The sequence below is a fragment of the Halalkalibacillus halophilus DSM 18494 genome (genome assembly GCF_000423105.1).
Classification (GTDB): Bacteria; Bacillota; Bacilli; order Bacillales; family Alkalibacillaceae; genus Halalkalibacillus; species Halalkalibacillus halophilus.
Window position 1 is genome coordinate 221,450 of record NZ_KE383978.1, and the last position, 115,343, is coordinate 336,792.

Here is a 115,343-nt window from a genome sequence, read left to right on the forward strand (position 1 = left end):
TGCAATCAGTTGTTAGGAAGTCCAATCAGTCGTTAACTCGGTGCAATCAGTTGTTAGGAAGCCCAATCGCCCGTCAGCGCAAGTCAATCGCTCGTCAGAAAGCTCAATCGCCCTCCAACGCTACTCCACTCAAACAGTCCTCACACCCAACACATTAAAAAACCTCGTCACACATATCGACCGGCGCAGTGCCATCGAGGAAGTACATAATTTTTGCTCGTTCTTCACAGCCGGGGCCGGATAGTTTTCCGCTCACTGGGTCGACTTTAATAACATCGACGCCAGGTGGTGCTTCGAAGCTTTTTCTTGGTAGCCCAGCGTGAAGTTCTTCCATATAATTTGCCCACACATTTTTAGCTGCCTGTAAATTTAAATTCCCTGTCAGTTCTTCGTTTTGATCGTACCCAGTCCAAACAGCAGTCGTATAGTCTGGGGAGTAACCGATCATCCAACTGTCATTTGGGGTGGTTCCAGATTTCCCGGCGTAATCGCGCGTTAGTATGTCTGAAATACTAGAGCCAGTTACGTTCATGTATCCGTTCAGCCGTTCATCGAACATTCCGGTTAATAAACTAGTTAAAACCGCACTATATTTCTCATCTAAAATCCGCTCGGGAACGGCTGCCTGGTGTTGGTATACTATTTCTCCTTCTCGATTTGTAATTTTCTCGATAACATAAGGTTCCACACTCCACCCATTATTCGCAATTAAACTATAGGCATTTGCCATTTCCATAACCGAAACAGATGCCGTACCCAGAGCGAGTGATGGTACTGCAGGTAGATCTTCGTCAATTCCAAACACGCGAGCAGATTCTACTAAATTTTCAGGTTGAACAAATAGGTTTGTTTTCACCGCATAAATATTATCGGATAAAGCGACTGCTTGAGCTAATGTAATGGGTTCTTCCGCGTAATAATCATTAAAGTTTGTCGGTGCATACACTTCTCCATTATCTAGCGTGAAAGAAGTTGGTGTGCTTTCAAGTGTTGTTGCTGGTGTGTACCCATAAACCAATGCCGCATAGTACAAAAATGGTTTGAAGGTTGATCCAGTCATTCTTTTAGCTTGTGTGACACGGTTAAAAGAACTTGATTCGAAGTCTCTGCCGCCTTGTAAAGCGACAATTTTTCCAGTTGCTTGCTCGAGTGTAACTGCACCGATTTGTAATTGCGAACGTGGCAAGTGCTGGTAAACATTCGATTCAAGTTTTCGTTGGGCATCCTGATTAAGCGTCGTATAAATCCGGTAACCAGCCTCTTCCATTTTTGCTCGGTCTAAATCTAAAAGGTCTGAAGCTTCTTTTAACGCATAATCCACAAAATAATCCGCTGTTTCTTCATGGATTTCATCCGGATTTTTAAAATTTAAATGTTGATGTAGTGCTTCTGAATAATCTTCTTGATTTAAAGTTCCAATATCATTCATTCGGCTTAAGATCCATTCTTGTCGCTCCTTGTTATTATCCTCAGATACTAGAGGTGAATAAACAGATGCTCCTTTAGGAATAGCTGCTAATGCTGCAGATTCAGAAGCGTCTAGGTCGATCGCTGATTTATCAAAATAAAAATTACTAGCAGCCTCAATTCCATACTGGCCATGTCCAAAGTAAATCGTGTTTAAATAACCAAGAAGAATATCCTCTTTTGATTCGAAGATTTCTAATCGAAGAGCTAGCATCGCTTCTTGAATTTTACGGGTCCATGTTTTGGTATGGGTAAGGAATACGTTTCTCGCATATTGTTGTGTAATTGTGCTTGCTCCTTGAGTTTTATCAAGCGAACGAATATTATGGTAGACGGCAGAAGCGATTCGTTTCATATCAAACCCAAAATGATCATAAAAATGCTGGTCTTCTGCAGCGATGAAAGCATCAATAACATGTGGAGAAATCTCCTCTAAAGGAACAGAATGGCGGTTCTCATTTCCGTGACGAACGGTTACAACTTGTTCATCTTGGTCATATACAATCGTGTTTTCCTCCGTTTCGTAGACTGGAGGACCTTGCATAATAGTATATAGAAGCACTACTAGAATGGAAGATAGTGCGAAGATTGTAAGGAATGTAGTATATATGAATATTTTTTTAATCATGATTTCTCCCCAATCGTGGTTTTGCTTACTATTTATTATGGAAAGATTTAGCTATATTTATACTAGGTGAAGGCATGGTATAATAAACTTTTCTTCTCATTTTTAAAAAAATTAGATATAATACATAAGATATAGATTTGGTTTTACTGCGTAGGAAGGACGATGACTTTGCAAGATAAAATGATTAATGTTGAAATTCAAGTAGGTACAGGAATTACAGACCCAAATGGAGTAGATGAATCGATTAGCCGAAAAGAAAAAGGTTCATACTTGAGGAAGGGTAATTTACATCTACTTAAATATAATGAAGAAATAGAAGGCTTCGGAGAGATCATTACCACTTTTATTATTCAAGATAATAAAATCACTTTAAAACGTGAAGGTGCTGTGAAAATGCATCAAGTCTTCCGAATAGGTAAAAGTACGGAATGCGTGTATCGCCATCCACATGGACAATTCCGGATGGAGACAACGACACATCAAATGAAATATTTAAAAGGACAAGAAAATAAATCTGGTAAGCTATTTGTAGAATATGACGTTTCTTTAAATGAAGACGAGCCGCGCTTGCATCAGCTTGAACTAGAATTCTATGAGGAGGAAAAATAAGTGAGTGTAGTAGAGGAAGTAGAGCAACAATTAAAACATGCTATTGAACAAGCTGTATTAAAGGCAAAACTCGCTGAAAAAGAACAGCTTCCTGAAATCGTTTTAGAAACACCTAAAGATAAAAACCACGGAGACTATGCAACGAATATAGCGATGCAGTTAGCTCGTATTGCTAAAAAAGCTCCTCGTGAAATTGCTCAAGATGTTGTTGATCATTTCGATCAAGCACAAGCATCGGTGAAACAAATCGAGATTGCAGGGCCAGGCTTTATTAACTTTTTTATGAATACGAGTTATTTAACAAGTGTTGTAGAGAATATCCTAGAGCAGCCTGACCAATTCGGTGAAACCAATGTGGGGGATGGAAAACGCGTACAAATTGAGTTTGTATCTGCAAATCCAACCGGTACCCTTCACTTAGGACATGCACGTGGCGCAGCATATGGAGATACACTTGCTAACGTTCTAACGAAGGCGGGGTTTGAGGTAGAACGTGAATATTATATTAATGATGCAGGCAATCAAATCGATAACTTAGCAAAATCGATTGAAGCTCGCTATTTTGAAATTTTAGATCATCCAAAAGAGATGCCTGAAGACGGGTATCGCGGAGAAGATATTATTCAGTTAGCCGAATCATTAAAAGGTGCTTATGGCGATCGTTTGTTAGATAAAACAGAAGTGGAACGGTTAGAAATTTTTCGTAAGTATGGATTAGAACACTTACTGGTTGGAATCCGTAAAGATTTAGAATCATTCCGAGTGCCATTCGATTCATGGTTTTCCGAGTCTACTCTTTATGACGACAAGTTAATTGAATCAACAGTTGATCGTTTAAAAGATCGTGGGTATATTTACGAAGCAGATGGTGCAACTTGGTTTAAATCAACGGAGTTTGGTGATGACAAAGACCGTGTGCTTATAAAGCAAGATGGAACTTATACGTATTTGACACCCGATATCGCCTATCACCAAAACAAAATTGACCGAGGGTTTAATGAGTTAATCAATATTTGGGGTGCTGACCACCATGGCTATGTCAAACGGATGAAAGCTGCCATTCAAGCATTAGGTAACCCTGAAGAAGTGTTAGATATCAAAATTACACAAATGGTTAACCTTTTCAAAGATGGAGAAAAAGTGAAGATGAGTAAGCGAACAGGAGAAGCAGTTTCGATGGTAGAATTAATTGATGAAGTCGGGCTGGATGCGACACGTTATTTCTTCTCGATGCGATCTAATGATTCCCATTTAGATTTTGATATGGACTTGGCAAAGTCACAATCAAATGAAAATCCTGTATACTATGTCCAGTATGCTCACGCACGTATTTGTAGCATGCTTCGTCAAGCAGAGGAAAAAGATGTTGACGTAAATAAACGTGGCGAATTTCATCTATTAACTTCTGAAAAGGAAGTCGAACTATTGAAACGCTTAGGTGATTATCCGCAAGTAATTGCAGAAGCGGCAGACAAAAAGATGCCACACCGAATCCCGCAATACGTATTTGATTTAGCAGCGGATCTACACAGTTTTTACAACGCAGAAAAAGTGATTGATTCTAATAATGAAGCAGTGACGCTTGCTCGTGTTGGACTAATGCAGGCAACTCGAGTTGTATTAAAAGATGCGCTTCGGATAATTGGTGTGGATGCACCAGAGAGAATGTAATCGAAATATTGAAAAAGAGGCTAGGACAGAAGTGTCTATGGTCATGAATATTCCGAACAAAGCAGATAAAAAGCGGATGAAATAGACGGAGACTCCTGTGGGAAATAGAGCTCAGGCGAGACCCCGGAATGCGTAGCATGAGGAGGCTCACCAGCTCCCCACGGAAAGCGCAGTCTATATCAGGAGCGAGTTAGTCGCACTGCATTTTATTGTTCGGATTTTCATGCTAACACTTTAATTTGTTCCAGCCTCTTTTTAATTAGGTCCAACAAATTATTCTTCATAAATCAACTGGTCAACCATTGACTGAATGCTCATTCATTGTATAATGTAAATAATAAGAATAATTCATCAAATCAAGTCGTATTCGTGATAGAATAAAGAGTATATAATCGAATATTACTTTGGTTTCACCGGGTTGATCTATACTTAGAAATAAAATGGGGGTAAGGAAATGGACATGTTAATCATGTTAAATTGGATCGCATTCTTAGCAGTCACCGCTTATGGGCTATTCCTCTTCGTTCAAGTGGTTCGAACAAGAATTGGGTTTATAAAGATGGGACGCAAAGAGGAATATGATAACGATTTCAAAGATCGTGTACGTGATATTGGCATTTACGTCTTTGGTCAGAGAAAATTACTGAAAGATAAAAAATCAGGAATCATCCACGTGATGATGTTCTATGGTTTCTTACTTGTACAGTTTGGTGCAATCGATTACATATGGAAAGGACTTGCACCTGAGTCACATGTACCTCTGGGGATCTTCTATCCAGGGTTTGTATTCTTCCAAGAATTAGTTACTTTAACTATTTTAGTTGCCGTTGTATGGGCATTTTATCGACGTTACATTGAAAAACTCGTACGTTTAAAAAGAGGGTTTAAAGCCGGATTAGTACTGATTTTTATAGGAACATTAATGGTTACTGTACTAGCAGGTAATGGTTTTGGGCTAATCTGGCATGGTCATGACTTAACCTGGTCAGAACCAGTCGCCTCAGCTATTGCCGCTGCCTTTATGTGGATGAGTCCAACTGCAGCAGCTGTCATGTTTTATGTAATGTGGTGGATCCATTTATTCGCGCTATTAAGTTTCTTGGTGTATGTGCCACAATCCAAGCACGCACACTTAATCGCAGGACCTGCTAACGTATTTTTTAATCAAGATAAGAAGCACGGAAAGCTTCAAGCGATTAATTTTGACATGGATGAAATGGAAGAGTCTGATGAAGAGCCTAGCTTCGGGGTAGGTAAAGTAGAAGACTTTAATGAATTACAGTTACTAGACTTGTACGCATGTGTGGAATGTGGTCGTTGCACGGACGTCTGTCCAGCTTCTGGATCAGGTAAAATGCTTTCTCCAATGGATATCTTAATTAAAATCCGTGACCACTTAACTGAAAAGGGTGCTGCCGTTACAGGAAACACTCCTTGGGTTCCATCTTATGCATTTGCTGGAACTGCAGGAAACCAAGCTGCTAATCAGGATGAATCATTGGCAGAACAAGTAGTTAATCAAAACCTACTTGGAGATGTTGTAACAGAGGAAGAGCTTTGGGCTTGTACGACGTGTCGTAACTGTGAAGACGCTTGTCCAGTTATGAACCAACACGTGGATACGATCATTGATCTTCGACGCTATTTAGTAATGACAGAAGGTAAGATGGACCCTGAAGCGCAACGTGCCATGACAAACATTGAACGCCAAGGTAATCCATGGGGTCTTTCTAAGAAAGATCGTGAAAACTGGAGAGAAGTGGACGAAACATTAAATATTCCAACAGTAAAAGAATTAAATAAAGAAGGCGAAGAGTTTGAGTACCTATTTTGGGTAAGTTCAATGGGCGCTTATGACAATCGTAGCCAGAAAATTGCTATGGCATTTGCCCGACTAATGAACAAAGCTGGAGTCAAGTTCGCTATTTTAGGAAATAAAGAACGTAACTCTGGAGATATGCCTCGCCGAATTGGTAATGAGTTCCTTTTCCAAGAGTTAGCGGAAAAGAATATTCAAGAATTCCAGAAAAACGACATTAAGAAAATCGTTACGATTGATCCGCACGCTTATAATATCTTTAAAAACGAGTACCCTGACTTTGGTTTTGAAGGGGAAGTATACCACCATACGGAATTATTAGCAGACTTAATAAAAGAAGGTAGATTAAAGCCAGAACAAGCAATTAATGAGAAAATCACTTTCCATGACTCTTGTTATCTAGGTAGATATAACGAAGTATATAATCCACCTCGTGATATTTTACAAGCAGTACCAGGTGTTGAATTCGTTGAGATTGCTAGAAACAAAGAGAATGGAATGTGCTGTGGAGCCGGTGGTGGAATGATGTGGATGGAAGAAACGACAGGAAATCGTATTAACGTTGCTCGGACCGAACAGGCACTTGATGTTCAACCTGATACGATCTCAAGTGGTTGTCCATATTGCTTAACCATGTTAACGGATGGTACAAAAGCAAAAGAAGTAGACGAAGAAGTTACTACACAGGATGTTGCGGAAGTACTAGAACGTTCTATTTTTGGAGCACCTGCAAAAGTGGAACAGCCTGCATAAATACCCATACTCCCCTTCCAGTTTTAAAAGTTAAAATTGGAAGGGGAAGTTATGTGTCAAGACACAATTGAATACTTATTCAGTTATATGAATATAATGTCGCAGATATGACACCGAGTCAGAAGTCCTGCAAAAATTGTAGAAAAATAAAAAATAAAATATATTTTTAGAAAATTGCTAAAACAGGTTGCATTTTCATCATTAGTTTCTTAAAATAAGACTTATCAAATTTAAATTGGACACAGATTTGGAAATAAACAGAAAAGAGATAACAATCTAATTACAAAGAGTCGATTAAATCAACTCCATAGATTACAAAGGTGTTAAAATTTTTTTGATGTAAATTTTCAAAATTTACAATCAATTAAAGAATTATCTCACAAAGTACTTACAACTAGAGTAAAACGAAAGTGTAGGGTGATCGTTTTGAGTGATACATTATTATTAGAAATAAAGAATTTAAAGACTTCTTTTCGTATCGGAGAGGAATATTACGCAGCTGTTGATAATATCTCTTTAGATGTTCGCCACAATGAAGTCTTGGCATTAGTAGGGGAATCAGGATCTGGAAAGAGTGCTACAGCGTTTTCCATTATGAACTTACATAATCGCGCTAAAATCGAAGGACAAATTCTATTTAATGGGCGTGACATAGCAAACCTTCCTCCAAGTAAAATGAATAAGCTTAGAGGAAATGAAATCTCAATGATCTTCCAAGACCCATTAACAGCATTAAACCCGTTAATGGAATGTGGGAGGCAGATTGAAGAAGTGTTAATTCTTCATAAATCTAATATGTCTAGTAAGCAAAGAAAAGCATATGGAATTGACTTGTTGAATCAAGTTGGTATCCCTAGACCGGAAAGAATTTATGATCAATTTCCACATGAACTATCTGGCGGAATGCGCCAACGTATCATTATAGCAATTGCCATTGCAAATAAGCCGGAATTACTTATTGCTGATGAGCCAACAACGGCACTGGATGTAACCATTCAAGCACAAATTCTTGATCTAATCAGAGAGTTAAAGAATGACTTGAACTCTGGGGTTGTCTTAATTACACACGACTTAGGTGTCGTTGCGGAAATGGCAGATCGCGTAGCTGTTATGTACGCTGGACAAATCGTAGAAATAGCCGATGTAGAAACATTATTCATTCAACCATTACATCCGTATACACGTTCTTTACTAAGCTCCGTACCAAATGCTGAAGGTACAGATGACAAATTACATGTAATTCAAGGAATTGTACCTTCCTTAAAACACCTTCCTCGTGAAGGGTGTCGATTTAAAGATCGTATTCCTTGGATGGATGACTCGGTACACGAAGAGCATCCAGAGCTTCATGAAGTTAGCCCTGGCCACTTTGTTCGTTGTACATGTTACCAACATTTCCACTTCCCAGAACAGAATGAGGAGGAGCAGGCTCATGGCATTACTTAGAGTAGAAGATTTACAAATCTACTTCCCAATACGTGGAGGGATTTTAAATAGAAAGATAGATGACGTAAGAGCAGTAGATGGGGTCTCATTTGAAATCGAACAAGGTGAAACATATGGTCTTGTAGGAGAGTCAGGCTCAGGTAAAACAACTACTGGTAAAGCAGTAATGGGGCTTAACAACATCACTGGTGGAGATATTTACTTCGAAGATAATCATTTGAACCCTGGAAAAGGGAAAAAGGTAGATGTTCGTAAAGATGTGCAAATGATTTTCCAAGATCCGTATTCAAGTTTGAACCCTCGTAAACGAGTAATTGATATTATAGCTGAACCAATTCGCAACTATGAAAAACTAACGAAAAAACAAGAACTTCGTAGAGTACAAGAATTGTTAGAGCAAGTGGGGTTAACACCAGAAAGTATTTATAAGTATCCACATGAGTTCTCTGGTGGACAAAGACAAAGAATCGGTGTAGCAAGAGCGATTGCTTTGAAGCCGAAACTAATTATCGCAGACGAGCCCGTATCGGCACTAGATGTTTCTGTACAAGCGCAAGTATTGAATTTCATGCAACAAATCCAAAAAGATCTAAACTTAACATTCCTATTTATTTCTCACGACTTAGGAGTAATAAGACATATGTGCGACAAGATCGGCATTATGTATCAAGGCCGATTTGTAGAAGAAGGGTTGCGTGATGAAATATTCACAGACCCACAACATATTTACACTAAACGATTAGTTGCGGCAATACCAGATATCGATCCGAGACGACGTCAAGAGCACCAACAGTACAGAGAACAAGTTAAAGAGGAGTACCAAAACTCATTCAATGACTACTTTAATGAGGATGGCCTTGCTCACTCGCTAAAATCTATCACCGACACACATCGTGTAGCGTTGCCAGAGAGAGGTTGATCAGGTTATGTGGAAATTTATAGTTCGAAGGTTAATCATTACGATGCCGCAAATCGTATTACTTAGTTTATTCGTATTCATAATGGCTTCGTTTATGCCAGGTGATGCACTAACAGGACAAATTGGACCTGATGTTGACCAAGACAGACTGCAAGAATTACGTGAACAAATGGGCCTCAACAATCCTTGGTACATACAATATCGAGATTGGATATTAGGCGTCTTCCAAGGTGACTTTGGTACGTCTTTCCGTTACAACATGCCAGCATCGGAGATTATCCAACAACGTATGATTAATACCATTTGGTTGTCATTAGTTTCTCTTATTTTCATTTATGCATTAGGAATTCCAATGGGTCTAATCAGTGGACGTTATAATGACAAATTGATTGACCAAGTAATCACAAGCTACACTTACTTAGGATTTGCAACACCAATCTTTATTTTTGGTTTAATTGCACTTTGGGTTGGTGGATTCCAGTTAGGTTGGTTCCCGACCGGTGGATCTGTAGCACCTGGGTTAGAACCAGGCTCACTAGAATATATATTGAGTAAAATTCACCACCTGTTACTTCCAGGACTAGCTATTGCATTAATTGGTTTAGTTGGTACTGTGCAATATTTACGTAGTGAAATTATTGATACAAAACAAAAGGATTTCATTATTACAGCACGAGCGAAAGGTGCACCGGAACAACGTGTGTATAACCGTCACATCTTCCGAAATTCCGTTTTACCAATAGCAGCATTCTTTGGTTATGAAATTACATCATTAATCAGTGGAACAGTATTTATTGAGCAGATCTTTAGTTATCCAGGAATGGGTAACTTGTTCCTAGAATCAATTAATATTCGCGACTATACAGTAGTTACAGCACTTGTACTTCTGTTCGGTCTAGCAGCGATTATAGGGGCATTACTATCTGACATCATTTTAAGTATTGTCGATCCACGCATTAGGATTAAGTAGAGATGAACAGCTCAGGGGGTGAAACGGATGGAAGATAAGAAGACGGCAGCTGATGTAGAACAATCAGTTGATCCAAAAAAAGTTGAAAAGAGTCCTTCTGGTTTTAAAACGATCTGGAAGGAAATTATGAAAGATAAATTAGCGTTTATTTCGCTTATATTTTTAGTATTAACAACACTTTCTGTATTTATTATATCTTTTGTATTAGACCAAGAACAGATTGTTATGGTTGATCCATTTTCTTTGTATGAATCACCTTCAAGTGAATGGTGGTTAGGAACTGATTATGGTGGGCGTGACGTGTTTGGCCAATTAATAATTGGAACGCGCAACTCACTAGCAATAGGGATACTTGTAACATTACTATCCGGTTTCGTCGGCATTGTTTTCGGTGTCGTTTCAGGTTACTTCGGTGGTCAAGTTGATAACGTCATGATGCGTATTGTTGACTTTTTCATGGTCTTACCGAACTTAATGGTAATTATTGTGTTTGTATCAATCGTACCAACGTATAGTGTTTGGACATTTTCACTAGTAATGGCATCCTTTCTGTGGATGGGGATTGCGAGGTTAATTCGTTCAAGAGCCTTACAAGAAAAAGAACTGGATTATGCGCAGGCATCCCGTACTCTAGGTACATCACACGCTAAAATCATTTTCACGCAAGTTCTACCAAATGTTACTTCATTAATTGTTGTAACGATGACTCTGAACTTAGCTGCAAATATTGGAATTGAATCAGGACTTTCCTTCTTAGGGTTTGGTTTCCCTGAAAGCACTCCAAGTCTTGGTACATTGTTAAGTTATGCAAGAAATCCACAAACTCTAGAGTTTCGTTGGTGGATTTGGGTTCCACCTGCAGTATTAATCTTACTGCTAATGTTAGCTGTTCGTAACGTGGGAGAAGCGTTAAAACGTGCTGCCGATGCGAGACAGAGAAGAGCATAAGAAACACTATTAATTTGTTACCTTCGTTGGTTTTAAATGAAATCAACGTTTGTATATAGTTTCACAAGTCAGGTTACTGACTTACCTAGTACTTAAATTTAAGGGGAGGTATTATGATGAGCAAATCATTATGGGGAAAGTATTTCTTTGTCCTAATGCTCGCTCTAGTACTTGTACTAGCTGCATGTGGCGGCGATGATGATACAAGTGAAGAGGGTGACGATCCAGAAACGGATCAGGAAGAAACAGATGAAGGTGAAGATGACGGCGAAGACGCTGATTCAGAGGAAGGAACAGAAGAAGAGGACGATGCTGACGTTGAAACAAACGAAGATGGCGAAGAGCTATATGACATCGAAGACTTTGATACTGTTGTTTCTAATGATGGCGAGCCAATGGACGGAGGAGAATTAACTTACGGTCTTGTAACTGATACTCCGTTTGAAGGTACGTTGAACTTTAACTTCTATTCAGGTACTTACGATGCAGATATTTTGCAGTGGTTAGATGAAGGTTTCTTATCAATGGATGACAACTACACTTACACTCAAGATGGTGCGGCTACATTTGATGTAGATGAGGAAAACAGCACGATTACTTTTACGATTAATGATGATGTATATTATCATGATGGTGAGCAAGTAACAGCTGAAGACTGGGTTTATGCTTATGAAGTAATTGGACACCCTGATTATACAGGTGTTCGTTATGGTACAGCTGGCTTCACATTAATTGAAGGTATGGAAGAATATCATGCAGGTGAAGCTGATGAAATTTCAGGTATTGAGATTCATGACGATTTATCATTCACAATTGACTATGAGCGTCTAACGCCATCTCTATTAACTGGTGGTATTTGGACTTATAGTATGCCAAAACACATTTTTGAAGGAATGGAAATAGCTGAAATGGCAGAGTCTCCAGAAGTTCGTGAAACTCCAGTTGGTTTCGGTCCGTACAAGGTTGATTCCATTGTACCTGGTGAGTCTGTATCATTAAGCAAGCACGAAGATTATTGGCAAGGCGAGCCTAACTTAGATTCATTGACTCTTCAGGTAGTAAACCCGAACGTAGTCGTGCAATCTTTAGAAAATGGCGAAGTTGACTTAGTAACTTCATTCCCAACAGATCAGTATCCAGATAATGCTGATATGGAAGGTGTAGAATTCTTAGGTAACATCGACATGGCTTACACTTACATTGGTTTCAAACTAGGTGACTGGGATGAAGAAGCTGGTGAAGTTAACTATCAAGGCGAAGACATGAAGATGGGTGACGTTGAACTACGTCGTGCTATGTGGCATGCAGTTGATAACGATGCAGTAGCAGAAAACTTCTATCATGGTTTACGTTGGAGCGGAAGCACGTTAATTCCACCTTCCCACCCGGCTTATCATGATGAGTCAATCGAAGCACCTGGTTATGATGTAGATGAGGCAAATCGTATCCTAGATGAAGCTGGATATGAAGATACAAATGGTGATGGTAATCGTGAAACTCCAGATGGTGAAGAGTTAACAATTAACTTTGCATCTATGTCTGGTGGAGACACGGCTGAACCGATCGCTAACTACTACATGCAAGCTTGGGGCGAAGTTGGCCTAAATGTTGAATTAGTAGACGGACGTTTACTTGAATTTAACTCTTTCTATGATCGTGTTGGTCAGTCTGGTGAAGACGATCCAGATATCGATATTTATCAAGGTGCATGGGGTGTAGGTAGTGATGTTGATCCGACTGGTCTATATGGTCGCGGACAACTATTTAACTTCCCACGTTATGCAAGTGAAGAAAATGATGCTTTATTAGAAGACGGTTTATCGGATGAAGCATTCGATCAAGAATACCGTCAAGAAGTATACTCTGAGTGGCAGGAATTAATGGTGGAAGAAATTCCAGTATTCCCAACACTTTATCGTGCAATCCTGTACCCAGCTAATGAGCGTGTAACTAACTATGACATTAACGTTCACTCTGGTGGAACAGAATACGATTTATATGAAATTGGTGTAACTGAAGAAAGCCAATAAAGTAATGCAGAAAAGACCTCGGCCTTTGCCGAGGTCTTTTTGTGTCAAATAAGAAAAACAGCAGTGCTCCTTTTGTGAAAATTGGGACACTGCTGTTTTCAATTTGATATATACAGTTATATCTACATAACTAAAATAAAACCCAAATGCCATTAGGATCTTCTACTTGGTAGTTACCTTCTTTATCATCCTTTATTTCATAGCCTAAGACACTCAATTGATTAACAATTGATTCCTTCATGTCTTCAGAAATATTCAAAGTATAACTTTGTAGTCCTATTTCGTTATTTTCCTGTCGCCTGCCATTTGCTGTAAACCATGTGTTTAGCGCAACGTGATGATGATAATTTTGGTCAGACAAGAATAAAGCCTGATCACCATAGGATGCTACTTCCTTAAGCCCGATCCCCTCTACATAAAACTTACGTGATTCTTGTAATCGATTGGCTTTCAAATGAATATGGCCAATAATCGTTTCAGGTGGTAAGCCTTCAAAGGAATCTTCGTTTGCTTCTTTCAATAATCCATCAACATCGAGTGGTTCTGAGACCATTTCGACCTGGTCTTTTTTCCATGACCAAGAATCAAATGAACGATCTCGATAAATTTCAATTCCATTACCATCGGGATCTGCTAAGTATAAAGCTTCTGATACACCGTGGTCGGATGCACCTTGAATCTGGTGATTATGTGTAATGAAAAAGGTAAGTACATTTGCAAGGGCTTCTCTTGTAGGTAGTAACAGAGCCATATGAAATAAGCCAGTATGTCCATTCTGAAGTGGGGTTGGATGATCGACTTCTAATAATGTAAGAGAGGCAGGTTGTTCTCCGAAAGAAAGTACCGCTTTGCCTTTTTCTTTTTCTACTACAGTCATCCCAAATAATTCATGGTAAAAGTTTAAGGAACGCTTCAAATCTTTTACTTTTAAGTTAACATGGGAGACATGTGTGGTTGTTAACTGATGAAAATTCATATAATTCACCTCTTTATATCTTTTCCAAAGTATAACATATTATCTTGAATTCATAGCATTATTCGCTTAGCGATCGACAAGAAATTATAGATAATTTAGAAATCGAGCGAACGCTCAATCGATTATATGTTATACTAATTGGTAGCGGTTACAAACAAGGAAATGGGAGGAATTACATTGACTAAAACAGTGATTGTATCAGGTGCTAGAACACCTTTTGGTAAATTCGGAGGAGGTTTAGCGCCATTAACGGCGGCTAAGCTTGGAAGCATTGCAATAAAAGAAGCATTGGTTCGTTCCGGTGTGGAAGCTGAACAAGTAAGTGAAGTGATTATGGGTTCTGTATTGCAAGGTGGACAAGGGCAGTTACCTTCTCGCCAGGCAATGAGAGAAGCAGGCCTTCCATGGGAGACAAAAACGGAAACAATTAATAAAGTATGTGCATCAGGTATGCGCAGTGTGACACTAGGTGACATGATGATTCGTTTAGGAGAAGAAGACGTCATTGTTGCTGGTGGAATGGAAAGTATGAGTAATGCTCCTTATTTCATGCCAAGTGCTAGATGGGGTATGCGTATGGGTGACCAGAAAGTTGTCGATATGATGGTGCATGACGGTCTTACTTGTAGCTTTGAAAATGTGCATATGGGTACGTATGGAAATCGTACGGCTTCAAAATTTGATCTATCACGTGAAGATCAAGATAAATGGGCTGCACAAAGTCACGAGCGTGCTCTTGATGCGATGAATTCAGGTCGTTTTGATGATGAAATAGTACCAGTAGAAGTACCTCAACGTAAAAAAGATCCTATTAAAATCGAAAGAGATGAATCTCCACGTGAAAACACGACAGCAGAAGGATTATCAAAATTACGTCCTGCGTTTGATAAGGATGGCTCGATCACAGCTGGAAATGCGCCTGGAATTAATGATGGTGCAGCTGCGATGGTTTTAATGTCAGAAGAAAAAGCGAAACAAGAAGGTAAAGATGTACTTGCAACAATTATTGCTCATGAGGAAGTGGCTGTGGAAGCGGAGCGTTTTCCAGAAACCCCGGGCATTGTTATTAACAAGCTTTTAGAAAAAGTAGACTATACATTAAAAGATATAGATTTATTTGAGGTGAATGAAGCGTTCGCGGCTGTATCCCTAGCAAGCGGAAAAATTGCAGGTCTCGATCATGAAAAAGTAAATGTAAATGGCGGAGCAGTTGCGTTAGGTCACCCGATTGGTGCAAGTGGAGCTCGAATTATTTTAGCACTTGCTTATGAGTTAAAGCGCCGTGGTGGTGGTCTTGGAATCGCGTCAATCTGTTCTGGCGGCGGTCAAGGAGATGCTGTATTAATCGAAGTAAAATAATAGCTAGGGGGAACTAGAATGACAATCAAAACAGTAATGGTGATTGGAGCAGGGCAAATGGGAGCAGGCATTGCACAAGTTTTTGCTCAAGCCAATTTCACCGTGAAATTAAATGATCTATCTGAAGAAGCGCTGGAAAAAGGCTTAAACGGAATTGATAAAGTATTAGCGAGAAATGTAGAAAAAGAACGAATGACGGAAGAAGAAAAGTCTAAGACATTAGCAAACATCACCACAACGTCTGACATAAAAGATGCACATGATTGTGATTTAGTAGTGGAAGCGGTTGTTGAAAACATGGATGTGAAAACAAAAGTGTTTCAACAGTTGGATGAAATCACGCCAAAGCATGCCATTTTAGCATCGAATACGTCGTCTTTACCTATTACGGATATTGCTGCAGTCACGAATCGTCCGGAACAAGTAATTGGTATGCACTTCATGAATCCAGTGCCTGTGATGAAGCTTGTGGAAATCATTCGTGCGATTCAAACAACAGATGCAACATATCAAGCTGTAGAAGAAGCGACGAAAGCATTAAATAAAGCTCCTGTTGAGGTGGAAGATTATCCTGGGTTTGTATCGAACCGAGTGTTGATGCCAATGATTAACGAAGCAATTTACACCGTGTTTGAGGGAGTTGCTAAGCCAGAAGATGTCGACCAAGTCATGAAACTAGGTATGAACCATCCAATGGGGCCACTACAGTTAGCAGATTTTATCGGACTAGACACGTGTTTATATATTATGGAGATCTTACATGATGGATTTGGCGATAGTAAATACCGTCCATGTCCGCTTCTTCGTAAGTATGTAAAAGCTGGCTGGTTAGGTAAAAAATCCGGACGAGGTTTTTACGTGTATGACTAAAGAAATGGATGGTGGAACAAGGTGAAACTAAGTTTTACAGAAGAGCAGGAAATGATGCGTAAAATGGTTCGCGATTTTGCACAAAAAGAAGTCGCACCGGAAGTAGAGCGAATGGAAAAGGAAGATCGTTATCCTGAAGAACTAGTTGGGAAAATGGCTGAGTTAGGTCTATTAGGGATCCCTGTTTCAGAAGAAAATGGCGGAGCAGGAATGGACTACACTTCTTATATTATAGCGATTCATGAGCTTTCTAAGGTGAGTGCAACTTTAGGAGTCATTTTATCCGTGCATACTTCAGTTGGTACTTTTCCAATCTTGAAATTTGGTAGTGAAGAACAAGTGAGCCACTACATTCCAAAGCTTGCAAGTGGAGAGTACGTTGGAGCGTTCGCGTTAACGGAACCAGGAGCAGGAAGTGACGCGGGTAGCTTGAAAACACGCGCTGTGAAAGATGGCGATGATTATATTATTAATGGTTCCAAAGTGTACATCACAAACGGAGGCTACGCTGACACTTATATTGTCTTTGCCAACACGAACCCAGAGGAAAAAAGTAAAGGCGTTTCAGCATTTATCGTGGAAAAAGATACTCCAGGATTTGAAATTGGAAAAAAGGAAAAGAAAATGGGGTTACATGGCTCGAGTACGGTAGCTTTAAGCTTTGATAATTGTCGCGTCCCTGCGAAGCAGTTATTAGGCCAAGAAGGAGAAGGATTCAAAATTGCCTTGGCTAACTTGAATATCGGTCGAATCGGAATTGCTGCACAAGCACTAGGTATTGCGGAAGCTGCATTAGAAGCAGCTGTTGACTATGCAAAAGAACGTGAACAATTCGGTAAGCCAATTGCACAGCATCAAGGGGTTTCCTTTAAATTAGCTGATATGGCAACCGCCGTCGAGAGCTCCAAGCTGTTGATTTACAACGCGGCTTCTATGCATGAAGCGGGGATTGACTGTAGTAAAGAAGCCTCCATGGCTAAGAAGTTCGCTTCTAAAACAGCCGTGGATACAGCAATCGAAGCGGTGCAAGTATTTGGCGGATATGGGTATACAGAGGACTACCCAGTTGAACGCTATTTTCGTGATGCGAAAATTACCCAAATATATGAAGGGACGACGGAGATACAAAATATTGTAATCAGTCGTCATTTATTGAAGTAACTTTTCGCTGATTTAGTGAAGTTATGAGATTTCTGGATATACGGTAAATTTTGTGGATTTATGCTAATATTTCTGGAAAAAAACGCTACTTTTCTGGATATATGTTTGTTTTTGTGGATATAAATCATGCGAATAAAAGAGGAGAGATTATAGATGAATTTTCAACTAACAGAAGAACAGCAAATGCTACGTAAAATGGTGCGTGATTACGCGACGAAAGAAGTGGAGCCAACAGCTGCAGAACGTGATGAAGAAGAGCGCTTTGACCGTGAAATTTTTGACAAAATGGCGGAACTTGGGCTTACAGGTATTCCTTGGCCAGAAGAGTACGGTGGAATTGGATCGGACTTTGTCAGCTACGCAATTGCAGTCGAAGAACTTTCACGCGTGTGTGCTTCCACAGGTGTAACGTTATCAGCTCATATTTCATTAGCGAGCTGGCCGATTTATACTTACGGAAATGAAGAACAAAAACAAAACTTCTTACAACGTCTAGCAACTGGGGAAGCTTTAGGGGCGTACGCTTTATCTGAACCGGGTGCAGGAAGTGACGTGTCATCGATGAAATGTTCTGCAAAAGCTGATGGCGATGATTATATTTTAAATGGTAGTAAAGTTTGGATTACAAACGGTGGAGTTGCTGACATTTACGTTGTATTCGCTAAAACGGATCACGACGCGAAACATAAAGGGATTTCCGCGTTTATCGTAGAAAAAGGCACGGACGGTTTCACTTTCGGTAAGAAAGAAGAAAAGCTAGGGATCCGTTCCAGCCCAACGACAGAGTTGATTTTTGAAAACTGCCGTGTGCCAAAAGCGAACATGCTCGGAGCAGAAGGTGATGGTTTCAAAATTGCGATGACTACACTTGATGGTGGACGTAATGGTATCGCTGCTCAAGCTGTTGGAATCGCACAAGGCGCGTTAGATGCTGCTGTTGATTATGCAAAAGAGCGTGAACAGTTCGGTAAGCCAATTGCCCAGAATCAAGGTATTTCGTTTAAACTTGCTGATATGACTACAGAAATCGAAGCTTCTAGATTACTTACTTACCAAGCAGCTTACAATGAGTCAGCAGGAATTCCTTATCAGAAGGAATCAGCAATGGCGAAGCTTCTAGCAGGTGATACGGCAATGAAGGTTACAGTAGAAGCGGTGCAAGTATTCGGTGGATATGGTTATACAAAGGACTATCCAGTAGAACGTTATATGCGTGATGCGAAAATCACACAGATCTATGAAGGAACTCAAGAAATTCAACGTCTTGTAATCGGACGTATGTTGACGAAGTAAATCTAATTAAGTAGTAACAGTATTCTTTTAAAAGTTATTGCTGAAATCATACTTGGTTCCACTGGGTTGTTGTATTGTAATGAGCGAAGGTGACGACTCCGGTGGGATTAGCACGAGTCTCGAGACCCCGGAGGAAGTGATTTTCTTCCGAGGAGGCTTGAGCCGTGCCCCACGGAAAGCGTTCACCGAAAGCGAATTACAATAACAACAACGGACATCGTCAAAGCTATAAATAGTAACAAACAGAAAGGAAGTGATCGTATTACAACAGATGCTCATGCTATTGCAGATCGTGTGGCAAACCAAGACCAGCGCGCCCTTGCTAAAGTGATTACGATGATCGAAAATGACCATCCGAAAAAACTTTCGATTATGAGTGATTTGAATGCACGTAAGAAAAATGCGCATTACATTGGAATAACCGGTTCACCTGGTGCAGGCAAAAGTTCGGTCGTCGATCACTTCCTGACGTTACTACGAGAAAAGAATAAAAAGATTGCAGTCATAGCTGTCGATCCTACCAGCCCGTTTAGTGGAGGTGCTTTACTAGGAGACCGCGTACGAATGCAAAAGCACTTCACGGATGAAAATGTGTTTATTCGTAGCATGGCGACTCGTGGAAGTATCGGGGGTCTTGCCAGAGCTACCAAAGATGCGATCAGGGCTTGCGACGCATATGGTTTTGATTATATTTTAATTGAAACGGTCGGTGTTGGTCAGTCAGAACTCGATATTATGAAAGTGGCGGACACAACAGCCGTTGTCTTAACTCCGAACTCGGGTGACATCATGCAAGTGTTTAAAGCAGGAATTATGGAGATTGCGGATTTGTTTATTTTAAATAAGTCTGATCTTCCAGGAGTAAATAAGTTGAAAAGCCAACTAGAAGACTTGATTCATATAGCAGGTCACAAGGGCCTCGAGCCACCAATTATTGAAACAACTTCTTCTGAAAAGCCGAGTGGATTCGACAACCTATATGAAGCTTTTAACAAGCATTGGACATACTTAGAAGAAACGAAAACAGGTAAAGAAAAACGCCAGGAACAGCTACAGTATGAGGTTTATGAACTGATTCAAGAAGAGTTATGGAAAGAAATTAAACAATCGATTGAGCAAGATGAAGCAAAGCAAAGAAGCTTATCTGAACATGGGGATCCATACCAAATCGCAGAACAATGGTTAAAAGAATGGCGAAGGAATAGGAAGGGTGATTCAGGTGGTTAAGGACATCGCTTCATCCATCAAGGACCAAAAGCTTGTAGAGAAACGCCGAGCGGAACTTCAAAAAGGTGCCGTTAGTTTGTTTAAACAAAAGGGATTTCATCGTGCAACGACACGTGAAATTGCACAGGCGGCAGGATTTTCGATTGGAACACTCTATGAATATATAAGAAAAAAAGAAGATGTATTATTTTTAGTATGCGATGCCATTTATGATGAAGTGAAGGCTCGAATGGAAGCTGTCATTGATACCAACCAAGCTTCTGAACATGCTCTCTATGAAGCTGTAGCTTCCTATTTTCAATTGATGGATGATATGCAAGATGAAGTGCTCGTACTTTATCAAGAACTTAAAGCGCTACCGAAAGATGCACAAGAGTATGTGTTGGATAAAGAAATGGAGATGTTGGCCTTTTTTGAAAGGCTTTTAGACAACAGTTCATCAGAGTTTCTATCTACACAACAGATTAATTTAATTGCTCATAACATTCTAATCCAAGGCCAGATGTGGGGATTCAGAAGGTGGGTCATGCAAAAGCAATTCACATTAGAAACATATACAGAGGAACAATTTAAACTTTTGAAAAGCCAGCTTGATGGACTAAAAGCAAGCCATCAATCTACTGGTAAAGTAAGCTCATAAGAGAGGAGAATTGACATGCAACAAGTAGAGCCATATGAAGTGAACCATCCTGTACGTTTTGTAACAGCTTCTAGTTTATTTGACGGTCATGATGCTTCCATCAATATCATGCGTCGAATTTTACAAGCGAGTGGAGCAGAAGTAATCCACCTTGGACATAACCGTTCGGTAGAAGAAGTGGTGAATGCGGCAGTACAAGAAGACGCACAAGGTATTGCGATTTCATCTTATCAAGGGGGCCACGTCGAATACTTTAAGTACATGGTTGATTTGTTAAATGAAAAAAATGCCGGTCATATTCGTGTATATGGTGGCGGTGGTGGAGTAATTATGCCACGGGAAATCAAGGAGTTACACGATTACGGTGTTGCTCGTATTTTCTCACCTGAAGATGGACGTGAGACGGGGCTTCAAGGAATGATCAACCGCATGTTAGAAGAATGTGATCACCCAACCCCGTTTGAGTTAGAAGAAGATGCGAAAAAGGCGAAAGAAGGTAATTATCAAGCAATTGCACGACTTATTTCACACGTAGAAAATGATCATGTTTCAAGTGAAAAATTGGCGGAACTATTAAAGGTTGAGGGATCGAATATTCCTGTTTTAGGAATCACAGGTACAGGTGGTGCTGGTAAAAGTTCTCTTACTGATGAGTTGATTCGCCGTTTCATCAACGAAGTACCAGACAAAAAAATTGCTATCCTTTCTGTGGATCCAACGAAGAAGAAAACGGGTGGAGCTTTATTAGGTGACCGTATTCGTATGAACGCGATTTTTAACCCTCGTGTGTACATGCGTTCCCTTGCTACTCGTGACTCTAAAAGTGAGCTTTCCAAAGCTATTTTAGATGCGATTGATGTGGTTAAGGCTGCAGATTTTGATTTTGTAATAGTGGAAACTAGTGGAATTGGACAAGGAGACGCTGAAATTACGGAAATTACGGACCTATCGATGTACGTGATGACAGCAGAATTCGGAGCTCCGTCTCAACTTGAGAAGATTGATATGATCGATTTTGCAGATTTCATTGTCATCAATAAATTTGAGCAAAAAGGTTCAGAGGACGCTCTTCGTCAAGTACGTAAGCAGTACGAACGTGGACATATGCGTTTTCATGAAGATCATGAGACATTCCCAGTTTTCGGCACCATCGCAAGCCAGTTTAACGACCCAGGAACGAACACGGTCTTCGCTTCGATTTTAGAGACGTTGAACGAACGTTTTGATTGGGGCGCGGAAGTTCCATTCGATACGACCATTAAGCTAGTGGAGAAGCAAAACTTGATTATTCCTCCAGAACGACGTCAATATTTACGCGATATCGTTCAGGCAGTGCATAGCTATAAAGAAGATGCGGTAAAACAAAGTGAAGCTGCTTCGAAACTTTATCAGTTAAAAGGTGCACAAGATGAACTTGGAGAAGAAGGAAAAGCTCTCCAGTCCTTAATTGAACGTTATGAAGAGGCGTTAACAGATGAAAGTAGAAAGAAGTTAGAAGACTATAATCAACTACAAGATACGTACACAAAAGATGAGATGTCGTATGAAGTTCGCGGAAAAGAATTTAAAGTGGATTTAATGACAGAAAGTATTTCCGGTATTAAAGTTCCAAAAGTTGCCTTACCTAAGTTCAATGACTGGGGCGACCGTGTCAAATGGATGTTCCTTGAAAACGTACCTGGTTCGTTCCCGTTCACAGCTGGAGTATTTCCATTTAAACGGACAGGGGAAGACCCAACACGACAGTTCGCTGGAGAAGGGACACCGGAACGTACGAATCGTCGTTTCCATTATTTATCGAAAAATGAACCTGCGAAACGTTTAAGTACAGCGTTTGATTCAGTGACATTATACGGGGAAGACCCAGACGAGCGTCCAGATATTTATGGTAAAGTCGGGGAATCTGGCGTGAGCATCTGTACAGTGGAAGACATGAAGAAGCTATATGACGGTTTTGATTTATGTGACCCATTAACATCTGTATCGATGACGATTAATGGACCTGCTCCGATTATTTTAGCGATGTTCTTTAATGCAGCGATTGATCAACAAGTTGCGAAATTCACTGAAAAAGAAGGTCGCGAGCCAAACAGTGAAGAGCGTCAACAGTTAGAAACGGAAACAATTTCTGTTGTTCGTGGAACAGTGCAAGCAGATATTTTAAAAGAAGACCAAGGACAGAACACATGTATCTTCTCAACAGAATTTGCGTTACGTATGATGGGTGATATTCAAGCACACTTTATTGAAAATGAAGTACGTAACTATTACTCTGTGTCGATCTCTGGGTATCACATTGCGGAAGCTGGTGCGAACCCAATCAGTCAGTTGGCGTTTACGTTAGCAAACGGGTTCACCTATGTGGAGTACTATTTGAGTCGCGGGATGGACATTAATAAATTTGCGCCAAACTTGTCGTTCTTCTTTTCAAACGGACTAGACCCAGAATATACAGTAATCGGCCGTGTCGCGCGTAGAATCTGGTCGATTGTTATGCGTGATAAATACGGTGCAAACGAACGAAGCCAGAAGTTGAAGTACCATATTCAAACGTCAGGTCGTTCCCTGCACGCACAAGAAGTCGACTTTAATGATATCCGTACTACATTGCAGGCATTGATTGCGATTCAAGATAATACGAATTCACTTCATACGAATGCTTATGATGAGGCAATTACGACACCGACAGAAGAATCTGTGCGTCGTGCCATGGCGATTCAGATGATCATTAATAAAGAGTTTGGCTTAACAAAAACAGAGAACTCTCTACAAGGTTCGTTTATTTTAGAGGAATTGACGGAATTAGTAGAAGAAGCTGTGTTACAAGAGTTCGAACGAATCAATGATCGTGGCGGCGTATTAGGAGCAATGGAACGCCAATACCAACGCGGTAAAATTCAAGAAGAATCCTTATATTATGAAGGCAAAAAACATTCTGGTGAGCTTCCTATTGTAGGAGTTAACACGTACCAGAATCCAAACCCACCTTCCGAAGATGAAATCAACGCAATGGAAATTGCAAGAGCATCTCAAGAAGAGAAACAGCAACAAATTAAAAACTTACGTGACTTCCAAAAACGTAATGAAACTGAAGCGGAAGTAGCATTGAACCGCTTGAAAGAAGTAGCATCTACAGATGGAAACATTTTCGCAGAACTACTTCACACGGTTCGCGTAGCAAGTTTAGGACAGATCACCAACGCATTATACGAAGTCGGCGGACAATATCGTCGAAATATGTAACCTATTAACAGAACCTTCTCTCGATTGATTCGAGGGAAGGTTTTTTCTGGTGCTGTAGGAGTCTACTGATGCAGAAGTGGATTGGATTCGGATATCAGCCGTCAGCAGAATATATCAGCGATAGCGTTGAAATATGAACTAACCCAACATGATTGTCATAAGCTTCATTCCAATCCACAGCTTTATATTGACTGATAGGTATGATATTCTGTAAACTAGGAAATTAGATATGTATAAACTGAAATTGAAATTTTTAGCATGAGATGATGAAGGGGTGCTGGTTGTGAGCATAGACAAATATACTAAGGATGAATTAAAAGAGCTTTCCATGATTGAAATCGCTTATGAAGTGATGACAGATGAAGGTAAAGCAATGAACTTCCAAGATCTGTTCAAAATAGTATCAGAATCAAAGGGATTCACGAAGAAAGATAAAGAAAAGTACATTTCCCAGCTGTATACTGATATTAATGTTGATGGGCGCTTCTTATCTGTAGGTACGAATATGTGGGGCTTGAAGTACTGGTACCCTGTCGATCAAACGGAAGAAGATGCTTTCGTTGAAGAAAAGCCTAAGAAGAAAAAGAAAAAAGCTGCACCGAAAAAGAAAGCGAAAAAGAAGGCGCCAGCGGAAGATGTAACTTTAGAAGATGAATTGGATGACTCTGCTCCAGAAACGTCAGATGAATTATTTGATGATGAAGTGGTTCCGGAGCTCGGAGAAGAAGATCCGAATGAAGTTTTAGATGATGAGCTGGATGATGAAGACGATGAGGAAGACACAACAAAGTAATTGAAGTTCATCTTGACTTTACGTTCGTTCAGGCGTAATATTCTATGTGGGCTCTCTAAAATAAATAATAAGCTCCCGATTGAATTCGGGAGCTTTTTTTGTTTTTTATATAGGCTTTTCGATATTTTAAGACTGGAAAGGTGAGGAACATAATCATGACGAAGTATATTTTTGTAACAGGTGGAGTGGTTTCTTCTTTAGGGAAAGGGATTACAGCTGCATCACTAGGTAGACTATTAAAGAATCGTGGACTAAAGGTGACGATTCAAAAATTCGATCCATACTTAAATGTGGACCCAGGCACAATGAGTCCATATCAGCACGGGGAAGTATATGTTACAGAGGACGGGGCAGAAACAGACCTCGACTTAGGCCACTACGAACGTTTCATTGACATTAATTTAAACCAATACAGCAATATAACAACTGGTAAAGTATATTCTTCTGTCATTCGTAAAGAGCGTCGCGGAGATTACTTAGGTGGTACGGTACAAGTTATTCCACATATAACGAATGAAATTAAAGATAAAGTGTATCAAGCTGGCAGAGAAACGAATGCAGACGTCGTGATTACCGAAATCGGCGGGACGGTTGGTGACATCGAAAGCTTGCCGTTTTTAGAAGCAATTCGCCAGCTGAAAAGTGATGTAGGAAGAGATCAAGTAATGTACATCCATTGTACGCTTGTTCCTTACCTTAAAGCTGCTGGGGAAATGAAAACCAAGCCGACACAACACTCGGTAAAAGAGTTGCGTTCGCTAGGTATTCAACCGGATGTCATTGTTTTACGTACGGAAATGGCTATAAGTAAGGATATGAAAGAAAAGATTGCGTTGTTCTGTGATATTAACGAAAACGCAGTAGTAGAAGCACGTGATTGTGAAGTATTATATGAAGTTGCACTGGATATGAAGGATCAAGGGTTAGATCAACTTGCTTGTGACCACTTCCAGATTAACTGTCCAGAAGCGGATATGACAGAATGGAACCATTTAATTAATCAAGTTAAAAACCTATCGAAAACAACGACCATCGCACTTGTCGGAAAATATGTAGCCTTACAAGATGCGTATTTATCGGTAGTAGAAGCATTGAAGCATAGTGGTTTTGCTTATGATTCTGATATTGAAATTAAATGGGTCGCTTCAGAAACGTTAACTACTGACAATGTAGAAGAAACCTTGGCTGATGTAGACGGTATTTTAGTGCCTGGAGGGTTTGGAGATCGCGCAATTGAGGGTAAAATTGAAGCAATTCGTTATGCGCGTGAAAACAAAGTTCCTTTCCTAGGGATTTGCTTAGGTATGCAGCTTGCTACAGTGGAATTTGCCCGTAATGTGCTTGGGTTAACAGACGCACATTCAGCAGAAATTCAACCAGATACACCACATCCAATTATTGATTTATTACCAGAACAAAAAGATATCGAAGATCTAGGTGGAACACTTCGCCTTGGTGTCTATGCTTGCCGTTTAGAAGAAAACACAAAAGCCTACGAAGCTTACCAAGATGAAGTAGTGTATGAACGCCATCGTCACCGTTATGAATTTAATAACTTTTACCGAGACGACATGGAGGCAAACGGTTTTAAATTTTCAGGAAAAAGTCCAGATGGTAGGTTGATTGAAATTATAGAAGTGGAAGATCATCCATTTTTTGTTGCGTCTCAATTTCACCCAGAATTTAAATCTAGACCAAATCGTCCACAGCCGTTATTCAAGAAATTTGTCGAACATTGTGTAAAATAATCGAATAAGACTGCATTTTTAAACGATTACGAATTTTTAGAATATCTAGGCTTGATTTCCCACACGATTTCTATTAAGTTTAGGAATAGATGCTTACTTTATTTGAAAAAGTTAGGTGGGAACTATGAAACGTAAAAGTGTTATAGTCGTTGATGATGAAGACGGAATTCGTATGCTCCTCACGGAAGTTTTTCAGCAAGCAAATTATGTGGTGGAATCATTTTCAAATGGGGAGCATGCACTTCAATCCGCATCACTAGCGAAAGCAGACTTGTTTGTGGTTGATTTCCTTTTGGATGATATGAGAGGGGATCAATTTGTTCAATCATTACAAAATCTCGTGGGAAAAATTCCATTTATCATAGTTACAGGTCTCTCCGCACATGAAGTAAGAACAAAATCTAAAGTTCAAATTGATCACATTTTAGAAAAGCCATTTTCTCTCGATAAATTGGTCGATTTAGCCCATGAATTAACAACTAATTAAACGTACTCCACTTTTCTATAGTTGCGAAATGGCGGTGCAATTGGTATTCTATAGTTATGAATGAACAATCTATTACATAAGCATGTAAATGGGTTGGAGGAGGATCTCATTGTGCCATTTATCGTCAGTGCGCGAAAGCAAGAATTCTCAACAAGTATAAACCGTTATTAGGAATGGCTGATCCTGTTTTTGGGTTGGCCTTTTCGTGTTTTTTTAGAAAAAATAGATATGAGATAAGGGGTTTTAAACATGAAGTTTTTTATTGATACAGCAAATATTGCAGAGATTAAAGAAGCGAATGAACTCGGCATTCTTGCAGGAGTGACAACGAATCCATCGTTAGTAGCGAAGGAGAATGTTTCTTTTCATGATCGTTTAAAGGAAATTACAAAGGAAGTAACAGAAGGGTCTGTCAGTGCAGAGGTAATCTCTGAAGACGCACCTGGTATGTTAAAAGAAGCAGAAGAACTTATTAAAATCGCTCCAAATATTACAATTAAAGTTCCGATGACGTTAGAAGGTTTAAAAGCCTGTAAAGCATTGACTGATCAAGGTGTGAAAACAAATGTTACGTTAATTTTCTCCGCAAATCAAGCCTTGTTAGCAGCGCGTGCAGGTGCTACATATGTGTCACCGTTCTTAGGGCGTTTAGATGACATGGGTCAAAATGGAATGAACTTAATTGCAGAAATTGCAGAGATCTTTGACCGTCACGGAATTGAATCACAAATTATCGCTGCGAGCGTACGTCACCCAATGCATGTACACGAAGCTGCATTACACGGGGCACACATTGCGACTATTCCATTCAAGGTCATTCAACAGTTAGTGAAACACCCATTAACGGATCAAGGAATCGAAAAGTTTTTACAAGATTGGGAACAAGCAAATAAAGCATGATTTTAAATTGGCAGCACATACTATAATCAAGTGCAATGCCTTTTGAACCCAAAAAAACAACCACTGTAGAGGAGTATTCATATGGAAAAGTTACTCATCGAAGGAGGCCACCAATTAAGAGGTACCGTTCGAGTAAGTGGGGCAAAGAATAGTGCAGTTGCTTTACTGCCTGCGACGATTTTAGCAGGGGGAGAAGTAACAATTGAGGGCCTTCCGAATATTTCAGATATTGATACACTTAAATTATTATTAGAAGATATTGGCGGCACCGTTTCCCAAGTGGGAGATGATGTTACGATTGATTCATCAAAAATGATTGCGATGCCACTTCCAAATGGCAGAGTTAAAAAATTGCGTGCATCCTACTATTTCATGGGCGCAATGCTAGGTCGCTTTAAAAAGGCAGTCATCGGTTTACCGGGAGGCTGTGATTTAGGTCCACGCCCAATTGATCAGCATATTAAAGGATTTGAAGCTTTAGGTGCTGAGGTTACGAATGAACAAGGTGCTATTTATTTACGCGCAGAGAAGTTAACTGGGGCGAAAATTTACCTTGATGTCGTAAGTGTTGGTGCAACGATCAACATTATGCTAGCAGCCGTTCGAGCGGAAGGAAAAACGGTCATTGAGAATGCTGCGAAAGAACCAGAAATCATTGATGTTGCAACGCTTTTAAATAGTATGGGCGCGAACATTAAAGGTGCTGGTACGGATGTGATTCGAATTGAAGGAACAGAAGAATTAGGTGGATGCAAGCATACGATTATACCAGACCGAATTGAAGCTGGTACGTATACGATAATTGCTGCAACGAAAGGGGAAGAAGTCGTAATTGATAACGTGATCCCCACTCACTTAGAATCGCTTACTGCAAAACTTCGTGAAATGGGCGTCGTTATTGAAGAAGACGGGGACTCCTTATTAGTTCGAGGAAACCGTAAGTTAACTGGGGTAGACATTAAGACATTAGTTTATCCAGGTTTTCCAACCGATCTTCAACAGCCGTTCACTGCATTGCTAACACAAGCGAGCGGTACGAGTATCGTGTCTGATACGATTTACCAAGCACGTTTTAAACACGTCGATGAATTAAGACGAATGAATGCAAAAATTAAGGTGGAAGGTAGCTCTGCAGTTATTTCTGGAGTGACACCTTTAGAAGGAGCTAAAGTAAAGGCGAGTGACTTACGTGCAGGGGCGTCCCTTGTGGTTGCTGGGCTGATGGCAAATGGTGTGACAGAAATTGTTGGGATTGAACACATCGAACGAGGATATGACCAAATTACAGAGAAATTGACCAGCTTAGGTGCACACATTTGGCGTGAACAGATGACAGAAGAAGATAAGCGGTTATTTCAAAACGCTTAATGGGAGTTTGTAAACTGGGGAGGAAACCATACAATGGAACGTAGTTTATCAATGGAAATTGTCCGTGTAACAGAGGCAGCGGCTTTAGCGTCTGCTCGCTGGATGGGTCGTGGAGAAAAGGAAGAAGCGGATGGCGCTGCAACAGAAGCAATGCGTACGGTTTTTGATACAATTCCAATGCACGGTACAGTCGTGATCGGCGAAGGGGAAAAAGACGAAGCTCCGATGTTATACATAGGAGAAGAAGTAGGAAGTGGCAATGGACCTGAAGTAGATATTGCAGTTGATCCGGTGGAAGGTACAAACATTGTTGCTTTAGGTACTTGGAACGCACTATGTGTAGTTGGCATCGCAGACCGAGGTAATTTATTGCATGCTCCAGATATGTACATGGAGAAAATAGCAGTAGGTCCCGAAGCGGTTGGCAAAGTTAGCTTAGACTATTCTGTTGAAGAAAATTTGCGTGCAGTCGCGGAAGCAAAAGGAAAAGATGTGGAAGACGTTGTTGCAGTGGTGTTAAACCGTCCACGTCACCAAGAATTAATTAATGAAATTCGTGAAGCAGGTGCCAGAATTAAATTAATTCCAGATGGGGATGTAGCCGCTTCGATTAATGCTTGTTTTGACGATACAGGTGTCGACATTTTAATGGGAGTAGGTGGTGCACCTGAAGGCGTACTTTCTGCAATCGGATTAAAATGTCTAGGCGGCGAAATCCAAGGCCGTTTAAAACCTGTCGACAAAGAACAAGAGCAACGATGTGTCGAAATGGGAGTAAAAGACGTTAGTACAATCCTTTATATGGACGACCTTTGTAGTGGCGATGATGCGATTTTTGCCGCAACAGGTATTACGGATGGAGAACTTTTAAAAGGCGTTCAGTTTAAAGGAGATAAAGCTACGACAGAAACAGTGGTTATGCGTGCTAAATCTGGAACTGTTCGATTTATTGATGGGAACCACAGTTTACAAAAGAAACCTAACTTAGTGATGGAAGATTAATTTAAACCTCAGCCGAGAATTCGGTTGAGGTTTTTGACTTACTATGGAGAGTTTTGAGTGGCGTTCTGGAACCGCTTCCGGCGGATGGCAGCTCTAATCGGGTGTATAAGTTCTTTTGCCGGCATACGGGTTCATATACGGGCGCACGGACTCTTTTGCCGGCAAAAGAACGCTACATTCAGGTGTAAGAACTTGAATGCCGGCATAACGATTTTATACCGTTTCAGTTCCAATTTTATTTCTGCTTGCCAGCTAGTTTGAATAACGATATACTAGAAGAGTTAAAGGATTTATCCTCTATTTTTCACTTCAAATAAACGAAAATCAGTCAATTCTTACTTATTCCAATAAAAAACTAACATAAAACTTAAAAATAAATTAAAGAGTGGTGTTCTTGTGTCAAAATCAATAACAATTTCCGAATTGGAAACAAAGACGCTGAAGGATTTATATGCCCTTGCGCGTGATTTTGGTGTTTCTTATTATGCGAAATTAAACAAAAAGGAATTAATATTTGCTATTTTAAAAGCGCAAGCAGAAAAAGAGGGTCATCTTTTCGTCGACGGTGTTTTAGAAATTATTCAATCGGAAGGCTTTGGCTTCTTAAGGCCGATCAACTATGCACCAAGTGCGGAAGACATTTACATTTCTGCTTCCCAGATCCGTCGTTTTGACTTAAGAAACGGGGACTTAGTTTCTGGTAAAGCTCGTCCACCTAAAGAGAATGAACGTTATTTTGGATTATTGCATGTCAGTGCAGTAAACGGTGATAATCCTGAGAGTGCAAAAGAGCGTATTCATTTCCCAGGTTTAACGGCACTTTATCCAGACCGTAAAATGAATTTAGAAACGACGAAAAATGTATTATCAACAAGGATTATCGACATGATGTCACCTGTAGGTTTTGGACAGCGTGGACTTGTTGTTGCCCCTCCAAAAGCGGGGAAAACAACAATTTTAAAGGAAATGGCTAATAGTATTTCAAAAAATCATCCGAATTCTAAGTTGATTATTCTCTTAATTGATGAACGACCAGAGGAAGTAACGGATATTGAAAGATCTGTTGCTGAGGATGTGGATGTAGTCAGTTCAACATTTGATGAAGTACCACAAAATCATATTAAAGTATCCGAACTCGTATTAGAGCGTGCTATGCGTTTGGTAGAACATAAGCAGGACGTAATTATTTTAATGGATAGTATTACGAGATTAGCTCGTGCTTATAATTTAGTAATTCCACCAAGTGGACGTACTTTATCTGGTGGTATTGATCCAGCTTCTTTCCATCGACCGAAAAGGTTCTTTGGGGCTGCTCGAAATATTGAAGAAGGTGGGAGCTTGACGGTTCTAGCAACAGCTCTAGTGGATACAGGCTCGCGTATGGACGATGTGATATATGAGGAATTTAAAGGAACAGGTAATATGGAGCTTCATTTGGATCGTCAAATGGCAGAAAGAAGAATTTTCCCAGCAATAGACGTACTCCGCTCCGGTACTCGAAAAGAAGAGTTGCTTATGCCGAAGGAGCAGTTGGATAAAGTTTGGGCAATTCGTAAAACGATGCAAGACCAGCATAATTTCTTGGACCGGTTCCTAAGAAGACTTCGTCAGTCAACTACAAATGAAGAGTTTTTCAAGATTATGAATGATGAAATGAAAGGAAAGAACTAACTTATAGGAGCATGATGTCTATAGTGGTTCATCCTTTTTCCGATAAAAAAACAGCTTGCAAAACATACTTCGAGTTGATATAATCACTCTGTATGAATGAAAGAAGATAAATCCGTCTTACATGATATGACGGTTGAAAACAACTCTGTCTCAAAATGATTCAGGGCAAGGAGGAGTGTTAATCATGAAACAAGAATTACATCCGGATTACCGTAAAGTTGTATTTTTAGATACAAGCTCTGATTTTAAATTCCTTACAGGTTCTACTTTAGAATCTGAAGAAACGATTGAATGGGAAGACGGAAACGAATACCCATTAATCCGTGTTGAAATCAGCTCGGCATCTCACCCGTTCTATACTGGTAAACAGAAGGCGGACAAAGTCGGTGGCCGTGTCGACCGCTTCAAGAAAAAATACAACATGTAATAAAGTTGGATTTCTTACAAAAGGAGCTGGCTGTTCCATTCAAACAAACACCATAGCAGAAGATGAAAATTGTTCTCTATTGGTGTTTGAGTGGAGCGGTCAGTTTTTTTATACTTAAAAAGCGAAAATTGACGAATAATGAATTGAAAATGGATAAACGAGGTGCGAATATATGATGTATGTTATGGAGCAAAATGGCTGGGTAGAGGTCATCTGCGGAAGTATGTTTTCTGGAAAATCAGAAGAGTTAATTCGCCGCGTAAGAAGAGCTACATATGGAAATTTAGATGTGCGTGTGTTTAAACCAGCACTGGATGATCGCTATGAAAAGGAATCGATTGTGTCTCATAACGGGAATTCAATCATTGCTCGACCAGTAAATTCCATCCATGATATTGAATCGGATATCACGAACGAAGTAGACATTGTTGGTATTGACGAGGCGCAGTTTTTTGAAGAAGATGTGGTAAATGTTGCCCAAAACCTAGCTGACCGTGGCATTCGTGTGGTCGTTGCCGGGTTAGATTTAGATTTCCGCGGGGAGCCATTCGGACCAATGCCGCAACTAATGGCGCTAGCTGAAACAGTGACGAAACTGAATGCAATCTGCCCGCATTGTGGATCCCCAGCAAGTCGCACCCAAAGACTAATTGACGGAAAACCAGCGTCATATGATGACCCGGTAATACTTGTCGGAGCGTCAGAATCGTACGAGCCACGTTGCCGTCATCATCACGAAGTCCCAAACCACCCAAGAGCGGAAAAAGCAATGAATAATCAATAAGGAAGCTTGGCTGCGCGCCAAGCTTTTTTCTATTTTAAAGCATCGATATTTTATAATGGGAGTATAGAAACCGAAAGCGGGAGTATAGATTTTGATAACGGGACTATAGAATTCAATAATAGGAGTATAGAATCAAATTACTGCGCAGGAGCCTCACCTCACTTCACAAGCCTCAGCTAATAATCATTTCCTCAATCTCATCTTCACGTTTCGAAAATCCTTTTTAGGGAAAAAGACTATTAATGGAAGCATTCGATAGCGTAAAACTATGCAGAAGGTGGGATTGTGAATGTTCGAAAAACGCACAGGAGAAATTATCGTCGATCAATTATTGGAGTGGGGTGTGGACCATATGTATGGCATGCCTGGGGATTCGATAAATAACTTAATTGAAGATCTTCGCAAAAAGCAAGATAAAATCGCGTTTTATCATGTAAGGCACGAAGAAGTTGGGGCGTTGGCTGCCGCTTCTTATGCGAAATTGACTGGTAAGCTGGGTGTCTGTTTGTCAATTGCAGGGCCAGGTGCAGCACACTTGATGAATGGGTTATATGATGCGAAGCTTGATCGCGCACCTGTATTGGCACTAGTCGGCCAGGTAGAAAGCTCGAAAGTAGGTACGCATGTTCACCAAGAAATTGACTTAGAACAACTTTTCAGCGGAGTGGCAGTGTATAGTAAACGGGTAACTTCGGCTGAACAAATGCCGGATATGTTAAATATGGCGATTCGACAGGCATATAATCATCAAGGTGTCTCCGTTCTGATTGTTCCAGATGATTTATTCACCGTCAAACAGAGTGAAGGTGGGCGTAAAACCGGTGCAATCAAGCCGAACGTAAGAATGGAACCAGCCCAAGAGGTGGTATCCAATAGTGTAAAATTACTTAATAAAGCAAAAAAACCGGTGATCTTAGCTGGTAAAGGAGCGCGTAATTCTAGAGAAGAGCTCCTAGAATTTGCACATAAAATGAATGCACCGATAATTTTGAGCTTATTAGGAAAAGGCGTCATCCCTGATTTTCACGAATTAAATCTTGGCCAACATGGGGGCATAGGAACGAAACCAGCTTATCAAGCGATGAAAGAAACTGATTTGCTGATTCTCATAGGCACTAATTTTCCTTACCGCGAATTTCTGCCAGATGATGTTAATGCAATTCAGATCGATATTGAAATGGATCAAATAGGGCAGATTTACCCTGTAACGGAAGGGTTATGTGGCGATGCTAAATTAATTTTACCTAAACTTATATCATCGATCACGCCTTCAAATGACGATAAGTTTTTGAAGAAATACCAAGATAAAATAAAGAAGTGGCATGAACAAATAGTAACGGAGAAGAGAAAAGTGAAAGACCCACTTCAAGGCCCACAAGTGATGAATGCCCTCGAGAAGTATGTTGACGAGGATGCGAACATCTCCTGTGATGTAGGAAATGTTACGGTTTGGGTAACAAGATATTTCCCGTTTAAATACCAGAAGTTTATTTTATCAGGTGATCTAGCATCCATGGGCTCAGGCCTCCCTGGAGCAATTGCATCTCACGTAGCGTATCCTGATAAACAAGCGGTCGCGATATGCGGAGACGGTGGGTTTAGTATGGTGATGCATGATTTCATAACGGCTGTTCAGTACGATATGCCGGTGAAAATTATTGTCTTAAACAACAGTAAAATCGGTATGATTAAATACGAGCAGCAACAAAAAGGAAATCAAAACTACAAAACAGATATTGCAGATGTGAACTATGCAGACTTCGCGAAAGCATGTGGAGGAGATGGATTCCGTATCAATTCATACGATGAGCTGGACACAAAGATGCAACAGGCATTTCTATCTGACCGTCCAACTGTGATTGATGTCGCAATTGAAGATATTCCTCCATTACCTGGACAAATCTCGTATGAACAAGCTGCGAACTACAGCAAATATTTAATTAAAGAGTTCTTCGAGAGTGGAAAAATTGATTTTCCAGATTTAAAACCAACTATACAACGTGTGAGAAGGTAAATTGTTCGTCCACTTCTCCTATTCCAAACAAGAAATTATGTTTATGATGTTTATTCATTTTATGGTATGATATAAGGTGGACTAATAAACAGGAATAGGTAGAGGTGGACGTTTTATGTTCGATAAGTTAGAGCATTTGGAAGAACGCTATGATCAATTGACAGATCTATTAATGGATCCTGAAGTAATTGGGAATTCTAATAAACTACGCGAATATTCAAAAGAACAGGCGGACTTACAACCAGTAGTTGAAAAGTATCGTCATTATAAAGATATTAATGCGCAAATAGCTGAAGCGAAGACGATGCTTCATGAAGAATCTGATGCAGATATGGTCGATATGGCTAGAGACGAACTAGAAGAGCTACAACCACAAGTAGAACCACTGGAAAAAGAGATGAAGATGCTCTTGATTCCAAAAGATCCTAATGATGATAAAAACATCATTATGGAGATTCGCGGAGCTGCTGGTGGAGATGAGGCTGCCTTATTCGCAGGTAATCTGTACCGTATGTATGCACGATTTGCAGAGTCGAAAAATTGGAAAATAGAAGTGATCGAAGCTCATGAAGCCGATATGGGCGGGTATAAAGAAATCATTTTCATGATCAATGGGGCGAATGTTTATTCAAACTTTAAATACGAAAATGGTGCTCACCGCGTACAGCGTGTACCTGAAACAGAATCAGGCGGACGTATTCATACGTCTACAGCAACAGTAGCTGTACTGCCAGAAGCGGAAGAAGTAGAAGTGGAAATTCATGATAAAGACGTGCGTGTCGATACCTTCACTTCATCTGGCCCAGGTGGTCAGAGTGTAAATACAACCATGTCTGCAGTTCGTTTAACGCACGTTCCGACTGGCGTTGTTGTGTCCTGTCAGGATGAAAAATCACAGATTAAAAATAAAGAAAAAGCGATGAAAGTTTTACGTGCACGCGTTTATGAAATGTTCCAAAAAGAAGCACAAGATGAATACGATGAAAACCGTAAATCAGCTGTTGGTACGGGAGATCGTTCGGAGCGAATTCGTACGTATAATTATCCACAAAACCGTGTAACGGACCACCGAATCGGGTTAACTATCAACAAGCTTGATCAGATTATGGAAGGGAAATTAGAAGAATTTATTGATGCCCTTCTCATCGAAGAACAAACACAGAAGCTTGAGGAACTAGGTGAATAAAATGGAAAAAACATTCACTGTAAGAGGAGCCCGTAATTGGGCTTCTTCTTTTTTAGAAGAACATAATCGAGAGGCTCGCGTGGGAGAACTTATGTTACTTCATTTACTAGATGCAAAGAAGCATCAAATTTTAATGAGGCAAACAGAGGAGTTACCAGAAGGCGTTTCTCATACCTTTCAAAAATGGGTTCAAGAGCATGCAGAGACAGGGAAGCCTTTGGAGCATTTTACTAAAAAAGCAGAGTTTTATGGCAGAGATTTTTATGTAGATCACCGTGTGTTAATTCCAAGACCAGAAACTGAAGAATTGATTGAAGCAGTGCTTTCTAGAATCTCACCGAATATGTCCATTGTCGATGTCGGAACAGGTAGCGGGATTATTGGGATCACATTAAAGAGTGAATTGCCAGAAACGAAAGTGTACGCCACCGACTTAAGTGAAGATGCTTTAGAAGTGGCGCAGGAAAATGCCAATGCACTTGAATCGGAGGTCCATTTTTATAAGGGAAACTTTTTAGAACCGCTACTAGAGCAAAAAATCAATCCAGATATAATTGTTTCCAACCCGCCTTACATTCCAGTCAATAACCGGAGCAACCTGTCAAACACTGTACTGCATGACCCAGAACTTGCACTCTTTGCGGAGAAGGATGGACTCGCTGCTTATGAGGCTATTGCAAACCAGGCACTTCAACTGGACGAAAAGCCACAGTTGATTGCTTTTGAAATCGGCCATGATCAAGGTGAGTCCGTTCCAGCGTTACTTAACAAACTGGATCCAAACGCACACCTTACCGTGATCCAAGATATCAATAAAAAAGATCGAATCGTTTTGTGGAAGTAACAGAAAAAGTTCCGGCACATCCAAGTAGCCGGAACTTTTCCTATATTAAAAACCTTTTTCATTATGCTGCAATTTCACGGCAAACTTTTGCGCATTCATAACAAGCTTCTGCACATTGTTGGCAATGGTCGTGATCATGTTTTTGGCATTCATCCCCACAAGCTTGGCAAACTTCAGCACATAACTTAGCGATATCACGGACAAATGGACTGTTACGCTGCATAGCTTGTGCTGTGTAGGCACAAATATCCGCACATTCTCTGTCCAAACGTATACAGGAAACCATATGTTTTACATCGTCCTCCTGTAAGCAGGCGTCAAAGCAATTCTCACAAGCTTCTACACATCTTAAACACGCGTCAATTGCTTTTTGGTAATTACTCATATACTACTCACTCCTTTAAAGAATAATTAGTTATACGATACCCAATTTCTTGAAGTATTACTCTTCCTCCCACTCCCTTTTCAACATCCCATAAACAACATGGTCGACTGCCTTCCCATACAGCATCTCTCCAGCCCGAATCATGCCTTCTTCGGTAAAGCCAAGCCGCTCGGGAATAGCTCTACTCTTATAATTCTCGCTAGCTGCCCGGATATCTACTTTATTCATGCCGAGCCCTTCGAATGCATACTTCGTTAATCCATGAGCCACTTTTGTCATAATGCCATTACCTTGATAACCTTCAGCAAGCCAGTAGCCGATATAAGCAATCTTGTTTTGCCAATCAAGTTCATTGTAACCTGCGACCCCAACTACTTTTCCTTTAAACACAATCACTGCATTTAAGCTTCTGCTTTCGGCATACCCCTTTTTACACATGTGAATAAACTCTTCTGTATCTTTCACTTCTTTAATGTAATCCACCCACGGAAGCCATTCTCTTAAATAGGATGAATCTCGCCTTGTAATATCATAGACTGCTTGTTTGTCGCCGAGATCTATTAACCGAAGCGACAACTCATCTGTTAGATCGTATGTAAACATCCACTTCACCCCTTATCATTTTATGTATTTTAACATTTTTTCACATCGGAAGGTATATCTTTCTATCAACTTGTCAATGTTGTGATTACGAGATTGAAAGATTAAAGGGGCGAAAAATAGAGATGAAGTATATCGGAGCTTTGATTGTGATCATCGCATGTATTCAAATATTTTTCACTGAAGCAGTGGCTGAGGATAAAGAACAAGCTGAGCAGGTTCAAGAGGAGCAACAAATGATTCCAGACGAAGCAATTAGGTTAAGGATCTTAGCTGAATCAAACGAAGAGCAAGATCAAGAAATGAAATACCAAGTGCGCGATCAAGTCAATGCACAGATTACAGAGTGGGTTCAGGAAATTACAGATATAGAAGTAGCACGTGAAAAAATTAGTTCCAACTTAGCGGCAATTGAAAAGATTGTTTCTAAAGAAATCGGTGGAGATCATTTCTCCGTATCATTTGGAGAAGCGGATTTTCCAGATAAAACGTACGGAACTTACTTTTACCCAGAAGGTGTGTACGAAGCTGTCGTCATTACTCTTGGGGAAGGAGAAGGAGATAACTGGTGGTGCGTCTTGTTTCCTCCACTATGTTTCGTAGAATTTTCCGGAGGCGAAACGGTTTTAGTTCCAGAAGAAGATCCGGACGATGCGGAAGAAGAAATCGAAACATCTTTCTTCCTTTGGGACTTTGTGAAAAATTTATTCGCCTAATGGCATAAATGGGTATGTAAATTCATAGCTTAATAGAAACGAGCAAGGGGGAATGTGCATGTTATCCATTCAACCAGTGAATGAAATGACAATGGATCCATTTTTTAAAGAACACCAACAAGAGAAGTGGGCGGAGGAATTTGGTTACTATATTACACTTCAAGAGGAGGTAATTGGTTTTTTCGTCCTCTATCCTTTAGAAGAAGGGGCATGGTTGCGACGACTACTTATGAAAGAACAGAAGAACCCAGCGTTAATCGTAATGGCGTTTGACTGGGTGGCAGAAGAAGCGAAACAATTAGGCTATATGAAATTGCTCACAGCGATCACGGACCCGGAGAAACGGTTGTTGCTTGAAATGAATAATTTCAAGCCAGGAACAGAACCAAGTGAAGCAGACGCGCCAGAAGCAATCCAGTGGTATGAACGCCAATTGCAGTAGAATGATTGCAAGAAGAGGGTTTTCCTTTCATAATAAAAGAAAAGTTTAGAAGGAGAACCTACTCGTGATGAAAAAAGAAACGAAGAAATTTCAAGTGCCTATGAATGATGCGTCAAAAGATCATAAAGATATACAAAAAGCAGCAACACTCCTTCAAGCGGGAGAGGTTGTTGCTTTTCCTACTGAAACGGTATATGGATTAGGTGCAGATGCGACCAATAACCAAGCAATTGATAAAATTTTTGAAGCGAAAGCGCGTCCTCAAGATAACCCACTAATTGTGCATATTGGCAGTAAATCAGATGTAGAAAAATATGTGAGTGACTACCCTTTTCATGCGAAACAGCTAGTAGAAGCATTTTGGCCGGGAGCTTTAACGGTTATTTTGCCCGCTAAGGACGCTTTTGCAAGGAATGTTACAGCAGGATTAACCACTGTAGGTCTTCGGATGCCGGACCATCCTGTGGCGCAGGCCATTTTACAGGCAAGTGACTTACCAATAGCTGCTCCAAGCGCCAACCTGTCGGGAAAACCCAGCCCCATAACAGCTGAGCATGTCCTGCAAGATTTAGACGGAAGAATTGCTGCAGTGGTTGATGGTGGACCTACTGGCGTTGGTGTCGAGTCAACGGTAGTCGATTGTACGGCGGAAAGGCCAATTATTCTGCGTCCAGGTGGGGTTACAAAAGCAGATCTCGAAGAAGTGATTGGTACGATTGATGTTGCAGATCATTTATTAGAAGAGGCGGATGCTCCGCGTTCCCCGGGGATGAAGTATAAACATTATGCCCCGGATGTTCCTATTTGGGTAATAGCTGGAGATGCTCCGCAAATGGCATTAGTGTATGAAAAATTAATTGCCGAGGGAAAGCGTGTGGGCTATATGATTAGTGAAGAACGTGCAGAGGCCTTACATGTTAACCCAGATATCTCTCTTGGTTCCGCTGAAAACGTAACCGAAATCACTAAAAATATCTATGCTCACTTACGAGCTGTAGATCAGTTAGATGTAGATATTGTTTTAACCGAGTCCTTCTCCAAACAAGGAATCGGTCAAGCTTTAATGAACCGATTAGAAAGAGCCGCAAGTGAAATTATCATCGATTAAAAATTGCCTGTCCTTCTATTTGCAATGCAACATGCATAAATATAATTAGTATGTTGTAAAGAGGGTGGGCGTTATTTTTTTAGAGTATAGTTATCTGTCGGTATTATTGCTTGCGACAGCAGTTTCTATGGACGCTTTTTCTGTTAGCTTAACGATTGGTATGGGGACAAGACGGCTTCGCAATATGATGTTTTTCATCTTATTCGTTGGGATTTTCCATATAATGATGCCACTTGTTGGTATGATTATTGGTCATTATTTTTCGATGCAAATCGGAGCGATCTCTAAAATATTTGCTGGGGCTATTTTAATCATTATTGGTATTCAAATGATCGCAGCAAATCTTATACCACAAGTGGAAAGACGTACGGATCATTTTATTCAACTAGCTGCTCTAGCCTTTACGGTGAGTTTGGACAGTTTTTCTGTTGGAATTACATTAGGGTTTATGCGAGAAAGTGTGATTGTAACGATGCTTTCATTTGGAATAATGAGTATGGCTATGACTACACTTGGAATGTATGTGGGAAGTAAAGGGAAATTTATGTTTGGTACATATTCTGAGTCCGTTGGAGGGCTCGTGTTATGTTTATTAGGTGTGTTTACCATATGGTAAGAATGACAAGCTAGTTATTATCAAGTAAAATAGAAGTATCGAACATGTTTAGCTAAGGAGGAAGCCACATTGCAACGAATTCTATTTATATGTACCGGAAATACATGCAGAAGTGCTATGGCAGAAGCTTTAGTGAAGCACAAATATCCAGAAGTGGACGTTCAGTCTGCTGGAGTGCTAGCTGGTAGTGGACAAGCGGCCAATGATCATGCGGTAGAGGCATTGAAACAACAGGGAATCAGCTGTAATCACACCTCTCAGCCAGTGACACGTGAATTGTTAAACTGGGCAGACCTTATTTTAACGATGACGGAGCAACATAGGCAAATGCTTATTACAGAGTATCCACAAATGGAAGAAAAAGCGCACACCTTAAGAGGTTATGCGTTTAAAAATAATAAATCTGTAGATATTAAAGATCCAATTGGCTCTTCTATTGAGACATATGAAGCTACTTTAAAAGAGATGGAAGAAGCTGTGGATGAGATTTTTACAAGACAAGAAAAATAAGATAGATAAGTTTAAGGAGGGTGTTTCATGAAAGTAGTACTAGCATCGGATCACGGAGGGGCAAATTTGCGCTCAGAGATTGCTTCTTTATTAGAAGAAATGCAAGTGGAATATACAGATAGTGGGTGTCATTGTGAAGGTTCTGTCGATTATCCAGATTACGCAATCCCAGCTGCAGAACGTGTTGCACAAGGGGAATTTGATTATGGAATTATCGTGTGTGGAACTGGAATTGGGATGTCGATTACAGCAAACAAAGTAAAAGGAGTTCGTTGTGCGCTAGTGCATGATGTGTTTAGTGCCAAAGCAACTCGTCAGCATAATAACGCAAACATGCTAGCGATGGGCGAACGTGTAATTGGTCCAGGGTTAGCGCGTGAAATCGTTACCGTATTCTTGTCATCAGACTACGAAGCAGGTAGACATGCAACACGTGTGGATAAAATCGAAGCTTATGAGAAGAAAAAGAAATAGTTCTTTTCGGAAACTATGAAACTGTGAAAATTCTCCCAAAAAGAGGGGGTAATGTAGATGAAAATTGAAACCATTGACCGCGAAATTCGTGCTATAATGAAATCGTGGAAAGAAGCGGATCTCGTTCGTGAAAAAGACATCATGGTTGTCGGCTGTTCAACGAGTGAAATTACCGGACAACGTATTGGAACTGCCGGCAGTATGGAAATCGCAAAAACCATTTATGAAAAGGTGAAAGCGTTTCAAACGGGCACGGGTTGTGAATTAGCTTTTCAATGTTGTGAACATTTGAACCGTGCAATTGTTGTCGATCGTTCTGTACAGGAGCGTTACGGGTGGACAGTTGTTAATGCGATTCCACAGCGTTCAGCAGGTGGATCGATGGCAACGTATGCTTATGAAACCATGCGTGACCCCGTCCTAGTAGAATATATAACGGCAGATTATGGGATGGACATTGGTGATACAATGATTGGCATGCATTTGAAGCATGTTGCAGTCCCCTTACGTTTTCAACAGAAAAGTCTAGGCGAAGCCCATGTCACTTTTGCTAAAACACGACCGAAATTAATCGGAGGAATCCGCGCAATTTATGAGTAACTTTTAAGGAGAAAGAGTAATCGGAGGAGGATTTTATTCATGACGCATTTACACAACAAACTATCAGAAGTAGACCAGGCAATGTTAGATGCTATTAATTTAGAAAAAAATCGCCAACACGACAAAATCGAACTGATCGCATCAGAAAATTTCGTTTCAGAAGCGGTTATGGAAGCAGCTGGATCTGTTTTAACAAACAAGTATGCAGAAGGTTACCCAGGGCGTCGTTATTACGGTGGCTGTGAATATGTAGATATCGCAGAAAACATCGCGCGTGACCGGGCAAAAGAATTATTTGGAGCAGAGTTCGTAAATGTGCAACCTCACTCCGGTGCCCAGGCAAATATGGCAGTTTATTTCACCGTTTTAAAGCCTGGCGACACGATTTTAGGAATGAATCTAAATCACGGTGGTCACTTAACACATGGTAGCCCAGTGAATTTCAGTGGAAAATTATATAATGTAGTTGATTACGGTGTCACAGAAGATTCCGAAACGATCGATTATGATCAAGTATTAGCAAAAGCAAAAGAAGTACAGCCGAAGCTAATAGTTGCAGGAGCTTCAGCCTATCCACGTTCGATCGACTTTAAAAAATTCCGTGAGATTGCTGATGAAGTTGGAGCTTATTTGTTAGTAGATATGGCGCACATCGCTGGGTTGGTCGCAACTGGTCATCATCCATCTCCAGTACCACATGCTCATTTTGTGACCACAACTACGCACAAAACATTACGCGGACCTCGTGGTGGAATGATTTTATGCAAAGAAGAATTCGGTAAGAAAATCAATTCGAATGTCTTCCCAGGAATGCAAGGTGGACCATTAATGCATGTGATCGCAGCAAAAGGTGTAGCATTTAAAGAGGCGCTTGACCCATCATTCAAAGACTATTCCAAGCAAGTAATCGACAATGCAAAACACTTAGGAGAAGCATTGAAAAATGAAGGCGTACGATTAGTTTCAGGTGGTACGGATAACCATTTATTACTATTAGACTTACAACCATTAGGATTAACTGGTAAAGTCGCTGAAAAGGCTTTAGATGAAGTAGGAGTAACCACCAATAAAAACACAATTCCTTTCGACCCTGAAAGCCCGTTTGTAACAAGTGGCGTTCGTATCGGAACAGCGGCAGTAACTACTCGCGGATTCAAGGAAAAAGAAATGGGCGAAGTTGCTGCAATTATTGCATTAACTCTCAAAAATCATGAAAATGAAGACAAATTAGAAGAAGCAAAATCGCGTGTACAAGCATTAGCAGATCAATTTCCAATGTATAAATAATTGGTAGGAAGTGGCGGAACTACTCGTCACTTCCTTTCTATGTGTATTTTGCAAAAAATATCATTGCCGGAGCCGGTTGCAACTGACGACTGTTTTCGCTACAATTCAATAGATATCTTACAAAAGGAGAGGTTCGATTTGGGTAAATTGTACGTATTTGATCATCCATTAATTCAGCATAAAATAACTTATATTCGTGATAAAAACACAGGAACAAAAGCATTTCGTGAACTAGTTGATGAGGTTTCAGCTCTCATGATGTTTGAAATCACAAGAGAACTACCTTTAGAAGAAGTGGAAGTAGAAACGCCAGTATCCCTAGCGAAATCCCATGTACTAGCAGGGAAAAAACTTGGAATAATTCCAATCTTACGTGCAGGACTAGGAATGGTTGACGGGATCGTAAACTTGGTTCCAGCTGCAAAAATCGGACATGTCGGCCTATACCGTGATCCAGATACATTAAAACCAGTCGAATACTATATAAAATTACCATCTGATATTCACGAACGTGAACTAATCGTCACAGACCCAATGCTAGCAACAGGCGGCTCAGCCATTGAAGCCATCCACTCCCTGAAAAAACGCGGCGCAACACAAATCCGCCTCATGTGCCTAATCGCAGCACCAGAAGGAGTCGAAGCAGTACAAGAAGCCCACCCTGACGTAGACATCTACGTAGCCGGCTTAGACGAAAAACTGAACGAAAAAGGATACATCGTGCCCGGACTAGGAGACGCAGGAGACCGATTGTTTGGGACGAAGTAAGGGAATAGGAAAGATCGCCAATGAAGGCGATCTTTTTTATTTTTCTACATAGTAGGAGAGATTCTTTTTTAGAGAATTACGGTCAATCAGTTGTTAGGAAGTCCAATCAGTCGTTAAGGTGCTCCAATCAGTTGTTAGGAAGTCCAATCAGTCGTTAAGGTGTTCCAATCAGTTGTTAGGAAGTCCAATCAGTCGTTAAGGCGCTCCAATCAGTTGTTATGAGGTCCAATCAGTCGTTAAGGTGTTTCAATCAGTTGTTAGGATGCCCGATCAGTCGTTAAGGAATTTCAACTTAAGTAAATTATATCTATACATAGTAAACAGTATGTCTATAGCTACCTTCTTTTCTTTTGCAAGAGTTGATTAGCATACGTTTAACAACTTCCGAAGACTCCACCCGCAAAAACTCCCTAGCCTCCTTATTTGTAATGCGCTCTCCATAAATATGCTTATATTCCTGCAGTGCTTTACGGTGAGCTTGCGAATCTTGGTGACCACAACTAGGACAGTGCCAACTTCGCTTACTCCGATTCATCATATCGATCTTACATCCTGTGCACCAGACTCCACAGCGAATTCGATCTCGAGAAATTCCGAATTGATCGACTAAATTTACATGATGTTTCTCCGCATGCTCTTTCAATTTAAAAGCCAAACTCTTTAAATCCTGCATACGATAATAATCTTGTTTATAAAATTGTTGTAATTCGGGTAGTCGATTTAAAATTTGTTGGGAGTAAATGAAGTCTTGTTCGGGTGACATAAGTGTTAATGTTGCGGAAGGTTCTGCGAAGACAGCGAGTGTGTGAATCGGGATTGGTGGGGCATTCCAATACTGAAGTTTGCTCTGGAGATGTTTCTTTTGTATGGAGGCTTGTGTGACTGGGCAGTCGTAGCGTCTTGTCCCACCATGTTCCAATACTTTTTCTAATTTGCGGGTCTGTGGATCATAAGTAAAGTTTCCGTGAAAAGTCTTCACTTCCACAATCAGTAGAAAACTTTTAAAAAGCAGCAAATGATCAATTTGAAAATAACCACTACTATGACTTAAGCGAAGATCACTTAACCTGATTGCCTGGTCCGAGACCATTTTAAAATAATAATCAAGTGACTTCTCCCCGTAATAACCAGTTGTCTCTTTCTTCAATTGAATTTCAAACTTTTCATACAGTGGGTCGCCGACAGAAAGTCTTGGTGTAATAGCTTCTAGAGCGAGGAGTTTCGAGGGTTTTTGAAGCGGTGAAAAATTCAAAGTCATTCCTCCTAAATTTATTCATACTTTATTATAGCCTTAAACCGCATCATTTCCTACATTTCTCCAAATTCCAGTGCATGATTTTGTCGTAATGCCTCATCCTATTCATAGAGAAAGGGTGATCATGTGGGAAGAATGATTTTATTAATAGGCTTCAGCTTATTTTTATATACAAATTCCATTCACGCAGAAGAGAAAACTACGTGGGTAATCGAAGTAGAAAATGTGGTGGAGTTCCAACAAGAGCTAGAAAAGAATTATCCACAAATAGAGGTAATTTACACGTTTGATTTATTATTAGAAGCAGTTGCAGTTCAAGCTTCTCCTGAAAAAATTCAACAGCTGCAACAACATGAACAAGTAGTCAGTATTTCTGAGTCAAAAACCTATCAGCTTGATCATCAACAAAATGAAACCGAATCCCCGTCGAAATTACCAAATTACTCCCTGAATGAAACGTCGGTCTATACTGGAAAAAACGTTAAGGTAGGCATCATCGACACTGGAATAGATTATACACATCCAGATTTACAGAAAAATTTCCGAGGTGGATTTGACGTGATTGATTTTGACGATGATCCACAGGAAACCCTCCCCCAACAAGGCTTACCTACAAATCATGGTACCCACGTGGCGGGGATCATTGGTGCTAATGGAAAGTTGAAGGGAGTGGCACCTGATGCTGATATTTATGGCTATCGAGCGCTCGGTCAAGGTGGCATGGGAACTTCTGCTCAAATCATCGCTGCACTTGAAATGGCGGTAAAAGATGGGATGGAAGTAATCAATATGTCGCTTGGGAATCAAGTGAATAGCCCGGACGATCCGATGGCAAAAGCAGTTGATGCTGCATATGAACAAGGCACATTAATTGTTACTGCTAACGGGAATTCTGGGCCGGAAGAATGGACAGTAGCTGCACCTGCCACTTCTGAACATGCTATTTCAGTTGGAGCATTAGCACATCCACAGCAAACACCAGTTTTCCACATAAAAGATCAAGTTATCCCCATTCGCGCTATACCTAATACACCTAAGTGGCAGCTTAAAAAAAGTTATCCACTGCTAGTAGTGGATAATGTGGATAAACCCACTCCAAATACCCACAATAAGATCCTACTTATTAACAGTGAACTAGCAAGTTATCCACAAATTGTGCACAAACTCAAGGGAAGCGAGGCTGTGGCAGCTATTATATACGCTTCGACGGAAGAAGATCCCAATCTGTGGGAATTTGTAGAATCAGACGTTCCAATTGCTTATCTTACAGAAGAGGAGGCAAACATCGTTCAAGAAGAGGAGTGGTTGGATACACAATACGAGGAAGCCCCTTCTCAAGTTGCACCATTTAGCTCTAGAGGACCATCAACTTCAAATTGGGAAATTAAACCGGATGTATTAGCTCCGGGTGTGGAAATTGTAAGTACCGTTCCAGAAGGATATGCAAGTATGAACGGGACGAGCATGGCAGCCCCCTATATTACGGGTATTCTGGCATTGTTGAAGGAAGCTTTTCCACAATCTTCACCTGAGCAGTTGAAACAGAAGTTATTCACAGCAGTAGAGCCAGGCTTTGAAAATACCCCACCAAACATACAAGGTGCTGGTGCGATTCAAGTCGACAAGCTCTTCAACCAAACATATCAGCTGGAACGAAAAGCACTTAACTTTGGGAAGCTCTCAAAAGACAATCGCTTTTCCAATCAAGAGATTTCCATTACGAATAAGGAACAACATCCCATCAACGTTATGTTTAAAGTACCTAAACGAGAACAAGGGTATATTTTTCAGTTGCCAATGGCGAAAAAAATACCACCAGACACAACAGAAACCTTTGAGTTTTCAGCTAAATATAATGACCACTTGAAAAGAAACAGCATGCAGCAAGGATATTTTGAAGTGCAAATTGATCAAAAGGAGGAAAAGCTTCCTTATTTAATAGTTCACGAGGACGAACCTTACCCTCGAATTACCGGTTTGGAATGGCATAAGAATCAAACGATTGTCTTTAATGCTGCGCAAGAAATAGATTCCTTAGCAATGACGTTTTTCACAAATGATCTTTATGAAAAGGTACAAATCGAGTTAGAAAATGTGCCAGAAGGACGCTTTAATGAACAAATAAGCATAGATGATTTACAACTGGGAACCTATACCATTATTATGGAAATTGAAGTGGATGGGTATACTACGTATCAACAGGAACAGATCAATATTTTTTAAGAAAATTTTATTCCGATCTATGGTCAATTTATTGTCACATTAAATGTAGAAAAACTTAAGATAATGAATTGACTTATACACAGGGCTATTGTATGCTAATTTAGTGTGGAATGATAAGGCTTACAAACGAAAAAAGCTGTTTTATAAACGCATTTTTTGTTTGTTCATGTCTCATCGTGATTGCTGATTTGTCAGTAGTCAACGCACTTTTTGTCTGAAATAACTCGAAGGAGGACCAACAATGAATAATCCACTTCGAGGAATGGCGATTACTTCTGCCATCCTAAGCCATTTATCTGGCGCGGTCATAGTCGGTATTTTTGCCGGCAGATGGATCGATGGATATTTTCAGACAAGCCCGCTTTTTTTGCTGATTGGAATCTTTCTTGGATTGGCCGCTGGTGTGTACGGAACCACCGTATTAGTTAAAAAGTTTTTAGGAGACGACGCATCATGAAAAATTATACATATATGGCCAATCGACAACGGAAATATATGCTTTATTTCCTTGCGCTCTCCGTTGTTGGCTGGGGCTTTACGGATTATGAAAGTGTATTTCTAGGTTTAATTCTGGGACAAGTAGTCGGATTTTATAATCTATTTATTCTTCAGAAGAAGATTGATACAGTTGGTGAAAAAGCTGCCACGAACCAAACAGCAAAATCATTCGGAACATTATCGCGTTTTGCCGGTGCGGCGCTCGTCGTTGTGATCGTTATGCGATTCCCCGAATACTTTCATTTAATCGCAGCAGTGATAGGTTTAATGACGCCTTATATGGTCATTATGATAGATTTTATTTTCCATCACAAAGAGACTACCACTACGAAAAGGGGTGAATGATGTGGATCACGGTGCACCTACATGGGAAAATGCTTTTGGATTAAGTTGGTTAGACTTTAATATTTCAAACGTTATTATGACTGTTGTTGTTTCACTTATTGTATTTCTTATTGCACTATATGGTAGTAAGCAACTTCAACGAAAACCAACTGGATTCCAGAACTTTATAGAGTGGATTATCGACTTCGTAAAAGGAATGATTTCTAGTACGATGGATTGGAAGACTGGTAAACAGTTCCTTCCATTAGCGATTACGCTACTCATGTATATTTTTATTGCGAACCTATTAGGTATTATGTTCATGGTTGTTTACAATGGGGATCTTTGGTGGAAATCGCCAACAGCTGACCCAGGTATTACATTAACACTTGCCGTAATGGTAGTTGCTCTAACGCATTACTACGGTGTTAAATTAAAAGGTGGAAAAGGCTATATTAAAGAATATTTCAAGCCAATCCCACTCTTATTCCCACTGAAAATCATCGAGGAATTTGCCAACACATTAACGCTAGGTATGCGTTTATATGGTAATATCTTCGCTGGTGAGGTGCTATTAGCATTACTTGTTGCTTTCATGGCATCAGGTATGTTCGAAGCGGCAGCAGGTTTCTTACCGATGCTTGCTTGGCAAGGATTTAAACTATTTATTGGTGCAATCCAAGCCTTCATATTCGTTATGTTAACAATGGTTTATATGGCTCACAAAGTGTCAACAGACCATTAAACATTATAAAATTCAAAAAAATATTTAATACATTCTTGAGGAGGATCACAAATGGAAGTTTTAGCAGCTGCAATCGCAGTAGGTTTAGCGGCACTTGGTGCTGGTATTGGTAATGGTTTAATCGTAAGTCGTACAGTAGAGGGTATCTCTCGTCAACCAGAATTACGCGGTGCTCTACAAACGACAATGTTTATCGGGGTAGCTTTAGTTGAGGCAGTTCCGATTATTGCAGTAGTTATTGCATTTATGGTTATGTAATAAAACTTTTTCCTTAAGGTTTTATTACATGACATGAGAATAATGGCGAAGTGAAGGGATTTGTACTTCGCCATTCCTTTATGTAAAGCCTTATACGGATGATTAGGCGAAAGGAGTGAAAGCTTTGCTAGACCAACGTTTATACACATTGAACGCAGAAATGGGCTTAATGTTTGGAGATATGATTGTGCAACTAGTGATGTTTATCATCCTACTAGCATTAATCACGAAATTTGCTTGGCGTCCATTAATGAACGTCATGGAAGAACGTGAGAATCATATTGCGAATGAAATAGATTCTGCTGAAAAAAGCAGACAAGAATCAGAGCGTCTGATGAGAGAAGCACAAGACGAGTTAAAAGGTACACGTCAAAATGCACAACAAATCATTGAAGATGCAAAATTAACAGCTAAAGACCAAGAAGAAACACTTATTGCAGAAGCGAAACAAGAAGCAGAACGCATTAAGATTAATGCTCGCCAAGAAATCGAACAAGAGAAAGAGAAAGCGATTCAAGCACTTCAAGCGCAAGTTGGAACGTTATCCGTTCAGATTGCAAGCAAAGTAATTGAGAAAGAGCTTTCTATGGAAGAACAAGAAACGCTTATTAACGAGTACTTAGAAAAAGTAGGCGAAAATAAATGAGCAATTCAGTAGTAGCGAAACGTTATGCAGTAGCTTTGTTTCAACTTGGCACAGAGAAATCTTTCTCTGATCAATTAGAAGAAGAATTACATGCAGTTCTACATGTTTTTAAAAATGAAGAAAAACTGAAGCACTTTTTTGAAAACCCTCGACGTTCTACGCAAGAAAAAAAGCAGTTCATTCGTGAGGTATTCAAAGATTTATCCACGCAAACGGTAAACTTATTACTCGTATTAATGGATAAAAATCGCTTGAACATACTGCCGCAAATCGTAAGTGAATTTGTAGCAATGAAGAATAAAGCAAGAGGCGTTGCAGAAGCAGACGTTTATTCAGTGAAAGCACTGACAGAAGACGAGAAGAATCATGTCAAAGATGTATTTGCGAGAAAGTTGAATTTGAACACCCTTCGCATTAACAACATCGTGGATGAAGATATTCTCGGCGGATTGAAGGTTCGAATCGGTAACCAGATTTATGATGGTACGATTAAGAACAAGCTTACACGAATTGAACAGAAAGTCGTAACTGCAACCAAGTAAAGATAGGGGTGAAATGGATGAGCATCAAAGCTGAAGAAATCAGTGCGCTGATCAAACAGCAAATTGAAGACTATGATTCAGATATAGAAGTAAATGATGTCGGTACTGTAATCGAAATTGGTGACGGAATCGCACGTGCACATGGGCTAGACAACGTCATGTCTGGAGAACTAGTTGAGTTCGCTAACGGTGTAATGGGTCTTGCCCAGAACTTAGAAGAAAACAACGTTGGTATTGTCATCCTTGGACCTTTCACTGAGATTCGTGAAGGAGACGAGGTTCGCCGTACAGGCCGTATCATGCAAGTTCCTGTAGGTGATGAGATGATCGGACGTGTTGTAAACTCACTAGGTCAACCAGTAGACGGTTTAGGCCCTATTGAAACAACTAAATCTCGTCCTATCGAGGTTAAAGCACCAGGTGTAATGGATCGTAAATCAGTTGATGAGCCATTACAAACAGGTATTAAAGTAATTGACTCTATGGTTCCAATTGGCCGCGGTCAGCGTGAGCTTATTATTGGTGACCGTCAAACTGGTAAAACAGCAATTGCAATTGACACGATTCTGAACCAAAAAGAAGAAGATGTTATTTGTATTTATGTAGCAATTGGTCAAAAAGATTCAACGGTACGTGGTGTAGTAGAAACTTTCCGTCAAAATGGCGCGTTAGACTACACAATCGTTGTAAATGCGGGTGCATCAGAACCAGCACCACTTCTTTATCTAGCACCATATGCGGGTGTATCAATGGGTGAAGAATTTATGTATAACGGTAAGCACGTTCTAGTTGTATATGATGACTTAACAAAACAAGCATCAGCATATCGTGAACTTTCCTTACTATTACGTCGTCCTCCAGGTCGTGAAGCATTCCCAGGGGATGTATTCTTCCTACACTCTCGTTTATTAGAGCGTGCGGCTAAGTTAAGTGACGCAAATGGTGGAGGTTCCTTAACAGCACTACCATTCGTTGAAACACAAGCGGGTGACATCGGTGCTTATATTCCTACTAACGTAATCTCGATCACGGATGGTCAGATCTTCTTACAGTCTGATTTATTCCACTCCGGTGTACGACCAGCGATCAACCCTGGTTTATCTGTATCCCGTGTTGGTGGTTCCGCACAAATTAAAGCAATGAAGAAAGTTGCCGGTACGCTACGTCTAGACTTAGCATCATTCCGTGAACTAGAGTCATTTGCGCAGTTCGGTTCAGACTTAGATAAAGCAACGCAAGCAAAACTTGATCGTGGTGCACGTACTGTTGAAATTCTAAAACAGGGCTTACACAAGCCGCAGCGTGTCGAATACCAAGTAGCGATTATTTTCGCGCTAGTTAAAGGTTTCATCGATGATATTCCAGTTGGTGACGTTGTACGTTTTGAATCAGAATTACATGCTTACATGAAGCAACATGGTTCAGAGATTCTTAACCACATCCGCGAAACTGGTAAATTACCAGATGAAGACGAATTTAAGAAAGTAATCGGGGACTTCAAGAACACTTTTGTCGTTTCTGATCAATAATACCAATGACGAACAGTCTCTTTAAAAAAGGTGGTGAGACGTTGTGGCATCATTACGTGATTTAAAAGATCGTATTAGCTCCACGAGAAATACGAAACAAATTACGAAAGCGATGGAAATGGTTTCTGCTTCTAAATTAAATAAGGCAGAAGAAAATGCGAAAGCTTTCGTACCTTATATGAACAAAATTCAAGAGGTTGTAGCTAGCATTGCGAGCGGAAATATAGACGTCGATCATCCGATGTTAAATTCACGACCTGTGAAGAAGACAGGATATATCGTAATCACTTCCGACCGTGGACTAGCTGGACCATATAATACGAACGTACTTCGTAAAGTGTATCAAGATATCCAAACACGACATCAGTCAAAAGATGATTTTGTCATTATCCCAATTGGTAAAGTTGGACGTGATTTTTGCAAAAAGCGTGAATTACCATTAGGTAAGGAAATTGTTGGTATACCAGACCAACCGAATTTTGCTGAAATTAAAGAAATCGCAAGTTATGCTGTTGATTTATTCGCTGACGAAGAGATTGATGAGTTAAACCTTTATTACAATCACTTTATCAGTGCAATGACACAAGAGGTAACAGCGACGAAGGTTTTACCACTTACGGATATTGAAACAGGTAGCGGATCCGTTACCACTTATGAATATGAGCCAGATCAAGAAGAAATTTTAGAATCGATTTTGCCACAATACGCTGAAAGCCTTGTTTATGGTGCATTATTAGATGGTAAAGCGAGTGAACATGCTTCTCGTATGACCGCTATGCGTAGTGCGACAGATAATGCGGAAGACATCATTGATGACCTTACATTATCTTATAACCGTGCGCGTCAAGCAGCAATTACACAGGAAATTTCAGAAATTGTCGGTGGAGCAGCTGCACAAAATTAAGTGCTAGATTTTCTAAAAGCGAAGTTATAAAGTGGATTCTATATAGGAAACGCTCTAAAGGCATTGCTTTCTTGATAAGAGTAGTTAGGAGGGACAAGGATGAACAAAGGACGTATAACTCAGGTAATGGGACCAGTTGTAGACATTAAGTTTGAAAGTGGTCAACTTCCTGAAATTTATAACGCCTTAATCGTACGAGGTGCAAATGCAGACTCCAAGCTTGTACTTGAAGTTGCTTTACACCTTGGTGATGACTCTGTACGTACAATCGCAATGGATTCAACAGAAGGTTTAGTGCGTGGTACAGAAGTTGAAAACACAGGTGCACCTATTTCCGTACCTGTTGGAAACGACACATTAGGCCGTGTATTTAACGTAATTGGTGAAAAAATCGACTTGGATGAACCTTTATCCGCTGATGTTTCGAAAAATCCAATTCACCGTCAAGCACCTAATTTTGACGACTTAGCAACTGAAACACAAATCCTTGAAACAGGAATTAAAGTAGTAGACCTATTAGCACCATACATTAAAGGTGGTAAAATCGGTCTATTCGGTGGTGCAGGTGTTGGTAAAACCGTTTTAATCCAGGAGCTTATTAACAATATCGCCCAAGAACACAGCGGGATTTCAGTATTCGCAGGTGTTGGTGAGCGTACACGTGAAGGAAACGACCTTTACTATGAAATGAGCGATTCTGGTGTAATCAAGCAGACAGCGATGGTATTCGGTCAGATGAACGAACCACCTGGTGCTCGTATGCGTGTTGCCTTAACTGGTTTAACAATGGCAGAACACTTCCGTGATGAAGAAGGACAGGACGTATTATTGTTCATCGATAATATTTTCCGCTTTACACAAGCAGGTACAGAGGTATCCGCACTATTAGGTCGTATGCCATCAGCCGTTGGTTACCAGCCGACATTATCTACGGAAATGGGTCAGCTTCAGGAACGTATTACGTCAACGAATAAAGGTTCAATTACTTCTATTCAGGCAGTATACGTACCAGCCGATGACTATACAGACCCGGCACCAGCAACAACTTTCGCACACTTAGATGCAACAACAAACTTAGAGCGTAAATTATCTGAACAAGGGATCTACCCAGCAGTAGACCCACTTTCGTCAACTTCTCGCGCCTTAGATCCTAACGTAGTTGGTGATGAGCACTACGATGTTGCGCGTGAAGTTCAGCGTACATTACAGCGTTATAAAGAATTACAAGATATCATTGCAATCCTAGGTATGGATGAGTTAACAGAAGAAGACAAGCAAACAGTTTCTCGTGCCCGTCGTATTCAATTCTTCTTATCTCAAAACTTCCACGTTGCTGAACAGTTTACTGGTCAAAAAGGATCATATGTACCAGTAAGTGAAACAGTTAAAGGATTCAAAGAAATCTTAGACGGTAAATATGACGACCTACCTGAGGATTCATTCCGTTTAGTAGGGCGTATTGAAGAAGTAGTAGAAAAAGCAAACGCATTGCAACAATAATGGGACGATAAGCGGCGTTTGACCGTCGCTTATAATGCGCCCGAGGAGGGGTAAGATTGAAAACACTAACTGTGAGTGTTGTCACTCCTGACGGCCCTGTACTAGAAGACGCTTACGAAATGGTAAGTGTACGTGCAGAAGGCGGGGAACTTGGTATCTTACCAGGTCATATTCCGCTCGTTGCACCACTAACCATTAGTGCAGTACGATTGAAAAAAGACGGTAAAACGTATTTTGTAGCTGTTAGTGGAGGGTTTATTGAGGTTCGCCCTGATAAAATCACCATTCTAGCACAAGCTGCAGAACAACCTTCCGAAATTGATATTGATCGTGCAGAAGAAGCGAAGAAACGCGCTGAAGAACGTCTTGAGCAGACAAAATCAGAAGACCTTGACTATAAACGTGCAAAAGTTGCGCTCGACCGTGCAATGAACCGTTTAGATGTCTCGAACAAATAAAAATCTGACCGTGATCGGTCAGATTTTTTTATGTGAAGAGGAAGCGAAATTGTAGTCGATTGCGTTGTTTCGCGTCAAACTAATTTATCGGTGACTAAAACTCGTATACAAATTATGTGCAAAGTATCATAGTTTCGCGCATAACATACTGTTTTCGTCGATATAGAACTGGGTTTCGTCTTTAACTAAATGAGTTTCGACGATATCTACTTTAATTTCGTCGTTAATGCTATAATCTCGCGCATAACTCATTAGAGTTGTCGTTATCTAATCGCACTGTTTTACTTAAATGTATTTAAACGTAAATGAGCGATACTATTTAACCATTTTTAATACTATAAAGGAAATTTACAAAAACATTCTTTGCTAATCCCTCCCTAGTGAGTAAAGTATTTTAAAGCGAATATAATATGTATGAAACTAAAAACCAGACCAGAAACATGGGTAATTTGTATCAATTACCCTTGAAAGTGTTTGTTGTCGATATTTCCCGGGAAATGCTCCAATATAAGCCATTTCCCATCTCAATAAAACAAATTAAATGAGGTGGCAAAATGTTTGTAGATGTTGCAGTCGATGCAATGGTGGGAATGACTTCACATATCATTTTCATCTTTCTTGCGTGGAAAGCGTTAGAATCGGTCCAAATTGAGAAGTTATTTAGAAAGAACAAAGAAACTGAAAGTAAAATACTTTATATTTTGCTTTCCATAGCTCTCGGAACATCAGCTAGTAACTTTTTCTTGGACTTCATCAATTGGTCGCAACAAATAACGTATTTACTTGAATGAAGCTAGAAATTAAAATCAGCGAAGAGTGATGACATCGATGAATCATTTCAGTACAAGGAGGCGATTAAAAATAAAATGAATCACACCCTCAAAAACCAAATCGCTCTAACGAAATGTATGTTGTTTGTCACACATGAAAACATCGCTGGTATGGGGTAACACATTTTTACGTATGAAACTTTTATAGTAATTCTAGCGAACTAATATTTATACCTTAAAATCCATTTTAGTTATAAAAATAGGTATCTTTACACTTGTACCGAAATTCGACTAAATGCTAGTATTGGTAAGTATTTGTGAAAAAGAAACTTTAATTGAAGAAAATTAATGATTATTCGTAGATTTTATAAACTATTAAACAATCTATTTAAATGCTAATATACAAACACTTTTATAAAATTAAGTTAACATTTGCTTTAAATTTAATTTCAATGGACTTATAAAGAAAACAGGATTAAAAGAACTTATACTATTATAAGACACATCTGTCCTCTTCATTGAATATTAAATAACATACGGACTATCGACACGGAGGGAAAGAAATTGGAAAAGATCATTGTAGCTGGAGGAAATAGACTCACTGGAACCGTAAAGGTGGAAGGTGCTAAAAACGCTGTATTACCAATAATTACTGCTAGTATCATGGCAAGCGAGGGAAAGAGTACATTAAAAAACGTACCCGCTTTAGCAGACGTTGATACAATTACGGAAGTATTACGATATATGAATGTAGATGTAAAACGTGATGAAAACACACTTTTAGTAGATGCTTCTAATGAATTAAAAACAGAGACACCATTTGAATATGTAAGAAAAATGAGAGCTTCTGTTTTAGTATTAGGACCATTACTTGCAAGATATGGTCATGCAAAAGTCGCAATGCCTGGCGGTTGTGCAATTGGCTCACGCCCAATTGACCAACACTTGAAAGGCCTAGAAGCTATGGGCGCTGAGGTTCATGTAGGAAATGGTTATGTTGAAGCTACTGTACCTGGACGTTTACAAGGTGCTAGAGTTTATCTAGATTTCCCAAGTGTAGGGGCTACTGAGAACTTGATGATGGCAGCGGCACTAGCAGAAGGAACTACAGTACTTGAAAATGTGGCGCGTGAACCAGAAATAGTAGACTTAGCTAACTACATTAATCAAATGGGTGGTAAAGTCATTGGTGCTGGTACAGAAACAGTTCGTATCGAAGGTGTGCCTCAGCTAAATGGCGTAGAGCACCATGTACTTCCTGATCGAATCGAAGCTGGAACATTCATGGTAGCAGCAGCTATTACAAATGGCGACGTAGTGGTAGAAGGAGCTATTCCTGCACACTTACGTTCTCTTATTGCGAAGATGAAGGAAATGGGTGTAACGATTGAAGAGTATACGGATAGTGTACGCGTAATTGGTACGGAAGATCTTAAAGGAATTGATATTAAGACACTACCATACCCTGGGTTCCCAACAGATCTTCAAGCACAGCTAATGACCTTAACGATGAAAGCGAAAGGCACAAGCGTAGTTACAGAGACTGTCTTTGAAAATCGCTTCATGCATGTGGAAGAGTTTAGAAGAATGAACGCTAAAATGAAAATTGAAGGTAGAAGTGCAATTGTGCACGGACCTGTTGAATTACACGGAGCAGAGGTTTCTGCAACAGACTTAAGAGCAGCAGCAGCGTTAATTATAACTGGACTTGTTGCGGAAGGTCGCACGACTGTTACAGAGCTAAAACACCTGGATCGTGGATATGTAAACTTTGAAGGAAAGCTGAAAGCACTTGGAGCAGATGTAGAACGCATCGTAGAGCACCAAACTGTGGTAGACCCGCAGGATGCTCCAGTAGACTCCATTTTAAAGTCTAGCTAATACAGCAATCATAGAATTATCCTTTGTAGAAAAAGCGTCGAATGTATTCGGCGCTTTTTTTGTGTGGGCTAAAACTCCTAATCTAGCACAATCTTGTAAAAGAAGTTGATCAATATGTTCTATCAACTAATTTTTCTGCATATTCATTTGATAGATATGTTAAAGGAGGAATTTGAAGTTGAAGAAGTATATCATTGTAGCAATTATGATTCTACTAGCAATCACAACCATGCTCCCAGCACTAATCGTGATCCCATTCTCAGAGACAGCGTCAGACCGGGCACTTATGGTACCGATTGATTCAGAAGTATCTGTTGAGGACTTAACGGAATCGAAGGAAGTCTCTATTCGAGTCATGCGTTCTACAACAAATGAGGTAGAAGAAGTCGACCTCGAAACGTACGTAGCACATGTAGTGGCAGCTGAAATGCCGGCATCCTTTGAAGAAGAAGCTTTAAAAGCTCAAGCGTTAGCAGCACGAACATACATGGTTCAGCGTCTAGCAAATGAAGCAGGGGAAAGCGAATATGATGTTACAGACACAGTAGAGCATCAAGTATACTTAGATGAAGAGCAATTAAGAGAGCGTTTTGGGCTCGAATTTTCTAGTCAGTATAGCAAGATAGAGGAGGCAGTGAAGACTACAGAGGGAGAGATTATTACATTTGATGGTTCTCCAATCACAGCAGCTTTCTTTTCTACTAGTAATGGACATACAGAAAACGCCCACGATTATTGGCAAAATGAAATTCCTTATCTTATGAGTGTGGAAAGTCCTTGGGATGAAGCATCCCCTGTCTATTCTGATCAAGAGATTTATACGTTGAGTGAAATTTCACAAAAACTTGGTCTTGAGAATAACGCTCTTTTTAATGTATCTGAAATTAGTCGGACCTCAAGTAATCGAATCAAAGAAATGAAAATTAATGGCCAAACGTTCACAGGGAGAGAAATCCGCGAAAAACTTAACTTGCGGTCAAATGATTTCGATGTCGAACCGAAGGGTGATCATGTGGTGTTCACGACAACAGGTTATGGCCATGGAGTAGGAATGAGTCAGTATGGAGCAAATGGAATGGCTTCACATGGGTATGATTACCGCGACATTGTTCAACATTATTATCAGAATGTAACGATTCAAACGATTGATGAAATCGAAGGAATTTAAATAAAATAATCACCTCGCGAGAAAAAATTTCCAAATCCATGTATAGAATGAAAATATTTTGTTCAAAATGGTTGCTGAGGTGATGAAAATGAATGAGAAAGAAAGAAAACTTTTCCAAGAATCAAAATGGAAACGGTTGACGAGACAGCGGTGGTTTTACCCGACTCTCTATATTACATTGGTCGCTGTCATGTTAACTGGGGTTATGATCTATCAGTTCCAAGGTGCAGAAGAGGTTGAACGAGACAGTAGTAGAGACACCTCGTTTGATGTCGAGCAAAATGATTTAGTGGAGCATCAACAGGCTGGAGGTAACGAGGATGAAGATGCCGAACCAGTAATGTCCGAACAAGAATCTCTAGTTATTCCAACGACACTGGGTTCTGACACAGAAGTATTAACGAACTTCTATGATGTGGAAGCTTCGGCGGAAGATCAGGAAAATGCGCTTATCTTTTACAATAATCAGTATTACCAAAGCCAAGGGGTTGACTTTACATCTGCAAGTGGTGAAGAGTTTGATGTTATTGCAGCATTAAGCGGAACTGTTTTAGATGTGAGGGAAGATCAATTATTAGGAACACTAGTTGAACTGGAACACGAGGAAGAAAAAATGACGGTTTACGCAAGTTTATCGGATGTAACAGTTGAACCTGGTGAAGAAGTAAGTCAAGGTGATGTGATTGGGCGTTCGGGTGAAAACGTATATACAGAAACCGGCGTCAGCAAAGTCCATTTTCAATTGATAGAAGATGGTCAACCTGTTAATCCAGGATTTTAAGTAGTAACATATCAGTAGTCCTCCTGCATGCGGGAGGGCTATTTTTTTGTTTTAGAGAAGAGAAGCCATATTTGCCATCCATCCGTTAGACACAACGCTGTGGCAACATAAAATGTTACACATTAAGAAGATACTATCGAGAGGTTTCTTAGGGGGTGCTTGGGCTTTTCTCATTTATATTACATAAACATCCTTCGACCTGAATAAAATGTATCAGCGGCACCGTTAGAGTTGATACCATCAGGAGGCGAGAGGGTTGCATGATTACATCAAAGAGCGCACGATCAAAATTGCCGAGCATCTTTTAGAAACGAAACAAACGGTACGCGTCATTGCGAAGGTATTTGGCGTATCGAAATCAACTGTCCATAAGGATCTTACTGAAAGATTACCTACTATTAATCCTGCATTAGCAAAAGAAGTGAAAACAGTATTAGAATATCATAAATCCATACGACATTTACGAGGAGGAGAAGCAACGAAGAAGAAGTATAAAGAAAAGACTCGTGTGTAAAAAGGATGAAGGGAAGCCTACCTGATGGATGGTAGGTTTTTTTCTGATGAAAAAGAGTTGAACTTAACGTTAACGTAAATGCTACAATGAAATTATAGAAAATTCAGACAGGTAAGGAGGGGATGATGACGGCAACCTATACGATCTCGGAACTGGCTTCTACTTATGGCGTTTCAACACGGACTATTCGCTATTATGAAGAGATTGGTTTGATTAAGCCGGAGCGGAATGCGAGTGGTCACCGGTATTTTACAAAAAAAGAGAAAACGCAGTTACAGTTAATTTTTCGTGGAAAGAAGTATGGATTTCATTTAGAAGAAATAAAAGAAATGATCCGTTTATTTGATGAAGATCCAACCGGGCGAGAACAACTGAAGCGAACGATTGAATATGGAGAGGGGAAAATCTCCGAAGTGACAAAACGCATAGAGGAATTACAAGCAATGAAGGATGAAATGAATCATTTAATGAATGAATTTCAAAAAGAGTTAAATCAATTAGAGGAGGAATGATTGTGAATTTATCTCAATTATTGTATGAACAAGCAGAAAAACGACCGAATCAGGAAGCCATTGTAAGTGGTGGCGAACGTATTACCTATCAGGAATGGAATCAAAATGTAAACCGAGTAGCGAATGCATTGAAAAAATCAGGGTTTCAACATGGGGACAAATTGATCATTCATTTACCAAATGTTTCGGAATTTATGTATTTGTATCTTGCAGCGATTCGTTTGAAAGGCCTAGCCATCCCTGTGAATGCGAAATTAACAACGCCAGAGCTACAGTTTATTTTAAATCATAGTGAAGCGAAATTTTTTGCGACACATGAGTTGTTGTTTGAACAAGCGGAAGAGTTAGCATCCACCAATAACTTAACATGCTTTAAAACTGGAGAAGCATCTGGCGAGTGGCGTTCCTTTAATGAATTATTGCAAGGAAATGATTCGGAAGTGGTGAACGACGGACCTGTTACGGATGAGGCTTCCATTTTATATACTTCTGGAACAACAGGCGAATCGAAAGGCGTATTATTCACGCATGAAAATATCATCACGGTCGGTTCGATGATTTGTGAGGAGATGAATGTAAACGCTTCCAGCAAGCTATTGCATATGATGCCTCTAAGCCATTCTGCTCCTCTGCATTTATTTATGGTGGCAGGGTTATATCAAGGATCCACACATGTGTTAGCACCAACATTCACACCGGATTTATTACTAGAAACAGTCTCGAAAGAAAAAACAACCCACTTCTTCGGAGCGCCTGTTGCGTATTTAATGACGGCAAAGCACCCAGAGATCGACAACTATGACTTATCCTCTATGGAATATTGGGTTTATGGTGGGGCGCCGCTTGGCTCTAATGAGGTCCAGTTTGTGAAGAAGCAATTCCAAACAGACCGTCTAGTATGCGTGTATGGGTTAACAGAAGCGGGACCAAATGGAACATTACTAGAAGCGGATGAGCATAAGGAGAAAGCAGGTAGCATTGGGAAACGTCCAGCAAAATATTGTGAAATTAGATTAGTAAATGAGGACGGAGAAGATGTGCAGCAGGGAGAGCCAGGAGAAATTGCCTTGCGAGGAAAAGGAACGATGAAGGGGTACTATAAGGCACCAGAAAAGACCGGGGAATCGATAAAAGGTGGCTGGTTATTCACTGGAGACATTGCTTATCAGGACGATGATGGCTACTACTGGGTGATTGATCGTAAAAAAGACATGATCATTTCTGGTGGTGTAAATATTTATCCAACCGAGGTGGAAGATGTGATGAAAACACATGATCACATCAATGATGTCGCAATAGTCGGCGTACCGCATCCAGAGTGGGGCGAGACGGCGAAAGCCTATGTTGTCGCGAATGAAACAGCCGCAACAATTGAAGAAGAAATGAAGCAGTATTTAGCGGATAAATTAGCTACCTATAAAATTCCAAAAGTCTATGAAGTGATCGATGAGTTACCTCGTAATGCAACAGGAAAATTACTGCGAAACCAGCTTAGAGATTCATAGAAGGAGGAGCTTATGACACGTCGAAATTTTTACCAAGAAGATCCGTTATTAAAGAAAATTTTAAAGGAGCATTTACCAGATGCCTTTTTCGCATATGCGGACGAGCAATTGACCGTATTTGGTGAAAAGGTTGCAAACGAAATTGATGAACGTGCAAAACACACGGACCGCGAAGGAGAGCCACGTTTAATTAAATATGACAAAATGGGTAATGAAATCAATCGAGTGTGGGTCAATGAAGGGTATCAAAAGACAGTAGATGAAACCTACGAAACTGGAATTGTTGGCTATCCTCATAAAGAAATTCCAGAGCTTGGTCACCTGGGGAATTACCTTTATTCCTATGCACAAGGTTATGTTTTATCTCAATCCGAACCAGGATTTTATTGTCCAGTGACATTAACTATGGCAACTGCCTACTTAATCGATCACTATGCAGATGAATCTTTGAAGGAAAAATTCTTGCCGCATGTCCTTGCAACGGGAGATGTCGAGCTGTATGAAGGCGCGACCTTTTTAACAGAAAGACAAGGTGGTTCAGATGTTGGCGCAAATGTAGTAGAGGCAGTACCTGATGGAGATGCTTATCGAATTACCGGAGAGAAATATTTTGCTAGTAATTCAGGCATGTGCGGAGTTGCTATGGTACTTGCGAGGATGGAAGGTGCACCTGAGGGCACGCGAGGACTAAGTTTATTCCTTGTACCTTGGGAAGAAAATCGTGCAAATAATAGACTATCGATTAGAAGGCTGAAGGATAAACTAGGTGTGCGAGCTGTTCCATCTGCAGAGGTGGAGTTTGATTGGGCGAAAGCATATTTAGTTGGGGATGCATCATCCGGATTCAAATACATGATGGAAGCTCTTAACTTATCGCGAGTTTGTAATGCAGTAGCATCTTTAGGTATTATGCGCCGTGCTTTTTCAGAAGCTAAAAACTATGCGTTAGAACGAGACGCATTCGGTCAGAAGCTTGCGCGTTACCCAATGATCCAAGATACGCTCGTGTCCTTGGTAGCTAAATTAGAAGTAGAGACTGTCGCTACGTTTGATTTAATTAGCGACTTCGACCGAGTAATGGCACGTGATTCTGACGCTACAGAAACAGATCAAGCAAGGTTACGTTTGTTGATAGCCATAGTGAAAAAAGAATCAGCAGAACAAGCGATTCATTTCTCCCATGAAGCAATAGAACTGCATGGTGGAAATGGGTATATCGAGGATTTTGTTACACCAAGGTTGCTGCGTGATGCCCAAGTCTTAACCGTGTGGGAAGGGACAGCGAACATCCTCGGCCTAGAGGTGTTACGTCTAATTAACAAATATGCCATTCACGAAACCTTCCTAAAAGAAATGACTACGAGGTTAGCAGACGTGCGAGAGAATCAAGAAGAGTTGGCATCGTTGGTAGAAGCGGCAATTAGTAGATTAAGTGCGTATGTAAAACGAATCGCTAGTGTAGATGAACGCGCGCTCGTACAATATCCAAAACATGTTGCGAAGAAGATGAGCGATCTATTGGAAGGTGTTACAGCACTTGAAATGGCAAAGCGTGATCAAGACCCACGTACAGATGCGATCGCAGAAGTTTATATACGTGACACATTCGGAACAGCAGAAGACATTTTTCCAGAGAAAATCGATTTATTTGAAAAAATTATATTAGAGTAAGGGGAAAACTTCTCGGGTGAGCTCGGGGAGTTTTCGTTTTTAATGGAGAAGCGGCTGTAATGTTGAAACACCTCTCAAAATAAATATTTCTTTAACCAACAGGGAGAAGCTTCTTTTTTAATGTCTCTCCCTTTTTCAACAAGTCGTCAGAAAAAAGCATGACACTCACCTTAAAAAGTGATAAAATATTACAATAGAATAAATATATTTTCGTACGTGTTTTGAAAGTTAAGTCAGGGGGAGAAGGTTTTCATGTTCGCAAGAGATATTGGGATTGACTTAGGTACTGCAAATGTTTTGATTCATGTAAAAGGAAAAGGAATTGTGTTAGATGAACCATCTGTTGTAGCAATGGATAAGCAGACTGGCAAAGTTCTTGAAGTCGGAGAAGCTGCTCGTCGTATGGTGGGTAGAACTCCAGGGAATATCGAAGCGATCCGTCCGCTAAAAGATGGCGTTATCGCAGACTTTGATGTTACGGAATCTATGTTACGTTATTTTATTGAAAAAATTAATGTGCGTGGGATGTTTTCAAAACCGCGTATTTTAGTATGCTGTCCAACAAACATAACAAAAGTGGAACAAAAGGCGATCCGCGAAGCAGCGGAAAAATCAGGTGGCAAGAAAGTATACTTAGAAGAAGAGCCGAAAGTTGCTGCAGTTGGCGCTGGAATGGATATTTTCCAACCAAGCGGTAATATGGTAGTAGATATTGGTGGTGGTACAACTGATATCGCTGTACTATCGATGGGTGATATTGTAACTTCTGAATCGATTAAGCTTGCTGGTGATAAATTTGACCAAGAGATTTTACAGTACATAAAGCGTCGGTATAAGCTTTTAATTGGTGATCGTACTGCGGAAGATATTAAAGTTAATGTTGCGACAGTTTTCGAAGGGAATCGTTCTGAATCCATGGACATTCGTGGACGTGATTTAGTTTCTGGTCTACCACGCACGATTACTGTTCATTCGGAAGAAATTGAAGAGGCATTACGCGAATCAGCAGGTGTAATCGTTCAAGCGACGAAAACCGTTCTTGAAAGTACGCCACCAGAATTATCAGCGGATATTATCGACCGTGGTGTAATCATTACAGGCGGTGGTGCATTATTAAACGGCATCGACCAACTACTCGCAGAAGAATTGAAAGTTCCTGTTTTCATTGCAGAAGATCCGATGACATGTGTTGCTAAAGGTACCGGAATTATGCTTGAAAACATTGATAAATTACCTAAAGATAAAATTGTTTAGTTTTTAATCGAAAACGGACGCCATCATACGTTCGTTTTCACCTTACATAAAAGGAGGAAGACCGATGCTAAGAGGCTTTCATACAGCTGGGGCGGGAATGATGGCAAACCAGCGTTATCAAGATTCAATGAGCAATAACATGTCGAATGTGATGACTCCTGGTTACAAACAGGACCGTGCAGCGTTTCGTGCGTTTCCGGAGATGCTGATTCGCAACATGGAAGAAGAGCGAGTTCCAACCTCCAATGGGTTAAATATTCCATTTAACAATCGTGTTGGTTCGATCAACACAGGAATGTATATGCAAGAGGACGTCCCGTTATTTGAACAAGGTGATGTGAGAGATACTGGAATGAATACAGATGTTGCCTTAACAAACGGAAACCTACCGGACGAAACAGGTTTTCTATTTTTCACTGTTCAAAACCAAGATGGAGATGTTAGTTATACCCGTAACGGGAACTTTACAGTAGATGGTGAAGGCTTTCTAACTACGAATAACGGGAACTACGTTTTAGATGATGCTGGAAACCCTATTCAAACAGGCGGAGAAGAATTTGAAGTTCAATCAAACGGGCAAGTTGTATCTCCTTTTGACAATAGTTTGTTGGGAGTTGCTTATCATCCCAATGCGAATGATTTTGTGAAACAAGGAGACGACTTATATAATCTTGAAGGTGATGTAGCCCCAGTAGATGCACGAGCAGCAGATGGTGTTGGCTTTGACGTTTCCCAAGGACAGTTAGAGTGGTCTAATGTGGACCCACAGCATACCATGTCTGAAATGATGCGTTCTTATCGTATGTTTGAAATGAATCAACAAGTCGTTCGTATGTTTGACCAAAGTGCGGAACTAGCTGCGAATCAAATTGGACGACTACGTTAATCAAGGGGGAAATTAAATGCGAAACATGTTTAATGCGGCATCAACAATGGGACAGTTGCAACAGCGTATGGATCTAACATCCAATAACTTAGCGAATGTTAATAACCATGGGTATAAAACTAGACATAGCAACTTCTCATCGCTATTAAATCAACAAGTAAACAATTTGCTTGATCATGATGCAGACTCTCCTCGTTTAACACCAGATGGGATCCGAGTTGGAAGCGGTGCAAGACTTGGTCATGAAAATATGAATATGGACAGTGGTTCGCTTCAGGAAACTGGCCGTGGACTCGACGTCGCTCTTCAAGATCGTAATCGCTTTTTCACTGTGAGTGTTGAAGGAAATGACGGTGCAGTCGAAGATCATTATACAAAAAGCGGTAATTTCTACTTATCGAATATGGATGACGGCACATTTATGTTAACATCGAGCGAGGGAAATCCTGTACAAGGTGAAGATGGTCCAATTATAATTGATGAAAACTTTAATGACGTTCGATTTAATGATAATGGCGACGTAATTGTAACTCGAGACGGAGAAGAAGCAGTAGAGGGCACACTTCAATTAGTGGATATTCCTAACTCACGTGTGTTGCAACCAGTAGATGCTGGTACGTTTATTATTAACGAGGACGAACTTGGTGTTCCAGCAGATGCATTGACTGAAGTAGTAGCTCCAGCAGATGCGAATTTAGTTTCTGGATCATTAGAAACGTCTAATGTTGATTACGGAACCGAAGTTCAAAACTTAATGGAATCGCAACGTGCTTATTCCTTTAACGCAAGATCATTATCAATGGGTGACCAAATGATGGGCTTAATTGGTAGCATGCGCAATTAATTCATAGGGAACCGAGAAGTACATATATTAATTATGTAATTTTGTAAGAAGAATCGAGGTACGAATTCATGGCTTCAGAAGATAAACAGCAGTCAAAACAAATTGATGGCGCAAAACAATACAAACCGAATAAACAGGCAAAGACCCCTGAACAGCAAGCCGCGAGTGCCAAAACGGCGGATCATTTAGCGAAGAAAAATAAAGAAGCTGAATCCAATGCTGAGCAGAAAAAGAAACAGCCAGAAGATAAGTCGAAACGAAAAGAAGTTCGCGAAGAAAAAAAGAAAGAAAAAGGCACAAAGCCAAAAGGTCGCGTTCGTTATATTCCAGTATGGTTAAGGTTTATATTAATCATTGCGATTGCCGTTACAGCACTAATTGTTGGATTAATGGTCGGGTTTGGTGTAATAGGAGAGGGTGGCGACCCATCAGACGTTCTGGATCGCTCGATGTGGGAAGACCTATATGACTATATCCGAGGGAAATAACCTTTAAATGGAGGAGATTCAAATGTTGAATATTGAAGAAATAAAAGAAATCATTCCGCACCGCTACCCATTTTTATTGATTGATTATATTTCAGAAATAACAGAAGGGGAGCGCGCAGTTGGGTATAAAAATGTAACTGCAAACGAACCATTCTTCCAAGGTCATTTCCCAAATTACATGGTCATGCCAGGTGTTTTAATTGTCGAAGCACTAGCACAAGTAGGCGCAGTTTCTATTCTCAAACAAGAAGAGAACCAAGGAAAGCTTGCTATGTTCACAGGGATTGATAAATGTCGTTTTAAACGCCAAGTGAAGCCAGGCGACACGATGAAACTAGACGTAGAAATCGTGAAAGTAAAAGGACCAGTCGGCCGTGGAAAAGCAGTAGCAACGGTAGACGATAAGGTCGTTTGCGAAACGGAAATTATGTTTGCGATTATGGACCCGAATGATAAAAAATAAATATATCCTTTAAGAAAGTTCAGTATAGATGTGCCAAGCAATTGGCGTGGATCTCTACTGGTCTTTTTTTATATAAGTTACTATTGGCCACAAGATATTTCTGGATTTGGATAACGACTTACTTAACATGATGAAGTTTAATCGAGAATTCTGGTAATGAGATCATTAAATGTATATATTCTAGTGTGAAAATGTTTTGCCGGCATAAGACTTGTCTTTTCGGGTGGACGGCAAGCTTTTGCGGGCGGGAAAAATGATTTGCGGGTGAAGGGTTCTTTATGCCGGCAAATAATGAAAAATACAGGCGAACCACTTCGTATGCCGGCATAAAGCATTATTAATGGCTCAACACATTATAGAAAAAGAGATATTTTAAGGATGTAGGCAACCTTCTGATATACTTTGGTTAAGAAAACAATAAAGGAGTATGTAAAATGGGTGCAGTAGAAATTGATTTAGTAGTGAAAGATAGCTTAAAAGCATTGGAATTATATGAAAAGATATTCGAGCTCGAACGTTTAGAAGTAACAGATTTTAATCGAGGAGAGAATGAAGTTATCTTTTCCCTTTATGGCGTGAATTTTCATATGTTGGATGAAAATCCAGATTTCCACTTGATTGCACCAACGACCGAAGACCCGAAAACACTTTGGTTTAACATCACCGTCCCAGACATTCAAGGAACCCATTCTCAAGCAATCGAATTGGGATGCACAGAAATCCAGCCCGTGACTGAAATGCAAGATTTCGGAGTTTCAAATGCGATATTTTTGGATCCATTTGGCTATGTATGGATGTTGCATCAAGTTCATAAGGAAGTAAGCTTTGAAGAACGTCAACGTCTTTGGGAAGAGAAGGAATAACGAAAAACAGCAAACGTAGAAGCCGAACACAGACAGCGAGGTGTTCGGCTTTTTTTGATTCTACTTGGTGTAGTATAATTTATTTTAATAATACATGTTGAGGAGTGGAGCGGATGGAAGAAAGTTTTCATTTAAGTCAGGAGTCGAATAAAAAGCTTAGCATCACTATTTATGAAGATGGGTTTGCTCATGTGCATGAACAGAGGTCGACAGAAGGATATGCTGATGAATCTCATATTACATGGAAGGGTTTGCCGGAACGCATTGATGTGGAATCTGTTTTTGTCGCCGGCTTAAATGTAAAAGAAATGAGCTTTAATTACGATTCGCTGCAAAAGAACACACTACTCAAACGTTATGTAGGTCAGCAAGTCTTTTTAGAAGACCGTCAAGAGAAGACGACAGAGCCATATGAACTGTTGGCTTGTGGACATGATCTCATTGTTCGCCATCTAAAAACAGGCCACTTATTGATTAATCCTGATAAAGAAATTATGTTACCTTTTAAAAATGGCGAACTGTCCAGCCATCCTACTCTCTCCTTTCACATTCGAACAAAACCTGCAGAAATGATTGATTTAAATTATTTATTCGATGGGCTGGAATGGGCCATGACATATTTAATTAAGTTAACGGACTCGAAATTGGAGTTAATTGCTCAAGCTTCCATTTCCAATGATACAAATTATAAGTTTGAAGATGCAGAAGTGAAATTGATCGCAGGAACGGTTAAAAAGTATGATAACTGGTTCACCTCTCTCAAGGTGCCAACGGATGATTATTTATATGATGCAGCTTCCGCAAGCATGCCTGTAGAACCTGAACAGTTTCATGACCGCGAGCTTTACACGGTGCCCCATCCAATTTCCCTACAGAATCATCAGAAGAAGCAGGTTGATCTATTCAACATCAACGATATTAAGTATGAAAAAGTCTATCACTGTACGCCAAGATCTTCTCTAGTCAAACAACAAGTTCGTTTTGAAAATAGTTGGGGCAATCAACTAGGAATCCCCCTTCCTAAAGGGGTTTATAAAATTTATTCCGAACACAATGGAAGCTATGAATTTCTAGGAGAAGACGACCTGGAACATAAAATCTCTGAAGATCGGATTGAAATAGACCTAGGGGAAGCGTCCGGTCTAAAAGCGGAATTTAAAGAATTAAAATCGTACAAGGAAGGTTATCATAAGTTGACTGACATAGAGGTTACACTGAAAAACAGTAAATCAGAAGCCGAAGAGTTTGTTGTAACTTATCCGATTAGCCGTTATTTCCTCCGGGTAAAAAATGAAAGTGAGAAAGTGGACAAGCAGGATCGATACGAGTTAATTTTTAAGGTTGTTGTAGAGTCTTATTCAAAAGCCAAACTGGAATTTACGATTGTGGAAGATGAGTCGATTCACTTGAAGCATTTTTAAGTTAGAAGCGATTTGAGATTAGTATGTTATATTGGCATAATCAACCTAACAAGTTTAGGAGGGATAGGAATGGATAAAAAGGTTGGACGAAACGACCCGTGTCCATGTGGCAGTGGAAAAAAATACAAAAAATGTTGTGAGAATGATAATGTAATAAGCTTTAACCAAGATCACGTGAAGAAAGAATTGGCAGAGATATGGGAAGAAGTAATGCAGCATTCAATCGAAAAATACCCGCAATTTATGGAAAAAGCTGATCAATCAAATATGATGGATGTGTTGAAGCAGTTACATTTAACGCTAGCTCATGCGAATAAAGAAGGGGAAGTAGCTAGGTTTGTGACGAAAAAGCAGAAGCAAGTGAAGCGAAAGTCGATTTATGACACGTTAGAAGAATGGAAAAATGTAACTTTCACTGTTCTTCAAGCAAGTGAAAGTATTTCTATGGATGATCAGTATGTAAAAGTGGAGGACTACTTCACTGGAGAAAAATGGAGTTTATATAAAGGGTCGATGAGTTCTGATGAAATTAAAAAAGGCGAGTATATCAGCGGTCATTGTTTGAAATGGTTAGATGAGGTTAGGCTAGCACCACTTGGTATACCAGGCGATCAATTAACTATGGATCAGATAAATAAGCAACTTCAATTAAGAAAAGACGAAAACTCCAGAAAGCTATTAAATGCTTATCTCCAAGATGCTTTGATTATTTGGTTTGAGGCTTTTGATAACAGCGCATATGACCGGATTTCCGCGTTTCCAAAAGCGAAACAAGTAATGGATGAATTATTACAACGAATTGGGACTACATCTAAACATTCAGAAGAAAAAGAACTAATTCAAATGATGTGGCTAAATTATTTCCGTGATAAGCAGCCAAATTTCAATAAACCAACAATCATGGCAGGCGCTTTACATTATTATTATAATTATTTTATTCTATCTCCACACAAACAAGAAGATTTGACGATAAAAGCATTGGCAAATCTATATAATGTTTCGGCCTCAAGCTTATCTAAACGGATTGATGATATTATTATGTATGGCTATGAGTTATTTGAGCGGGCAAATGAGGAATTACAGGGGCCAGAAATGATGGATGAGGGTTCAGATCAAATGGAAATTGATCCATTTCAAAATTCATCTACATCTACTAGTAAAAGTGAAGCGAATTATATGATTTTTGATGTTATATATAATCAAGATTTATCCGAACAAGAAAAAAGTGACCTTCTTAGTCAGGCTCTAGAGTTAGATCCAGAAAACGTTGATGGCATTATGGTATTAGCTGACATGTGCGAGGAAAGTGATGAAAAAGAGAATATACTAAAGCATGCAATAAATGTTGCCACTAAAGCCGTAGATTTCGACTTATTGGAAACCATCGAGTATCCTTGGGCGGTTCACGAAGCTAGGCCCTACTTTATTGCTAGTCATCGCTTAGCACAATTTTACCGAGAGGAAGGTAGAATGTCTGAAGCGATTAAATTAATGGAAAAGCTGGTGGAATGGAATGAGGAAGACAATATTGGAGTTAGATATGGACTTATTCCATTGTTGATTCAGGAAGGTCACTTGGACGATGCTGAGCTCCTGTTAGATATGTACGAAGAAGAGGAATCAACACATATGTTGTACAATCTGGCTTTGTATTTAATTGCAAAAGAAGCTTCGAAGCAGAGAATTCATTCGAGCTTAAAAAAAGCCAAGAGTTTAAATTCCAAAGTTCCCAAATACCTTAAAAATAAGAAAAAGACACAACAGGCTAAAGTTGGTATGGGATTTACTTTAGGCGGAGAAGAAGAAGCTATCGATTATGCAAAATTGGCTTTTGACGCATGGCAACCTTATGTGGAATACCTATAAGAGCGTCTATAGTTCTTGTATAAGTGGTACGGGCTACTTTCACCCCCTTTTAACTCAAGTGAAAGTAGCCTGAATTTTTTTTCGTCTGACTTTCCATTAAAACGTAAAATATATAAGATGTACCATAAATAAAAATTCATCTAACAGGTTGACTTTTCTTCATAAAGAAAATATAATTTTCATACAATAACATTAATTATTATATTTTTTTGAGAGTTTACTAAAACGTTTTCGTAAATTTTTTTGCAATATAAAGTAAGCGTTTTCAAGGCGTTACATATGAGGAGAATTAGATGATTCGGTATGACCGCGGACAAGATGAGTATAAAGATTGGATTGTATCTGAAAGCGATTTCAATCCGAGCCATTTAAGAAAGCTTGAAGCTGTCATGGCTTTGGGAAATGGTTACATGGGACTTCGTTCTTCTTTAGAAGAAGCATATCCACACGCGAAACGTAATTTATTCGTAAATGGAACCTTCAATCAGGCAGATCCGACTGAAGTGACAGAGCTTCCGAATCTAGCTGACGTAACACAAATAGACTTCCTAGTTGATGGGACACGATTTCATTTAGAGATTGGGGAGATAGAGCATCATACGAGGGATTTAAATGTAAATACAGCAGAGCTTTCTAGAGATTTGGTATGGAAATCACCGGAAGGCAAACGGCTGCACATTCAAACGAGAAGAATTGTATCGTTGGCTCAAAAGCATTTAATTGCAAACGAGATAAAAATAAAAGCTTTGGACCAACCGGTAGCTCTTAAGATAATTAGCTCTATTGATGGTCAGACCACTAACTCAGGAGCGCAGCATTTCCTCAACGGGACTCCGCGTGTATACGGTGACTATTTGCTGGAGTATCAACAAACCACTCGTCAATCGGAAGTGGAGGTTGTTCTAGCGAGTGAACACCGTATAAACCAATCAATAACAGTGGATAAACTGATGGAACGTCGGAAGGTCGGGTTTGGCTATAATTTAAATTTAGAATCAGGCGAATCCGTTACGATGGAAAAATTCACTGCGGTGTATACAAGTAGAGATCGAGAATTCTTAGACCAACACGCACAACCACTAGATATTTCATCTCATGCCCATGGGCTTTTAAAAGAATTAACGAACCAGTCCTACGAAGAAGTTTATCTAGCTCATAAGGAAGCATGGAAAAACTCAGTTTGGAATCGTTACAATCTTCATATTGATAGCGAGGATAACTTTGACCAACTAGCGACCAGATTTTCCATGTATCATATGTCGATTATGACCCCTGCCCATGATGATCGAATGGGAATTGGGGCAAAAGGATTATCCGGTGAAGGTTATAAAGGGCATTCATTTTGGGATACAGAAATTTTCGTCTTACCATTCTTTACGTATTCGAACCCGAGTATCGCAAAATCACTTCTTACGTATCGTTACCATGGTTTAGAAAGTGCTAGAAAGAAAGCGAAGGAAAATGGGTATGAAGGGGCGATGTACCCTTGGGAAATGGCTTTTCCAGACGAAGGGGAAGTAACTCCTTTATACGGTGATATCGATATCGTTACAGGTGAAAGAAGTAAGATTTGGACGGGATTGATTGAACAACATATTACAGCTGATATCGCTTTTGCGGTAGATCAATATGTAAGAATCACTGGTGATCAAACGTTCTTAAATGATTACGGATATGAAATGATTTTCGAATGTGCCAACTTCTGGGCTAGTCGACTAGAGTGGAATGCGCAAGAAACGCGTTACGAAATTACCAATGTGATCGGTCCAGATGAATATAAAGAACATATCAATAACAACGCATATACCAATTACCTAGCGTACTTCACCTTAAAGCTTGCGAAACAAAGTTATGAGTATCTTTCATCACAGAACGAAAACGTTTTCGAACACTTGAAACAGAATATTAATCTTGCACAAAGCTATCAAATGTGGCAAGAGAAAGCTTCTCAATTATATTTACCAGAACCAAAAAGAGAGCAATTGGTCATCCCACAAGATGATACTTATCTGGACTTACCAGAAATTGATTTAACGAAATACCGCAATCAACCGCAACCAAGAACGATTTATAAAGATTACAATCAGCAGCAAATTAATGGGATTCAAGTGACCAAGCAAGCAGATGTGCTCGTGTTGATCTATTTATTGGAACAAACTTCTTTAAAAGATGACTTAGAATTTACAGAAAAGCTGAAACGAGCAAACTTTGACTACTACGAACCACGTACATTACATGATTCATCACTAAGCTTATCTACACACGCTATTCTAGCTAGTGATTTGAATAACTTAGAACTTGCTTATAAAATGTTCCAAAAAGCTTCTAGAACAGACCTAGGTGAGAATATGCAGTCTTCTCAGGAAGGCATTCACGCCGCCTCGATTGCAGGAATTTGGAATATTGCGGTGTTTGGTTTCGGAGGCGTTCGCTTAACTGCGGAAGGGTTGTCGATTCAACCGAAATTACCGAAACAGTGGTCAGCCTTATCCTTTAATATCGATTGGAAAGGTGAACAATTAAGAGTCAACGTGCAAGATTCAGAGGTTACCATTTCAAAAGATTCATCGAATGAATTGGAACTGCTGATTAACAACCAGTCTGTTAGGCTCGAGGACACGATTACCGTTCCTTTGGCTTTACAAAATATTTAATACATTTAGGGGAGGAATTATATTATGAAGTTTAATAAACTTTTTGGTTTATTATTGGTTAGTATGCTACTTGTGTTAGCGGCTTGTGGCGGGGATGACAGCGAGGAAGGTAGCGACGACGCTGTCAATGAAGACGGTGAAGTAGAACAAATTTCGATTTTCCAAAGTAAAGTAGAGATCACAGAATCGCTAGAAGATTTAGCAGAAATTTATGAAGAAGAAACAGGAATTGAAGTGGAAATCATCGGTACAACAGGTGATGACTATTTGTCACAGTTACAAGTTCGATTAAACAGTAACCAAGGTCCATCTATTTTAACTGTTCAAAACGAGCAAGTGGCTCAGCAATTAGAGTCCTATGTATATGATTTAAGTGACGAAGCAATTACAGAAAACTTAGCTCCAGATATGGGCTTAGAGCACGATGGTAAGATTGTTGGCCTTCCATATGGAATTGAAGGATTCGGCCTAGTTTATAACCAAGATTTAGTAGATCCATCAGAAATTACGGACTATGATTCTTTCGTAAGTAAATTACAAGAGTTTGAAGAAGAAGGAATTAGCGGCTTAACTCTTTCTCAAGAAGCGTATTTCTTGATTGGACACATTAGTAACTATCCTTTCTCTTTACAAGATGATTACCAAGAATTTATTGATCAGTTAAATGCAGGCGAAGTGTCTATGGCTGAAACGGAAGAATTCCAAGATTGGGCTCAGTTTATGGAAGCAATTCGTGAGCATACAGTGAATCCAATGGACGTGAATTATGACCGTCAAGTTGGGGACTTCGTAAACGGAGAAACTGCAATGATTCACCAAGGTAACTGGGTTTCTGGTATGTTAGAAGATTATGAGTTAGATTTCGAAGTAGGCTTAATGCCATTCCCATTACAAGGAAATGACCAGCAAATCGTTGGCGTTGGAGGTAACTGGGGAGTAAATAATCAAAAAGACCAAGCGGAAATTGATGCAGCTATTGATTTCTTAGAGTGGATGCATGATAGTGAAGAAGGGCAAGAAGCGATTGTACAGGACATGGGACACGTTCCAGGTTTCACACATATCGATGCGGATGACTTAGACCCATTAGCAACAGAAGTATTAGAAGCTTCTAATAGTGGCGAAACGATTCCTTGGGCGCATAACTATTACCCAGCAGACATTGTTCCAAACAATATGACACCAGTAGCTGAAGAGTTCTTCCTAGACGATAGCATGTCTGGAGAAGCATTCCTAGAAAGCTTAGATCAAGCTTGGCAAGACGCGCAATAAACGAACGATAGAAATTGAATAACAGGGTCGCCCCATGTGGTGTCCCTGTTATATTTTACTAAACACTTATATAAGGTGCTGTTAAGGATTATTGTTATAGAGTGACGAGATCAATTTGAGTGCGTAATTGGCTGAAGGGATGAATTTTAAGTGTGCGCGCGTTCGGATGCCGGCATAAAGGAGCCCTTTTCGGGTGAAAAAGATTGGATGCCGGCATGCAGAAGGCCGATTCGGGTGAGAAAAAGTTTATGCCGGCAAGCGAAGCATGTTTGCCGGCATACGCGCACAAATGCCGGCAAAAGCACACGATTTAAAATCCAACCTTCTCACTTCCGCATCTAAACCAGGAAGATAAACATAACAATGAAGTTTAACAGCACCATATATGAACAGTGAAGTACTACTGCAACAGAGAAAAGAGGGATTTCATTGAATAAACATCATAATAAATTTTGGTATCTGCTATTTACTTTGCCATTAATTATCATCTTTGCGACGGTGGTATTGATTCCTTTCTTTATCGGGTTATTTTATTCCTTTTTTGAATGGGATGGATTCTCAAACAATCCGATGGTCTATGTAGGAATCGACAATTATATCGCGTTATTAGATGATGGTAGGTTTGGTCAGTCCGCATGGTTAACGCTTAAGTTTACGATTATGAGTTTGATTTTAGTGAACGTTTTAGGATTAGGATTTGCCTTATTAGTTACCTCGGCATTAAAATCAACTAATTTTGCTCGGACGATGTTTTTCATGCCGAACTTAATTGGTGGGTTAATTTTAGGGTATATTTGGCAGTTTATTTTCTCCGACGCGTTTAGAATTATTGGGGATCTTACCGGGAACGAACGGATATTCTTTAACTGGTTAAATGATACTGATTTTGCGATGTATGCATTAGTTATCGTATTCTCTTGGCAGATGGCTGGTTATATGATGATTATTTATATTGCTGGTATTCAAAGTATTCCTGGAGAAGTGATGGAATCAGCACAGATCGATGGGGCGAACTATTGGCAGCGTTTTAAAAATATTGTATTTCCACTGCTCATGCCAGCACTGACGATTAGTTTATTCTTAACTCTGTCCTTTGGTTTTAAAATATATGATACGAACCTCTCGCTGACAGGCGGGGGACCAGCGTTATCAACAGAACTTTTAGCGATGCAAATTTATAATGAAATATTCGGTTACAACAATTACGGGTATGGTCAGGCAAAAGCAATTGTCTTTTTCATTGTGATTGCGACGATTACGCTGACACAAGTTTATGTCACGAAGAAAAGAGAGGTGGAGATGTAAATGAGTTTCTTCAAAAGATATTTGAAAGAATTTATGCTCGCATTTGGCTCTCTCTTATTCTTATCACCGATCTACATTATGTTTGTAAACTCATTTAAAGACCGTTCCCAACTGTATGAAAATGTTCTTGCCTTACCTGAGACTTTAACGTTTGAACATTATATTCGGGCAATGGATCGAATGAATTTCGGCTTAGCATTTTTTAACTCGATGGTTATTACGGTAATCTCCGTGTTCTTTATCGTTATTTTATCTTCGATGACAGCATGGATGTTAGTCCGGAAAGATAATGTGTGGAGTAGAATCATATTCATGACGTTAATAGCGACCATGCTTATTCCGTTCCAAACGATTATGATGCCACTCTTACAATTGATGGACCAAATCATGCAAACGACAGGAATCCCGATGTTAAATACTCGCGGTGGCCTGATATTTATGCATATTGGATTTAATGCCAGTTTAGCTGTGTTCTTGTATCATGGGTTTATCAAGTCCATTCCGATTTCTTTAGAGGAATCAGCAGAAATTGATGGTGCTAATAAATTGACGGTCTTTTGGAAAATTATCTTCCCAATTTTAAAGCCAATTACTGTAACCGTGATTATTTTAAATGTTATTCAGATTTGGAATGACTACCTGTTACCATCGCTCGTACTAACAGACAAGGATTTACGAACGATTCCACTTGCGACGTTCTACTTCTTTGGTGAATTTACGATTCAGTGGAACCAAGCGATGGCAGGGCTCGTGTTAACAATTATTCCAGTCGTCATCTTTTATGTCTTTGCGCAAAAGCACATCATTAGAGGAATCGGCGAAGGGGCAGTTAAGTAAGAAAGATGAGGTGGCAACATGAATAGAAACGGACTATCTGGTTGGATCGTTTCTTTATCAAAATGGATCGCTAAACTAACAACAACGAATATCATGTGGTTCTTAATCAACCTTCCGACATGGTTTGTATTCTATTCATGGGTTACCAGTGAACAGAAGTTAGCACTGATTCACTTTATTTTATTTATACTCGTGATGACATTCTTATTCTTTCCATCTACTCGAGCGATGTTTATGTCGTTACGCTATTGGATTATGGAACAGGATGACAAGGATCAACGAACGCACTACCTAAGAACGTTGATCAAAAACTACCGGAAATTTTTAAAGACAAACGTACTATTTTCAGTCATCTGGCTTATCTGGATCATTGATCTTTATATTGTATATGGAATATCGGATAGCTTATTTGCGGCATTTGTTGTGATCGGAGTTTTATTATATGGCGCACAGATGATCTATTTCTGTCTAGAGTCCCATTTTGAAATGTCGACGATGGAGAAGTTAAAATATGCTGCGTTAGGTGTCGTGGGGAGTCCATTTCTAACCGCCTATATCATTGTAATTTCAGCAATGGTGACATATATTACGGTGGTTCACTTCCTAGCATTATTACCATTTGTATCCGGGGTTATTATCGCCTTTCTATCTTTACTTATGTTCCATCATTGGGCGGATCGGTTGAAAGTAAAAGCAATTAAAAAGAGGAAGTGAAGTTATGGTATCGATTAAAGATGTCGCAAAAGAAGCTGGCGTTTCTGTAAGCGTCGTTTCGAAAGCTCTGAATAATTACCCTGATGTCGGGGAGAAGACGCGCATGCATATACTCGAAGTTGCCGAGCATATGAATTATGCGCCCAATCGAATTGCGAAAAACTTATCTTCTAAGAAAAACTCGGCAATTAGTTTAATCTCCTCCGGCTTCGAGGCGAATGACCAAAAGGATAATAACTCTTTTGAATTATTCAAAGGCATCTATTATGGCAGCCAGCAATTGAATGTTGATTTTTCCATTTACTTCACGGATTCTTTTAAACAACGAGAACAAAGCTACGTCCAGTTTTGCCGAGAACGTAATATTGGTGGCGCGATTCTTCAAGGGATTCGGTTGGACGACCCATTTTTTAAAGAAATGGTTGATACGAACGTACCTTGCGTATTAGTTGATGTCCTAGTAGAGGAGCCGATTGATTATGTCGGCAGTGTCTCCATTTGTAACCGAGAGGCAACCGCAGAAATGACCGATTATTTGATCGAACGAGGCCACACAGATTTGGCAATCATGGCTGGGACAAAAGAAGCTTATGTCAACGAAGAACGACTAAAAGGTGTATATGATTCTACGGAAAAACTAGGACTAAAAATAAAAGGAGATTATATCCTTCACGCTGATTTTAACGACGAAAAAGCATACCAACTAGCACTTGATTTTTTGAAGGAACACCGACCAAGTGCTGTGATTTGTTTTAGTGATCTAATGGCTTACGGGGTGATTCGAGCGGCTCAAGAGTTAGGGGTTCGGGTTCCAGAAGACTTATCTGTAACAGGGTTCGATAATTCGATGATCAGTGGACTAACCTCCCCAACCATTACCACGATCTCGCAAGATTTCTTCGAGATGGGCAAAGCCTCTGCTTATTTATTGCACCAATTGATGAATGAAAGCGAGGAAGCAAAAGAAACGTTTCTAACCTATGAATTACTAGAACGACAAAGCGTAAAAGACTTAACGAAATCTCCATAAGGAAAGGAAATTACATCATGCCACGACTAGAACTAGTTATTTTTGATTTAGATGGAGTTATTACAGATACTGCTGAACTACATTTTCAAGCTTGGAAAAGGTTAGCAGAAAGCCTTGGAGTTGAAATTGACCACGCGTTTAATGAACAGCTTAAAGGCATTGGCCGCATGCAGTCTTTAGAAAAGATTTTAGAGCTCGGCGGAATGGAAAAGGAATATACAGAAGAAGAAAAAGTTGCTTTGGCAGCTGATAAAAATGTTCATTACCGAGCATTACTGGAAAGCTTGTCACCAAATGATATTTTAACAGGGATTTTGCCATTATTAGATCGTGTGAAAGAAAATCAAATTCCAATTGCATTAGGTTCAGCCAGTAAGAATGCCACCTATGTGCTTGATGAGTTACGTTTGACAGACCGATTTGATTATATTGTAGACGCGAATCAAGTGAAGCATGGCAAACCAGATCCTGAGACGTTTACGACAGCTGCAGACTATTTTAAGGTTCCATATGAGCACTGCTTAGGAATCGAGGATGCCCCAGCAGGTGTGGAAGCTGTGAACGCAGCAGGAATGTTTTCTGTCGGAGTAGGTAGTAAAGAAGATCTTTCACATGCCAATTACCGAGTTGATCATACCGGCGAACTCGATTTTGAGAAGATTATTCAAGCATATGAAAATAAATAGAGAAGATATAAAACGATAATAAGATCGTGTCAAATCAAAGGTTATGGGAGGGCTGTACATGACGTGGACGTTAACAAACACATCATTAGATCAACAACAGCTATTAGTAAATGAAAGCTTGATGTTTCTTGGAAATGGCTACTTAGGGGTACGTGGCAATTTTGAAGAAGGGTATAGCTCAGATTATAAAACGATTCATGGTGCTTACATTAATGCATTGCATGAAAATGTGGCCATTCAATACGGGGAGAAATTATACGGCTTTCCTGACGACCAACAAAAATTGGTAAACGTCATTGACGCCCAAGGAATAGAGATACATATAGACGGGGAACGTTTTCAGTTATTTGAAGGAGATATCATTTCTTTTGATCGTAATTTATATATGGATCAAGGGTACTCCGAACGAATTGTCCATTGGAGGTCGCCGAAAGGGAAAGAAGTGAGACTCACTTTCAGGCGGCTCGTTTCGTTTGTGATCAAGGAACTTTTCGCTATTCATGTGAAAATAGAACCCATTTCACCCATTCAAACGATCCAAGTTACTTCCACAGTAAATGGGGATGTAACCAATTATACAGAAGAAGGCGACCCACGTATTGCTTCCGGGCATGCGAAGCTGATTCATGGAAATACGGCTTGGAAAGAAGAAGGCTACACAAAAGTAAAGGCACATGCAAAGCGGTCGGAGCTTGAAGTTGCCTGTGTAACAGCCTATGACGTCAATCTTCCAGATGTCGATGCTTCTCATGAAGCGATTGATCACCGAATCGTAGATACCTTTACAGTAGATGGAGAGCGTGTATTTGAATTAACGAAATATAATGTCTATACAGATACATTGCGACACGAGGATCAGCTGTTTGAACGAGGCGTGTCGATTCAACAAAACATCTCGACATTTGAAGATATGTTAACGCAACAACGAACGTATTTAGATGAATTTTGGAAAGTGACAGATGTTGAAATTGACGGCGATGCATCCTTACAAGAAGGGATCCGTTTTAACCTTTACCATCTGCTTCAATCGGTTGGAAAAGATGCAGTTAGTAATATTGCTGCGAAAGGTTTATCTGGCGAAGGGTATGAAGGGCATTACTTTTGGGATACAGAAATTTATATCTTCCCAGTCTTTTTGATGACTAATCCTGAAATCGCTAAAAAACTTTTAATGCACCGTTTCTCAACCCTTGATGATGCTCGAGAGCGGGCGAAAGAAATGGGACATCGAAAAGGGGCGTTATTCCCTTGGCGAACGATTACCGGGCCAGAAAGCTCTGCCTTTTTCCCGGCTGGTACTGCACAATATCACATTAGTGCAGATATTGCCTATAGCTTTATCCAGTATTATTTAGTAACTGGGGATGAGCAATTTAAGCAGATCTATTTAGCGGAAGTGCTATTTGAAACGGCTAGATTATGGGCTGCTACTGGGTTTATGAAAGACGGCAAATTCCTGATTAATAACGTGACGGGCCCCGATGAGTATACATGTATTATAAACAATAATTATTACACAAACTCGATGGCCAAATATAACTTAGAGTGGGCATGTAAAATTTACGGGCAACTGGAGACAGACGAAGTGTCAAGCCGATTGGACGTAACAGAAGAAGAAGTCGATACTTGGAAAGAAGCGGCTGACCATATGTATTTACCATATGATGAAGAGAAAGGGATCCATGCGCAAGATGATTCTTTCTTAAATAAAGAAGTGTGGGATTTAGAGAATACACCTAAAGATCACTTTCCTTTGCTATTGAATTACCATCCGTTGACACTTTATCGTTACCAAGTCAGTAAGCAAGCGGACACGGTCTTATCGCACTTTTTAATCGAACAATACGCAGATAACGACATCATACGTCGTTCGTATGATTATTATGAAAAGGTGACGACCCATGATTCTTCGCTTTCTTATTGTGTATTTAGTATCATGGCTGCGAAGCTTGGAAAAGAAGAGAAGGCGTATAATTATTTTAATGAAACAGCAAGATTAGACATTGATAATTTGCACAAGAATACAAAAGATGGCCTGCATATGGCGAACATGGGTGGTACGTGGCTTGCGATGGTCTATGGCTTTGCAGGATTACGAATCAAAGAAACGGGGCTGCACTTTACGCCGACAAAAGTGGAAAAGTGGAAGCACCTGACGTTCCCAATACGTTTCCACGACCGCTTATTAAAGTTGCATTTAGCTGACACAACGATGACGTACGAGCTTGTGGAAGGCGACGCGCTGACTATTTACCATCATGGAGAAGCAGTTTCATTAGAAGCAGGCCAAGAAGTTAAAAAAGATATATAAAGAGGGGTGCACGTGATGTCGAAACCGAATATTGTAATGATGATCTCGCATGACTCAGGTCGATATCTAGGGACTTATGGAAGAAATGTTCAGACACCAGAGATTGACGACCTTGCATCTTCTGGGATCCAATTTGAAAATTACTTCTGCTCCCAACCACAATGCAGTCCAAGTCGCGCCAGTATTTTAACTGGAAAATACGGTCATAATAACGGCATGACTGGGCTAGCACATATGGGCCATTCCCTTCACGGGGACATAAACACACTACCTTCGAAACTGAAAGAAGCAGGGTATCAAACTGGTTTGATCGGGTTATATCATGAATCGATCGAAGGGGAATTTTCACCAGAACGATTAGGATATGAGTATTACGAACAAGTGGAAGGTAACTGGGCGGACGGTGTTGCCGGTTCCTTCGATACGTTTTTAGCTGAAAGAGAAAATGAACGCCCTTTCTATCTTTCACTTGGATTTGAAGAAACGCACCGGCCATTTGATCAATACGAACCTGTCGATCTAGATGAAGTTGTTGTGCCAGACTACCTTCCAGACACAAAAGAAGTAAGAAGGGATTTTGCGGAATTTTACCGATCAGCGATGGATATGGATGATGCTGTTGGTAAGATTAAGAAGTCGCTTATGAAGCACGGCTTTGATGACAATACTATTGTGATTTTTACAACTGATCATGGCATTGCTTTTCCACGCGCAAAAGGAACACTCTACGATTCCGGCTTAGAAACAGCTTTTATCATGAAATTCCCAAGTGGGATGTACGACCAAGGATTTAAATCGGAAGCCTTATTATGTAACGTCGACCTCATGCCGACGCTTTTAGATGTGGTGAATGCCAACACACCAGTTGATTTAGATGGAAAAAGCTTTCTTCCATTAATCGAAGGAAAAACGGAAGAAGGAAGAGATCACTTCTTTGCCGAAATGAGTTGGCATGATAAATACCACCCTATGCGGGGAATACGAACGAAACAATATAAATATATTCGTAACTTTGAACACGGCCCGAAAGTGTATATGCCGTATGATCTTCATATAAGCCTGACGGGAGAAGCGGTACGGGAAGCTTTCTACAAGCCAAATGTTTCAGAAGAATTATATGATTTATATCGTGATCCACATGAACTGGTTAATATAATCGATAACCCGGAATTTTCCGATATAAAATTAGATTTGCGTAATAAAGTGAAACAGTGGATGGAAGAATCAGATGATCCACTTCTGAAAGGCCGAGTACCAGGTTATGAAGCCGAGGAATGGAAACAGATAACGGACGGTTTCGAATCAAATAAGTAACAAGGCGGGGGTGTATACTACATCCCTGTTTTAGTACATAGGAGAATAAAAATGAAAGAAAAATCATGCTGCGCTCCGAGTAGAGGGGTAAAATTAAATATTCCCACTCAAGTGAAACAGATTGAAGGAAACTCTATTATTCCTTCCGTCTCCATTAACGGGGGAGAATTTTTAATGGGTTCGGATGCACCTGATATCAATCCTCATGACGGAGAGGCTCCTGTTAGAACAGTTGCAGTAGATTCATTTGAGATCGATCAAACGGTGGTCACCAACGAATCTTTCAAGAAATTTGTAGAAGCAACTGGCTATGTAACAGACGCAGAACAATTCGGCTGGTCCTTTGTGTTCCACCTTCTCATAAACGATGCGAATAAATACGCCGCAAAAGAACGTGTGCAACAAACTCCCTGGTGGATTGTTGTAGAAGGTGCTGATTGGAAACACCCAGAAGGACCAGCGTCTGACGTAAAAGATAGACCCGATCATCCAGTCGTGCATGTTTCTTGGAATGATGCGATTGCTTATTGTAACTGGTCGGGTCAGCGATTACCAACAGAAGCGGAGTGGGAATATGCCGCAAGAGGTGGCCTGGAGCAGAAGCGCTACCCATGGGGCGATGAATTTTTGTTAGAAGGAAGATACATGTGTAATATTTGGCAAGGAAAGTTTCCAACCGAAAACACGATGGAAGACGGTTACTTTTCCACAAGCCCAGTCGGAGCATTTCCTGAGAACGGCTATGGCCTAGATCAAATGGTCGGAAACGTTTGGGAGTGGAGTGCTGACTCATTTAAGGAAGATAATGCAGAAGTCAAAACCATGCGAGGCGGATCTTATTTATGCCATGACTCCTACTGCAACCGCTATCGAGTCGCCGCACGCACAGGCAATACAAAAGACAGCTCAGCCGGAAATATCGGCTTTCGCTGCGTGAAGTGATCGGAACGTCTTTGGCTGGATAACGATGATAAGGCGGATAAGTTGCTGCAAAGTCTGATAAGTCGCTGGTAAGTCTGATAAAAAGGAATTAAGTCTGATAAGTCGCTGGTATGTCTGATAAAAAGGAATTAAGTCTGATAAGTCGCTGGTATGTCTGATAAAAAGGTTAAGTTGGATAAGTTCACGCTAAGTTGGATAAAGAGAAATTAAGTTGGATAAGTTCATGCCAAGTTGGATAAAGAGGAATTAAGTTGGATAAGTTCATGCTAAGTTGATAAAAAGAAATTTAATTGAATATGTTTCACGAAGTTGGATAAAATTTTCGCTAGTAAAACTTTGATGAATTTCAGCAGCTATTGAGCAAGTTTTATAACAAGTGACTAACTATCATTCATAACATCCCGTCACATTGGTCATACTACGACTATATTGTGGAAAAGGAGGTTATTCGAGTGAAAATGCAGTGGTTGAAGTTATTTTTAGTAATTAGTTTAAGTTTCGGTTTACTTATTGGTTGTGCAACAGACGACACACCAGAAGAAGATCCTGGATTAGAAGAACCGAATGAGGATGATCCAGCTATGGAACAAGATGAAGAAAATGATGATCAGAATCAATCAGAAGATGATCCAATGCAAGACGAGCTAGACGAAGAGGAAAATGAAGAAGGAATGTAATATTCGATATAGAAAAGATCCCAAGCAAGATTGCTTAGGATCTTTTCTAATATCAATTTGTATTTTAGCCGTCGCAAACATATATCAGCGCTCATTCGGAAATATCAGCCCTCACCCGAATATATCAGCCCTCGCAAAAACACTTCAACCCTAACCACAACAACAGAAAACGGCAACAGCTCGAAAGCTATTACCGTTCTCGATTAGGCTTTGAGATCGATGGATTGGCCGCGGGATGGGTCAGTCGCACTGACGCCTGTCGTGTCCAATAATTTCTCGAATGCTTCTCCTTGTTGCTCCATCTGATCTTTCATTTTTCCTGCTAGCCCTACACCAAACTGCTGTTTCGCAGAGACTTGGTGCATGGCGATTGAAGCTGCAGCTACATCCATGATAACACCTCGCATTCCTTACTAATCATATCGACAGTTACCAAAAAGTATTAAATTTTTATAGGGAAAATTGTAAAATATAAATAAAGTTATAAGAAGTATTTGTCATTTATTAGAATATGTTGTAAAATAAATTAGAGGAAAGGACTATTTCATTTTGACTATAAATTTCTATAATCAAAATGATAAAAGGAGAAAATATAATGAAAACTTTAGAAAACTATATAATAAATGAGGATACTTTAATTATTGAACCGTGTTATGAAAATAATGTTCATCAAAGTAAAATTACCGAGCGTGATCAGGTTATTTACAGTGAACAAAAGCCGATTGATATTGTGAATTACTCTTGCCTAATGAGAGGATTTACAACGATGGATGGTAGAAGGAAAGCAATGAAGTTTGTTACGAATAAACAAAGAAAATTACCTATTCCAATTGATCAGAAGGATATCGTTTTTATTCCTACAAAAGCAGAGAAGGATTATGATTGTGCTTGGCTCTCTTTTAAATATATTGATAAGGTAGTATCAACTTCTTTCGATGAGACGGTTACGGTAGTTATTTTTACAAACGGTCATAAAGTAAAGCTTCAAGTGTCTCTTCTAACAATGCAAAGACAAATACATTTCGCAGGCTACATATACGCGTTATTAAATAAATAGAAATTCTCAAAATGAAATAGTCCTGGAGTCGGCAATCGCCGGCTCTTTTCCTTTTTATGAACATCTTGTGAACATAGGTCAAAAGCATTGTAATCGTTTAAATCTTTCCGTAAAATAAAATGTGACTGACTGGTCATTCTAGTTAGCGGAAGAGAAGGTGACAAAACGTGCAAGAAAAGAAAAAGTTAATTATCCAAGCGAGTATTGAGTTGTTTGCAGAACGAGGTTTTCATGTAACGTCTGTGCAACAAATTGTAGATCGATCAAATGTAGCAAAAGGGTCTTTTTATAATTATTTTTCATCCAAAGACGAATTGATTCGTTCCATCTATGATTATTATTACGCTGAAATCGAATCGAAAATGTTGGAAGCAGCAGGCAAGTCGGATTCTGCGCATGATTCTTTAGAGAAACAATTGGACGTTTTTCTGAAATTTATTTTAGAAAACAAACCATTGATTAAAATGTTAATGAATGAACAGGTGCCATTAAGTAAAGACATGGAATCCTTCTTAGTGGAAATGAAACAACAAAATTATGAGTGGGTTCGCTCCAATTTACAGGCAATGTATGGGCAAGCAATTGAACCGTATTTGTTAGATATGGCTGTTATGTTTGACGGGATGCTTCATAGTTATTCTAACTGGATCATTGCCGATGAAGATTCAATCAATATCGAGTATTTACCGAAATTTTTAGTCGGAAGGATCGAGCTCTTAGCTCAAAACATGATAACAAAAGAATTGGAACCGACTATTAAGCATGTACCAGAATTTTTACAAGAAGAAGAGTTGTTACTTGGAAGGATGCGCCAAAAGACGCTTAGTAACATTACACGAGATCAGGAAAAAACGTTAGAAACGATTCGGATTTTAGAAATAGAACTGCAAAAAGAGGAGCCACAAGCAATTATTATTAGCTCGTTGCTGCAGTCTTTGAATATACATTATGAGTTAAAAAAAGATTTAGAAACCTTACAAAAAAAGCTTGAAGCGAAGGGATGGGCACTATGAAAAAGTGGATGATCATATTATTAATCGCAGCAATGACACTACTTGCGGCTTGCAATGATGACGGAGAATCAGAAGACGAAGAAACACAAGAAACGGAAGCTCCTGTTGAAGTTACAGAGTTAGAGGTTCGTGACTTCACAACCGAGAAATCTTTCCGAGCACGTACAATGCCAAGTGATGAGATGCCGGTAATCGCAGAAGCTCCAGGTGAAGTAGATTTACTAAATGTAGAACAAGGGGACCGCGTGGAAGAAGGCGATGTATTAGCTGAAATTTCTTCTCCACAAGCTGGGACTTATGAGCTTGAAGCGGATATGAACGGCATGATTCAACAGTTAAATATGAACGAAGGCCGCGCAATTACAAATGAAGAACCAGCGGCGATTATTGTAAGTGATGATCCACTGGAAGTTAGTTTTTCTGTAAGTGCAACGGACCGTGAGAAAATGAGTGTCGACGACGAGGTTCTTGTCACGATCTCTCAATTAGATACAGAAACAGAAGCGATCATTACCTATGTGGCAGGGTCAGCTGGGGAGAATGGCTTGTTCGATATCGAAGCAGAAATCGAACAACAAGATGAAACAATTCCTGTTGGCGTTACTGCTCAAGTTTATTTAGAAGAAGTAGTGGAGGCGGATGCGTTTATCGTGCCAACAGAAGCCATTGTTGAGCGTGGTACAGAGCGAGCAATCTTCACTGTTGTAGAGGGAGAAGCAGTTCGCGTTGAAATTGAAGTCGTTTCCATGCAGTCTGAAGAAAGTGCAATCACTTTCGCAGGAGACGAGGAACTGTCTGAAGGAGATCCAATCGTGATTCGCGGGCAATTAACAATGTCTGATGGTCAACCGGTTCGAGTTATGGAGGAGGAGTAATATATGCGTATAGTAAACACATCCATCAAACGTCCGGTTGGCGTAGTGATGATTGTCCTTGCTATTTTAGCAATGGGCTTCATTTCCTTTCGTAGTTTATCGGTCGATTTGTATCCAGATATAGATTTACCAATTGCAGTTGTTGCTACGAATTATGACGGAGCAGCACCGCAAGAAGTGGAAGAACTCGTTTCACGGCCGATCGAACAGTCGGTCAGTACCATTGAAGGTGTAGAAATGGTTCAAACGCAGTCCCAGCCAGGAAGCTCATTAGTTATTATGATGTTCTCCACCGGGACGAATTTAGATAATGCCTTATTAAATGTGCGAGAGTCGATTGACCAAGTGTCTGCGGCCCTTCCAAGCGGGGCACAGAGTCCTAGTGTTTTACGTTTTGACCCACAGCAACTACCAGTGATGTGGGTAGGTTTAACAGGCGATAACCAGTCTGATCTACAAAATTTAGCTGAGGAAGAAATCGTTCCAATGTTTGAACGTCAAGCAGGGGTTGGTTCGATTCAGATTGAAGGTGGCACCTCAGAAGAAGTGACGGTTGAGCTTGATCAAGATCGACTCAATCAATACGGACTCACCTCGCAACAACTGATGCAGGGGATTAGTAGTGCCAATCAGTCCAGTTCGGTTGGTGTGATCGAACGAGGGACGCAGGAATTACAGCTTCGTGTCCCGGGGGAATATGAATCAATCGAAGAGATCCGCTCGACATTGATTCAAACACCAACCGATGAATTCATTCGTTTAGAAGACGTTGCGACCGTTGAACGTGAAACAGTGGATTCTAACAACTTAGCACTCGTAAATGGCCAAGAAGCGGTCGTCATGAGTGTGTTAAAACAAACCGACGCGAATACCGTTGCGGTTGCAGATGAAATATTCGGAGCAATGGATGATGTGCGCGGAGATTTACCAGAAGCGGTTGAAATTCAAACCGTATTCGATACGTCAGAATTCATTCGAATGTCGATTGACTCAGTCGTTCAAAATATCTTAATTGGTGGAGCGTTTGCCGTACTTGTACTTCTTTTATTTCTAAAAAGTATTCGTGCGACATTGGTTATCGGATTATCGATTCCAATCGCTGTCATTACTGCGTTTACCTTAATGTACTTTACTGGAGAAACGGTCAACTTGCTGACCATGGGTGGACTCGCGCTCGGAATCGGGATGATGGTCGACTCCTCAATTGTCATACTGGAGCACATCGTCACCTACAGGGAGCGGGGATATTCGATTAAAGAAGCGGCCCGGCGAGGTGCGTCAGAGATTGCACCAGCCGTCATTGCCTCTACGACAACAACCTTGGTAGTTTTCTTACCAATCGTGTTCGTAGATGGCATTGCATCAGAAATTTTCACGCCGCTCGCCTTAACGGTTATGTTTGCTTTAATCGCATCCTTACTTGCCTCGGTCACCTTAGTACCGATGCTTTCATCCAAATTACTGACGAAAGCAGTGCAAGACAAGGGCCGTCGCTATTGGTTTGATCGCTTCTTAAACAAAGTAATCTCTGGATATCATGTAGTGTTACGTCGCGTGCTTAAATTTAGAAAAACGACGATTCTCGGAGTACTCGCGATCATTGTCGGAAGTTTATTCTTAGTGCCACAGCTTGGTGCAGCATTTATACCAGAAGCGGACCAAGGACAAATTGAAATAACACTAGAAACACCATCCGGAACGAATTTGGATGCTACTTCAAATATTGCAGAACAAATTAATGAAGCAATTGAAGAAGATGACGATATTGTCGAATCAAATTATGTTTCTGTCGGCGGTGGAGGTGGCTTCGATTTCGGAGGCACAGCGAACACCGGGAACTTTATGATCCAACTCGTTCCAAGTAGTGAACGAGAGCGAACAACAGAACAAGTAATGGAAGATTGGGATGAACGCGTCCAAGACATTGCTGGGGCAGAAATCGTGGTCCGCGCAATGGGTGCAAATATTAGTGCAGGCGACCCAATCCAGATCGAGATAACAGGTTCAGACAATGATTCGTTAAATGAAATTGCAGAACAATTTAGAGATATCATCGAAAACGTAGACGGTGTCTATAACCCAAGCACCTCTGCAGAAGATGGACGTCCAGAGATGGAAATTGTCGTCGATCGAGATGTCGCTAGTGAGTACGGTTTAACGTATGAAACCATCATGGGACAACTGCAAATGCAGCTAGTCGGTCAAGTCGCTACTCAATTTAGATCAAGTGGTGAGGAATTGGATGTCCGCATTCAACTTCCAGAAGACGAACGTTCCACAATCGAAGATATTGAAAACTTGAAAATCATGTCTCAACAAGGAGACACAGTTGCCTTAACGGATGTTGCTGAACTAGTTCAAGTCGAAGGACCAGTAACGTTAACGCGTCAAAATCAACAGCGAACCGTTACAGTAACGAGTGAAATTGTCGGGCGTGATCTAGGTAGTGTAAGTGGAGACATTGAATCTGCACTCGCGTCAGTCGATATGCCAGACGGTTACGAATGGTCGATGGGTGGCGAAGCAGAGGACATGGCAGAAGCATTTGAAGACTTAGCAATCGCGTTATTATTCTCGATTTTCCTAGTCTATGCTGTCATGGCCGTGCAGTTTGAAAACTTCCTGCACCCATTTGTTATCATGTTCAGCTTACCAGCTACGATCGTCGGAGTAATCTTAGGTCTATTCGTGACTGGCTTGCCATTTAGTATCCCAGCCTTTATCGGGATTATCATGCTCGCCGGGATCGTGGTCAACAATGCTATTGTGCTCGTTGACTACATTAACATCCTTCGCAGAAAAGGCGCAGAACGATTTGAAGCGATCATGGAAGCAGGAGCAACACGTCTTCGCCCAATTTTAATGACATCCTTAACAACGATGCTCGGAATGATCCCATTATCCATGGGACTAGGCGAAGGTGGAGAAGCACAACAACCATTAGCAGTCGTAATCATCTTCGGACTACTCGTATCGATGATCTTTACCCTGTTACTCATTCCAGTTGTCTACACCCTGTTTGATGACTTAAGCTACAAATTTATTAATCGAAAAAAGAAACGAAAAGCAAAAGCATAAATAGATAAAAAAACGTCCTGGTGCAATTTAGTTTGCGCCAGGACGTCTTTATATGGAAAATTTTAATGTTATTCATCCATTCGTGAGCGTGTCTCTTGATACGATTCTTCCAGTCTTTCTTGAATATCTTCTGGTAAATCATCATCTTCTAGGTGATCCTCAATAGGAAGCACCCGGTAGCGATAGCGATTTTCTCCATCTTCTTGGAATCTATAAACCCACGTAGGAACATACTCAACTTCTTCAATGGAAGTATCTCCGGTTTCTTCATCTTTCACAACATCCAGATTGACGATGACGCCATCTTCCGTTGGTTGATATTCATCACCGAGCGTCTCTACACGCTGGTTCGAAACAAAGTTACCCATAGAGTACGCTACAAATGTTTCCTGTTCGTCCCCCTCAATAAAATCCGATCGCTGGATGACATGCGGATGGCTTCCTAAAATAACATCCACACCTTCTTGAGCCATCATTTCAGCAACTCGAGTTTGAAGTTCTTTCGGTTCGCGTTCATACTCCGTTCCCCAGTGCATATAAGCAAGAATTAAATCAGGTTCATATTCTTTCGCTTCTTCAATATCGGATAAAATTTGTTGCTCATCAATCAGGTTAAGCATCGTATTTAGCTCTTCATTACTGTACTGCGTTTCCACCTGATTCACCATTTCGGTATAAGACAAGATAGCAATATCAATTCCCTCTACATTTTTAATCGCAACACGTGTGCTCGGTTCAGAAGGATACGTGCCAATTGGTTCTAATCCTTTCTCCTGAATCACTTCATGCGTTCGGATCAATCCATCTCTACCAGTATCCAAACTATGATTATTAGAAGTAATTAATGTATCAAAACCAGCATAATCAAGCGCGTCGACAATCTCATCAGGAGAATTGAAAAATGGATACCCAACATAGTCGATCGAAGGACCTGCAAGTGTTGTTTCCAAATTAGCAATCGCTAAATCGGCATCTTGCATATAAGGTCTTATATCTTCAAAGAAAGGCTGGAAATCATACGAGTCTGATTCCGAATCATAGGCACTTTCAAGTTGCGTATCGTGAACCATGATATCTCCAACCGCGGTAATCCGTACACTTTCATCTTCCTCTTCAGAAGGTTCCTCATTTGATTCCGGTGACTCTTCTTCCTCTGAATCCTTATTGTCTTCCGGTTCTTCCTCAGAAGCATCCTCCTCATCTGGATCATCAGAAGGTTCCTCTGACTCGGATGGAGCAGGATCAGTCGTCTCGTTTTCCTCATTTAAATAATCCGTTTGAACAAAGAACAATATAGCAATTACCGCTAAGAGCGAGGCAATGATGATTAAAGGGATCTTAAGTTGATTTGACTTTCTTCTTCTATTCCGCGACCTCAATATCAATGCCCTCCTCGATTAAAAATTCTTCGTACGTTAACCCACTTTCGTAGACGAGGGTGGCAATCTCCTCTCCTAAATAACGTAGATGCCAAGGCTCATAATTATACCCGGTAATATCTTGATCACCCTCCGTATAACGGATGATGTACCCAAATTCATGTGCATTCTCTCGTACCCAAGTTCCTTCTTCCGTTTCACCAAAGTCCGCAGTAAGCTGATAATTCACACTCTCACTCGTCACATCCATCGCAAGCCCCGTTTGATGCTCACTATGACCAGGCTGCGCACTATATTGCATCGCATGTTCCTCTCCGTTAGCTTCTACAGAGTTAGTAAATAACTGTTCCTGCGTATGATAAGAACGATAACCCGACCTCGCATAAAGGATAATCCCTGACTCTTCCGCATCAGCAAACATTTCCGTTAGAGCATCATTCGCTTCTTCCCGTAACTGATTAATTTCAGGATTTTCAAGCACATTCGGAACATCAATTGTCACAAGATCCTCAGGCACATAATCCTCATCTAAACTGTACTGCTTATTTACAAGCGCCGTAATGCTAGACTGATCTAGCAAATCCTCTTCATAACTTAATACCGGCTCGTCTTGGTCTTCCTCCTCCGTCGAAGCTTCCTCATTTTCATCAGTAGAATCGTTCTCCTCCGATTCCTCCTCTTCCTCACGATCCGACTCCGTTTCGTCACTCTCATTTTCCTCGGAATCCTCATTCTCCTCTTGAGCAGGTTCCTCACTTGCAGGCTCCTCCGAATCATTACAAGCAACGAAAAGAATCAAGGAAATCAACATGATTCCAATTAATATGTACTTACTCCTCAACATAATTATGTACCCCTTTAGCTAATTTTGGTATGTATTGAAAATGCTCACATCGGGCTTTTACAACATATTTCAACATTACCCCTACTATATCAAATTCGTATGGTTTGATAAATAAGAATATAGTTCTGAGTGTGGTATTTTAAGTCAGACAACTATCGACACTTCATTGGTTCAATAGTAAACTATCTCTAGAAGGAGGCTCGCGACATGGATAATCAAAAAAAGCTCCGCCTCGGATGTGCAATCTATCTTGGATTTGGCATACTGATCACAATCTTATACTTCGCATTCGGCAGTGGCGATCTATTTCGCAGTTACTTCGAATGGTCAGACATATTCGACCTCTTCTAAAAAATCCACTGAAAGAAGGCATACCTCACATGACTTCCATCCCCCAACCGCTGCTCCAATACGCAGCACTCGAACGCAATCTCCAATGTACACACCCGCTATACGAAACAGTCACCAACCATTTATCAATGTACCGGGCTGGCTACTTTGGAGAAAAATCGCTTGATTATTATTTGAGTTTCGACGATTTTCCGTATGAAAAAGTGGATAGCTGTCGACTTTACAATGGCCAACATCATTTTCAAATGGATAAACTACTAATCTTTCCCCAGTTCATTCTACTAATTGAAATTAAAAACTACACCGATCAGATTACATTTGACCACGAATTTGGCACATTAATTCAAACCAAATCAGATGGAACGGAAAAACCCTACCAAGATCCACTCGCCCAAATTCAAAACCAAGAATATAATCTCCAAAACTGGCTGGAACGTCGTATTCCAAATGTGCCCCCAATCGAAAAACTCATCGTGTTCGTTAACAAAAACGTGAACCTTAAACGAAGCGCAGCGTTGCGTTTGGACCCACGAATTATTACAGGCTATCTCTTTCCAAGTCATTTACGTAAACTCCATTCAAAATACTCGGAACGTCCATCTATAATCGATCCTGAATATGTTTCTAATTTGCTAAAAAAGGAAAACCAGCCATTAAACATTCGTGCTCTTGATAGATTATCTATTTCTGAAAGCGAGCTATTTAAGGGGGTTAAATGCTTCATTTGTTTGAAAAACCTAATGAACTACTCAAAAGGAGTGTGGCGCTGCACAAACTGTTCCGGAAAAGGAAGAGAAAATCACATTGAGGCATTGAAAGATTATTTTTTATTAGTGGATAATACGATTACGAATGCTCAGGCTAGAAACTGGTTAGGGATTGATAGTTTTCATTCCGCTCGAAGAATACTGAATTCAGCAAATCTAACTAGAGAAGGAAACAGCTCGAGTACGAAATATCGTTCGAATTGGAACATTCAAGAGGACTACAAATACTTATTGGATAGAAGAAAACTAGATAATCAGTAGAAGATTCTCAATAATGAGTAGAACATTTCGAATAATGAGTAGAACGTCACTCATAATGAGTAAAACATTTTCAAAAACGAGTAGAACAAATCACATAATGAGTAGAACATCGAAACGAACACCCCACCAAAAACACAAAAAAGAAGAAACTAGCGCGCTAGTTTCTCCCACTTAACAAAATCATTCAGTCAAAATCCGGTAATACCCGATCAGGCTTGAGATATTGTGTTGAGTATAGTCGTTTCGTAGATCGTTGCCTTTCAATTTACTGTAAAAAGCGCCAGTAGCGAGTGCTTTATTCGGGAAGTACATCGCTTGTTCGGGACGCACCTGGCTTTGTAGTTGAAAGCGTATAGATCGGTCTAAAGAGTCTAGTACACGTTCAGCAACTTTGTCCTCATCAACCGCCCGCGCTAGATAATACACCTTGATGAGACCTTCTGCGCGGCAGGCATTCGGGACCGACTTTGGAACGTCAGAGTTTTCCGGTTTATATCCACCACGGTAGGGGGCGTACTCCTCATCTTCGCCGTACTGTGCTTGCATAATCCCTTCAGCCATCAGCATCGCGTAATCGGCATACTTTTGCTCAGGGCGGTGTTGATATAAATCATGCAACCCATATAAGAACCAGTGATCATGCAAAATATTTTCAGCAGTTGCACCTTTATTTTGGACATGAATCAAATATTCCGCTGTTTTCTCAGCGACATCTAACCACTGCTCGTCTCCGTCAATAGCATATAGCCTGGTCAGCCCTAACATTGCCTCGCCGATATAATAAAACGATCGAAACTCACTTACCTCACCAGTGCTATAGATCATCTTATGAACTTCGAAATCGCCATTCTCACTTTGAATTTCCTTAATATAAGTGGCCATCCCTTGCATGGTATCGAGGTAGGTTTCATCCCCTGTAATGTCAGTATATTTAGCTAAAGCAACGAGTGCCAGGCCATTACCGCCAAGCTTCAACACATCATCATGAATCAAGACGTTAACAGCATTTCCATTCAAGTGACTCTCTTCCATATGGTCCATCAAATACTCAATCGCACGTTTACAAGAAGCCATTAACGCTTCGTCCGGCTCTAATTCATACGTCTCGAGCATCGAATAAACCGTTCCAGCATGCCTTAAAATATTATACTTCCCTTCTTCTAAATCCTCAGAAGGTAAATAAGAATAAATAAACTCGCCATCGCCTTTAACCACGTGTTGAAAATAATTATTTTTCGCCATCTGAATCGATTCCAACACATCACCGGCAACAACTTCCTTGCGATATTTCTGACCGCGACTTAACGGGTAACTTTTCACCCCGTCTGCATAAAACGCACGAGTAGTAAATTTATATAAATCCTTCCACGAATCTTCCGCGAAATCACTCGTACTACCCAATTTATGACGCAGAGCAAGCGAAACTCGGTCCCACACCAAGGCCCGCTTGTTAACTAAGTTATAACTAGCAACTTCTTGCGGGGTAAATGCAACACTAAATTCACCATCAAACGCCAATCCGGCGACACCTTTGTTCAACCTGATTTCCTCTACATCTTGCTCCTTTTTCACTTGTTCAACGACTTCAAGCTTCAAGTGCTCCACTTTAAAATCATTCGGCAACCCACGCAACAACACCGCAGTGGCCTCCGATACAGCATCACCTATACTCATCTCTCTAGCCTGACTTATATACGGGTAACCCGCCGAATCACTCGCTGTTAAAAATACAATGGAATGCCCATCTATTTCAGAAAAATTAAATGCCTTCCAATTAATCCGTTTTACTTTCTTCCACTTCTCTTGCTTAATCGCTTGCCACAGTTCGTCCATTTGCTTCGTCATGTTATCATCCTTTATGAAAAATCATCCTAAAGGGAAATTACCCTAAAAAGAATTCTTCTAACCTTGTGTATGAAATAAAGCTACGATTAAAAAAACTTCATCCTCTCACCAATTTCTCATCAAATTTTAACCCTATCCCCACCTTTTTTGTTGTATACTGTAAATAGATTGGGATAAAAGGGGAATCCGATAATATGGCAGAAACGCGTAAAGAAAGAAATGCAAATAAAAAAAATAAAAAAAGCAAAAAGAAAATTTGGATTATCATATTAATAGTTATACTCATCCTCGCTTTAGCAGCGGGAGGTTATGCTTTACACTTATATAATAAATTAGATGACACAGTAACAGAAATGTATACGCCGCTTGATTCTGACCGTGAAAAGCGAGAAGAAATTGACCAGCGTTTAGATGATAAAGACACCATTAATGTACTAATGCTTGGGGTGGATGAGCGCGAAGGAGACAGGGGACGTTCCGATACGATGATTTTTGCCTCACTTAACCCAGATACAAATGAAATGCTCATGTTCAGCATCCCTCGGGATACGTATGTGAATATTCCTGGACGTGGCGAAGATAAAATCAACCACGCGTATGCTTTTGGAGGATCTGAATTAGCAGTACAAACGGTAGAGAACTTCTTAGACACAACGATTCACTTTTACTCTCGTGTGAATATGGACGGACTAGAAGATGACGTTGATGCCCTTGGAGGCGTGACGGTGAATAACGACCGTGAGTTTTCCCACAATGGTAATACATTTCCTGTTGGAGAAATCAGTTTAGACGGAAGCGAAGCACTTAGTTATTCCAGAGAACGTAAACAAGACCCACAAGGTGACCTAGGTCGTAACGATCGCCAACAAAAAATCATCGACTCTATGGTACAAGAAGCGATGTCCTTTGATTCTTTCACACGAATCGATAGCGTACTAACAGCCGTCGGATCAAATGTTGAGACAAATATGCAAATGGCGGAAATGCGGAAGATGTTCATGGATTATCGTGGAACAAGAGACGAAACCATTCGTGAAGAAATTAACGGTTCTGGCCAAATGATGGGCGGAGTCTGGTATTATGTCGTTTCTGACGAAGAAAAGTCTCGCGTACGCACGATGGTGCAAGAACATATGGACAAACAATAACACCAAACATCTAGGAGGCATAGAATGACACAAATTAAAAAAGCAATTATCCCGGCTGCAGGACTTGGAACAAGATTTTTACCAGCTACAAAAGCTCTTCCAAAAGAAATGCTTCCAATTGTAGATAAGCCTACGATCCAGTACATTGTCGAAGAGGCAATTGAATCGGGAATCGAAGACATCATCATCGTTACCGGTAAAGGGAAACGCGCAATTGAGGATCATTTTGACGTGTCGCTAGAACTAGAAGAGACTTTAGAGAAAAAAGGTAAGTTTGACCTATTAGAGAAGGTGCGCAAATCTTCCAACGTCGATATCCACTATATTCGTCAAAAAGAACCAAAAGGACTTGGACATGCTGTTTGGTGTGCACGCAAGTTTATCGGAAACGACCCATTTGCGGTCCTTCTAGGTGACGATATCGTTCGAGCAGAAACACCGGGGTTAAAGCAATTAATTGACCAATACAACACCCATCAAAAATCAATTATTGGTGTTCAACAAGTTCCAGATGGGGAAACCAATCGTTATGGAATTATTGACCCCCTTGATAAAGATGGTAGGCTATATAAAGTTAATACTTTCGTAGAAAAACCAGCTCTCGGTCAAGAACCATCAAATCTTGCTATTATGGGCCGGTACATTTTAAATCCACAAATCATGGATTACTTAGAAAAACAAGAATTTGGCGCAGGAAATGAAATTCAGTTAACAGATGCGATTCAGCGCTTAAACGAGGAACAGTCTGTTTATGCTTATGATTTTGAAGGTCGTCGTTATGATGTAGGGGAAATTAAAGGTTTCTTAAAAACGATGATCGAAATGTCATTGGAGCGCGAAGATATTCGTGAAGATTTACTCCCATTTTTAGAGGAAATAACGAGACTTCATCAACCCAAATAACTATTTCATCTCCCGATTAGCATTTCGGGAGATTTTTTGTTACATATTCTTCTATAAGCTAGTATAATGAAGAGTTGAATATTCATGATTGGAGTACAGCATGTTTTATCTGATCGAAAAATCGTAAATGTCTAATAAAGGGTAGGTATACTGTGGATAAAAAAATTAAAGTAGTATTCTTCATCTATTATCTCGGTTCAGGTGGGGCAGGGAGAACATTTTTAAATATTTTAAATAATATCGATCAAGAGAGGTTCGAACCTGTACTGGTCACCTGTAATTTTGAAGGTACATATGAACCCTATTTAAATGAAAATATTAGATTTATAAAATTAAAATCAAGTAGGCTGAGAAAAGCAATCATCCCACTTGCCAAAATCCTCCGTAAAGAAAAAGCAGATATCGTCTTTAGCACGATTCCAAACTATAATATGATTGCGATTTTTGCGAAACTTTTATCATTTAGTAAAGCCAAAATAATTGTACGAGAAGCGGCTTATCTAGGTGGAACAAAAAAATCAGACCGAACCCTGAAAATATATGGATTATTTTATCGATTTTCTAGTAAAATCATCGCGTTGTCAGAAGGGGTAAAACAAAATTTAATTCACAAATACGGCGCTGATCAGGCCAAAGTATCCGTGATCTATAATCCGATTGATTTAGACCATATAAAAAAACAGTCACGGAAAGAAGAGCTTCCAGAACCGTATCAATTTTTGTTAGACAGTAAGAAGAAGAAAATAGTTACTGCTGGTAGAATGGTCGATGATAAAGACCACCAAACTTTACTAAACGCATTTCAACGAGTGCAACGGGAGCTTGATACAGAATTAATCATCATGGGGGAAGGCCCATTAAGAGAGAAGCTCATAGAACAATCGAGAGCATTGGATATAGAAGATCGAGTTCACTTTATCGGTTTTCAACAAAATCCGTATACGTTCTTTCGTTTGGCTGATGTTTTTGTACTTACTTCTAAGAAAGAAGGCTTCGGGCATGTCATTGCAGAAGCTCTTGCAACCGGGACACCAGTAGTCACAACCGATGCTAAGCCTGGAGCAGCAGAGGTATTAATGCAAGGGGAATATGGAAGAATAGTAGAAATTGGGGATGTGGAAAGTTTAGCAGAGCAATTGACTATTATACTAACTACCGACCCACAAGAAATAGAAGCAATTCGTGAAAAAGGTTTACAGCGTGTCGAGGATTTTGAAGCAAAGACAATCGTCAAGCAATATGAAAATGTATTTGATGAAGTAGCTAATATGTAACAGATGGGACTGACTCTATGAGAGCTGACAAAAAAATTGTACATTTAACGTCGGTGCATCACCCGTATGACCCAAGGATTTTTCATAAACAATGCCAATCCTTAAAAGAAGCGGGCTATGATGTGACCTTGCTGGCGAAAGCTTCTGAGGAAAATAAGATTACACCAGTGAAGCATATAGAGCTTACAAATTATCAGTCAAAATTTAAACGAATGATCAAAGGGAACTTAGAAGTGTACAAAAAAGCAAAGCAGTTAAATGCTGACCTTTATCACTTCCATGATCCGGAACTAATGCTTGCTGCAAGACTACTAAAACGTCGAAATAATGTAGTTGTCTATGATATACATGAAGACTTTGTTACAAGTCTTATAAAGAAGGATTATTTAAAAAAGCCTGTAAAAAAGCTTATTAAGTATACCTTTCGCACGATCGAGAAAATGTTAACGAGCAAATTCAAAAAAGTGATTGCCGAAAAATATTACCAAGAAATTTATCCAGATGCGCATATGGTACTTAATTATCCGGTAGTAAATGAAGCGTTCTTAAATCATACAAAAACAGAGGAAGCACCGGAATGCCGAGTGTTGTATACTGGAAATGTAGATGAACAACGTGGGGCGTTTATCCACGCGGAACTTCCAAGAATCCATGAGAATGTCCACGTTCATTTAGTCGGAAAATGCCCGAAGCAGTTCGCAGAAGCAATCGATGAAATAGCTAGCAGTCAAAAAGACCGAATCCATATTAATGGAATCGATCAGTTTATCAAAAAAGAAGAAATAGACCAAACCTATCTCAGTCGGAACTGGTTGGCAGGACTCGCTTTATTTCCGCCAACAGACCATTACTTGAAAAAAGAACTAACAAAGTTCTTTGAGTACATGAATGCAGGAATCCCGATTCTTTGCTCAAACTTTCCGAAATGGAAAGAGTTTGTAGAACGATATCAATGTGGTCTAGTTGTAGATCCATATGATGAAAAAGAAATCCATGATGCAATCGAGTATCTATATAATCATCCGGAGCAGGCGAAAGCGATGGGTGAAAATGGGAAGCAAGCTGTGTTAGAAGAATTAAACTGGCAAACACAGGCGGACCATTTAGTTAAATTATATGATTCTTGGTTACAATTGAACTAGGTGATGAAATGACGAATAATAATGATATAACATATGATGAACATGCCCCGCTCGTGTCAGTAATTACACCAACCTTTAACGCGGAGGGGTCGATTCGTGATACAATTGAGTCTGTATTAGAACAAACATTTACGAACTTTGAAGTCATCGTAGTAGATGATTGCTCGCAAGACCAAACGGTGGAGATTATCCAAGACTTTGTTAACCAAGATGCTCGTGTGAAATGTATCCAATTAGAAACAAACCAAGGAGCTGCCATTGCTCGTAATACAGCAATAGATCACGCCCAAGGGAGATACATAGCATTCCTAGATAGCGATGATCTTTGGTTTCCTGACAAATTAGAAAAACAACTAACATTCATGCAAGAAAATGACGTAGCCTTTTCGTTTACGAAGTATGTACGAATGCGTGATGACGGTTCATTAACGAGCAATATCTCAAGAGCTCCGGAAACAGTAGGTTATTCTGACTTAATGAAGCATTGTGTAATTGGATGCCTTACAGTTATGATCGACCGAGAGAAAACTGGAAAAATCGCTATGAAAAATATCCGTAGAAGACAGGATTATGCTTTGTGGCTCACATTAACAAGTGAAGGCTATCTAGCATACGGTATTCCTGAGGTTCTAGCAAAGTATCGCTTGGGGTCCAATACGGTATCAAGTAATAAATTTAAAGCTGCTAAAGGGCAGTGGTTCGTCTATCGTAAAATTGAAAAACAGAACCTACTAAAGAGTGCTTACTATTTTATGCACTATGCAACACATGGATTGAAGAATAAATTAAAGTCTAGTAAAAAAACTAGAAGTGACGGTAGTATAGGTGGTGCCAATCAATAGTATGAAATCGTATATAGAAGAGATTATTAGAAGGAAAGACTTACTATTTTATTTAGTGAAATCCGGCTTAAAGGCAGAGCACCGAAATAGTTATTTAGGCTATTTTTGGTGGCTTCTTGATCCATTATTAAACGTGATGGTGTATTACTTCTTAGTAGTGGTTATATTAGACCGTGGTGGGGAAAATTATGCTGTATTTTTAGTAATTGGATTGGTTGCGTGGCGTTGGATCAGTTCTAGTATAAACAGCTCCGCAAAATCGATACTTAGGTACAGTTCGATCATTAATCAGGTGTACTTACCTAAGTCGGTATTTCCATTAACCTTTACCTTTTCGCAGCTTTTCAACTTCCTCTTTGGTTTAGTTGTAGTAGCTATATTTTTGATGGTATTCGGGATTACACCAGGTTGGCAAGTCGTTTATTTACCGTTAATTATATTAGTAACAGCTGTTTTTTTACTTACAGTTGGTCTGATTTTAGGGTATGTAACAGTCTTTGTGCGAGACATTGATAATATCTTAACGCACGTAATTCGAATCTTTTTCTACGCTTCTCCTATCATTTGGGAAGGTGGAAGATTGGGCCCAGAGTATGATTGGATTACGAAATACAATCCAATTGCGGTTATAGTAGAATCCTACCGAAACGTATTAATGTATAATTCGAACCCCCATTTCATCGGGTTAGGGATCATATTTGGTCTCTCCATCGTGATCGGGGCATTTACAATTTATTATTATAGTAAAAACGAACATAAAATTATTAAAGCATTATAAAGGAAGTAGATGGTTAGCATGAATAACGAAAATGTACCTCGTGTCATTAAAGCAAAAAATATAGGTGTTGCTTTTGAGAATCGGGATGAAGATGACCTGAAATCAAAGGCTTTTCGTTTATTTTCAAAACCAAAATCGGATAAAGAGAAACAAGAAGAAAAAACGTGGGCTCTAGAAGACATCACTTTTGATGGATATGAAGGTGAAATTTTAGGAATCATTGGTTCAAATGGTGCCGGTAAAACGACGATCAGTAAAGTAATAACTGGAATTTTGCGAGAAGATCGTGGTTCGATAGAAGTCGACGGCAATGTGACCGCGCTTTTCTCTTACGGAATGGGATTCAATCCTGAATTAACGGGAAAAGAGAATGTTTATTTAAACGGAATGATGCTAGGAATTGAGAAAGATAAAATTAATGAATATATCGATGAGATCCATGAATTTTCAGAGCTTGAAGGCTTTTTGTATCAACCGATGAAGTATTACTCTAGTGGAATGAAAGCACGTCTAGGGTTTAGTGTTGCTTCTCACCTCCAACCAGAGATTCTTATTTTAGACGAGGCTTTGAATACAGGTGATGCACGTTTCGGAAAAAAGGCTGCTCAGAAACTTAAAGAATTAGTGAAAAACGCTAAGATGGTGATCATTGTTACCCATAGTTTGAATTTTGCCAGAAGAAACTGTGACCGCTTAATTTGGTTTGAAAAAGGGAAAGTAAAAGAGGATGGAGATCCAAAAGAAATAATCGATAAGTACCGAGCTTCTATACCTCCAGCTCGAACGAGACCTCAAAAAAGCTTAAACTTGAATAAGACGGAAACCAATGTTAAAAATCGTGCAGTAATTAAAGCAGAAAATGTTGGCGTGAAATTTAGGCTCAACAAAGAAGATTTCTGGGCAATGAAAAACCTTTCCTTTGAAATTAATGAGGGGGAAGTAGTTGGTATTATTGGACATAACGGAGCTGGAAAAAGTACGTTGTGTAAATTACTAACCCATATTTACCTTCCTGACGAGGGTAATTTAGAAGTGAATGGAGATACTTCGAGTTTACTTGGTTATGGTACTGGTTTTAACCCCCAGTTAACCGGGCGCGATAACATCTATCTAAACGCGATGTTGCTTGGGATTTCTAAGAAGAAAATTAGCGAGAAATTTGATGAAATTGTCGAGTTCTCTGGTATAGAAAAAGCAATCGACCGCCCAGTGAAAAGCTACTCTAGTGGGATGAAATCTAGATTAGGTTTTAGTATTGCGGCTGTCTTAAAGCCTGATATTTTCATTATTGATGAGGCTTTATCTACTGGAGATGTTGAATTTAAACAAAAGGCTAGTGAACGGATTCAAGAGATGATGGAACGAGCGAAAGCGGTTATCATTGTTTCTCACAGCATGGGCTTTGTTGAAAAGATCTGTACACGTGCTATTTGGATGGAAAAAGGTTTAATTGTACGTGATGGCGACGCAGAGCAGGTCGTCCAAGAATACCGCGAAGCAACTGGTACCACAAATAAAAACAATGTGAAGTTAAATAGAAGAAGAAAAACGAAAAGTAATAATAGAAGTAACACAGAAAACCAACAAGCTTCTAAATAATTAAGTGAAGGATAAAGGTGGTAAATACAGTGAAACGAGCTGCTAAAAGTGTTGTGAAAAAAGGCATAGATGTAACGATGTATTCCGTTTTTTCGGAAAAACAACGTAAGAAGATCGGCGATTTATTACCTGAAAACCAGAAACGGTTTATTCAAAAGCTTTCTAAAAACGGTGAAAAGTACAAGCGGAAACAAAAGCTAAAGCAACTACGCTACCATTTATACACTTTAGGCTTTGAAGAACGTGCACTTGGAGACCTAAAAGCATTATACGAAGAAGAGACAATGGCTTACTTCAAAAGAAGAATTGCATTTGAAATCGCACTTTGGCACATGAATCATCAAACAGCGGAAGAAGCAAAATTAGCTGTTCCGTATTTAAAAGAAGCCGCTTTCCAAGAATCCGACCAAGATCAACTGCGAAGAATTACTATTTTGATAGCCGAGTCCTCTACTTTATTAGAACGTAAAGACTTAGCACAGGATGTCCTATTGCGTTTATTAGAAAAGCATCAGCATCCTGACATTTATTTAGGTTTAGTAAATACGGAAGATACAATTGATGCCAAGTTAAATTGGTTGAACCAGGCGATGGAAATGTATGAGTTAATGCCGGTTAGCTTTGATTCTTCAAGTGTAGAAACACAGTATGATGATTTAACAATGGAAGAAATGCCACTTGCGAAGATCAATGGCCCTAAAGTATCGGTGATTATTCCAGCTTACAATGCAGGAGAAGGAATTCGGACAGCGATTGAATCCATCTTACATCAAACATGGTCTAACCTTGAATTATTGGTTGTTGATGATCATAGCACTGATCACACCAGAGATGTTGTGCTAGAGTATGCTAACCAGGATGCGCGAGTGACTTTACTTCAAACACCTGTAAATAGCGGACCTTATGTAGCTAGAAATGTTGCATTAAAGGAAGCGACTGGAGAGTTTGTCACGATTAATGATTCAGATGATTGGTCGCACGTCGAAAAAATAGCGAGACAAGCTGAACATTTGGTGTCTAATCCAAAAGTAATCGCCAATACATCTGAACATGCACGACTTACAGAAGAGTTGACCTTCTTTAGAAGAGGGACACCAGGACGTTACATTTTCCCGAATATGTCGTCGATTATGTTTAGAAGAAAGCCAGTGATAGAAGAACTAGGTTATTGGGATCCTGTGCGTTTTGCGGCGGACGGAGAATTTAAGCGTAGATTGATTCAACAGTTTGGTAAGTTTAAATATGTGGACTTAGAAACAGGTCCTGTATCGATGCCGAGACAAACAACTTCATCACTCACAGGAAGCTCCGCATTTGGTTATAACGGTCATTTTAAAGGGGTTCGTAAATTCTATGTAGAAAGTATGGAGCATTATCATCACTCGAACTTACCGTTATATTATCCATTTACTCAAGCAGAGCGCCCGTTTTACGTTCCTGAACCAATGTGGCCTGTTCGAGAAGAAAAACAAGAAGGATTTAGAGACTTCGATGTGATTGTATGTGCAGACTTCCGTACGGTATTTAACGAAGATATTAAGACTTACGATTATATCAAGAAGCTAATAGCAAGCGATAAGAAGGTCGGCTTTGTTCAATTTTATAAATACGATTTGGAGGAAGAAAGGGGCATAAGTTCTCGACTTCATTCGTTATTGTATCAAGCAAACGATGCCCACGTTTTAGTTTACGGCGAAAAAGCATTCGCTGATCAAATAGTCATATTAGATGACGCCGTACTGCAAGACGACCAAAAGTATGTGCCAGCGTTCACTGGTGAGGAATTATTGATTTCCGACATCCGATTAGGAGAAGCACTGAAACAAAAATTCCAAGTAAATGATATAAATCAACTGAACTTATAAAGAATGGAGTAATGGGATGAATAATCGGACAGTAAATCAATCGAATAAAGAAAAGATCGCATTACTCCGTTCGGAAAAAGAAGCATTATTAAAGAAACGAAAAGAATCAGAAGAACAACTGTCTAAGCAACAATTAGCTGTTGCAAAGGTGAAGCAATTATTCAACAAACCAACAACAAATTCTTTTTCGTATAAAACAACCAAGCAGTCAGTGAACGATCCGATTGAAAATCCGGTAGAATCTTTGTCTAATAGTTTTCCAGATTATAAATTGGATGTTGTTTTAATAGGGGATATTCAAGAACAACGAGATTCTTTACTAAAGCAATTTAGTCATTTTCAACAAACTGGGATGTCAGTCGGTTTCATTCACATAGGGGAGCAGGAATTTTATGGTGAAGTTAAAGAGCAGTTAGAGACATTACATGTTAAATGGCTGCCTATAGAAAGTACTGTGGAAAGCTCCCTATTAGTAGTCTATGACTATAATCTATTAAATGAGAAGGAGAGCTTAGCGCTAGATCTTAAAACCGATATCGTAAAAGTCGTTATATTAGATGGGTCATCTTTTGATTCCAAAAATATCAGGCGTGCTCAACAAAATTTATTAGATATGGTCAATCAAAAAGGAAAATGGTATACATTTAATCAACAAGCAGAAACTAATCTTGTAGATCGTCATTCCAAAGTAGCGAAGCAATTAACGTTAGCCAAGCAACACTGGGAACCCGTCACGAAGGATAAAAAGACATACCAACACTTTATCAATCAGTTTATCTTCACGAAAAAGGAGGTAATTTCACATGAGTGAGCATAATAATCCAAATGACCATCAATCCTTACAAGAAGAAGACGCACTAGAAGAAATGTACAGATTAGAAAAAGAGATTGCTAGTTTGCATGCTGAAATTACCTCGAATGAGAATAAAACGTCACAAATCACAAGTAGTCGCGTAGGGAAATTTACGCGGCTATTAAATGTATTTGGATGGAAAAGAGTTTCAGCAAGCCGAATGGATCAACTTCATGCAAAGATCGAACAATTACATAAAAGGCTACGAGAAGTAGAAACAAAGCTCGTCGCAACTTCCGTTGACCAAACAAATTATAAAACAAGTCAAATGATGGCGAGTTTAAGACAAGAAGAAAGTAAGGGTACATTATTAGAGGTGGCAGATCGTATCGTTGATCAAAAGCTACAGCACGAAAAGAACTACCACCAAGCATTAGACTATATAGCACGTCTCTTTCAAAAAGAGGATCTAACCTATAAACAAGTAGCCTATAAAAAAATCTTAAAAGGACTATCTGCTAGTGAGATTACAGAGTTTATGGTTAGAAGCGGATTTGACCAACCTGCCCTTCCAATTAAGCAAGCGGCTTCCTTTCGTGCAAGTTTAACGATGCGAATGCGTCAGTTGCAACTGCAGCCACCTCTTTTAGATTGGGTATTAGATGAAAAAGAAGAGGCGACTCATTTTGCATCGAAGCTTGAGTTTTCTTTGCCAAAGACCGCTGATGAGCATTATTCCATCGCAACTTTGCCAACAGATACTGGTATTGTCGTAAAACCGAAAACGGGAGCTGGAGCAAGAGGGGTTTACTTAATTCATAAAGAGGATTACATCATTGATCTAAAACGAAATAAAAAGTTGCAGTCATGGGACGAGCTCCATAACCAAATGAATGTAGATTTAGAAACTGGTTGGGTAGATGAAGATCAGTGGATGATCGAAGAGTTACTATATGAAAATTCCGAAGAGCTTATTCCAGCGAGAGATATAAAATTTTACACCTTCTACGGAAAAGTTGGGTTAATTTTAGAAATTGTCCGTTATCCGGAGCTTAAATATTGTTGGTGGAATCGCGATGGAGAACGTGTTCTAACTGGTAAGTACAACGATCAATTATTTGTTGGAAATGGTGTGTCTGAATCGGAAATTAATAAAGTAGAAGAAGCAAGTTTAGAGATTCCTGCACCTTTTGTGAGAATGGATTTCTTACACGCTGATCGAGGATTAATCTTTGGAGAATTTACGCCGAAACCAGGAAATTATGATGAGTTTAACGAAGAGACTGACCAGCTACTTGGAGAATTGTTCTTAGAAGCAGAGAACAAATTGACGACAGACTTATTCAAAGGTAAGAACTTTGGACTTTATAAAGAATTTTTAAAAGAGATCAATTGGAAAGAGTAAAGGATGTGAAGGACAGATGACAGACCAGTGGCTTGAAACGTTACCGAAAGAAATAGTTAAAGGAATAGAAGGGAACTTTCTAGACTCCTATGCGATTGCATTAGAAGGCTTTAGACGCGGATTAAAACTGACATGGCATGCAAAGGATGATGAGAATTTCGCTGAAATGGAAACGTGGTCTGTCGATCAGCCGGGACAACTATTTTCTCTATCTGACGAACAAGGAAACAAACGTTATTTTTTCCGTACTAGAAGCGACTTGATTTCTAATGAAGCAGTACAAATTGGAAAAGATAAGCACCGAACAAGAGAAGTATTAGAAGCCAATAACGTCGCTACTCCAAAGGGGATGTTTTTCCAAGCCAATATGGATACGGAAGAAATTATTTCTTCTGCTAAAGAGTTAGGTTTTCCGTTAGTAGTGAAGCCTTTTGATGGCAGCTTTGGTAGAGGTGTCGTTACGCATATAAAGGACGAAGCGGAATTAACAGAAGCGATTAGCTATGTCCGAACAGATTTAGGCTTTAAAGATCTCATTCTCGAGAATCATGTATCTGGCGATGAGTTTAGGTTATATGTAGTTAATAAAAGGGTAATAGCAGCTATAAAGCGAGACCCAGCACATGTGACAGGTAATGGAATTCAGTCGATTAAAGAACTAATTGATCAAAAGAATGAAGAGCGAAAGGCTAACCCCCGTTTAGTGAACTGTTTAATTAAAATGGATCAAGAAATAGAGAAGAAATTAGCTGAAACAAACTTGAATCTCGAATTCATACCGGCAAAAAATAAAAAAGTGTATTTACGAAATCAAAGTAATATTTCTTTAGGTGGAGACTCGATGGATGTACTCGACGACCTTCCAGAAAGCGTGAAGTCTTTAGCAATTCAAGCTATTGACTCGATTCCATCCCTCTACCATAGTGGCGTAGATATTATGTTTGATTTGGATGCAGCTGAAGTGGAACCAAAAGTAATTGAAATAAATCCAACTGCGCAAATAGGGTCCCTATTATTCCCTATGTCAGGTATAGGTAGAGACGTTCCTGCGGCGATCTTAGACTTTTACTTTCCTGAATCAAGTAAAGAAGTTTCATCTCGAAACAAAATATATTTCAATTTTTTTGATGCACTTAAATTGCTCCAAGAAAAGAATGCAACCAGGGCTGTTGTGCCTGCTTTAACAGCGTCCTATGACCATATGGAGAATTGGAAGATAGCAAGCCACCCTGGAAGCTTGGAATTCCAACAGAGATTAAAAACGGCAGTGATTGACCACCAATTAATTGGAACTATAGTTGAAACGCATGACTCGTATATGCGACTGTTTTTATTAGGTGAATCCAATCGTATGCAACACCTCCAAGAAATGCTGGTAGAAAAGTATGTAGATGTAAAAATAGAAACAACTAAGGCTACCGAAATAGATGGTAATCTCTCGTTCGGTTTTACAATCAACCAGGACAGATTGCAGTTACTTCAAAAACTTCAACAAGAGCGTGCCAAACTAGCAACTTTTGAATCGAAGAAATCAAAAGTAGAAAAGCAGTACCAAGACATGTTAAATAGTAGGCTATGGAAATTAACCGCACCGATTCGAAAAATAGGATCGCTGAAAAAGAGAATTCTTAAATAATCATGGAAAGAAGGGCGCCCGATGAACGCTGTTGCGAATGATTATAGTCAGACATTTAAATCGATCCCCACCGTGTCTCAGGGGATGAATTTGAACATGTATTTACTTGCTTTAGAAGCTTGGAAACGTCACTTAACAGTGGAGTTTCGCACCGCTTATTCTAAGAATGGGGAAATCAAAGTAAGATATTCGATTTCCTCCAAAAATGAATCCTATAAATTCCAACTTACTCTCGGAGATAAAACACCGAAAGAAGCAAGAAATATAGGCAAAAGCAAACAAATGACGAAGGACTACCTTCTTGCGAATAATGTTAGTACCCCTGAAGGTTTGTATTTAGATGAAAACCAATCGTTTGCTGATATAAAGGAAAAACTAAATGATCTTTCTTTTCCCTTAGTAATTAAACCAGCTAAAGGAAGTTTAGGAGCAGGGGTTGCAGTCAATGTTCAGGACGAAGAAACGGTCAAAGAGCAGATTACTTTAATAAGAGAAAACCCAAACACCCAAGGAGTCATCATCGAAGAACAAGCATCTGGGGAAGACATAAGGGCTTTAATTGTAAATGGAAAACTAATCGCAGCATTCAGAAGGCGTCCTGCGAATGTCGTTGGAAATGGGAAGAACTCGATCGCTGAGTTAATCGAACACAAGAATTATTTAAGACAAAATAATCCCCAAGCCTGCCACCAGTTAATTGAAGTCAACCAACAGCTTCTCGCCGATTTAAATAAACAGCATAAAGATCTAAACACAGTGCCTGAAGATAAAGAAAGAGTGTATTTAACTAAATCAACATTAATAAGTGATACTTCTGAAGTGGTCGATTGCACAGAAGAGCTCAGCGCATACGCAGTAGAACAAGTAGAGAAGGCTGGGCAAGCGATTCCAGGCATGGCAGTGTGTGGTGTCGATTTGATGTATGACGACCAGAGCGGCACTGGATTTGTCCTAGAAGTGAATTCTAGGCCGAATATTGGTGGGCATGTGTATCCAATGGAAGGAAAGTCCAGACAAGCACCGCAAGCTATTCTAGACTTTTATTTTCCCGAGCACCGCAACAACCAATACGATCCACCAGTAGATGTGCGTTTTGCGTTCGATCCAATTCATGAAACATTAAAAAGCGGGATCGCCAAAACAATTAAATTACCTAAATTACCGAAAGAAGATGTCATCTACCGCCAAATCGAAATTCAAACGGTGAAATTTAATAGGGATTGGTTTCAAAAGCAGGCAGTAGGTCGCCGGGTTGGTGGGAAATGTGTTTCGTTAACAGAAGATACCAATACCCTCCTTATATTCGGTGAACGAGAACGCTTAGATGAGTTCTTAAAAGATATAAAAAGGAAGTATCCAGAAACAGAAGTTCACTCAACGGAACCGGATAAATTTGACGGACTATTTTATCCATTTCCAGCAATCCATGAAGAAGATAACGAGAATGCCAATCAAATGGAATCTGCTCCGAATGAGCTAAAGAAATTACGGAAAGAAAATGATAACATGAAACAAAGTACTTCTTGGAAAGTTACAAAACCTCTACGATTAGTAAGTGGTTGGTTCAAGGATAGTAAATAAATTATCAAGAAGGTGTAAAACGTGGTGTCGAATCAACATGAATGGATTCCTAATTTAGCTGAGTCAGTTCCGATTGCAGCGAGGAAAAATCAAACAAGTTTATATCTTATTGCATTAGAGGGATACAGAAGAGGACTTCAACTAACTTTCTATTCGCAGTTTATTAGGGAACAATTGCATTTGAGGTATAGCTTGAGCAATGGTGACAAGACGCACCACTTTCAAGGTTCTTGTGGAGATCATGTAACACCTGAAGCGATGGAAATTTGTGAAGATAAAAGTTGGACGTATCAACATTTGGAAAAAGCTAATGTACCTTATCCAAAAGGAAAGTACTTCACCAAAGATCATCCAGACCAATCGATTATAGATTTTGCAGAACAGATGAATGCCCCATACGTGTTCAAGCCCGCAGATGGACAAGGGGGGAAAGGTGTGATGGTGAATATTAAAACCATTGCGCAGTTAAAAAAGGAAATCGATTATGTAAGAAATACATTAAAGTATTCGAATGTTATATTAGAGGAGTACGTACCAGGAGAAGAGGTACGGATTTTTGTTTTGGAAAATCAAGTATTAGCAGCAGCTAACCGTCAACCTGCAAGTGTTATTGGAGATGGTGTCCACACGATCAAAACATTGATTGAACAAAAGAATGAATTTCGTAAAAGTATCCCTCATCTCTATTTTCGACCGATTAAATTCGACAGAGACTTAAAGGATTACTTAACAGAATTAGATTTAACCTTACACTCTATACCAAAAGCAGATGAGCGTGTATTTTTAAGGAAAATAAGTAATGTTTCCCGCGGTGGAGACCCAATTGATATAACGGATCAACTTACAGATCGCCAAAAACAAATAGCAATTCAAGCAGTTCAATCTGTACCTGGACTCCCGCATTGTGGAGTCGATATGATTTTGGAAGGGGATAGTGGCAAAGTAATTGAGCTGAATACCAAACCAGGAATTGGCTCCCATGTATTTCCGGTAGAAGGAAAGAATCGTAATATTCCTAAGCACATCATTGATTATTATTTTCCAGAAACAGCAAATGAAAATATCAGAGCGCACGCAACAGAATATTTTGATTTCAATCATATTCAAGAAAGTGTAAGAGAGAGAACAACTGAAACGATTGTCATTCCAGCTTATCAAAAGCTTTTGTATCAAGAAACGATCCACTTAGCTGGTCATACTGATTTACAAGAAATGTATAATTGGTTAAAAAAGAAAGTTATTTCAATGAATATTCATGGTACGATAGAGAAGATCAATGAAAATGAATATAAACTTTTATTAGCTAGTAGTTCGAATAAAGAAATCGAGTATGTAAAGCAGCTAATAAAAGATTCTAATAAATATAAAGTAAGTGTAAAAGATGAGGTTTCAACAAATAATCCGGTGATGTTAGGTTTTCACCTTATCGATGAAGTGGAATCTTTAACTAATCAAGAGCTCATCAAAGAATTAGAGCAAGTAGAAAAACAAGTAAATGTAACAGATAAAGAAATAAATAGGTTAAATAAGCGTATAAAATTAACGGAAAATAGCTTTTCATGGAAGGTTACGAATATCTTTCGGAAGGTATTGAAAGTTAAGTAAGCTCACATATCGGAGGAGTAAACATGTCACTAACAGAATTTAGATGGATGCCACATCATGAAGGTGCAGTTCCACCAGCAGGACAAGGGAAAAGGATTAGCACCTATAATATTGCATTAGAAGGTTGGAGAAGAGGTCTTCAACTGAAATTTTACCGTTTAATACAAGGGGAAAGTGAATTAAAGGTCCGTTATTCCCTCTCAGATGGCGAAAAGACGCACCATTTTTCCTTATCAATGGGTGATCGTGTAACGGATGAGGCTTTTGACATCTGTGCGAATAAAGAATATACCAAACAATATTTAGAACGAGAAGACGTTCCGGTTCCTAAAGGAAGAATGTTTGAAAAGGACGTTTCACTTGAGGAAATCAAATCCTATGCGGAACAGATTGGCTTTCCACTTGTAGTGAAACCAACTGATGGAAACGCTGGTAAAGGTGTATTTGCTAATATTGAAGGTTTAGAAGAATTAGCTAATATTGTTGATTATGTGAGAAATGACTTAGAATTTAATGATATTATAGTTGAAACATATGTTGCTGGGGATGAATTTCGAATTGTTGTAATCGAAGACCAAGTCCTAGGTGCAATGAAACGTAGACCTGCTAGTGTGGTAGGAGACGGGAAACATACGATTACACAATTGATTAGAATGCAAAATGAGATTCGTAAAATGAATCCACATCTAACTAGTAGATTAATTAAAGTAGACCGTGAAGTGCTAGATTTATTGAAACGCTCAGGTCATACGCTTAAGTCTGTTCCAGAAGAAGGAGAAAGAATTTACTTACGTGAAAAAAGTAACCTTTCCGCTGGAGGAGAAGCAATTGATGTAACGGATGAATTAACAGATGAACTGAAACAAATTGCTATCGATGCTGGGAAAGCAATCCCTGGTTTAACACATTACGGGGTAGACATGATTGTTAACCAGGAAAAGAATACCGGTGTTATTTTAGAAGTGAATGCTCGCCCCGGTTTAGGTGGTCACTTGTTCCCAATGGAAGGAACACCTAGAGATTTAGCGAAGG

At 39.8% G+C, this 115,343-nt stretch carries 102 protein-coding genes (1 of these 102 cut by a window edge); 93 read left to right on the top strand and 9 right to left on the bottom strand.

Annotated elements, in window-relative coordinates:
* Nucleotides 1–154: 154 nt before the first annotated feature.
* Nucleotides 155–2,095, bottom strand: a complete 1,941-nt coding sequence (locus tag G532_RS15350; RefSeq protein ID WP_051189180.1) for a transglycosylase domain-containing protein — start codon at nucleotides 2,093–2,095, stop codon at nucleotides 155–157.
* Between the two features lie 162 nt (nucleotides 2,096–2,257).
* Here G532_RS15350 and G532_RS0112910 point away from each other — a divergent pair, with 162 nt between their 5' ends.
* From G532_RS0112910 to G532_RS0112945, 8 genes are all read left to right on the top strand, one after another.
* On the top strand, nucleotides 2,258–2,704 hold the full coding sequence (locus G532_RS0112910) for a YwiB family protein (RefSeq protein ID WP_027965167.1): 447 nt from the start codon (nucleotides 2,258–2,260) through the stop codon (nucleotides 2,702–2,704).
* Nucleotides 2,705–4,375, top strand: coding sequence for an arginine--tRNA ligase (gene argS / locus G532_RS0112915; protein WP_027965168.1), 1,671 nt, complete (start codon nucleotides 2,705–2,707; stop codon nucleotides 4,373–4,375). It abuts the gene before it with no gap.
* Between the two features lie 454 nt (nucleotides 4,376–4,829).
* Nucleotides 4,830–6,947: a (Fe-S)-binding protein gene (locus tag G532_RS0112920; RefSeq protein WP_027965169.1), complete on the top strand. Its 2,118-nt coding sequence runs from the start codon at nucleotides 4,830–4,832 to the stop codon at nucleotides 6,945–6,947.
* 426 nt (nucleotides 6,948–7,373) lie between these two features.
* The gene (locus tag G532_RS0112925; protein WP_035513031.1) at nucleotides 7,374–8,393 is read left to right on the top strand and encodes an ABC transporter ATP-binding protein; all 1,020 of its coding nucleotides are present in this window, start codon (nucleotides 7,374–7,376) and stop codon (nucleotides 8,391–8,393) included.
* Entirely contained in the window at nucleotides 8,380–9,312 is a 933-nt protein-coding gene (locus tag G532_RS0112930; protein ID WP_027965171.1) for an ABC transporter ATP-binding protein, read from the top strand. The genes G532_RS0112925 and G532_RS0112930 overlap by 14 nt, the downstream gene beginning before the upstream one ends.
* A 7-nt stretch (nucleotides 9,313–9,319) precedes the next feature.
* The gene (gene opp4B / locus G532_RS0112935; protein ID WP_027965172.1) at nucleotides 9,320–10,282 is read left to right on the top strand and encodes an oligopeptide ABC transporter permease; all 963 of its coding nucleotides are present in this window, start codon (nucleotides 9,320–9,322) and stop codon (nucleotides 10,280–10,282) included.
* A 27-nt stretch (nucleotides 10,283–10,309) separates the two neighbouring features.
* Nucleotides 10,310–11,230: an ABC transporter permease gene (locus tag G532_RS0112940; RefSeq protein ID WP_027965173.1), complete on the top strand. Its 921-nt coding sequence runs from the start codon at nucleotides 10,310–10,312 to the stop codon at nucleotides 11,228–11,230.
* 116 nt (nucleotides 11,231–11,346) lie between these two features.
* On the top strand, nucleotides 11,347–13,260 hold the full coding sequence (locus G532_RS0112945; protein WP_027965174.1) for an oligopeptide ABC transporter substrate-binding protein: 1,914 nt from the start codon (nucleotides 11,347–11,349) through the stop codon (nucleotides 13,258–13,260).
* Nucleotides 13,261–13,390: 130 nt separating this feature from the next.
* Here the strand turns inward: G532_RS0112945 and G532_RS0112950 are convergent, their stop codons facing one another.
* On the bottom strand, nucleotides 13,391–14,236 hold the full coding sequence (locus G532_RS0112950; protein ID WP_027965175.1) for a VOC family protein: 846 nt from the start codon (nucleotides 14,234–14,236) through the stop codon (nucleotides 13,391–13,393).
* A gap of 177 nt (nucleotides 14,237–14,413) precedes the next feature.
* Between G532_RS0112950 and G532_RS0112955 the strand changes: the two genes are divergently transcribed.
* The 19 genes from G532_RS0112955 to prmC all read left to right on the top strand — a co-directional run bounded on the left by G532_RS0112955 (nucleotide 14,414) and on the right by prmC (nucleotide 37,253).
* Nucleotides 14,414–15,595, top strand: a complete 1,182-nt coding sequence (locus G532_RS0112955) for an acetyl-CoA C-acetyltransferase (protein WP_027965176.1) — start codon at nucleotides 14,414–14,416, stop codon at nucleotides 15,593–15,595.
* A gap of 18 nt (nucleotides 15,596–15,613) precedes the next feature.
* On the top strand, nucleotides 15,614–16,465 hold the full coding sequence (locus G532_RS0112960) for a 3-hydroxybutyryl-CoA dehydrogenase (RefSeq protein ID WP_027965177.1): 852 nt from the start codon (nucleotides 15,614–15,616) through the stop codon (nucleotides 16,463–16,465).
* A gap of 21 nt (nucleotides 16,466–16,486) precedes the next feature.
* The gene (locus G532_RS0112965) at nucleotides 16,487–17,626 is read left to right on the top strand and encodes an acyl-CoA dehydrogenase (protein ID WP_027965178.1); all 1,140 of its coding nucleotides are present in this window, start codon (nucleotides 16,487–16,489) and stop codon (nucleotides 17,624–17,626) included.
* Between the two features lie 153 nt (nucleotides 17,627–17,779).
* Entirely contained in the window at nucleotides 17,780–18,919 is a 1,140-nt protein-coding gene (locus G532_RS0112970; protein WP_027965179.1) for an acyl-CoA dehydrogenase, read from the top strand.
* A 294-nt stretch (nucleotides 18,920–19,213) separates the two neighbouring features.
* Nucleotides 19,214–20,146: a methylmalonyl Co-A mutase-associated GTPase MeaB gene (gene meaB, locus G532_RS0112975; RefSeq protein WP_027965180.1), complete on the top strand. Its 933-nt coding sequence runs from the start codon at nucleotides 19,214–19,216 to the stop codon at nucleotides 20,144–20,146.
* Nucleotides 20,139–20,786, top strand: coding sequence for a TetR/AcrR family transcriptional regulator (locus G532_RS15355; protein ID WP_035513034.1), 648 nt, complete (start codon nucleotides 20,139–20,141; stop codon nucleotides 20,784–20,786). Before meaB ends, G532_RS15355 begins: the two co-directional genes overlap by 8 nt.
* Before the next feature lie 15 nt (nucleotides 20,787–20,801).
* Nucleotides 20,802–24,029 (top strand): fused isobutyryl-CoA mutase/GTPase IcmF, encoded by a 3,228-nt coding sequence (icmF, locus tag G532_RS0112985; RefSeq protein ID WP_027965181.1) that lies wholly within the window; start codon nucleotides 20,802–20,804, stop codon nucleotides 24,027–24,029.
* A 283-nt stretch (nucleotides 24,030–24,312) separates the two neighbouring features.
* Nucleotides 24,313–24,822 carry a DNA-directed RNA polymerase subunit delta gene (gene rpoE / locus G532_RS0112990; RefSeq protein ID WP_027965182.1) on the top strand — a complete coding sequence of 170 codons (510 nt, stop codon included), beginning with the start codon at nucleotides 24,313–24,315 and terminating at the stop codon, nucleotides 24,820–24,822.
* Nucleotides 24,823–24,977: 155 nt separating this feature from the next.
* On the top strand, nucleotides 24,978–26,570 hold the full coding sequence (locus G532_RS0112995; protein WP_027965183.1) for a CTP synthase: 1,593 nt from the start codon (nucleotides 24,978–24,980) through the stop codon (nucleotides 26,568–26,570).
* A gap of 124 nt (nucleotides 26,571–26,694) precedes the next feature.
* Nucleotides 26,695–27,057: a response regulator gene (locus G532_RS0113000; RefSeq protein WP_027965184.1), complete on the top strand. Its 363-nt coding sequence runs from the start codon at nucleotides 26,695–26,697 to the stop codon at nucleotides 27,055–27,057.
* Between the two features lie 249 nt (nucleotides 27,058–27,306).
* Nucleotides 27,307–27,957 carry a fructose-6-phosphate aldolase gene (fsa, locus tag G532_RS0113005; protein WP_027965185.1) on the top strand — a complete coding sequence of 217 codons (651 nt, stop codon included), beginning with the start codon at nucleotides 27,307–27,309 and terminating at the stop codon, nucleotides 27,955–27,957.
* An 81-nt stretch (nucleotides 27,958–28,038) separates the two neighbouring features.
* On the top strand, nucleotides 28,039–29,325 hold the full coding sequence (locus G532_RS0113010) for a UDP-N-acetylglucosamine 1-carboxyvinyltransferase (RefSeq protein WP_027965186.1): 1,287 nt from the start codon (nucleotides 28,039–28,041) through the stop codon (nucleotides 29,323–29,325).
* 33 nt (nucleotides 29,326–29,358) lie between these two features.
* A complete protein-coding gene (gene glpX / locus G532_RS0113015; protein WP_027965187.1) occupies nucleotides 29,359–30,327 on the top strand; it encodes a class II fructose-bisphosphatase in 969 nt (322 codons plus the stop codon).
* A gap of 396 nt (nucleotides 30,328–30,723) precedes the next feature.
* The gene (rho, locus tag G532_RS0113020; protein ID WP_027965188.1) at nucleotides 30,724–31,998 is read left to right on the top strand and encodes a transcription termination factor Rho; all 1,275 of its coding nucleotides are present in this window, start codon (nucleotides 30,724–30,726) and stop codon (nucleotides 31,996–31,998) included.
* A 184-nt stretch (nucleotides 31,999–32,182) separates the two neighbouring features.
* Complete coding sequence (locus G532_RS0113025) at nucleotides 32,183–32,425, top strand: type B 50S ribosomal protein L31 (RefSeq protein ID WP_027965189.1); 243 nt, start codon at nucleotides 32,183–32,185, stop codon at nucleotides 32,423–32,425.
* A gap of 175 nt (nucleotides 32,426–32,600) precedes the next feature.
* Complete coding sequence (locus tag G532_RS0113030) at nucleotides 32,601–33,209, top strand: thymidine kinase (RefSeq protein WP_035513115.1); 609 nt, start codon at nucleotides 32,601–32,603, stop codon at nucleotides 33,207–33,209.
* 289 nt (nucleotides 33,210–33,498) lie between these two features.
* Complete coding sequence (locus G532_RS0113035; protein WP_027965191.1) at nucleotides 33,499–35,223, top strand: pyruvate oxidase; 1,725 nt, start codon at nucleotides 33,499–33,501, stop codon at nucleotides 35,221–35,223.
* Nucleotides 35,224–35,338: 115 nt separating this feature from the next.
* Complete coding sequence (prfA, locus tag G532_RS0113040) at nucleotides 35,339–36,409, top strand: peptide chain release factor 1 (RefSeq protein ID WP_027965192.1); 1,071 nt, start codon at nucleotides 35,339–35,341, stop codon at nucleotides 36,407–36,409.
* A gap of 1 nt (nucleotide 36,410) precedes the next feature.
* Nucleotides 36,411–37,253, top strand: coding sequence for a peptide chain release factor N(5)-glutamine methyltransferase (gene prmC, locus G532_RS0113045; RefSeq protein WP_035513039.1), 843 nt, complete (start codon nucleotides 36,411–36,413; stop codon nucleotides 37,251–37,253).
* A 61-nt stretch (nucleotides 37,254–37,314) separates the two neighbouring features.
* Here prmC and G532_RS0113050 read toward each other — a convergent pair whose 3' ends face one another.
* Nucleotides 37,315–37,638, bottom strand: a complete 324-nt coding sequence (locus G532_RS0113050) for a four-helix bundle copper-binding protein (RefSeq protein WP_027965194.1) — start codon at nucleotides 37,636–37,638, stop codon at nucleotides 37,315–37,317.
* A 57-nt stretch (nucleotides 37,639–37,695) separates the two neighbouring features.
* Nucleotides 37,696–38,241 (bottom strand): GNAT family N-acetyltransferase, encoded by a 546-nt coding sequence (locus G532_RS0113055; protein ID WP_027965195.1) that lies wholly within the window; start codon nucleotides 38,239–38,241, stop codon nucleotides 37,696–37,698.
* A gap of 122 nt (nucleotides 38,242–38,363) precedes the next feature.
* Here G532_RS0113055 and spoIIR point away from each other — a divergent pair, with 122 nt between their 5' ends.
* The 9 genes from spoIIR (at nucleotide 38,364) to upp (ending at nucleotide 44,759) form a co-directional block, all read left to right on the top strand.
* Nucleotides 38,364–38,954 (top strand): stage II sporulation protein R, encoded by a 591-nt coding sequence (gene spoIIR / locus G532_RS15360; RefSeq protein ID WP_035513041.1) that lies wholly within the window; start codon nucleotides 38,364–38,366, stop codon nucleotides 38,952–38,954.
* A 58-nt stretch (nucleotides 38,955–39,012) separates the two neighbouring features.
* Nucleotides 39,013–39,396, top strand: a complete 384-nt coding sequence (locus G532_RS0113065; RefSeq protein ID WP_027965196.1) for a hypothetical protein — start codon at nucleotides 39,013–39,015, stop codon at nucleotides 39,394–39,396.
* A gap of 67 nt (nucleotides 39,397–39,463) precedes the next feature.
* Complete coding sequence (locus G532_RS0113070) at nucleotides 39,464–40,504, top strand: L-threonylcarbamoyladenylate synthase (RefSeq protein WP_211220367.1); 1,041 nt, start codon at nucleotides 39,464–39,466, stop codon at nucleotides 40,502–40,504.
* Nucleotides 40,505–40,568: 64 nt separating this feature from the next.
* Nucleotides 40,569–41,120: a manganese efflux pump MntP gene (locus G532_RS0113075; protein ID WP_051189181.1), complete on the top strand. Its 552-nt coding sequence runs from the start codon at nucleotides 40,569–40,571 to the stop codon at nucleotides 41,118–41,120.
* A 69-nt stretch (nucleotides 41,121–41,189) separates the two neighbouring features.
* Entirely contained in the window at nucleotides 41,190–41,630 is a 441-nt protein-coding gene (locus G532_RS0113080) for a low molecular weight protein arginine phosphatase (RefSeq protein WP_027965199.1), read from the top strand.
* A gap of 27 nt (nucleotides 41,631–41,657) precedes the next feature.
* The gene (rpiB, locus tag G532_RS0113085; protein ID WP_027965200.1) at nucleotides 41,658–42,104 is read left to right on the top strand and encodes a ribose 5-phosphate isomerase B; all 447 of its coding nucleotides are present in this window, start codon (nucleotides 41,658–41,660) and stop codon (nucleotides 42,102–42,104) included.
* Nucleotides 42,105–42,161: 57 nt separating this feature from the next.
* A complete protein-coding gene (locus G532_RS0113090; protein ID WP_027965201.1) occupies nucleotides 42,162–42,704 on the top strand; it encodes a TIGR01440 family protein in 543 nt (180 codons plus the stop codon).
* A 39-nt stretch (nucleotides 42,705–42,743) separates the two neighbouring features.
* The gene (gene glyA, locus G532_RS0113095; protein WP_027965202.1) at nucleotides 42,744–43,991 is read left to right on the top strand and encodes a serine hydroxymethyltransferase; all 1,248 of its coding nucleotides are present in this window, start codon (nucleotides 42,744–42,746) and stop codon (nucleotides 43,989–43,991) included.
* Between the two features lie 138 nt (nucleotides 43,992–44,129).
* The gene (gene upp / locus G532_RS0113100; RefSeq protein ID WP_027965203.1) at nucleotides 44,130–44,759 is read left to right on the top strand and encodes a uracil phosphoribosyltransferase; all 630 of its coding nucleotides are present in this window, start codon (nucleotides 44,130–44,132) and stop codon (nucleotides 44,757–44,759) included.
* Nucleotides 44,760–45,066: 307 nt separating this feature from the next.
* Here the strand turns inward: upp and G532_RS0113105 are convergent, their stop codons facing one another.
* A complete protein-coding gene (locus G532_RS0113105) occupies nucleotides 45,067–46,011 on the bottom strand; it encodes a nuclease-related domain-containing protein (protein WP_027965204.1) in 945 nt (314 codons plus the stop codon).
* 138 nt (nucleotides 46,012–46,149) lie between these two features.
* Between G532_RS0113105 and G532_RS15365 the strand changes: the two genes are divergently transcribed.
* The 38 genes from G532_RS15365 to G532_RS0113295 all read left to right on the top strand — a co-directional run bounded on the left by G532_RS15365 (nucleotide 46,150) and on the right by G532_RS0113295 (nucleotide 86,270).
* Nucleotides 46,150–48,237, top strand: a complete 2,088-nt coding sequence (locus tag G532_RS15365) for a S8 family serine peptidase (protein ID WP_156882596.1) — start codon at nucleotides 46,150–46,152, stop codon at nucleotides 48,235–48,237.
* Nucleotides 48,238–48,478: 241 nt separating this feature from the next.
* Nucleotides 48,479–48,694, top strand: a complete 216-nt coding sequence (locus G532_RS0113115) for an AtpZ/AtpI family protein (protein ID WP_027965205.1) — start codon at nucleotides 48,479–48,481, stop codon at nucleotides 48,692–48,694.
* The gene (locus G532_RS0113120) at nucleotides 48,691–49,080 is read left to right on the top strand and encodes an ATP synthase subunit I (protein ID WP_027965206.1); all 390 of its coding nucleotides are present in this window, start codon (nucleotides 48,691–48,693) and stop codon (nucleotides 49,078–49,080) included. Before G532_RS0113115 ends, G532_RS0113120 begins: the two co-directional genes overlap by 4 nt.
* Before the next feature lies 1 nt (nucleotide 49,081).
* Complete coding sequence (gene atpB / locus G532_RS0113125) at nucleotides 49,082–49,804, top strand: F0F1 ATP synthase subunit A (protein WP_027965207.1); 723 nt, start codon at nucleotides 49,082–49,084, stop codon at nucleotides 49,802–49,804.
* Nucleotides 49,805–49,855: 51 nt separating this feature from the next.
* Complete coding sequence (gene atpE, locus G532_RS0113130; RefSeq protein WP_027965208.1) at nucleotides 49,856–50,062, top strand: F0F1 ATP synthase subunit C; 207 nt, start codon at nucleotides 49,856–49,858, stop codon at nucleotides 50,060–50,062.
* Between the two features lie 124 nt (nucleotides 50,063–50,186).
* On the top strand, nucleotides 50,187–50,708 hold the full coding sequence (gene atpF, locus G532_RS0113135; protein WP_084500791.1) for a F0F1 ATP synthase subunit B: 522 nt from the start codon (nucleotides 50,187–50,189) through the stop codon (nucleotides 50,706–50,708).
* Nucleotides 50,705–51,250 carry a F0F1 ATP synthase subunit delta gene (locus tag G532_RS0113140; RefSeq protein WP_027965210.1) on the top strand — a complete coding sequence of 182 codons (546 nt, stop codon included), beginning with the start codon at nucleotides 50,705–50,707 and terminating at the stop codon, nucleotides 51,248–51,250. The genes atpF and G532_RS0113140 overlap by 4 nt, the downstream gene beginning before the upstream one ends.
* A 17-nt stretch (nucleotides 51,251–51,267) precedes the next feature.
* Complete coding sequence (gene atpA, locus G532_RS0113145) at nucleotides 51,268–52,779, top strand: F0F1 ATP synthase subunit alpha (RefSeq protein ID WP_027965211.1); 1,512 nt, start codon at nucleotides 51,268–51,270, stop codon at nucleotides 52,777–52,779.
* 43 nt (nucleotides 52,780–52,822) lie between these two features.
* A complete protein-coding gene (gene atpG / locus G532_RS0113150) occupies nucleotides 52,823–53,683 on the top strand; it encodes an ATP synthase F1 subunit gamma (protein ID WP_027965212.1) in 861 nt (286 codons plus the stop codon).
* 99 nt (nucleotides 53,684–53,782) lie between these two features.
* On the top strand, nucleotides 53,783–55,183 hold the full coding sequence (gene atpD / locus G532_RS0113155) for a F0F1 ATP synthase subunit beta (protein WP_027965213.1): 1,401 nt from the start codon (nucleotides 53,783–53,785) through the stop codon (nucleotides 55,181–55,183).
* Between the two features lie 56 nt (nucleotides 55,184–55,239).
* Nucleotides 55,240–55,641 carry a F0F1 ATP synthase subunit epsilon gene (locus tag G532_RS0113160; RefSeq protein WP_027965214.1) on the top strand — a complete coding sequence of 134 codons (402 nt, stop codon included), beginning with the start codon at nucleotides 55,240–55,242 and terminating at the stop codon, nucleotides 55,639–55,641.
* A 554-nt stretch (nucleotides 55,642–56,195) separates the two neighbouring features.
* Complete coding sequence (locus tag G532_RS0113165; protein ID WP_027965215.1) at nucleotides 56,196–56,432, top strand: DUF1146 family protein; 237 nt, start codon at nucleotides 56,196–56,198, stop codon at nucleotides 56,430–56,432.
* Between the two features lie 543 nt (nucleotides 56,433–56,975).
* A complete protein-coding gene (gene murA, locus G532_RS0113170) occupies nucleotides 56,976–58,292 on the top strand; it encodes a UDP-N-acetylglucosamine 1-carboxyvinyltransferase (RefSeq protein ID WP_027965216.1) in 1,317 nt (438 codons plus the stop codon).
* Between the two features lie 178 nt (nucleotides 58,293–58,470).
* Nucleotides 58,471–59,460, top strand: coding sequence for a stage II sporulation protein D (spoIID, locus tag G532_RS0113175; protein ID WP_027965217.1), 990 nt, complete (start codon nucleotides 58,471–58,473; stop codon nucleotides 59,458–59,460).
* Nucleotides 59,461–59,548: 88 nt separating this feature from the next.
* Complete coding sequence (locus G532_RS15370) at nucleotides 59,549–60,241, top strand: M23 family metallopeptidase (protein ID WP_169513914.1); 693 nt, start codon at nucleotides 59,549–59,551, stop codon at nucleotides 60,239–60,241.
* A gap of 256 nt (nucleotides 60,242–60,497) precedes the next feature.
* Entirely contained in the window at nucleotides 60,498–60,755 is a 258-nt protein-coding gene (spoIIID, locus tag G532_RS0113185; protein WP_027965218.1) for a sporulation transcriptional regulator SpoIIID, read from the top strand.
* A gap of 125 nt (nucleotides 60,756–60,880) precedes the next feature.
* Nucleotides 60,881–61,267 carry a MerR family transcriptional regulator gene (locus G532_RS0113190; RefSeq protein WP_027965219.1) on the top strand — a complete coding sequence of 129 codons (387 nt, stop codon included), beginning with the start codon at nucleotides 60,881–60,883 and terminating at the stop codon, nucleotides 61,265–61,267.
* A 2-nt stretch (nucleotides 61,268–61,269) separates the two neighbouring features.
* On the top strand, nucleotides 61,270–62,772 hold the full coding sequence (locus G532_RS0113195) for a class I adenylate-forming enzyme family protein (protein WP_027965220.1): 1,503 nt from the start codon (nucleotides 61,270–61,272) through the stop codon (nucleotides 62,770–62,772).
* 12 nt (nucleotides 62,773–62,784) lie between these two features.
* A complete protein-coding gene (locus tag G532_RS0113200; protein ID WP_027965221.1) occupies nucleotides 62,785–64,443 on the top strand; it encodes an acyl-CoA dehydrogenase family protein in 1,659 nt (552 codons plus the stop codon).
* Nucleotides 64,444–64,695: 252 nt separating this feature from the next.
* Complete coding sequence (gene mreB / locus G532_RS0113205) at nucleotides 64,696–65,697, top strand: rod shape-determining protein (RefSeq protein ID WP_027965222.1); 1,002 nt, start codon at nucleotides 64,696–64,698, stop codon at nucleotides 65,695–65,697.
* Between the two features lie 64 nt (nucleotides 65,698–65,761).
* The gene (locus tag G532_RS0113210) at nucleotides 65,762–66,583 is read left to right on the top strand and encodes a flagellar hook-basal body protein (RefSeq protein WP_027965223.1); all 822 of its coding nucleotides are present in this window, start codon (nucleotides 65,762–65,764) and stop codon (nucleotides 66,581–66,583) included.
* A 16-nt stretch (nucleotides 66,584–66,599) separates the two neighbouring features.
* Entirely contained in the window at nucleotides 66,600–67,427 is an 828-nt protein-coding gene (locus G532_RS0113215) for a flagellar hook-basal body protein (protein WP_027965224.1), read from the top strand.
* Nucleotides 67,428–67,495: 68 nt separating this feature from the next.
* Nucleotides 67,496–67,915 carry a DNA-directed RNA polymerase subunit beta gene (locus tag G532_RS15685; RefSeq protein WP_051189183.1) on the top strand — a complete coding sequence of 140 codons (420 nt, stop codon included), beginning with the start codon at nucleotides 67,496–67,498 and terminating at the stop codon, nucleotides 67,913–67,915.
* A 22-nt stretch (nucleotides 67,916–67,937) separates the two neighbouring features.
* Nucleotides 67,938–68,378: a 3-hydroxyacyl-ACP dehydratase FabZ gene (fabZ, locus tag G532_RS0113225; RefSeq protein ID WP_027965225.1), complete on the top strand. Its 441-nt coding sequence runs from the start codon at nucleotides 67,938–67,940 to the stop codon at nucleotides 68,376–68,378.
* A 434-nt stretch (nucleotides 68,379–68,812) separates the two neighbouring features.
* On the top strand, nucleotides 68,813–69,241 hold the full coding sequence (locus G532_RS0113230) for a VOC family protein (protein WP_027965226.1): 429 nt from the start codon (nucleotides 68,813–68,815) through the stop codon (nucleotides 69,239–69,241).
* Between the two features lie 113 nt (nucleotides 69,242–69,354).
* Nucleotides 69,355–70,662 (top strand): DUF4139 domain-containing protein, encoded by a 1,308-nt coding sequence (locus G532_RS0113235; RefSeq protein WP_027965227.1) that lies wholly within the window; start codon nucleotides 69,355–69,357, stop codon nucleotides 70,660–70,662.
* Between the two features lie 69 nt (nucleotides 70,663–70,731).
* Nucleotides 70,732–72,528, top strand: a complete 1,797-nt coding sequence (locus G532_RS0113240; RefSeq protein WP_027965228.1) for a tetratricopeptide repeat protein — start codon at nucleotides 70,732–70,734, stop codon at nucleotides 72,526–72,528.
* A gap of 293 nt (nucleotides 72,529–72,821) precedes the next feature.
* Nucleotides 72,822–75,182, top strand: a complete 2,361-nt coding sequence (locus G532_RS0113245; protein ID WP_027965229.1) for a glycoside hydrolase family 65 protein — start codon at nucleotides 72,822–72,824, stop codon at nucleotides 75,180–75,182.
* Between the two features lie 24 nt (nucleotides 75,183–75,206).
* Nucleotides 75,207–76,454: a sugar ABC transporter substrate-binding protein gene (locus G532_RS0113250; RefSeq protein WP_211220365.1), complete on the top strand. Its 1,248-nt coding sequence runs from the start codon at nucleotides 75,207–75,209 to the stop codon at nucleotides 76,452–76,454.
* A 429-nt stretch (nucleotides 76,455–76,883) separates the two neighbouring features.
* Complete coding sequence (locus G532_RS0113255; protein WP_027965231.1) at nucleotides 76,884–77,759, top strand: carbohydrate ABC transporter permease; 876 nt, start codon at nucleotides 76,884–76,886, stop codon at nucleotides 77,757–77,759.
* Entirely contained in the window at nucleotides 77,760–78,596 is an 837-nt protein-coding gene (locus tag G532_RS0113260) for a carbohydrate ABC transporter permease (protein WP_027965232.1), read from the top strand.
* An 18-nt stretch (nucleotides 78,597–78,614) separates the two neighbouring features.
* The gene (locus G532_RS0113265) at nucleotides 78,615–79,310 is read left to right on the top strand and encodes a DUF624 domain-containing protein (protein ID WP_027965233.1); all 696 of its coding nucleotides are present in this window, start codon (nucleotides 78,615–78,617) and stop codon (nucleotides 79,308–79,310) included.
* Between the two features lie 4 nt (nucleotides 79,311–79,314).
* Complete coding sequence (locus G532_RS0113270; protein ID WP_027965234.1) at nucleotides 79,315–80,340, top strand: LacI family DNA-binding transcriptional regulator; 1,026 nt, start codon at nucleotides 79,315–79,317, stop codon at nucleotides 80,338–80,340.
* A 17-nt stretch (nucleotides 80,341–80,357) separates the two neighbouring features.
* Entirely contained in the window at nucleotides 80,358–81,026 is a 669-nt protein-coding gene (gene pgmB, locus G532_RS0113275; RefSeq protein ID WP_035513046.1) for a beta-phosphoglucomutase, read from the top strand.
* A gap of 58 nt (nucleotides 81,027–81,084) precedes the next feature.
* The gene (locus G532_RS0113280) at nucleotides 81,085–83,337 is read left to right on the top strand and encodes a glycoside hydrolase family 65 protein (protein ID WP_027965236.1); all 2,253 of its coding nucleotides are present in this window, start codon (nucleotides 81,085–81,087) and stop codon (nucleotides 83,335–83,337) included.
* Nucleotides 83,338–83,352: 15 nt separating this feature from the next.
* Nucleotides 83,353–84,651, top strand: a complete 1,299-nt coding sequence (locus G532_RS0113285; RefSeq protein WP_027965237.1) for a sulfatase family protein — start codon at nucleotides 83,353–83,355, stop codon at nucleotides 84,649–84,651.
* Between the two features lie 51 nt (nucleotides 84,652–84,702).
* Entirely contained in the window at nucleotides 84,703–85,593 is an 891-nt protein-coding gene (locus G532_RS0113290) for a formylglycine-generating enzyme family protein (protein ID WP_027965238.1), read from the top strand.
* A 452-nt stretch (nucleotides 85,594–86,045) separates the two neighbouring features.
* Complete coding sequence (locus G532_RS0113295; protein WP_027965239.1) at nucleotides 86,046–86,270, top strand: PQQ-binding-like beta-propeller repeat protein; 225 nt, start codon at nucleotides 86,046–86,048, stop codon at nucleotides 86,268–86,270.
* A gap of 203 nt (nucleotides 86,271–86,473) precedes the next feature.
* On the opposite strand, the gene G532_RS0113300 is transcribed toward G532_RS0113295, so the two are convergent.
* Complete coding sequence (locus tag G532_RS0113300) at nucleotides 86,474–86,677, bottom strand: putative motility protein (protein WP_084500794.1); 204 nt, start codon at nucleotides 86,675–86,677, stop codon at nucleotides 86,474–86,476.
* Between the two features lie 188 nt (nucleotides 86,678–86,865).
* On the opposite strand from G532_RS0113300, the gene G532_RS0113305 reads away from it, so the two are divergent.
* The 4 genes from G532_RS0113305 (at nucleotide 86,866) to G532_RS0113320 (ending at nucleotide 92,293) form a co-directional block, all read left to right on the top strand.
* Complete coding sequence (locus tag G532_RS0113305; protein ID WP_027965241.1) at nucleotides 86,866–87,327, top strand: competence protein ComK; 462 nt, start codon at nucleotides 86,866–86,868, stop codon at nucleotides 87,325–87,327.
* A 167-nt stretch (nucleotides 87,328–87,494) separates the two neighbouring features.
* The gene (locus G532_RS0113310) at nucleotides 87,495–88,340 is read left to right on the top strand and encodes a TetR/AcrR family transcriptional regulator (RefSeq protein WP_027965242.1); all 846 of its coding nucleotides are present in this window, start codon (nucleotides 87,495–87,497) and stop codon (nucleotides 88,338–88,340) included.
* The gene (locus G532_RS0113315; RefSeq protein ID WP_027965243.1) at nucleotides 88,337–89,215 is read left to right on the top strand and encodes an efflux RND transporter periplasmic adaptor subunit; all 879 of its coding nucleotides are present in this window, start codon (nucleotides 88,337–88,339) and stop codon (nucleotides 89,213–89,215) included. The genes G532_RS0113310 and G532_RS0113315 overlap by 4 nt, the downstream gene beginning before the upstream one ends.
* A gap of 3 nt (nucleotides 89,216–89,218) precedes the next feature.
* The gene (locus tag G532_RS0113320; RefSeq protein WP_027965244.1) at nucleotides 89,219–92,293 is read left to right on the top strand and encodes an efflux RND transporter permease subunit; all 3,075 of its coding nucleotides are present in this window, start codon (nucleotides 89,219–89,221) and stop codon (nucleotides 92,291–92,293) included.
* Nucleotides 92,294–92,361: 68 nt separating this feature from the next.
* On the opposite strand, the gene G532_RS15380 is transcribed toward G532_RS0113320, so the two are convergent.
* Both G532_RS15380 and G532_RS0113330 read right to left on the bottom strand, forming a co-directional pair.
* A complete protein-coding gene (locus G532_RS15380) occupies nucleotides 92,362–93,672 on the bottom strand; it encodes a CapA family protein (protein WP_051189184.1) in 1,311 nt (436 codons plus the stop codon).
* Complete coding sequence (locus tag G532_RS0113330) at nucleotides 93,656–94,516, bottom strand: M15 family metallopeptidase (RefSeq protein ID WP_027965245.1); 861 nt, start codon at nucleotides 94,514–94,516, stop codon at nucleotides 93,656–93,658. The genes G532_RS15380 and G532_RS0113330 overlap by 17 nt, the downstream gene beginning before the upstream one ends.
* Nucleotides 94,517–94,896: 380 nt before the next feature.
* Between G532_RS0113330 and G532_RS0113340 the strand changes: the two genes are divergently transcribed.
* Nucleotides 94,897–95,895: a nuclease-related domain-containing protein gene (locus G532_RS0113340; RefSeq protein ID WP_027965246.1), complete on the top strand. Its 999-nt coding sequence runs from the start codon at nucleotides 94,897–94,899 to the stop codon at nucleotides 95,893–95,895.
* Between the two features lie 180 nt (nucleotides 95,896–96,075).
* Here G532_RS0113340 and G532_RS0113345 read toward each other — a convergent pair whose 3' ends face one another.
* Nucleotides 96,076–97,740, bottom strand: coding sequence for a beta-L-arabinofuranosidase domain-containing protein (locus G532_RS0113345; protein WP_027965247.1), 1,665 nt, complete (start codon nucleotides 97,738–97,740; stop codon nucleotides 96,076–96,078).
* Nucleotides 97,741–97,934: 194 nt separating this feature from the next.
* On the opposite strand from G532_RS0113345, the gene G532_RS0113350 reads away from it, so the two are divergent.
* From G532_RS0113350 to G532_RS15405, 14 genes are all read left to right on the top strand, one after another.
* Nucleotides 97,935–98,888, top strand: coding sequence for an LCP family glycopolymer transferase (locus tag G532_RS0113350; RefSeq protein ID WP_027965248.1), 954 nt, complete (start codon nucleotides 97,935–97,937; stop codon nucleotides 98,886–98,888).
* Nucleotides 98,889–98,912: 24 nt separating this feature from the next.
* Nucleotides 98,913–99,791 (top strand): UTP--glucose-1-phosphate uridylyltransferase GalU, encoded by an 879-nt coding sequence (galU, locus tag G532_RS0113355; protein ID WP_027965249.1) that lies wholly within the window; start codon nucleotides 98,913–98,915, stop codon nucleotides 99,789–99,791.
* Nucleotides 99,792–99,943: 152 nt separating this feature from the next.
* The gene (locus G532_RS0113360) at nucleotides 99,944–101,065 is read left to right on the top strand and encodes a glycosyltransferase (RefSeq protein WP_027965250.1); all 1,122 of its coding nucleotides are present in this window, start codon (nucleotides 99,944–99,946) and stop codon (nucleotides 101,063–101,065) included.
* Nucleotides 101,066–101,082: 17 nt separating this feature from the next.
* Nucleotides 101,083–102,207, top strand: coding sequence for a glycosyltransferase (locus G532_RS0113365; RefSeq protein ID WP_027965251.1), 1,125 nt, complete (start codon nucleotides 101,083–101,085; stop codon nucleotides 102,205–102,207).
* A gap of 8 nt (nucleotides 102,208–102,215) precedes the next feature.
* The gene (locus G532_RS15385) at nucleotides 102,216–103,049 is read left to right on the top strand and encodes a glycosyltransferase family 2 protein (protein WP_051189209.1); all 834 of its coding nucleotides are present in this window, start codon (nucleotides 102,216–102,218) and stop codon (nucleotides 103,047–103,049) included.
* A gap of 1 nt (nucleotide 103,050) precedes the next feature.
* Nucleotides 103,051–103,827 (top strand): ABC transporter permease, encoded by a 777-nt coding sequence (locus G532_RS0113375; RefSeq protein WP_027965252.1) that lies wholly within the window; start codon nucleotides 103,051–103,053, stop codon nucleotides 103,825–103,827.
* Between the two features lie 9 nt (nucleotides 103,828–103,836).
* Complete coding sequence (locus tag G532_RS15390) at nucleotides 103,837–105,426, top strand: ABC transporter ATP-binding protein (RefSeq protein WP_035513048.1); 1,590 nt, start codon at nucleotides 103,837–103,839, stop codon at nucleotides 105,424–105,426.
* 29 nt (nucleotides 105,427–105,455) lie between these two features.
* The gene (locus G532_RS15395) at nucleotides 105,456–107,291 is read left to right on the top strand and encodes a glycosyltransferase family 2 protein (RefSeq protein ID WP_051189185.1); all 1,836 of its coding nucleotides are present in this window, start codon (nucleotides 105,456–105,458) and stop codon (nucleotides 107,289–107,291) included.
* Between the two features lie 16 nt (nucleotides 107,292–107,307).
* A complete protein-coding gene (locus G532_RS0113390; protein ID WP_027965253.1) occupies nucleotides 107,308–108,102 on the top strand; it encodes a hypothetical protein in 795 nt (264 codons plus the stop codon).
* Nucleotides 108,095–109,489, top strand: a complete 1,395-nt coding sequence (locus tag G532_RS0113395) for an ATP-grasp fold amidoligase family protein (protein WP_027965254.1) — start codon at nucleotides 108,095–108,097, stop codon at nucleotides 109,487–109,489. The genes G532_RS0113390 and G532_RS0113395 overlap by 8 nt, the downstream gene beginning before the upstream one ends.
* 16 nt (nucleotides 109,490–109,505) lie before the next feature.
* On the top strand, nucleotides 109,506–111,125 hold the full coding sequence (locus G532_RS15400; RefSeq protein ID WP_035513050.1) for an ATP-grasp domain-containing protein: 1,620 nt from the start codon (nucleotides 109,506–109,508) through the stop codon (nucleotides 111,123–111,125).
* 21 nt (nucleotides 111,126–111,146) lie between these two features.
* Nucleotides 111,147–112,706 carry a hypothetical protein gene (locus G532_RS0113405; RefSeq protein ID WP_027965255.1) on the top strand — a complete coding sequence of 520 codons (1,560 nt, stop codon included), beginning with the start codon at nucleotides 111,147–111,149 and terminating at the stop codon, nucleotides 112,704–112,706.
* A gap of 24 nt (nucleotides 112,707–112,730) precedes the next feature.
* The gene (locus tag G532_RS0113410) at nucleotides 112,731–114,311 is read left to right on the top strand and encodes an ATP-grasp domain-containing protein (protein ID WP_156882597.1); all 1,581 of its coding nucleotides are present in this window, start codon (nucleotides 112,731–112,733) and stop codon (nucleotides 114,309–114,311) included.
* Between the two features lie 23 nt (nucleotides 114,312–114,334).
* Nucleotides 114,335–115,343: the 5' portion of an acylphosphatase gene (locus G532_RS15405; protein ID WP_051189186.1), read on the top strand. It continues 578 nt past the right edge of the window; the window shows 1,009 of its 1,587 coding nt (coding positions 1–1,009); it begins with the start codon at nucleotides 114,335–114,337; the stop codon falls past the right edge of the window.

Excerpts from the sequence above, each read along its gene's own strand:
- G532_RS0113330 (WP_027965245.1), bottom strand. The coding sequence starts at position 94,516 with ATGTTGAGGAGTAAGTACATATTAATTGGAATCATGTTGATTTCCTTG.
- G532_RS0113210 (WP_027965223.1), top strand. The coding sequence starts at position 65,762 with ATGCTAAGAGGCTTTCATACAGCTGGGGCGGGAATGATGGCAAACCAG.
- atpE (WP_027965208.1), top strand. The coding sequence starts at position 49,856 with ATGGAAGTTTTAGCAGCTGCAATCGCAGTAGGTTTAGCGGCACTTGGT.
- G532_RS15400 (WP_035513050.1), top strand. The coding sequence starts at position 109,506 with ATGACAGACCAGTGGCTTGAAACGTTACCGAAAGAAATAGTTAAAGGA.
- G532_RS15370 (WP_169513914.1), top strand. The coding sequence starts at position 59,549 with ATGAATGAGAAAGAAAGAAAACTTTTCCAAGAATCAAAATGGAAACGG.
- G532_RS0113345 (WP_027965247.1), bottom strand. The coding sequence starts at position 97,740 with ATGACGAAGCAAATGGACGAACTGTGGCAAGCGATTAAGCAAGAGAAG.
- G532_RS0113200 (WP_027965221.1), top strand. The coding sequence starts at position 62,785 with ATGACACGTCGAAATTTTTACCAAGAAGATCCGTTATTAAAGAAAATT.
- G532_RS0113235 (WP_027965227.1), top strand. The coding sequence starts at position 69,355 with ATGGAAGAAAGTTTTCATTTAAGTCAGGAGTCGAATAAAAAGCTTAGC.
- pgmB (WP_035513046.1), top strand. The coding sequence starts at position 80,358 with ATGCCACGACTAGAACTAGTTATTTTTGATTTAGATGGAGTTATTACA.
- G532_RS0113115 (WP_027965205.1), top strand. The coding sequence starts at position 48,479 with ATGAATAATCCACTTCGAGGAATGGCGATTACTTCTGCCATCCTAAGC.
- G532_RS15365 (WP_156882596.1), top strand. The coding sequence starts at position 46,150 with ATGATTTTATTAATAGGCTTCAGCTTATTTTTATATACAAATTCCATT.
- G532_RS0112970 (WP_027965179.1), top strand. The coding sequence starts at position 17,780 with ATGAATTTTCAACTAACAGAAGAACAGCAAATGCTACGTAAAATGGTG.
- G532_RS0113300 (WP_084500794.1), bottom strand. The coding sequence starts at position 86,677 with ATGCGAGGTGTTATCATGGATGTAGCTGCAGCTTCAATCGCCATGCAC.
- G532_RS0113230 (WP_027965226.1), top strand. The coding sequence starts at position 68,813 with ATGGGTGCAGTAGAAATTGATTTAGTAGTGAAAGATAGCTTAAAAGCA.
- G532_RS0113260 (WP_027965232.1), top strand. The coding sequence starts at position 77,760 with ATGAGTTTCTTCAAAAGATATTTGAAAGAATTTATGCTCGCATTTGGC.
- fabZ (WP_027965225.1), top strand. The coding sequence starts at position 67,938 with ATGTTGAATATTGAAGAAATAAAAGAAATCATTCCGCACCGCTACCCA.
- G532_RS0113070 (WP_211220367.1), top strand. The coding sequence starts at position 39,464 with ATGAAAAAAGAAACGAAGAAATTTCAAGTGCCTATGAATGATGCGTCA.
- prmC (WP_035513039.1), top strand. The coding sequence starts at position 36,411 with ATGGAAAAAACATTCACTGTAAGAGGAGCCCGTAATTGGGCTTCTTCT.
- G532_RS0113390 (WP_027965253.1), top strand. The coding sequence starts at position 107,308 with ATGAATAATCGGACAGTAAATCAATCGAATAAAGAAAAGATCGCATTA.
- atpA (WP_027965211.1), top strand. The coding sequence starts at position 51,268 with ATGAGCATCAAAGCTGAAGAAATCAGTGCGCTGATCAAACAGCAAATT.
- rpiB (WP_027965200.1), top strand. The coding sequence starts at position 41,658 with ATGAAAGTAGTACTAGCATCGGATCACGGAGGGGCAAATTTGCGCTCA.
- atpD (WP_027965213.1), top strand. The coding sequence starts at position 53,783 with ATGAACAAAGGACGTATAACTCAGGTAATGGGACCAGTTGTAGACATT.
- G532_RS0113055 (WP_027965195.1), bottom strand. The coding sequence starts at position 38,241 with ATGTTTACATACGATCTAACAGATGAGTTGTCGCTTCGGTTAATAGAT.
- G532_RS0113250 (WP_211220365.1), top strand. The coding sequence starts at position 75,207 with ATGAAGTTTAATAAACTTTTTGGTTTATTATTGGTTAGTATGCTACTT.
- glyA (WP_027965202.1), top strand. The coding sequence starts at position 42,744 with ATGACGCATTTACACAACAAACTATCAGAAGTAGACCAGGCAATGTTA.
- G532_RS15390 (WP_035513048.1), top strand. The coding sequence starts at position 103,837 with ATGGTTAGCATGAATAACGAAAATGTACCTCGTGTCATTAAAGCAAAA.
- galU (WP_027965249.1), top strand. The coding sequence starts at position 98,913 with ATGACACAAATTAAAAAAGCAATTATCCCGGCTGCAGGACTTGGAACA.
- G532_RS0112950 (WP_027965175.1), bottom strand. The coding sequence starts at position 14,236 with ATGAATTTTCATCAGTTAACAACCACACATGTCTCCCATGTTAACTTA.
- G532_RS15385 (WP_051189209.1), top strand. The coding sequence starts at position 102,216 with ATGACGAATAATAATGATATAACATATGATGAACATGCCCCGCTCGTG.
- G532_RS0112910 (WP_027965167.1), top strand. The coding sequence starts at position 2,258 with ATGACTTTGCAAGATAAAATGATTAATGTTGAAATTCAAGTAGGTACA.
- G532_RS0112960 (WP_027965177.1), top strand. The coding sequence starts at position 15,614 with ATGACAATCAAAACAGTAATGGTGATTGGAGCAGGGCAAATGGGAGCA.
- G532_RS0113140 (WP_027965210.1), top strand. The coding sequence starts at position 50,705 with ATGAGCAATTCAGTAGTAGCGAAACGTTATGCAGTAGCTTTGTTTCAA.
- G532_RS0113280 (WP_027965236.1), top strand. The coding sequence starts at position 81,085 with ATGACGTGGACGTTAACAAACACATCATTAGATCAACAACAGCTATTA.
- G532_RS0113165 (WP_027965215.1), top strand. The coding sequence starts at position 56,196 with ATGTTTGTAGATGTTGCAGTCGATGCAATGGTGGGAATGACTTCACAT.
- fsa (WP_027965185.1), top strand. The coding sequence starts at position 27,307 with ATGAAGTTTTTTATTGATACAGCAAATATTGCAGAGATTAAAGAAGCG.
- G532_RS0113035 (WP_027965191.1), top strand. The coding sequence starts at position 33,499 with ATGTTCGAAAAACGCACAGGAGAAATTATCGTCGATCAATTATTGGAG.
- G532_RS0113120 (WP_027965206.1), top strand. The coding sequence starts at position 48,691 with ATGAAAAATTATACATATATGGCCAATCGACAACGGAAATATATGCTT.
- G532_RS15350 (WP_051189180.1), bottom strand. The coding sequence starts at position 2,095 with ATGATTAAAAAAATATTCATATATACTACATTCCTTACAATCTTCGCA.
- glpX (WP_027965187.1), top strand. The coding sequence starts at position 29,359 with ATGGAACGTAGTTTATCAATGGAAATTGTCCGTGTAACAGAGGCAGCG.
- mreB (WP_027965222.1), top strand. The coding sequence starts at position 64,696 with ATGTTCGCAAGAGATATTGGGATTGACTTAGGTACTGCAAATGTTTTG.
- G532_RS0113340 (WP_027965246.1), top strand. The coding sequence starts at position 94,897 with ATGACTTCCATCCCCCAACCGCTGCTCCAATACGCAGCACTCGAACGC.
- G532_RS0113405 (WP_027965255.1), top strand. The coding sequence starts at position 111,147 with ATGAACGCTGTTGCGAATGATTATAGTCAGACATTTAAATCGATCCCC.
- G532_RS0113215 (WP_027965224.1), top strand. The coding sequence starts at position 66,600 with ATGCGAAACATGTTTAATGCGGCATCAACAATGGGACAGTTGCAACAG.
- G532_RS0113290 (WP_027965238.1), top strand. The coding sequence starts at position 84,703 with ATGAAAGAAAAATCATGCTGCGCTCCGAGTAGAGGGGTAAAATTAAAT.
- G532_RS0113240 (WP_027965228.1), top strand. The coding sequence starts at position 70,732 with ATGGATAAAAAGGTTGGACGAAACGACCCGTGTCCATGTGGCAGTGGA.
- G532_RS0113305 (WP_027965241.1), top strand. The coding sequence starts at position 86,866 with ATGAAAACTTTAGAAAACTATATAATAAATGAGGATACTTTAATTATT.
- G532_RS0112930 (WP_027965171.1), top strand. The coding sequence starts at position 8,380 with ATGGCATTACTTAGAGTAGAAGATTTACAAATCTACTTCCCAATACGT.
- prfA (WP_027965192.1), top strand. The coding sequence starts at position 35,339 with ATGTTCGATAAGTTAGAGCATTTGGAAGAACGCTATGATCAATTGACA.
- G532_RS15685 (WP_051189183.1), top strand. The coding sequence starts at position 67,496 with ATGGCTTCAGAAGATAAACAGCAGTCAAAACAAATTGATGGCGCAAAA.
- G532_RS0113270 (WP_027965234.1), top strand. The coding sequence starts at position 79,315 with ATGGTATCGATTAAAGATGTCGCAAAAGAAGCTGGCGTTTCTGTAAGC.
- G532_RS0113090 (WP_027965201.1), top strand. The coding sequence starts at position 42,162 with ATGAAAATTGAAACCATTGACCGCGAAATTCGTGCTATAATGAAATCG.
- G532_RS0113010 (WP_027965186.1), top strand. The coding sequence starts at position 28,039 with ATGGAAAAGTTACTCATCGAAGGAGGCCACCAATTAAGAGGTACCGTT.
- G532_RS0113320 (WP_027965244.1), top strand. The coding sequence starts at position 89,219 with ATGCGTATAGTAAACACATCCATCAAACGTCCGGTTGGCGTAGTGATG.
- G532_RS0113025 (WP_027965189.1), top strand. The coding sequence starts at position 32,183 with ATGAAACAAGAATTACATCCGGATTACCGTAAAGTTGTATTTTTAGAT.
- G532_RS0112920 (WP_027965169.1), top strand. The coding sequence starts at position 4,830 with ATGGACATGTTAATCATGTTAAATTGGATCGCATTCTTAGCAGTCACC.
- G532_RS0113190 (WP_027965219.1), top strand. The coding sequence starts at position 60,881 with ATGACGGCAACCTATACGATCTCGGAACTGGCTTCTACTTATGGCGTT.
- G532_RS0113030 (WP_035513115.1), top strand. The coding sequence starts at position 32,601 with ATGTATGTTATGGAGCAAAATGGCTGGGTAGAGGTCATCTGCGGAAGT.
- G532_RS0113395 (WP_027965254.1), top strand. The coding sequence starts at position 108,095 with ATGAGTGAGCATAATAATCCAAATGACCATCAATCCTTACAAGAAGAA.
- G532_RS0113375 (WP_027965252.1), top strand. The coding sequence starts at position 103,051 with ATGAAATCGTATATAGAAGAGATTATTAGAAGGAAAGACTTACTATTT.
- G532_RS0113350 (WP_027965248.1), top strand. The coding sequence starts at position 97,935 with ATGGCAGAAACGCGTAAAGAAAGAAATGCAAATAAAAAAAATAAAAAA.
- icmF (WP_027965181.1), top strand. The coding sequence starts at position 20,802 with ATGCAACAAGTAGAGCCATATGAAGTGAACCATCCTGTACGTTTTGTA.
- G532_RS0113365 (WP_027965251.1), top strand. The coding sequence starts at position 101,083 with ATGAGAGCTGACAAAAAAATTGTACATTTAACGTCGGTGCATCACCCG.
- G532_RS0112995 (WP_027965183.1), top strand. The coding sequence starts at position 24,978 with ATGACGAAGTATATTTTTGTAACAGGTGGAGTGGTTTCTTCTTTAGGG.
- G532_RS0113245 (WP_027965229.1), top strand. The coding sequence starts at position 72,822 with ATGATTCGGTATGACCGCGGACAAGATGAGTATAAAGATTGGATTGTA.
- G532_RS0113050 (WP_027965194.1), bottom strand. The coding sequence starts at position 37,638 with ATGAGTAATTACCAAAAAGCAATTGACGCGTGTTTAAGATGTGTAGAA.
- spoIIR (WP_035513041.1), top strand. The coding sequence starts at position 38,364 with ATGAAGTATATCGGAGCTTTGATTGTGATCATCGCATGTATTCAAATA.
- G532_RS0113285 (WP_027965237.1), top strand. The coding sequence starts at position 83,353 with ATGTCGAAACCGAATATTGTAATGATGATCTCGCATGACTCAGGTCGA.
- G532_RS0113000 (WP_027965184.1), top strand. The coding sequence starts at position 26,695 with ATGAAACGTAAAAGTGTTATAGTCGTTGATGATGAAGACGGAATTCGT.
- opp4B (WP_027965172.1), top strand. The coding sequence starts at position 9,320 with ATGTGGAAATTTATAGTTCGAAGGTTAATCATTACGATGCCGCAAATC.
- G532_RS0113065 (WP_027965196.1), top strand. The coding sequence starts at position 39,013 with ATGTTATCCATTCAACCAGTGAATGAAATGACAATGGATCCATTTTTT.
- G532_RS0113315 (WP_027965243.1), top strand. The coding sequence starts at position 88,337 with ATGAAAAAGTGGATGATCATATTATTAATCGCAGCAATGACACTACTT.
- G532_RS0112940 (WP_027965173.1), top strand. The coding sequence starts at position 10,310 with ATGGAAGATAAGAAGACGGCAGCTGATGTAGAACAATCAGTTGATCCA.
- G532_RS0113265 (WP_027965233.1), top strand. The coding sequence starts at position 78,615 with ATGAATAGAAACGGACTATCTGGTTGGATCGTTTCTTTATCAAAATGG.
- G532_RS0112945 (WP_027965174.1), top strand. The coding sequence starts at position 11,347 with ATGAGCAAATCATTATGGGGAAAGTATTTCTTTGTCCTAATGCTCGCT.